Here is a 115,343-nt window from a genome sequence, read left to right as displayed (position 1 = left end):
CGCCAATGCCGACTGCTCGTCCTTTGCGGCACCCGCATCCTCAAGCTGCGCCAAACGGACCATCATGCCCATTGAAGCCACTACATTGCCCAGGATCTGAACCAACTGGTTCTGGACCAGCTGGAAGGCCGCCAAGGGCCTGCCAAACTGCTGGCGCTCCACTGCATAGGCCCGGGCCACATCAAAGGCGGCCAGCTGAAGCCCTACGGCTTGCCAGGCGACGGCAAGGCGGGTGACCTTGAGCACCTTGTTGGTATCGCGGAAGCTGTTGGCATTGGCCAGCTTGAAGAAGTCCGGCACCACAACATTGTCCAGGGTGATGTCAGCGTTCTGGACAGTACGCAGGGAGATTTTGTTCTCGATCTTGCTTGCCGAGTATCCGGGGAGCGAGGTGTCCACGAGGAATGCCTTGACCTGGTTGTCGGCCACATCCCGCGCGTAGATGACCACCCATTGGGAGAACGTGGCGTTGCCGATCCAGCGCTTTGCGCCATTGAGGATCCAGCTGTCCCCGTCACGCTGTGCGGTGGTCCGGGTTCCACCGGCCACATCTGAACCACCCAGGGGCTCGGTCAGGCCGAAGGCGCCGATCTTCTTCAGGGAGTAAATATCCGGAAGCCAGGCATCCTTCTGCTCCTGGGAGGCCAAGGCCTCGATAGAGCCCGTGAACAGGCCGTCATGCACTCCCATGAACGTGGCGATCGATGCATCGGCACGGGTCACTTCAGCATGGAGGATGCCCGCAAACAGATTGGAGTAACCCTGCCGGCGCACCGGACTGACCAGATCGAGTTCCGCGAGCTTGGGAATGAGGTCCATTGGGAATTCGGCGCGGTTCCAGCAGTCCACGGCGATGGGCTTGACCTCGCGGGCCAGGAACTGGCGAACCTCGGCCAGGCGATCCTGCTCCTTGCCCGTCAGCAATTGCTCAAAGGCGTAAAAGTCACCATCGGCATAAGGGAGGTTGTTGGCATCGAATGCAGCGTTGGACATATGCGCTCCTTCAAGGATGGCGGCCACCTGCCACCACGTCATGACCCCGGAAGTTACCGGCGAGTAGAAAGTTACTGATGAGTAACATACCGCACGCCGGTGGTGTACCGCAATGAAGGCGAGGGTGGGACCGGAAACGCAAAGGAGCCGCGGCTAACGTCTGAAACGTCAACCACGGCTCCCGTGTAAATGTAGGGCTACTCGGACTTGAACCGAGGACCTTAGGATTATGAGTCCCGCGCTCTAACCAGCTGAGCTATAGCCCCGTGATGCCCGTCCGGCCGCTGAAGAAGCAGCAGTAGGGGCAAATGCACTCTAGCAATACTAATAGCTGCGTGAGAGTGCTTTTGTCACACCACCTTGTCCTCGTACGAAGCACCCCGGTAGAGGTCCTCGAACGTCTGGAGTGTCCCGTTGATGCTGTGGGGCTCCACCATTTCGCGGCTCACCTTGCCCATGGCCTTAAGTTGGTCCTCGGGAAGCTCCACCAGCTTGGTAATCTTCGCTGCGAGCTCTGTGCTGTCGTTCGGCGTGAACAGGTATCCGTTTTCGCCGTCTCGGACCAAGTGCGGGAGCGCCATGGCATTTGCCAACAGCACCGGCGTGGAGGCCGACATGGCTTCGAGCGTCACCAACGATTGAAGTTCAGCCGTGCCGGGCATGCAGAAAATATCGGCCTTGATGTAGGCCTCGCGCAGCTCTTCATCGCTTGCCAGTCCAAGGAACTTCACCCGATCCCCCAAGCCAAGCTTGGCCACCTGTGCCTCCAAGGCCGGGCGGACTTCGCCGCCGCCAACGATCTCCAAGTGGATGTTGAGCTCGCGCGGGGTCTTGGCCACGGCGTCGATCAGTACATTGACGTGCTTCTCTTCCGCAAGCCGTCCCGCGAAAAGAACAGTGGGGTTGGCGTGGGGTTCAATCGTCTCGCCCGGCTTCAGCTCATAGGCGGCAGCGTCAATGCCGTTGGACAGGGGCAGGACCTTCCGGAGGAACGCGTGCTGGTGCATGGCCTTGGCCGCCAGAGGGGTAGGTGTTGTGACGACGTCCGCCTGGCCCATCACCTTGCCCATATCCTTCCAGGAGATACGGCCCACGATGTCCTTGAACCACTGCGGGAAAGGCAGGAACGGGTTCAGGTTTTCAGGCATGAAGTGGTTGGTGGCAACAACCCTGATGCCACGCTTTACAGCTTCATAAAGTACGTGCTCGCCAATCATGTAATGGCTTTGAATGTGCACCACGTCCGGTTGGACCCTGTCGAACAGGAGGGTGATTTCCTTCTTGATTTCCCAAGGGAAGCAGATGCGGAAGTATTCGTGGGTGAACACTCCATGCGAGCGGAGGCGGTGCACCGTGGCCTCGTCACGGAACTCCGTGTAGCTCTTGCCCGTGTCCGGACGGCAGGCCAACACGTGCACGTTGTGTCCGCGCGCGGTCATTCCCTTGGCCAGGCGATAGCCGAACTGCGCAGCACCGTTCAAATGCGGCGGGTAGGTATCCGCCGCGATCAGGATAGTAAGGGGTTTGTTGGTGTCGGGAATGGTCACGTGGAGAACTCCTGATGGTCACGGTGCGGAACAGCGTTGCACGGGTCAATGCTGTGGTGTCGCCGGGTTGCCGGACCGCTGCGAAGCGGTGGCGCAAGTTAAAGCGATGGTAAAGCCCTGCCCTAGGCCTTCCGGCTTGCAGCCGCCTTCGCGTCCTTCTTACGCTTGGTGACTTCCGGATGGTGGCGGCTCAAGGCAATAACCCCCACGATAGCAAGGGAAGCTGCAGCAGCCATGCCGATTGCCATCACAGCGTGGACATCGGGACGAAGCTCACCAAGGATGACGATGCCGATGGCGATGCCTACCATGGGGTCCACGACGGTGAGTCCGGCGATGACCAAATCGGGTGGGCCACCTGAATAGGCGCTCTGGACAAACCACGATCCCAGGCCGCCGGCCGCCACGATTGCAATGAGCGTGTACCACTGCACATTGAACAGGAACAGGCCGTTGGGATCCAGCAGGTGCTTGCCGATGATCCGGGTCAGGACGGCCACGAACCCAAACAGCACGCCCGCGCCCACGATGTACACGAAGGCGCTCATGCGGTGTTTGAACAGCACCGCAAGGGTGCCGAAAAGACCCACGGCCAGAGCCAGGAGCAGCACGATTGTCAGTTCGTCTTCGGCGTTAACGTGGTGGTTTTCCTGCGTGACATTAACAGCCAGGAGCACGAACAAGGCGGACCCGGTGACACACGCGCTGATGGCCACCACGGTGGCACGGTTGATGCTCAGGCCTTGGTCCTTGGCATTGACCACCGTGGTGATGACCAGCGCGATCGCACCAATTGGTTGCACCACAGTCAAGGGTGCTGATACGAGGGCGATGGCGTTCATCACCATGCCAAGGCATAACAGCAAAAGCCCAAGCATCCATCGTGGATTGCGCAGAAGCCGCAGGAACCCGTTGGAACTCAAGGCCAGGCCGCCGGTATCGGCCTTGACCGCGCTCCCCTGGCGTTGGGCGCCAATGGCAAGGAAAAAGGCACCAAGTACGGCAAGGAAAACCGCCAGCCAGACCATCAGCCGTGTCCGCCGTCGTTGGCCCGCAGTTCCTTGCCCTTACGCAAGATGGCCCAGTAATAGTTGTAGGCCGCAATCCAGTGGCCCAGCAGTCCAAGGCCGAGGAAAACCCAAGCCGCGGCGAAGTAGGCGTCCGTGTAGGGAATCGGTAATTTGGAAAGAACCAGCAACGGCGTGCCCACCAGCAGGAGCCCTGTGCGGATCTTGCCGATGATGCTGACAGGAAGGTCCGGATGGCTTCGGAAGTAGATCAGCGAGGCAATAGCCAGAATGGCGTCCGGCACCACCAGCGCCGCCAGGTACCACCACTGCACGACGCCGGCAATCGCCAAAGTGACTGCCACGGCTATGAGCGCCGCCCGGTCCGCCAGGGGGTCCAGTATCCGGCCCAGCTTGGAGGTTTGGTCGAAGCGGCGGGCGATATACCCATCCACCCAGTCCGTGCTGCCCATGATGACCAGCACGAGCACAGCAAAGCCGTACTCCTTCTGCCACAGGACCAGCCACACAAAAAGTGGGACGCCCATGAAGCGGAGAACGGTGAGCACGTTGGGAACAGTAAAGATGAGGTCGTGGTCCACTTGGGGACGGCCCGGGTGCGATCCTGCGCCGATAAACCTCATGGTGTCCCCCTTCCTCTACTCCAGTGTGTGCGGTACCGCGGCAGGCTGCTACTTCTTCAGCAGCTTTCGCAGGGCAACCACGAAGACCGCGGCAGCGGCAGCAAAGGCCACGAGGTCCTTCCACCGGGAAGCGAGGCGTCCAGTGAAGTCCTCGGGGACGGCGTCGCCCAGGCCAGCGAACTTCGCTGAAGCAAAGTCCCTTCCTTCCTGGAACTTCACAGTGGCGGTGTCCAGCAAAGCCTGGCTCTGTTTCTTGACGTCCAACTGTTCGCCAAGCTCGTCTCGGACGCCGGTGAGGTGTTCGCGCCGCTTGTCCAGGCGCCGGCGGAGTTCTGCCTCGGTGGGTGCCTTGACGGCGTCCGCTTCCTTGGCAGCTTCCTTGGCAGCCTTTTCTGCTTTCGCCTTTTCAGCGGCTGCTTCCTTAGCTGCCTTCGCCGCCTTGGCAGCGGGCGAATTGGGATCGAGGATGGACTCGTCGAAGGCCGAGCCTTCCTTCATAATTCCCAGATCATGTTTGAGGCCACGGATGGTGTCCTCGGGGACCAAGGGCATGGCCTTCTTGAACTTGGCAACGCCGATCAAGGCCCCGAGTGCAATGATCACGAGGAAGACCGCGGCAACAATCAGCGCCGCGAGCCAACCAGGCATGATGGTTGCCAAACCTAGAATCGCGGCCACGACCAGCGCGATCACAAGGAGGGACATAAAAACAAGGGCCACGCCGAAGAACGCGCCGGCCACGCCAACCTGGGTGGCCTTGCGCTTGAGTTCGACCTTTGCCAAGGCGATTTCGTCGTTGAGTTGCCTGGGAGCCAAACGGGCAACGAGCTTGAGGGTCTTCGGCAAAGTACGGATGGCTGGTCTCGTGCTGGTCCGGCCGGTGTGACGTCCACTCATTGGGTTCCGCCTAACTGCTTCCTCTGGGCATCGTGTCGGGCGAACGCGGCCGGAGAAACATCGCCGCGGGCACCTGTCCTCAAAACTATCATTCAGGTTCCGGCTCAACTTTCGCCGATGGCACCGCGGCGCGCCTGACGTAGCTGCATAAATATGATGTGACGGCCATAGGATAGATAATCGTGACCAATCCCATAGCTCCGGGCGATTCCCTGAGCCGACGCGAAAAGCTTGTTTACATTGTCCTTCTGGGTGCCCTGACCGCTTTGGGGCCCTTCACCGTGGATCTCTACCTGCCTGCGTTCCCTGCGCTGGAGGAGAGTTTTGGTGTCTCAGCCACGGCGATCCAGCTGACTTTGACCGGTACTACCGTTGGGTTTGGCCTTGGCCAGTTGGTGGTTGGTCCCTTCAGCGACAAGTTTGGCCGCCGCCTGCCGTTGATCCTCGCCACGGCCCTCCATATCGGGTCATCGGTGGGCGCAGCGTTGGCTACGGACATCGGGCTGCTCTCCCTCTTCCGCGTGCTCATGGGTATCGGCGCCGCGGGCGGCGGCGTTGTCGCGATGGCGATGGTCCGTGACCTCTTCCACGGCTATTCGATGGTCCGCATGTTCTCCCGGATGTCCCTGGTCAACGGGCTGGCCCCAATCCTTGCCCCCATCATCGGTTCCCAGTTGTTGCTGGTGTTCCCATGGCCCGGCATCTTCTACTTCCTGGCCAGCTACGGCACGTTGGTGATCCTGGCCGCGATTTTCTTCATTCGCGAAACCCTCCCAGCGGAACGGCGTGGGAAGAACACGGTCACGGTAAGGCAGCGCTACAAGACGGTACTGACGGACCGGATCTTTGTGGGCATGTTGATGGTGGGCAGCCTTAACTTCGGCGGCCTGTTCGCCTACCTCTCCGCCTCCACCTTCCTGTTCCAGAACATTTATGAATTCTCGCCCCAGGAGTACGGCATCCTTTTCGGCATCAATTCGCTGGGCATCGTGTCAGGGGTCCAGATCAGCTCGAGGTTGATCCGGCGCGTGGCTCCGCAGTGGATCGTCGCAGGAGCCACGGTGTTTATGCTGCTCATGGCTGCCCTGATCATCGTGCTCGATCTCTTCCACGTGGGTCTGTGGGGCATCCTGGTTCCACTGTGGTTCTACATCTGCGCCACAGGCTTCATGTTCCCCTGCGTCCAGGTCCTCTCCCTGGCGAACCACGGAGCCCAAGCGGGTACGGCGGCCTCGCTCCTGGGCGCAGCGCAATTCATGATGGCAGGCATTGTCCCGCCGGTGGTTGGCTGGCTGGGTGTCAGCTCGGCGGTCCCCATGGGTGCCGTCCAGGCTGTCTGTATCACTGGAGCGATTGCGGCACTGTGGCTGGTGGTCCGCCCGTGGACAGTCCCCTCAATCCATTAGGCCCCTCAATCCATTAGGCCCCTCAATCCATTAGTTCGGCATTTCACTTGAACCCGACCGTAGGCTGTGACCATGACCAAGAAACCGCACCGCAACGGTAGGGGCCTTTTCCTCGGGGCCGTGCTTGGCGCCGTCGTCGGGGCACTGTTGGGCCGCCTCGCCGGGAGTGCGCTGTTCGGGGCGGTTCTTGGCGCCGTCATCGGAGCCGCTTTGCTGTACCGGGTGAACCCCGGCCCCTGGAACCGGGAGTAACGCAGACCACCAAAGCCCCTCCCCTTCGGGCGCGTGGCAGGGCAGAATGGTGGCCAGCCGGGGGTTACCCCCGCTTCGCCGGTGAAGGGGACATCACATGAGTGCGGCTGTGGGATATAGGGGCACTATTCGCGGCCTGGCGACCGCACGGCGGCTACCCCTGACTTTGGGACTAGTGCTGTTCATTTGGGTTGTGGGCGCAGTTTCCGGGAGCCTTCTCGCCGGCCCGAACGAGACACTTCTGGAACAGGTCGGCCTGGGTTTGGCACTGGATCCGGGCCCGGCATGGTCAATGTTCACGTCATCCTTCTTTGCAACATCCTTGCTCGACTACCTGGCCTGCACTGTGATGGTCCTGCTGGGCGTGGGTATCGCCGAGCGGACCATTGGTCCTTGGCTGGCACTTGCAGCGTTTGTCTTCGGTTCTGCCCTGAGCGCCGTGGTGCTGATGGGGCTGGTTGCCTTTGGGACGGACAACAGCGACCAATGGCTGAGTTTCCTGGGTGGCGAATATGTTGTGGGCGCTTACGGTGGTGCCGCCGCTGCGTTGGGATGTTCGACGGCGGCACTTGAGGCATTGTGGCGTCGCCGCCTTCGGACCTGGTTGCTGGCCGCCACGCTCATGTTCGCGTTGTTTGTAGGGGTCGCCCAAACACTCCAGGCCCTTGCTGGCGCTGTCATCGGCATTGTGGCTGGCTGGGCCGTCCAGGCTCTGGTACTGCGGCGCCGTGCAGGCTCCCTTCATTCTTCGAGTCTTCGTGAGACCCGGTTCCTGGTGGGCACAGTGGTGGGTGTGTTCGCCCTTGGCCCCTTGCTCACGCAGTTAACGGGCACTTTGGAGGTCGGGCCGCTGTCTGTGGTGTCCGAAGTAATGCTCCAAGCAAGCCCCAGCGTGGATGAAGTACAGGAAGCCTGCGATAACGACAAGAGCTGCGTCACCCTGCAGAGCGTGGTGGGCGTGCAGAGTTTTGGCGCAACCATCCTGACACTGATCCCTGTGCTCTTGCTGCTGGTCTGTGCTGAAGGGCTGCGCCGCGGGCGTCGCCTCGCCTATCGGCTGACCCTCGTCATCCAGCTGTACCTGGCGTTCGTGACGATCCTGGCAATCGTGCAGTACGTGACGGATCCGGAAGTGACCCTTGGAAATGACGACATCGGTTACCTGTTGCTCTATGCCGTTCCAGCTGTCCTGGCGCCCCTGATCATCGCGGTCCTGCTGCTGGTTAACCGCCACAAATTCCGCGTGGAATCCAGCGACGCCGGATACCGGGTACTGGGCAGGACAACCCTCATCATGGCTGCTGTAGCGGTGGCCCTGTACGTGGTCTTCTGGTTCGTGGAGGGCAACCCGGCCCGCTCATCGCTGTGGGACCTGGCAGGCCAACTGACCCACATCCTTGTCCCCTTCCCCGTTCCGTTCGTCGTTGAACTGCCGCAGGGACTGCTGAGCACTGTTCTCTACGGACTGGGTGGGGACGTCATCTGGCTCTGCATCCTGTTGATGGTGCTGAACAATTTCCAGCGGTTCCGGATGTTGGCAAATGACCCTGCCGCGGATCTGGGACACACCCGCGAATTGCTTCACAATGGCGGCGGCAGCCTGTCCTGGATGGCCTTATGGGACAACAACCAATACTGGTTCACCCCGGACAGAAGGGCAGGCCTTGCCTATCAGGTGCACAACGGAGTGGCCCTGACTGTGGCGGGTCCGTTCGGGGCCCGCGAGCACCACACAGAGGCCGCAACAGGCTTCCTGGCCCATTGCGCGGCCCTGGGCCTCACACCGTGCTTCTATTCGGCCGCAGCGGAGCTTGACGAGGCCCTCCTACCCCGGGGCTTCCGCAAACTGGAGGTAGCGGAAGAAACCCTGCTGAATATCCAGGCCATGACGTTCAAGGGCAAGGAATGGCAGAACGTCAGGACCGCCTTGAACAGGGCTGAGAAGCTGTCCATCAAGGACTACTGGTACCACTATGCGCAGATGCCGCCCGGGATCCGGGCACAACTGGCAGAGATCTCGGAGGAGTGGGTGGCGGACAAGGCCCTCCCCGAGATGGGGTTCACGTTGGGCGGACTCGATGAACTGAAGGATCCCGAAGTCATGTGTTGCGTGGCAGTGGATGACGACGGCCTGGTCCATGGCGTAACAAGCTGGCTACCGGTTTTCACAGATGGCGTGGTATCGGGTTGGACGTTGGATTTCATGCGCCGCCGAACCACCGGGTTCAAAGGAGTCATGGAATTCCTGATCGCCTCTGCCGTGAATCACTTCAAGGACGACGTTCCCCGGATCTCGCTGTCAGGGTCCCCGCTGGCCAACGCCGGAGCCGGGACGGGCGATGGTGACGACCACAGCGCTTTGGACCGGGTCCTGGCGGTGCTGGGCAATGCGCTGGAGCCCATGTACGGCTTCAAGTCGCTGGCAGCTTTCAAGTCGAGATTCCAGCCCGAGCACCGCACCCTGTACATGTATTACCGGGACCCGTTGGCGTTGCCGTCCATTGGTCTTGCCGTTGGCTCCGCGTACTTGCCGGGGCTCTCCCCCTCACAGAGCGCCGGTTTGCTGCGGCAAATGGTGGCCCGGGAGCCCGCCGCGTGACCGCCGGACAAACGCGGCAGCCATGAAGGGCCTCCTGGAAATCGAGATCAGCGGCCCGGTGGTCATGACCATAGCCGTCGTCATCGGCGTCGGGCTTTTCCTGTTGCTGTTCCTCAGGCCGTCATCGCGCTGGGTCATTACCGCGGTGGTTGGCATTGTGGTGACAGCGGTGCTGGGCTGGTTTACGGTCTGGATCGTAGAGGATGTCCTGGACGTCTTCCACGTGGGCCTGACACCCCGGGTGTGGTTCTGGGTGATCACCGGCTTTGCTGCCCTTGGATTGGCGGTGGTCAGTTTTCGCCACAGTCCGCGATGGCGGAAGGTGGCGGCGGCACTATCCATCCCGGTATTCCTCCTGGTCACTGCGCTTGGCGTCAACATGGAGTTTGGCCTCAACAAGACGCTTGGTTCAGCGCTGGGAATTTCCACCGAGGAAGCCATCCAGCTGAGCAAGCCGGACCCGGACGCTCCCCTCCCGGCCGGGCCGCTCTGGCAGAACTGGAAACCGCCCGCAAACATGCCAACCAAGGGCGAGGTGGGAACGCAGGTCATTCCAGCCTCCGCCTCGGGTTTCAATGCCCGCCCTGCCGGGATCTACCTGCCGCCTGCGGCCCTTACGGAGAACCCTCCACGTTTGCCGTTGTTTGTCCTCATGATGGGCCAGCCGGGGCTTCCGGACCCCCAGTACGTTTCGTCCGCATTGGACGAATTTGCCGTGAAGAACAACGGCCTGGCACCCATCGCGATCGTGGCCGACCAGATCGGACCTGAGCAAGACGACACCCTGTGCCTGGACACAGCCAAGTACGGAAACGTGGAAAAGTACATCAACGTTGACGTGGTGAACTGGGCCAAAGCGAACCTGAACATCCTCCCGGACCGCGACCATTGGAGCATTGCCGGATACTCGAACGGTGGGCAGTGCGCCATCTCCTTCGCCCTCAAATACCCCACCTTGTGGGGCAACGTGGTGGATATCTCCGGCGAGGAGTTCCCCGGCGCGGAGGACCCCGCGGGCAACCTGGCCGAGATCTTTGGCGGCAACCAGGCAGCGTATGACGCCCAGAAGCCTATCAACATCATGAAGGGCAAACACTTTCCTGATACCACTGCCGTTTTCACCGTGGGCTCGGATGACGTGACATATGTGGCAGCTGCAAAGGCTGTCTCGGCAGCGGCGCGTGCTTCCGGCATGACGGTGACGTACTACGAGGTGCCAAATGGCGGGCACGTGGGCATCGCGTTGAACGCTGGCCTGACCAAGGGCTTCGAGGTGCTGTATCCGAGACTTGGCTTGTCCCCATAGGCAGCCCTGTTCCCGGCCCGTCCCCGGCGATAAAGTTGAGATGTGCCACATTGGCAAGAGCTGCAGCCGCTTCCGGCACCTTGGCAGCGACGGGATGAACGCATCCTGCCGTTGTGGTGGGACCGGCTGTGCTCCGTGACCAGTCCCCAGTCTGCGGCCCTCTATGCTGCCGGCCTCTTCACCGATGATCGCCGCCGGCCCATCGCCCAGTGGTACAACCCCGAGGTGGACGCCGCCTTGCTGGTTGCCCCGGAGACCTCACCTGAGTGGCCCGTCCAGCGGTTTGGAATTTTCTATGCACCGCCGGGTGGTGGATTCAGCCGCGTCTACTCCGCTCCCCACGAGTGGCATCCGAGGGAACCCCGCACGCCTCCCACTGAACAGGAAGCCTTCCTGGCCGCAGTGGCGGAAGCAGCCCGCTTCCTTCAGGTGGAGATGGATTTCGTGTAAAAAAATGGACCCCGCACCAGTGTGAAACCGATGCGGGGCCCTTGCGCTCCTCCGACTGGACTTGAACCAGTAACCCTTCGATTAACAGTCGAATGCTCTGCCAATTGAGCTACGGAGGAATGAAGCGGTTATGACTTTAGCAAAGGTTTTAGGCGAATGCGAATCGGGCGGAGATACCCCCTGGGGGTATAAAAATACCCCCGTTCCGAGACACCGGAACGGGGGTATTGTGCGCTCCTCCGACTGGACTTGAACCAGTAACCCTTCGATTAACAGTCGAATGCTCTGCCAATTGAGCTACGGAGGAATGAAGCGGTTACTAGCTTAACAGGGCCCCGCCGGAAAACGAAATCGAGCGCCGGGCCTGCGTCCGGGGGCCATCAGCAGGGAACGTCAGGAGTCCGAACGGAGAGCGCGGCGCTGCATTTCCAGCACCATCAGTTCGCGGTTCAGGCGCTGGAATTCCTCCGGAAATGCAGTTGCGTCAAGGCGCTGCAGCTGGCCCATCTTGTCAGCTTTGATGCGCGTGATCTGCAGTTCGAAAAGCCTCGCCAAAATGTCCCGGCAATACCGTTGCATGGCCTCCGGAGTACTGGCCGGCAAGGGAGTGACGGCCAGCTCGGAAACCAAGGGCCGCAAGGGCTCCGGAACTTCCTGCCGGATGTGCTCCACCCATGCCACCGGATCAGCCGCGTGTGCCAGCCCTGTGGCACGTACGGCTGCATGCACCGCCGCATATGCCGGCGTAGCAAAATGGGAAGCCTCGAAACGCTCCCAGGCACCGTCACCCAGGACTGAGGGCTCCTGCAGGACGACTTCCAGCGCTTGGCGCTCCATCCCTGCCACGGGGTCCCGCGGGTCGGGACGATTGAACACCTGGCCGTTCGACGGCGGGGCTGCCGGCGTCGTCGTGGGTTGTTCCGTAGCGCCGGGCGCACTACCGCCGGAAGCCGCGCGCTTGGCTGCCGCCCCAACGTAGCGGCTGACTTCCTCAATAGGCATGCCCAACCAGCCAGCGAGTTCGCGCGTATAGGCGGGCCGGATGCCGGAGTCGCGGATTTGCGCCACAACGGGCGCGGCTTCCCGCAACGCCGCGACGCGACCTTCCACGGTGTCCAGGTTGTGCCTCCGGAGCGATGCCCGGATGGCGAACTCGAACAGGGGCTTCCTGCTATCGATGAGTTCACGTACTGCGGCGTCGCCCTTGAGTTGCCGAAGATCACACGGATCAGCGCCAGTGGGCTCTACTGCGACGTACGTTTGCGCGACAAATCGCTGGTCCTCCTCGAAGGCGCGGAGGGCGGCCTTCTGGCCGGCAGCGTCTCCGTCGAAGGTGAAGACCACTTCTCCCCCGGTGCCGTCGTCCGAAAGCAGGCGCCGGGCGATCTTGATGTGTTCGGTGCCGAACGCCGTCCCGCAGGTGGCCACCGCCGTCGTGACTCCGGCCAAGTGGCAGGCCATGACGTCCGTGTACCCCTCAACCACCACCAACTGCCGGACCTTGGCGATGTTCCGCTTGGCGATGTCGATCCCGTAGAGGACCTGGGACTTCTTGTAGAGCGTGGTTTCGGGGGTGTTCAGGTACTTTGGGCCCTGGTCGTCCTCGTAGAGCTTGCGGGCGCCGAAGCCGATGGTGTCGCCCGCGATGTCCCGGATGGGCCAGATCAGCCGGCCACGGAAACGGTCGTAGATACCCCGGTTTCCTTCGGAAAACATGCCTGTAAGCCTCAGTTCAGCGTCGGTAAACCCACGGCCGCGCAGGTGCTTGAGGAGTGCGTCCCAGCCCTGCGGTGCATAGCCCACACCGAAGTGCTCGGCGGCCGCGCGGTCAAAGCCCCTGCCGTCGAGGAAGTTCCGGCCCTCGGCGGCACCGGGAGTCAGCAGTTGGGCGCGGAAGAATTCGTCCGCGATTTTGTGGGCGTCCAGCAGGCGCTGCCGCTTGCCCACTTCTTCGCGGCTTGGGCCCGTGCCGCCGTCCTCATAACGGAGTTCATAGCCGATCCTGGCAGCGAGCTTTTCGACTGCCTCATGGAAGGAGCTGTGGTCCATTTTCTGGACGAAGGAGATGGCATCCCCGTCCTCGCCGCAGCCAAAGCAGTGGTACCTGCCCACCTGCGGGCGGACTGTGAAGGATGGTGAGCGTTCGTCGTGGAAGGGGCACAGGCCCTTGAAACTTCCCAGGCCGGCGCTCTTGAGCGTGACGTAACCGTCAACGACTTCCTTGATATCCGTGCGCTGGCGTACTTCGTCGATATCTTCACGTTTGATCAAGCCAGCCACGTGACCATCCTAGTCGCTCAGGGAGGCCATGATAGCCGCTACCAGAGCGACGGCAGGCTCCCCACCAGGCGCTCGTACATGGCTAACGCAGACCCATCCGTCAGCGACGCCACCTGGTCAATCACTACCCGCAGACGCGCACCGTCGTCGGCCGCGTCACGCCAGTCAGCAGCGAACATCGGCTCAAGGTGGCGGTCACCTGTGGCGTTCAGGACGCCCACCAGGGCATGCAGCACTTCGCGCTGGCGTTCGTACACGGGCTGGCGGTGGTCCGTGGAAATGACGAACGTAGTAGCCAGGCCCTTGAGGACGGCGATCTCCGTCACAGTGTCCTCCGGGACCATCAGTTCCGCGCCGTAGCGGGTCAGGTTGGCAGGGCCAAAATGGTCCCTGGTGGTTTCCATGGCGCTTTGGCAGAACCGGCCGATGAGCTGGCTGGTCATGTCCTTCAGCGCAGCCATGGACTTTCGGCTGCCGTCGGCCTCGCGGACCCACACCTTGGTGGCCTCAAGCCGGGCAAGGGCAGCATCGATGTCAGCAGGATCGTTGTGCGGGAGGTACCACTGCTTGGTGTAGCCCACCACGCGGGCGCGGTGGTCCGGATTTTCCATCCACTTCAATTGGAAATGGCCAGCAACGATCGCGTCCTCAACGTCATGGACCGAGTAGGAAATATCGTCCGCAAGGTCCATCACCTGGGCCTCAATGCAGGAGCGGTTGCCCGGAGCGCCCTCCCGTAGCCACTCGAACACGGGAAGATCGTCCTCATATGCACCAAACTTGCTGGTGCGGTGGCCATGGATGACGGGGGCGTCGACGGCGGACCACGGGTACTTGGACGCGGCATCCAGGCTGGCGCGGGTCAGGTTGAGCCCGGCGGGCCTGCCGTCCTCGGCAAGGACTTTCGGTTCAAGGCGCGTCAACAACCTCAGTGTTTGCGCGTTGCCCTCGAAGCCGCCAATAGTATGTGCCACTTCGTTCAGGGCTGACTCACCGTTGTGGCCGAACGGTGGATGGCCGAGATCGTGGCTCAGGCACGCGGTATCCACGACGTCCGGGTCGCAGCCCAGCGAACGGCCAAGCTCACGGCCCACCTGGGCAACCTCGAGGCTGTGCGTCAGCCGGGTGCGAACGAAATCGTCCGTGTCCGGAGCAACAACCTGCGTTTTGGCACCCAGCCGCCGCAAGGCCGAGGAATGGAGCACCCGTGCCCGGTCGCGTTCAAAGTCGGAGCGGTAGTTGGTCTTTCGCGGCTCTTCCACCCACCGCGCAGAATCCGCTTCGGTGTAGCCCGGAATGGCCAGCACGTAGTCGTGCGGCGTTCCAGTGCGGCCCAGCATCGCTTCGGTTCCCATGGGTATCTGCCTCCTTCAAGCGCCGTTGTGTGGTGCCTCTTGAGCCAGTCTTACACGTGTGAAGCTAGCCTCCTGACACGTCCAGCTCTGCTGCGGAGATTTCGGCACTCTGTTCCGCGTTCAGCTGACGGCTCATGAGCCAGTCCTTGGGCAGGGCGGGCTTCTTAGGAGAACCGGCACGGCCTCGCGGCCCCTCGGAATCGATGCCCGGATAGGGCAAGTCCGTGTCCAGCTCTCCAAGGAGTTCACGAAGGACCTCGAGCGTGGGCACGGTGGCAAGTTTGGCGCGAAGCTCCCCACCCACCACATAACCCTTGAAGTACCAGGCCATGTGCTTGCGAATTTCCCGGAGTGCCTTGTATTCGTCGTTACCGAAGGTTTCCACCATGAGTTCCGCATGCCGGTAGACGCCCTCGGCAACTTCCCGCAGGCCCGGACGGTGGCGCTGGTCGCTGCCTTCGAACGCTGCTTGGAGATCACCGAACAACCACGGACGGCCCTGGCAGCCACGGCCCACAACGACGCCGTCCACACCGGTTTCCCGAACCATGCGGACCGCGTCCTCCGCCGACCAGATATCGCCATTGCCCAGCACCGGAATGTCGGGCAAGGCCTCACGAAGGCGGGCGATGGCGGACCAGTCTGCCTGGCCGGAGTAGAACTGCGCAGCCGTCCGACCGTGGAGGGCGACGGCGGCCACGCCGGAATCGCGGGCGATGCGGCCGGCGTCGAGGTACGTCAGGTGATCCTCGTCAATGCCCTTGCGCATCTTGATGGTGAGCGGGATGCCGCCCTTGGAGGCTTCCTTCACCGCGGTCTGCACGATGGCCGTAAAAAGATCGATCTTCCACGGCAGCGCGGAACCGCCGCCGCGGCGGGTGACCTTGGGCACCGGGCAGCCGAAGTTGAGGTCGATGTGGTCAGCGCGGTCTTCCTCGACGAGCATGCGGACTGCTGCGCCGACGGTTACGGGGTCAACACCGTAGAGCTGCACGGAACGGACTTTCTCGTCCTCATCATGGGAGATGATGCGCAACGATTCCGGAGTCCGTTCCACCAGCGCACGCGAGGTCACCATCTCGGCCACGTACAGGCCACCACCATATTCACGGCAGAGCCTGCGGAAGGCGGAGTTGGTAATGCCCGCCATGGGGGCAAGGATCACGGGAGTGTCCACGGTGATCCCACCGAGCTGCAAAGGCGGAAGCTCAAGCTTTGGGGCAGGGGGCGTTGCTACTACAGTCACCCATCCATTGTCGCAAATCGGGGCAAATCGACCGTTGGGAGCCCCCTGCGGCGCAGTTAACCCTGCTTCGGCGCGCTACGGCGCCGGGTCTGCCCTGTCGCCGCGCCGCTCCGCTTCCCTCTTGGCACGGCGGCTCCCCGGCCGCGCAGGCCGGGCTCCGCCGTCGAGCGTTTCCTCGCGGTCAGAACCGACGACGGCGGCCGCAGCGGCGAGCGCACCAGTGTCCTCGACGTCGTCCGGGTCGACGGAGCGTGCCGCCAGTGTGGCACTCTTCACGCCTGTCGCCTTGACCACGAGCACGGCAATCAGCGTAGTAACGGGAATGGCCAACACCAGGCCGATGGAGCCCACCAGTGTCCGGATGACTTCTTCGGACAACTCCGCGCTGGTCAGGGCCTCGGCGAGTGGGCGGTCGTAAAGCATCACGATGATGAGGATCGGAAGGGCCGCGCCAGCGTACGCGAAGGCGATGGTGTAAACGGTGGAAGCGATGTGGTCGCGGCCAATCCGCATCGCCGAGGAAAACAGCTTGCGGGCGCTGGTATTCGGGGCCAGTTCGTAGAGCTCCCAAACGGCCGAGGATTGTGTAATGGTGACGTCGTTGAGAACACCGAGGCCTGAGATGATGAGGCCGCACAGGATGATGCCGGAGATGGAAATCTTGTCCGACATATTTATCAGCGTCGCGGCGTCGTGGTCGCCTACGCCCGCAAGGTTGGCAGCGTCGGTTGCCCATGCCGCCAACAGCGCCGTAATGCCCAGGCCGAAGATGGTCCCCAACAGGGCCGTGGAGGTCCTTGCCGAGAATCCATGGGCGAAGTACAGGACCCCGATCATGATCACAGTGGAACCAACCAAAGCCAGCATGAGTGGCGGCTTCCCCTCCACAAGTCCCGGCAGGATGAAGCTGACCAGCACTGCATAGGCACCCACCAAGCCAAGGAGCGCCCGGAAGCCGCGCCAGCGCGCCACGGCGATCACTACCACCGCATAGAGGATGGCCAGCAGGGCGATCGGCAGGCTCCGCACGAAATCCACGAAAACGTACGACGGCGAGCCGTTGCCTTGCGCTGCGCCTTGGACACCGGAGAGGTTCAGGTATCGGATGGAGTCCCCCACATCCACGCCATGGGACTTGGCGACGTCCGGGTTGATCACCACCTTGACGGGGCTCCCGCCCTTGTCCGGCTGGGTAAAGGCAAAGGTGCAGTCGGATCCGCCGGACTGGCCTTGAACTGTTTGGCCTGGGTCCGTTTGGCTGGTTCCCGTCTGCCCTTGCGTGGACTGCCCAGTTTGTGTGCAGCTTTCCTGCACCACACTCTGGATCTTTCCGGTGTCGAACGTGACTCCCGGGGCAGCCTGGTAGGGACTCGCGAACGAGATTCCCTCCCGGCTGCCCGAGGGCCACATGACCATCATGGCGATGACCGTGAGCACGCCAAGCGGTACCAGTACCGCAGCCAACAGCCAGTTGGCGCGCTTCCGGGACGCAATTGCCTGTGGCGTTGGCTCGGAACCTTCAGTGTGACCGTGGGAGTGTCCGTGACCCATCAGCAGCAAAACCTCATGGTTTCAACCCTAGCGGGGTCCCACCGAAACCCCGTCTCAGGCCGGCTTGATGTTCTGGTTCACGTGGAATAGGTTGCCGGGATCGTACTTGCGCTTGACCTCCACCAAACGATCCCAGTTGGGGCCGTAGTTCTCAGTGACCCGGTTCTGGTCTTCGGTGTCCATGAAGTTGATGTATCCACCAAGCGCCGAGTGCGGTGCAAGAGCCGCCGCATACTCCCGCGTCCAGGCGATGTTGGCTTCGTTGTCCGCGGGTTCCATCCACTGGGTGGCGATGACCGGCGCGAACTTCATGTTCCTGTGCGCAAACGCTGTGTCGCGGACATCAACGCGTGAGACGGCCCCGTCGATCGGGTAAATGTGCACAGCCGTATTGACGCTGGTGACCGTCGCGCCGTGTTTGGCGTGCGCTTGGATGGCGCCGTCACTGAGTTCGGGGAGGAAGTTCGCTTTCCAATATCCCTGCATGCCTTTCTGGTTGAGTGCGTCGAAGGCAACGTTCAGGGCTGGGTACGGCATGGGTGCTACAAGCGAGCCCGCCACGGGCGCGGCGTCCAAGAAGGGCTGCCACCGTGCTTCGCCTTCTCCCATGTCCCCCGTCCACATCCCCACAACCACACAGACAGGCTTGCCATGCCACTCTTCGGGAAGGAACGGAACTGGCGGCCCTTGGTGGAAGCCCAGGAAAGCGCCGAACTCTTCCGGCGCGTTCGCGATGTAATCGCGGTAGAACCGGGCAACGGTGTCCGTATGCTCTGCGCTGTACAAGATGACTCCCGCATGAACCATGTCAACGGGATGGAGTTTGAATTCGAACGAGGTCACCACGCCGAAGTTGCCCCCGCCACCCCGGAGCGCCCAGAACAGGTCCTCGTTCTGGTCCTCGCTGGCTACAAGGAACTTTCCATCCGCGGTGACGACATCGGCTGAAATGAGGTTGTCGCAGGAGAGACCGTACTTTCGGGCCAGGTAGCCTATTCCCCCGCCCAGGGTCAGTCCGGCAACTCCCGTGGACCCGACGATCCCACCCGTGGTCGCCAGCCCGAAGGCGTGCGTTGCATGGTTGAAGTCAGCCCACGTGGTTCCGCTTTCGGCCCGCGCAGTTGCGGTCTCCGGATCAACCCGGACCCCTGTACGGTTGACGAAGTCCAGGACCAAGGCATCGTCCCACGTTCCAAATCCAGGGGCACTGTGTCCGCCGCCCCTGATGGCCAGGGGCATGGAGTTCTCCCGGGCGAAGTTAACCCCCGCGATCACATCGGCCACTTGGGCCACCCGCACGATGCCCGCCGGACGTTTGTCCACCATGGCGTTGAAGACTGCCCGTGCCGAATCATAGTCAGGGTCTTCGGGAGTGATGAGCTGCCCACGCAGCTGATCCCGCAGCCCATCCAGGGCCGTTCCATTCATGTTGTTACCACCGATTCAGACGAGACCGGAGCTGTTCCACAGACGCCGCTTCCCTCCGAGTATGTTCGGCGCGTGGCTTACGTCGCCTTCCTACTCCTGCACCGTGGCCGCGTCAAGGGCATCTGCCAACATGGATCCGGGCAGGTCCTTAAACAGGATCCCGCCCTGCCCATCGGTGATGGTCAGGGCGGGATCCGGGGATGCAAGAACGGTGGTCAGTCGCTCACGATCAGGGTGTCAGCGCCACGTACATGGGCTTTGCCCGAATCCAGCAAGGGTGCCAGTACGCTGCGCAGGGCCGTCATCGATTCGTCCACTTCCAACAGCACGGGGTGCTGGTAGGCAATGAGCGCCAGGAGGTCCCTCACGGCAGCCTCTGCGTCGTCGTCGGACAGGTTCGGATCGTGACCGAGGAAGACGTCCGAAGGCTCTTCGGAGTTGCCTTGGGCGTAGCTGATGGCGAAGGCCTGGATCTTGCCTTTTCGGCTGGCGGGCACTCCGGCACCAAAGGCGCTTGCTTTCGGCGCACGCAGCACAATGGCTCCGTGGGCCCCGGCGAGATCGTGCAGGAAGAGCCGCTGCACTGTGGCAATGCTGAGCTCACCTGGGCTGTCCCAATGATGGACGGCTGAGTAGTAGCTGCCCACCACTTCGCTCAGTTCCACGGATCCGGTGGCGAGGTCCTCCACGCGTTCGGAGGCTGCTTCTTCAGAACCGTCGCCGAACCGCGGAAGCTTCAGCGGCTCCGGATCCACCACAACCAGCTGGGAACGCTGAATGGGTCCCAACCCTGCGGCTTCGGCGAAGGCGGCACCCGGCGTGCCCGGCTCCACTTTGCTGCGGAGCTTGGAAACGCCCGACGGCGAGTTCCCGGCTTCGCGGCGCAGCATCGTCAGCAGGGTGGCGCCTACGCCGTTGCGGCGATGGTCTTTGGCAACCTCGATGTAGGCCCAGAGGCGTTCCGGGTGCAGCGAAGCCTCGTGGACCACTCCGGCAGCAACTGGGATGCGAACGCCGTCAACGACGTCCTCGGCCACAATGCAACGGCGCCACGGCTGGTTGCTGGAAGGCGCCAGCGCGGCACGGAACTGCTCGGCTGGGAGCGTTTCCGGGCCGCCCCAGATTTCCAGGAGGGCGAGGTCGTCGCCTTCCTTCCACTCGCGGTATTCCAAAGCCACGATTAGGCGCCGATCAGTCGTGCTGCCAGGTAAGCCTCAACCTTGTCCAAGGACACGCGTTCCTGGCTCATCGTGTCGCGCTCACGGATGGTCACGGCCTGGTCTTCGAGGGTATCGAAGTCCACCGTGATGCAGAACGGGGTACCGATCTCGTCCTGGCGGCGGTAACGGCGGCCGATGGCTCCGGCGTCGTCGAAGTCGATGTTCCAGTTCTTGCGCAGCTGGGTGCCCAGCGCCTTTGCCTTCGGGGACAGGTCCTCGTTGCGGCTCAGCGGCAGGACAGCTGCCTTGACCGGGGCAAGTCGCGGATCCAGCTTCAGGACTGTGCGGACATCGACGCCGCCCTTGGCGTTGGGTGCCTCGTCTTCTGTGTACGCGTCGATGAGGAACGCCATGAAGGAGCGGGTCAAACCGGCGGCGGGCTCGATCACGTACGGCGTGTAGCGCTCGTTGGTGGCCTGGTTGAAGTAGCTCAGGTCCGTACCGGAGGCCTTGGCGTGCGTGGAGAGGTCAAAGTCCGTACGGTTCGCGATGCCCTCGAGCTCGCCCCACTCGGAGCCCTGGAAACCGAAGCGGTATTCGATGTCAGTGGTGCCCTTGGAGTAGTGGCTCAGCTTCTCCAGCGGGTGCTCGAAGAAGCGCAGGTTCTCTTCGCGGATGCCCAGGCTGGTGTACCAGGACATGCGCTCCTTCATCCAGTACTGGTGCCATTCCTCGTCCGTGCCGGGCTCGACGAAGAATTCCATCTCCATCTGTTCGAACTCGCGGGTCCGGAAGATGAAGTTGCCCGGCGTGATTTCGTTGCGGAAGGACTTGCCGATCTGGCCGATGCCGAACGGCGGCTTCTTCCGGGAGGTGGTGAGTACGTTGTTGAAGTTCACGAAGATGCCCTGTGCGGTCTCCGGGCGGAGGTAGTGCAGGCCTTCTTCGCTGGCCACGGGGCCGAGGAAGGTCTTCAGGAGGCCGGAGAATTCCTGGGGCTCGGTCCACTGGCCACGGGTGCCGCAATTGGCGCAGGCAATATCCTTCAGGCCGTTCTCGGCCGGGCGGCCCTTCTTTTCCTCATACTCTTCCTCGAGGTGGTCGGCACGGTAGCGCTTGTGGCAGGAAAGGCACTCCACCAGGGGGTCGGAGAACACCTCGACGTGGCCGGACGCTTCCCAGACCTGGCGGGGAAGGATGACTGAGGAGTCCAAGCCAACCACGTCTTCGCGGCCGCGGACTACGCTCTGCCACCACTGGCGCTTGATGTTTTCCTTCAGTTCCGCACCAAGGGGACCGTAGTCCCACGCCGAACGGGAGCCACCATAGATTTCACCGGCCTGGAAGACAAAGCCCCTCCGCTTGGAGAGGGAAATGACCTGGTCAAGGACGGATTTTGCTGCCATGGGTACTCCATTTGTTCTACAGGGCCGCTGGGTGCGGTCCGCGGTGGTTTGCCCCGGAATCCGGACGATGTTGTCCGGCGGGGTGGGCTGGGGAAATAGTGCCGGTAATAACTGTGCAGAAAGCTGCGTCTCCTAGCCTACCGGCCTTTGCCCGGGACCTTTCGTACGAATGCTCCCTTGGGCCAGGGCAGCGTGGCCACAACGATGGCTGCCAAGGTCAGGACCGTACCCAGCACCGTGGGCAAGGCGACCACCGCACCGGGACTGGGGATCACGACGTCGAGCACCAACGAGCCCACCAGCTGCCCTGCGATCATGCCCAAACCAGTGATGAGCACGCCAAGGCTGCGGACCAGCAACGCCGCGAGCCCAATGAATATGCAGCCCATGGGCCCGCCCAGGTAGTACCACCATTCACCGGGAAGGGGGTTGCCCACGCCCGCTACCGAAAGCTTGATGAGCCAAGCGATCCAGAGGATGACGGAACCGGCAATGAAGTTCACCAGCGTGGCTGCCACGGGCGTTCCATAGTGCACGGTGGCGGTCCCATTCATGGCTTGCTGGAAGCTCATGAAGAACCCGGCAGCCAGCGGCAGGAGGATCGGCAATACAAGCGAAGCGACGTCTGTGCTGCCGCCGAACCGTGGGGAAACAGCCCATGCCACAGCGGCGACAGTCAGGATGCTGCCCAGAACCCGGACCCCGGTGATGGACCGCCTGCCGCCGGGGCCGATACCCAGGCGATCAACCAGCAATCCACTCAGCGTCTGCCCCGTGACGACGGCCACGGTGAACAAGGCAACGCCCAGCAGGCCAATAGTGAAGGACTGGGCAAAGACGAACAGCGCGCCGATGCCACCTGCCATCACGTAGAACCTCGGAAAGCTGCGGTTGCGGACCGCCGGGACGATGCGCCGGAGGCCGGCCCTGCCTTTGGGTGTCAGCACTGAAATTGCGGCGATAAGCACAAGCCCTGTGGTGAAACTCACCACAGAGGCGGCGATGCCGTCCTCCAATGTGGCCCCAAGCGCCCCGTTGATCCTTCCTTGGAGCGGAATCACCAAACCGGTTGCGACAGCAACCGGGAGGCCAACGGCGAGCGGAAGCGTGGTACGGGGAGAAGGCTGTGGCACTGTCCCCACACTACTTCAGGCATCATTGCTGTATGAGCAACCCGGAAATCGAAGAGATCCCCATCCGCGACGACATGATCCGCCTCGGCCAGCTGCTGAAGCTCGCCAACCTCGTGGAGGACGGCGTTGAAGCAACGGAGCTCATCAAGAACGGCCTGGTCAAGGTCAACGACGAAATCGAAGACCGCCGCGGCCGCCAACTCCATGAAGGCGACACCGTTAGCGTGAACGGCCAGACGGTCCGGATCACCAAGGAATCCTGAAGCGGGTTTAGTCGCTGAGCACCTTGTGGGTCAGGAACTCACCTACGTGGCCGATCTCCTGCTGGTTGATACCGTGCCACATGCCCGTGTAGAGCACCTTGGTGAGGTCCACGTGCTTGCGCACCCAGCCCATGGTGTATTCGATCTTGTCCGGAGTAATGACGGGGTCCTGCTGGTCACGGCCCCAGAACATCGGTAACGTGCCGTCAAGTTCGGCATCGCGGAAGGCAGGGTCATCGCCGGCGTCCACCACAAAACCCGAAAGCCCGACGACGGCAGCAAAGTCCGCGGGACGGTACCGGAGCATGGTGGTCGCCATGGCCATGCCCATGGAGAAGCCAAGCAGCGTCACTGAAGAATGCTTGGCCTTGACGGTGTCCAGCCATTCCAAGGCGTATTCAGCGGCCAGTTTGACGGCGTCCAGCGAGTAGTCGATTGACGCCGTGAGCGGGAACCACGTGAAGCCTGGCCCCATGGGCATCGGTGCCCTAAGTGAGGCCACCACAAAGCCCTCGGGCAGCAGGCCGGCGAGGCTGAAGAGATCGTCCTCGTTGGAGCCGTAGCCGTGCAGCAGCAACAGAAGCGGCTTGCCCTCCCGCTCGGCTTCGTCATGGGACCACAGGACAACGGGCGCGGGGAATGCAACGGCTTCAGTCATGGGTCTATTCTTGCAGTTACCGATGGGTAACAACCTACGGTGGCGTAGGTTTACAGGTTCAAGGCAGGATGGAAAGCGTGAGTGACGTCAATTCATTGGTGGAGCCGGGCGACCCGGTCCAAACACACCCTTGGAGCCGTTACGTGGCCCTGGGGGATTCGTTCACGGAAGGCATCGGCGATCCCGAGCCCCAGAACCCCGGCGGCTTCCGCGGATGGGCTGACCGGGTAGCGGAAGAACTCGGCCGCGGCCACGAGGATTTCGCCTACGCCAACCTTGCCATCCGTGGACGTTTACTGCAGCAGATCGTGGATGAACAAGTTGGTCCTTGCCTGGAACTCCAGCCGGACCTGGTCTCGATTTCTGCTGGCGGCAATGACCTCATCCGCCCCGGCGGCGACCCGGACCAGTTGGCGGAGAAGCTGGACGCAGCCGTACAGGAACTGGGCTCCAGTGGAGCCACGGTAGTGCTGTTCAACGGACCTGACACAGCTTCCTCGGTCTTGGGCCGCATCCGCGGCAAGGTGGCAATCTACAACGAAAACCTCAGGACGGTGGCGGCACGGCACGACGCAATCATTGCGGATATGTGGTCGCTGAGGCAGTTGGCCGATCCCCGGATGTGGGACGAAGACCGCCTGCATTTCTCACCCCTGGGACACCACACCATCGCAATGATGGTCTTGGAAGCCCTGAACGTCCATCACAGCCTGGAACCGCTCGTTCCGAAGCCCCTTCCGGCGCGCACCTGGCGCGAGGCCCGTTCCTCGGACCTGGTGTGGGCCCGTGAGTACTTTGTCCCGTGGGTTATCCGCAGGCTGCGGCACAGATCCTCCGGTGATGGCATTACACCCAAACGCCCGACGCCGGGACCGGTCTTCGGACCCAACGGCACCATGCTGCCGCGCGGCTAAGGTAATGCGACTGCGGCCAGGAGTGTTCAATGCAGCCTAAAGACATTGTCCGCCTGCGCCTGCGCCGCCAGCAGTTGCGGGCTCCTTTCGGCGGGAGCGTCGATGACGTGCTGCGCAACCTCCTCGCCGTGCAATCGCAGGAATTTCCCTATGCCCGATGGACTCTTGCCCAGAGAACGAACGGCAGCACTGCCGGGCAAGTAGAGGAGGCTGTGGCTGACGGCAGGATCCTGCGGACGCACATCCTGCGGCCGACGTGGCATTTTGTGCATCGTGAGGACCTCGGCTGGTTGATGGGTTTGTCTGCCGATCGCCTGCATCAAGGAAACAAGGGCATGTACAGGCAGACGGGAGTTGATGAGGCCACTACCGCCGTCAGTGGGCGCATCCTTGCAGAAGCTGTGGCCGGTGGAGCCCACAAAACCCGCGAAGAACTAGCCGACGTGCTGGAACAGGCGGGGCTTCCCAGCAAAGGCCTTGGCTTCATTTACCACCTGATGCACGCGGAGATCAGCAAAATTTTGGTGAGCGGCGCCCCGGTCCGCTCCGCTGGCGGCGCGCTCAAGCAGACCTACGCCCTCTTCCAGGAACGTGTGCCCACACCTGGCGACACTTCCTTGACGGGCGATGACCGCGAGTGGGCCTTGGGCCAGTTGGCGTTGCGATACTTCAGCAGCCGGGGACCTGCCACAGTCAAGGATTGCGCCGCGTGGTCCGGACTGACCATGAAGGATGTGCGGCTTGGCGTGCAGGTGGCTGGAGAGTGGGCTCCTGGCGCCCTGGCCACCGTGGCAATTGACGGCCTGGACTTCTACCTGCCGGCCGAAGACATCGATGTGCTTGCAGCGTCTCCCCCACCAGCCGACGCCGGGCCAAGACTTCCCCGGGTCGATCTCATCCAGTGCTACGACGAGTACGTGATGGGCTATTCGGAGTCGAGGCACTACCTCGGGGGAAAGGCGCCCTACTTCCCGGAGGGCGATGCTCCCATTCACGTGGTGTTGCTGGATGGCAGGTTGGCCGGATGGTGGCGGCACGCCTTCAGCGGTGGGATCTGCGAAATCGACGTCAGAATGAACCGGCCGGCCACAACAGCCGAACACCATGCTTTGGAGGCAGAAGTGGAGCGCTACGGAAAGTTCCTGGGCATGGAGGCAAAGTTGGTGTGAATCTGCGGGACTAAGCTGGGTTAAGACCTAGGAGGCCTGCACCGTGAACAATCTGATCTTCTGGATCATCGTCTGCTCGTGGCTGATTCCCTTGGGGATCCGCATGTACAACAAGTCCCGGGCGCGGCGGCTCCAGGACCGCAACTTCTCCCGTCCGGGCTACCCGCCACAGGGGTTTCCTCCGCAGGGCTACCAACAGCAGCAGAATTACCAGCCGCAAAACTACCCCGGCTATTCTCCCGAGCCCACCCACATCCGCCCGGCGGATGCGGCACCGCCGGCGGCACCGCCGTCGAACGGTTCTTCAACTACGTTCCCCAGCAACAGCGGTTCCGGGCAGCAAGGCTTCCGCGCACGCAAGTTGGCCGAACTGGACCTCAAGTTCAGCAACGGCGAAATTGCCATGGAGGATTACATGAAGCAGCGCGGCGAAATCATGAATGGCTGAGCCGGCTTAGGCGAAGAAGGCCTCGCGCAGCTGCTCTGACAGTTGGCCGATTTCGGTCAGGAAGCCATCGTGGCCGATGGGAGCCTCGATGACGTGGACGGGTACATTGCCTGGCAGATTTTGCGCCAGCTCCAATGACTGGGCCGGGAAGTAGAGGCGGTCCGAGTCGACGGCTGCCACGAAGAACTCGGCAGTGGTGCTTGCCAAGGCGTCCTTCAAGGTGCCACGGCCCCGGCTGATGTCATGGGACATGAGTGCCTCAGTGATGGCGATGTAGCTGTTGGCGTCGAACCGGCGCACGAGCTTGGTGCCTTGGTGGTCGAGGTAGCTTTCCACCTGGTAGCGGCCGCGTTCCCCCAGCACCGCAGCGGCCAGCGGCGTCTCCTGGTGTTGCGCTTCCCGCCCGAAGCGGAAATCAAGCTCCAGCGCGGAACGGTAGGTGATGTGGGCTATCCGGCGGGCCAGGGCGAGGCCCGCCTCGGGAGTCGGTCCACCGTAGTAGTCGCCATTGTTGAAGTTGGGGTCCTGGCGGATAGCCAGGGTCTGCGGCTGGGCGAAAGCGATTTGCTCGGCTGTGCTGTAGGCGCCGACAGAAATAACTGCGCACCGCTGAACGCGCTCAGGATAGGTCACAGCCCATTCAAGTGCCCGGGCGCCGCCCATGGAACCGCCCAGGACGGCGTGCCATGCTTTGATGCCCAATGCATCGGCCAGGCGCGCTTCGGCTGCCGTACTGTCGCGCAAAGTGACCAGGGGGAAGCGGGATCCCCAAGGCCGCCCGTCCGGCGCCTTGGACGACGGGCCAGTGCTGCCGTAACAGCCGCCCACAATGTTGATGGAGATAACGAAGAACCGGTTGGTGTCGATCGTCGCACCGGGACCGACAAGCTGCTCCCACCAGCCTTCCTCATCCGTTGCGCCGCGGGCCACATGCGTGCTTCCCGTCAGTGCGTGCTGAACGAGGACAGCGTTGGACGCATCAGCGTTCAGCTGCCCCCAGGTTTCGTAGGCCAACACAACATCGGGGAGGAAACCGCCGGCTTCAAGTTCCAGCGGACCTACGCCGGCGTACTTGACCGTCCCGTCTTCTTCGCCCGATTTGGGGAGTGCTGTAGCAGTAATGGTCATTCCTTTGACACCTAACCTCGCGCTTGCCCGTCGCCTTGCGTGCGACAGGCCAGGTCTTCACCCGGGGCACCCCACCGCGGAGGAGGGTTGCCGGCCAGCAAGCCGGGGCTGTCACTGGCACTCATGACCTAATACGTAGAGTCTAGGAAAAATACGGTTGTTTTGGCGAAGAATGTGACAGCTGTGTGACGGTTTGGGGTCGTTTGGTTCAGGAACACGCACGGCGAAGGGCCGCCCGGCGAATTTTCGACTGCGGCGGGCGGCCACTCCTCCCAGTGCGCTTAAGCGCCTTTGGCAGCCCGGAACCCGGCCTCCAGGTCAGCGATGATGTCGTCTACATGCTCAATTCCCACGGACAACCGGACCAAGCCTGGATTAACACCGGCGGCCACCTGCTGTTCCACTGTGAGCTGGCTATGGGTGGTCGACGCCGGATGGATGACCAGCGAGCGGACGTCACCAATGTTGGCAACATGGGAGTGCAGCTCCAGGCCGTCGACGAAGCGCTTGCCGGCCTCGACACCGCCCTTGATAGTGAACGCCACCACGGCACCGGTGCCCCTGGGGCCATACTTCCGGCCGCGGTCGTACCAGGGGCTGGAGGGCAGCCCCGCGAAGGCGACCGATTCGACGTCGTCCCTCGACTCAAGCCATTCGGCAACCCTGGTGGCGTTGGAGACATGGCGCTCAACGCGCAGGCTCAGGGTTTCCAGGCCCTGGGCAATGAGGAAGGCGTTGAAGGGGGAAACCGCCGAACCCAGATCGCGCAGCAACTGCACACGGGCCTTGAGTATGTAGGAGAGGTTGGCTCTGAGCGCGCCGTCCTTGCCCAGGTCCCGGGCGTAAACGAGTCCGTTGTAGCTGGGGTCCGGGGTATTGAATCCGGGGAAGCGCTCCGGGTCCTTTCCGAAGTCGAAGTTTCCGGAGTCCACGATCACGCCGGCGATCGCCGCACCGTGGCCGCCAAGATACTTGGTGGCCGAGTGCACCACGATGTCCGCACCCCATTCGATGGGACGAATGAGGTATGGGGTTGAGAGCGTGTTGTCCACGATCAGCGGCACACCGGCCTCATGCGCGGTGCGTGAAATGCCCTCGATGTCCAGCACGTCCTGGCGCGGGTTGGAAACTACCTCACCGAAGAACAGCTTGGTGTTGGGCTGCACAGCTTCCCGCCACTGGTCCAGATTGTCCGGGTCCTCCACGAACGTGACGGAGATGCCGAACTTCTTTAGCGTGTGGGCCAACAGGTTGTAGGTTCCGCCGTACAGGCTGGGGCTGGCGACGATGTGATCGCCGGCCTCGGCAATGTTGAGAATGGCGAACGTTTCCGCGGCCTGTCCTGAGCTGAGGAGCAATGCGCCCAGTCCGCCTTCCAGGCTGGCGATGCGCTGCTCCACGGCATCCTGCGTCGGGTTGCCGATGCGGGTGTAGATGGGGGCAAGCTCAGCCAGCGCAAACCGGTTTGCCGCGCTCTCTGCGCTGGGGAACACGAAGGAAGTGGTCTGGTAGATCGGAAGCGACCGCGCTCCCGTGGCAGAGTCGGGTTCCTGCCCTGCGTGGATCTGGCGGGTTTCGAAAGACCATCCTTGGGACATTGAATTCTCCTTTTAGTGGCGCGCGGGTTTGCCGTGGATCGCTGGAGGCGTTGGCTGGGGCCAGTCTAGGAAGCGTCCGGGGCCTTGGACAGCTTTGTGACGAAGGCAGTATTTTTCGGTCTTCAGGCGACCCACCGTGACGCATTCCGGCGGCACACAGCTGAGGTCCCATGATAGTTAGGCTTCCCTTAGCTGAGACCCCGATCACAAAGTGCCAAGATGAAGCCATGCGCATGGATCACGTCTCTTACGCTTGTGAACGAGATGGCCTTTTGGCCACTACCGAACGAATTTCCGCAGCTCTGGGAGTGGACGCAGTCCGGGGCGGAGTGCACCCGCGCTTCGGTACCCGGAACATGATCATTCCCTTGGCGGATAACAAATACCTGGAAGTCGTGGAGGTCCTGGACCACCCCGCTTCCGACAAGGCACCCTTTGGCCAGGCGGTCCGCGCGCGCTCAGCAGCTGGCGGCGGTTGGATGGGCTGGTGCGTCGCCGTTGACGACCTAGCCCCCTTCGAAGACCGCCTCGGCCGCTCCGCGGTTCCGGGCAACCGCAAGTTCCCGGATGGCCGCGAACTCGTGTGGCGGCAGATCGGCATTCTCGGCTTGATCGCCGATCCCCAGGTGCCGTACCTGCTCAAGTGGGAGGGCGACCCCTCACTGCACCCGTCCAGGGTCTATGAGAGTGACGTCAAGATGTCCAGCCTCACCATCGCGGGCTCGGCGGAACGCGTTACCGAATGGCTGGGCGAACCCGTTGAGAAGCCGCTCGAGGACGTCGCTGTCCAGTGGATGGCACCGCACGGCACGCCCGGCATCATGTCCGTCACTTTCGAAACCGCCTCCGGCGCCGTCACCATCTGAGGCGCACCTTCCCTTGGGGCCTGGTCCCCTCCCCGGTCCATCGTGTCCGGTCAAGCTTCGGCCGCCATCAGCGGGTGCCAACGACGTCACCCACCGATGGCGGCCGAATATTTTTAATGCCAACAGGACTGGCATTGGTTAGCCGAGCCCCACTGCCTTCCCGAACAGGCTGAATCCCACAAACGCGACGATGTCCAGCAACGCATGCGCAATGACCAAAGGCATGACCCGCTTGGTCTTGGTGTAGATCCAGGCAAACACCAGGCCCATGGCGAAGTTGCCTATGAAGGGTCCGAAGCCTTGGTACAAGTGGTAACTGCCACGAAGGGCCGCGCTGACGACGATGGCCAACGGGGTACTCCAGCCAAATTTTCCGAAACGGTCCAAGAGATAGCCCACCACGATCACTTCCTCCACCACCCCGTGGCGGATCGCGGAGAGAATCAGCACAGGTACAGTCCACCAGTAAGCCTCAAGGCCGCTGGGCACAATCGCGGTGGTGATTCCCAGGGCCCTGCCTGCGGCGTACAAGCCAAGTGACGGGATGCCGATCGCGGCGGCGAGCCCCAATCCCTGCAGAGCGTCCTTACCCGGACGTGCAAAGTTGAATCCCAACCGGGTGAAGCCTGAGCCACTTCCGCCTTCCCTGCCACCCTGTGAGTGCGAGGACAGGAAATAGAACACCAGGACCACCGGCACCAAGGCGAAGATGATGTCCAGCAGCTGATACGTGAGGTCGAAGTACTCGCGGGTGCTTTGGGACCTGTTCAGCGTGGAGGTTGCCTCGGACAGCGGCGCGCGCGTCATCTTGTCCAGGAGCTGCACCACGGAGTACACGGCTGATTGGCCCAGGGACAGGCCCAGCACGATGAGCACTTCGGCGCGCAGGCGGCGGCGGGAAGCAAGGAGCATGTACCTATCTTGCCTGCAGTTCCTGCCACTTTGCCGTGAACTGGACACCTTCCCGTGCCACTGGTGGGCAGGACCCTATGCTTGGTGGGATGAGTGCGCCAGGGAGAATCTTCATGATCCGGCACGGCCAGTCCGCCGCGAACGCCGACACGTCAATCTACAACCGCGTGCCGGACTACCGCATCCCGCTGACCGGACTCGGAATAGAACAGGCACGGATAGCAGGCGAGGCCCTCCGGCGGAAACTCGACGGCGAGCAGGTCTGCGTTTACGTGTCCCCCTATTTGCGGGCCTACCAAACCCTTGAGGCGATGGACCTGGGCCCGCTGATCGAGCGCGTGATCGAAGAACCCAGGCTCCGGGAGCAGGACTGGGCCAACTTCCAGATCGCCGGGGAGATCGAGGACCAGAAAGAACTCCGCAACCTTTACGGCCACTTCTTCTACAGGTTCCGTGAGGGCGAGTCAGGCTCGGACGTCTACGACCGCGTGTCCTCGTTCATGGAGACTCTCTACCGGCACTGGGAAAAACCGACGTACGCACCTAATACCCTCATGGTCACCCACGGACTAACCATGCGGTTGTTCTGCATGCGCTGGTTCCACTGGACTGTCGAATATTTCGAGTCGCTCAACAACCCCGACAACGCCGAGCTCCGCACGCTGGTAAGGACCGACGACGGCCAGTACAGCCTGGATTCACCGTTCAGCCAGTGGGTGCCCAGGGACGTTGACGATTCAGTGCTCCACGCGCCAAGAATGCGTTTCTAGCGGCATTGCCTAGCTGGCAGGGGCGACGATGACTTCCGTACCCTTGGCTTCGAACGCGGCTTTGTCCTCGGCGCTGATGCCCGAGTCCGTGATCAGGTGCCTGAAGTCGTAGCCCGCCATGGCGGCAAAGGAGCGGCGTCCCACCTTGGAGGAATCCGCCACAACATAGGACTCGGTGGCGCGGCGGGCCATCACGGTGTTCACCATGGCTTCGCCCTCGTCGGTGATGGTGGGACCGAGTTCCGGATCCACGCCGTTAACGCCAATGAACGCGATGTCCAAGGCAACCTTCTGCATGATCACGTCTGTGTAGGGCCCAACGAGTTCATAGGAGCGCGGGTTCAGGATGCCCCCGGTGACCATGATCTTGATGTTGGGACGGACGGCCAGTTGAGAGGCAATGTTGATGGCATTGGTCACCACCGTGAGAGTGGGTCTGTTGGACGGCGCGTTGAGGTCCTCGCGCGTGGACAGGAGCTGCGCAAGTGCAGTGTTGGTGGTTCCACCACTGAGGCCGATCACGGCTCCGGGCCGGATCAGCGCGGAGGCCGCCTGGGCAATTTCCTGCTTGGCCGCGGCGTGGTCGTCACGGTTATAGCGTCCCGGGAGGTCGTAGGACACGGAGCCCGTGGTGGCGCCGCCGCGCGTCCGGCTCAGGAGTCGCTGCTTGGCAAGACTGTCCAGATCCCGTCGCGCCGTAGCTGGCGACACGCCAAGCCGCGTCACGATGTCCTCGACTTCCACATGGCCGGATTCGGCCAGGAGGTCAAGGATGGCGGTCAGCCGATCGGTGCGGGTCATGACAAGCCTTTCGCGGAGTATTGCTATTTCGCTTTCGCGAACAGCGTCAGCAATCGTGCGGATTCCAGCACCAGTGCGTCCCGGCCGGCCTTGATGTACTTCCGGGAATCCACCACTGCAGGGTTGGCATCGAGGTACTCACGGACGGCGCGGGTAAAGAACCCGTTCAAATGTGTGGATACGTTGATCTTAGTCATACCTGCGCCGATCGCGGCTACGAGCATCTCATCTGTGACGCCTGAAGAGCCGTGCAGGACCAGCGGCTTTCCGACCGCCGCCTTCAGCCGCGTGATCAAGTGCAGGTCCAAGGCTGCACTGCGTTCGGTCATGGCGTGTGAGGAGCCCACTGCCACGGCGAGCGCATCCACGCCGGTTGCTTCGACGAACGCAAGGGCCTCTGCCGGATCGGTGCGGACACCGGGTGCATGGGCGCCGTCCTTGCCTCCTACTTTGCCGAGCTCGGCCTCGACATAGACGCCGCGTTGGTGGGCGTAGCGGGCCACGCGCTGGGTTACTTCGACATTCCATTCATAGGGCAGATGTGCGCCGTCGAACATGACGGAGCCAAAGCCCAGGTCCACGGCCGCGACAGCGAGGTCTTCGGATTCAGCATGGTCCAAATGAACCGCAACCGGCACTGATGCGTCGCGGGCGATCACCAGGGCAGCCGAGGCGATCGGCTCAAGTCCGCCGTGGTATTTGGCGCAGTTTTCGGAAATCTGGAGGATCAGGGGAACTCCGGCTGTCTCGGCACCAGCCACCAGCCCCTCGGCCGTTTCCACATGAATAACGTTGAACGCGCCCTGGCCGGTGCCGTTGGCCACAGCCTTGTCCATCAATTCCCGCGTACTGACAAGGGTCATCGGGTCTCCTTCCATGTCACGATCAGTTGTTCTTCAAGTTCCTGGTACCTCGGCGAGATCTCGCCAGCGGCGGGCATGAGCACCGCGGCCGCGGACCAGGCGGTGGCCTTGCGAAGAATTTCGCGAGGCTCGGTGATGCCTTTGGCGAGGGCGACGGCGGCAGCCGCCACTCCGGCGTCGCCCGCCCCTGTGGGGTTGCCGCTCAGCGGCTCGGGGAGGCGGGCACTCCAGTACCCACCGGGTGCTGCGTGGTCGAAGGCGAGCATTCCGTCAGCACCGGCGCTCACAAGGACCGTGCGTGCGCCCATGTTGATCAGCGAGAGCGCAGCGGCTTCGAGGCCGACCTCCCCGGTGGCTTCCGCCAGCTCATGGTGATTGGGCTTGAGGACGTCGGCACCGGCTTGTGCCGCGGCGATGATGCCCGGGCCGGAAGTGTCGATGATGGCGGGGATCCCGGCGTCATGCGCCAGGCGTACCAGAGACGGGTAGAAGTCGGCGGGCGCACCTGGCGGCAGGCTGCCCGAACCCACCAGCACAGCGGCGGGAGCTTCTCCGTCACCGCCGCTTACTGCCTTGACGACGGCGGCAGACAGCGAGCGCCAATCGTCCGGCAGGAGGGCTTGGCCTTCCTCGTTGAAGATGGATGTTTCGCCGGCAACGGTGTCGACGAGCGCGATGCTGCGGCGGGTCTCGGCGGCGACGGCCACCAAGGTGTGCGGCACGCCGCTCGTCCAAAGTTCTGCAGCCAGGGTTTGTCCCGCGGCGCCGCCCGTAGGCGCAATGGCAAGCACGGGGTGGCCGAGCTGATGAACCACGCGGGCTACATTGAGTCCCTTGCCACCGGCGCGGCTGATGGGCGTGGGGACCCGATGGCTGGCGCCCTCGGTGATTCCTTGCACGGTGTACGTCATGTCGATGGCCGGGTTGGGCGTCACCGTGACAATGCGGGCTGCGGCGGGGCCGGTCATCGCGCACCGTCCAAGAGCGCCCGGGCGTTTAGTGCCGCGCCGAGGAGCCCGGCGTCCTGGCCAAGCTGGGCTTGGATAAGGCGTGGACGTCGTTGGAAGTCCAGGATCTGGTCAACCCGTGTGCGGAGCGGTTCGAGGAGGTTCTCCCCTGCTTCAGCCAGGCCTCCCCCAATCACCACCGCTTCAGTGCCGATGATGTTTACGCACTGGCATATGGTGAAGGCAAGGGCGTCCACGGCGTCCGCCCAAACGCGCGCAGCAACGGCATCTCCGGATTGGGCCCGCAGCAGGACATCGCGGGCGCCGTCCACCGTAGTCCGGGAGTGCGCGCAGTAGCGCTTGGCAATGGCGCCTGCTGAACCCACGGCTTCGAGAATGGTCATTCCGGTGCTATTCGGGCCGGCGTCGGGGTCCGGTACCTGGGCATGGCCGAGCTCACCAGCGAAACCACCAGCGGTGACGGCCACACCCCCTGAGAAGACCGCAGCGGCGATACCAGTGCCCACCACCATGACCACGACGTCGTCGAATTCCTTGGATCCACCAAAAGCGTGTTCCACGGCCGCGGCGGAGCGGACATCGTGATCGAACGCCACGGGAAGGCCGAGCCTGTTCTCTGCTTCAGCGGTGAACGGGAAATTGCGCCACCCGAGGTTCGCCGAGTAGATCCCGATTCCTTCCACGGAATCCACGATGCCGGGGACGATGACGCCCGCTGCTTTGGCGGGGATATCCGGGAACTCGACGCCAAGCTCTTCAGCCAACCCTGCGAGGCGATCAAGAATTGCCTCGGCAGGGCGTGCTGCGTCCAGGGGCGTGGGGACGCGGCGCATGCCCAGCACGTTGCCGGCGGGATCCACCAGCCCTGCTTTGATGTCGGTACCACCCACGTCGAAGGCCAACACTGCAGCTTCAGCGGCTCCGAGAACCATGATGGGCGCCTAGGCGGAGGCGTCGAGAATGACGGAACGCGTCAGGTTCCGGGGCAAGTCCGGATTGAGGCCGCGGACACGGGCACGTTCCAAGGTCACCTTGTGGACGCGTGCCAGTTCAGCAAGAGGGTGCTTGTCCGTGTGGATGTACAGCGCCCCCGTGGCGGCCATATCCTTGTCCAGGCCTTCAGGCTGCGCGCCGAACAACCAGGTCACGCGTCCGGGCGCCGCGATGGAGATCGGACCGTGCCGGTATTCCATCGCGGGGTAGGATTCGGTCCACCCTTGAACGGCTTCGCGCATCTTCAAGCCAGCCTCGTGCGCCAGGCCAACAGTCCAGCCGGTCCCAAGAAACGTGAACTGTTCGGCGTCCAGGAGTTCCTGCGCCACGGGGCCCGTCACTGCATCCTTGGCGTCTTCGATAGCCTGCTTGAGGCCAATCCCAAGGCTGGAGAGTAAGTACACCAAGGCCGTAGTTGCGAAGCGGGTCTGCACGACGGAACGTTCATCTGCGTATGGGAGACCGATCACGGCGTCGGCCAGATCCACGATTGGCGACGACGTATCGCCAATGATCGCAACGGTGGGGACGATGCCCTTCAGCTCGGCCAGGATCTCCAGCACCTCGGTGGTGGTGCCGGACCGCGTGATAGCCACAACGGCGTCGTACTGGCGATCCGCACTGTTGCTGTTCAGGAACGCCTCCGACGCCGCAAAGGCATCCGTCACGCCTTTGCCCGCGGATTCGCGGGCGGCTGCGTAGCTCTGTGCCATGAACCAGGAAGTGCCGCAGCCAATGACGGCAATGCGCTTACCGTCAGCGGGAAGCAACGTCTCGGCACCGGCCTGCTCGATGGCACGCTGCCAGACCTCGGGCTGTGAAACCAGCTCTTCCTCCATGAAGGCGCCCAGTGTGTTCTCGCTCATCGTGTGTTTCGCTCCTGCTCAGCCAATGACGTTTTCTGATCTATAGAAACACTAAACGATCAGTTTCGATCTCACAAGGATCATCTACTGGAGTGGATCCGCCCGTTGCGCCCCCAGGCTTTCACTTCCGTCATTTGACCGAGTATCTGTGTCAAGTTGTGCGATTTAGTAAATATCCCGTGAAGTCTTGTCAACTTCTGTTCCATGCAGCAGTCTTAGACGGGTCCGCAAGAACATGATTATTATTCACCCGGAATAATCAAGAAGGAGCATTATGCCCGGCTTGTCATCCCCGCATCCCCCAGTCGCAAGGCGCTTGGCCTCGTTGAGCCTGGCCTGCGTGGTCGCCTCATCCTCATTAGGTTTACTGGCCATCCAACCGGCCGTTGCCGTGGTTTCCAGAGAATCAGGGGAAACCGTGGCACCCGCCGGGACCGCGACCCTCACCTCTGGACAACTCAGTGTTACGGTGTCCACCACGTTCCCGCAGGTCCTCAGCTATTCGGACCGGGCCACGAACGCCCGGATCGACGGCACCACGGCCCTGCTCTCCACCGTCACCATCAACGCTGTGGAATACGACGTCACGGCTACGTCCACGAAAACCGACGACAGCACCATGGACTACGTCCTGACCGTCCCCGCATTCGGCAGCACCGTCCTCAAAGCCCGGCTGTCCGTCAAGAAGAACGTTGTCTCCTTCAACGTCACAGAGATCAAGGACTCTGAGGGTTTCCGGGTCAAGACACTCCAGCTCCCCCGGCTGAACCTGGTGTCCGTGGCCTCCACCCAGCCCGGGGCGCAGGTCTCCACCGCCAATCTCTCCGTGGACAGAAGCGTCACCGGCGACCAGTTCACGCCGATTACTGCCACCACGCCGCTCGATGCCACAGCCAAGAGCTCGGCCTACGCACTGGCCAACACTGCCTCCCTGGGCGCCGCACTGGAATCCAATGCCCTCTATGACACTTCCTCCGGCCCGGGCTCCAAGGACCGTGGCCGCTTCTGGCGCCAGGCAGTCAGCGATGGTGCTGGCGGCGTCTCGATGGGGGTAGCAAGCGGCCAGTGGCTTTACCGCGCCGACGGCTCGCAAACCACCGAGGAACTCCCGTGGACACGAGTCGCTATCACCGCTGATGCCAACGCCGATGGCGGTGTGGACTGGCAGGACGCCGCCATCGCCATGAGGTCCATCCAGGTCAGCCCCAACAAAGGCGAACAGACGCCGGACAACGTCATCACGCACATCCCGTTCAACTTCGCATCGCAAGCAACCCACCCGTTCCTGCGCACCTTGGACGACGTCAAACGCATCGCCCTGGCAACCGACGGACTGGGCCAGGTGGCCATGCTCAAGGGCTACACCAGCGAAGGACACGACTCCGCGAACACCGATTACGGCAACAACTTCAACACCCGCGCCGGCGGACTCGAAGACCTGAACAAACTCGTCAAGGAGGGCAAGGACTGGAACGCCAGCTTCGGCGTCCACATCAACGCGACAGAAATCTATCCCGAGGCCAAGTCCTTCAGCGAAGACCTGTTGCGGGCGGACAAGGGCCTTGGTTGGAACTGGCTGGACCAGTCCTACTACATCAACCAACGCCAGGACATCAACTCCGGGAAGCTCGCGCAGCGCATCAAGGAACTCCGCGAAGCAACGGACAAGAACCTGGACTTCGTCTACGTTGACGTCTATTACGAGTTCGGCTGGCTCGCGGAACGCCTGCAGCAGGAACTGGTCAAGAATGGCTTCCGGGTTGGCTCCGAATGGGCAGACCACCTATCCCGGAACAACACGTGGTCCCACTGGGCCAACGACGAAAAATACGGGGGTTCCACCAACAAGGGCATTAACTCCCAGATCCTGCGCTTCATCAACAACACAGAATCGGACGTCCCCAAACTCGGTGTGAGCCACATTGTGGAGTTTGAAGGCTGGACCGGCCAGAACGACTTCAATGCCTTCAGCGAGAACGTCTGGACAGCGAACCTGCCGGCGAAATTCCTGCAGCACCACCAAATCACCAAGTGGACCCCTGAACGAATCGACCTCGCCGATGGCGTGGCCGTCACCGGAAACACTGCCCCCGAGCGCAACATCACAGTGGGCGGGGCATCGGTGCTCCACGGCGGAACGTACCTGCTCCCGTGGTCATCCAAGGAGAACGGCAAGGCAGACAAGCTCTACCACTACAACCCCGCAGGAGGCTCCAGCATCTGGACCCTCACCCAGGAATTCGCCACAGCCGGCTCACTCGAGCTGTTCAAGCTCACGGACAACGGACGGGTCAAGGTGGCCGACGTTCCCGTAGTCAATGGCCAGGTCACGGTCACCGCAGACGCGAAGCAGCCCTAAGTTCTTGCCCCTGCCAACAACAAGGCCGCCCTGCCCGCCAGTGCCAAGTTCGGCGAAGGCACCGCTTTCACCGACCCCGGCTTCAACGGCCCGGACCTGGCACCGTGGACCCCGACGGGAACCGTCACCCAAGTCCGCGACGACAAGGGCCGCCGCTTCGCCGAGATGGGCGCCTCGCCGTCGTCGATCAGCCAGGAAGTAAAGCTCGACGCCGGAACGCATTCGGTGAGCGCGTGGCTGGAAATCCAGCCCGGCAAGAAACGGCCCACCACGCTGTCCGTGGAGATCAACGGCAAGACCGAAACCGCCACCATCGATTCGTCCAACGCCGAGAACTACGTGGCGGGCGATGAAAAGCACGGCACAGCCTTCCAGCGTGTCCGGGTCCTGGTGGACGTACCGGCCGACGACACGAAGGCCACTGTCAGCATCACAACGAACGACGGCGACGCCACAGTCCGCGTCGACGACTTCCGGTCGGTGAAAACCGCCCGCGTGGCCACCACCGGCGTGCTCAGCGAAGACTTCGAAAACGTCGACCAAGGCTGGGGACCGTTCGTGAAGGGAAATGCGGGCGGCTCCACGGACCCACGCACGCACATCACCGAACGCCGCGAACCATTCACCCAAAAGGGCTGGCACACCAATGTGATCGATGAAGTGCTGGACGGCAACTGGTCGCTGATCGCCCATGACGAGAACCGGGCACCCAACGGCGGACCGGGCCTGGTGTACCGCACCACCGAGGCAACAGTTCCCTTCAAGGCAGGCCACAAGTACAAGGTCTCCTTCGACTACCAGAACTCCAAGGCAGGTCAGTACGCCTGGGTTTCCGGCTACGACTCGCAGGCCGGGCCGGCAGTAACAGGCAGCAAGGCGATCGACGCGAAAACCTCCACCAGTCGCTTCGAGCAGATCCTCGATACCGGCTTCTGCGGCGACTACTTCGTCGGCCTGCAGCGTACCGGTAGCTCCAACGGCTCGGACTTCACCCTGGACAACCTCCTGGTGGAAGACCTCGGCGCTTCTGAAGCCGTCCCCGCCTGCGCCCAGCTCAGCGCCGCCCTGCAGGGCGACGTGATCCAGCAGGGCAAGGCACAGGACTTCGTCACCACATTCGTCTCGGACGAGCCTGCCACCATCAACGCACTTGCCGTTGAACTCGAACTGCCGGAAGGCTGGACGGCCACACCATCCACGCCCACCACAGCAGCAACGCTGCCGGTAGGTGGCCGCTTGGCCACCACTTGGAAGATCACCGCACCGGCCAGCGCAGACGGAGACTACGCCATCAAGGCGACTGCCCGGTACACCGCTACTTCTTCAAGCAACGAGCCAGCAGGCAGCCGCACCATCAGCACCACGGCCACCGTCCGCACCCTGCCCAAGCCTCCGCAGGCCACCGTCTTCGCGAGCGACCACCCATGGGTCAGCGCAAGCAACGGTTGGGGCCCGGTGGAAAGGGACCAATCCAACGGTGAGCAGGGCTCCGGCGACGGCAAGCCCATCACACTGAACGGCACCGTCTACGCGAAGGGCCTGGGAGCCCACGCCAACAGCACCATCCGCTACTACCTGGGCGGGTACTGCACGGCGTTCACCGCGACCGTGGGCATCGACGACGCGCAAGCGACCCGTGGCAGTGTGAAGTTCTCGGTGGTCACGGACGGCACCACGCGTGTGACCACTCCGGTGTTGGGTGCCAGCAGCGCACCCCTGCCACTCACTGTTGACGTCACCGGTGCACAATACGTGGACCTCGTGGCCAACGACGCCGGCGACTCCAACGGCAACGACCACGCCGACTGGGCCGACGCGAAGTTCACCTGCTCCTAGACGGCGCGAACGCCTGCCCGCCACACCGAATGAGTCAGCGGAATGCCCGGACGGTACGCCAAGTGCGTGGCCGACGGCGCCTTCAGCATATGAAGGTCCGCGCGATGTCCGACGGCGAGCGAACCCACCGCTCGTTCGCCGTCGACGTCGTTCCCCGACTCCCGGCCCAACGCCAACGCGCCGCCGTACGTCGCCGCCCGGACGGCTTCGTGGACGCTGAGGTGCATCTGCAGCACGGCAGTGGTGACGCAAAAAGCAATGGAACTCGTATAAGAGGTCCCCGGATTGCAGTTGGCGGCCAAAGCGACCTGCACACCGGCGTCGATCAACGCACGGCCGGGCGCCAACGGCTGACGCGTGGACAGATCACAAGCGGGCAGGCACGTAGCCACCGTTCCACGCGTGCCGGAACCCGTAGCGGCGTCCCAGCCGGTCCACGTCCCCGCGAGTGCCTGGATGTCGCTGTCCGAAAGGTAGTTCACATGGTCAACGCTTGCCGCCCCGAACTCCACGGCCAGCGCCACTCCCGGCCCCTCCCCCAACTGGTTGCCGTGCACACGAAGTCCCAGACCGGCGTCGCGCGCAGCCTTCAGGACCCGCCGCGACTGGTCCTCCGTGAACGCGCCGCGCTCGCAGAACACGTCCGCCCAGCGGACATACGGCAGAACGGCGTCGAGCATGGGACCGCAGACCAGGTCCGTATATTCCTCCGGGTCCGAACCTGCCGGGACCAAGTGGGCGCCGAGGTAGGTGACTTCGTCCACCAGTGCCGCGGCGATGCGGGCGCTGCGGGCTTCGTTGTCCACGTCCAGGCCATAACCGGTCTTGCTTTCGAGGTAGGTGGTGCCCTGCGAGACAGCTTCCTCCACCCGGTCCTGCACCAGGCGGGCGAGCTGGTCGTCGCTGACGCTGCGCGTGGCTCCCGTGGTGACGGCAATCCCCCCGGCGCTGTAGTTCTGCCCGGCCATGCGGGCCTCAAACTCGGCGGTGCGGTCGCCGGCGAAGACCAGGTGGGAGTGCGAATCGACCCAACCGGGCAGGACGGCACGGCCCTCGGCATCGATGGTGGTATCAGCCGCCGGGGCGTCTTTGCTGGACCCAATCCAGGAAATGCGCTCGCCTTCGAACACGATCGCGGCATCCTTCAGGACACGATGCTCCAGGTCCTGGGTCATGAGTTCGCCGATGTTGGCGATCAGTGTGCTTTTTTGTCCTGGACTGCTGATTCCGCTCATGAACCTATTGTTCAGCGGCGGATGGACCAGCGAACGGCTGCGAGCTGTTCCGCTGTCCGGGATTCCGGACTGTCGGGACTGCCGGTCCCCAGGATGAGCGCGGCAGCCAGCTCCGCGATGGCAGATGACGTCTGGAAACCGTAGCCGCCCTGACCCGCCAGCCAGAAGAATCCGGGCGCTTCAGCGTCGAAACCGACCACCGGAACTCCGTCGGCGGCCTCGGTCCGCAACCCTGTCCAGGCACGGTCTACTGAGCGGATGCCCAGGGTCGTTACCGAGTTGAGCTTGCCGATCAGCTTGTCCACATCACCGGCATACGGTTTAGCGTCCTCGGCACCACTCGGTACGGTCTCCGACGGCGAGATCAGCACCTGGTTGCCCTCGGCGCGGAAGTAGAACGTGTCATCGGCAGCAGCGACCATCGGCGTCTCCGGAGTCAGCGGAGTATCCACGTTGACGATCGCCGCAGTCCGGCGGAACGGCTGCAGTCCCAGCTTCTCCACACCGCTGATGACGGCCAATTCGTCAGCCCACGCACCTGCCGCGTTAACCACGACGCCGGACTGGAACCCTTCGGTGCCGGCCCCCACCTGCCAGCCGCTTCCGAGCCGCTGTGCCGAGTGAACCCGGGCGCCGGTGATGATGTCCACCCCTGCGGCTTCGGCCCTCTTCCGGTGGTCTTCCAGCAATAACGGCGCATTGCAGCCATAAGAACCGTTGTCCAATCCTGCAGCCGTGAACGAGTCCGGCTTGAGCACCGGGCACAGCCGGAGTGCCTCGGCATGCGTGATGGTGTGCATGTTGCCACTGGCCTCAGCGCGCACCGTTTCCTCGTCGCCCACAAGCATGAAGCCACGGGGAGTCAGGACAGGCTCCGGGAGTTCGGTGTCGCGCTCCTTCATCATCTCGAGCGTCCGGAGAGTCAGCTCCTGCACCACTGGCGGACCGTAGCTGGGGATCAGCTGACGGGCCGACCTCGATGAAGTGTGGAAGGCCAAGGATTGCTCGGCCTCCACCAGTGCCACGGTGCACTTCCCCGCGAGAGCCGCGGCCAAGGACAGCCCTGCGATGCCGCCGCCAACGATTACCACGTCATAGTTCGAAGCCATGGCTCCATCCTTTCAGACGGTAAGGGCCAGGGACAGCCGGATCCTCTCTCACATCACCACCCCCAAAACCGGATCCTCTCTCATATCACCACCACCAAAACCGGATCCTCTCTCACATCACCACCCCCAAAACCGGATCCTCTCTCATATCACCACCACCAAAACCGGATCCTCTCTCACATCACCACCACCAAAAACCGGATCCTCGGGAGTGTCCGTTTAACGGTGGATTCGGGTGTTGGTGTTTATGTGATTCTGCCTTCGAACGTGATGGCGAAGGCATTCAGTGCCGGTTTCCATCGTGCTATCCATCGTGCTCTGCTCCGGCCGGTGGGGTCCAGTGCCCGGGTGGCCAGGTAGAGGCATTTTAAGGCGGCGGGGATGGTGGGGAAATGTCCGCGTGCTCTGACTGCCCGCCGGTATCGTGCGTTCAGGGATTCGATGGCGTTTGTGCTGCAGATGACCTTACGGATCTCCACGTCGTAGTCCAGGAACGGGATGAACTCGCTCCAGGCGTTCTCCCACAGCCGGATGATGGCCGGATACTGCTTGCCCCATTTACCGGCGAACTCTCCGAGGCGTTCTTTGGCCGCGGTCTCGGACGGTGCGGTGTATATCGGGCGGAGGTCCCGGGCCATTTCGGTCCAGCACTTCCTTGAGGCGTAACGGAAGGTGTTCCGGACCAGATGCACGATGCAGGTCTGGACTACAGCCTGGGGCCAGACGGTATTGATCGCATCCGGCAGGCCTTTGAGCCCGTCGCAAACGGTGATGCACACGTCCTCGACGCCCCGGTTCTTGATCTCGGTCAGCACCGCGAGCCAGAACTTCGCCCCTTCACCGCCGTCGCCGGCCCACAACCCAAGGACGTCACGTTCACCATTGACGGTGACACCAATGGCCACGTAGATGGGCCGGTTGGTGACTTGCCCGTCGCGGACTTTGACGTGGATAGCGTCAATGAACATCGCCGGGAACACCCTGTCCAGAGGACGGTTCTGCCATTCGGTCATTTCTCCAACGACCTTCTCGGTGATCCTGGAGATGGTGTCCTTGGAAACCCTTGCGCCGAACACGTCAGCGAAGTGGGCCGCGATTTCCCCGGTCGTGAGTCCTTTAGCGCTCAATGACAGGATGATCTCGTCCACACCGGTCAAACGGCGTTGTCGCTTCTTCACCGTCTGGGGATCAAACGTGGAACCGGTATCCCGGGGCACGTCGATCTCCACCGGCCCGATCTCCGTCAGCACTGTCTTCGAACGGGTGCCGTTGCGTGAATTCCCGCTGCCCCGCCCTGCCACTTCGTGCTTGCCGTATCCCAGATGCTCATCCATTTCCGCTTCCAGGGCGGTCTCCAGGACGTTCTTGGTCAGTTTGTTCAACAGCCCTCCCGGTCCAACAAGCTCAAACCCCTGTTCCTTGGCCTGAGACAGGAGCTGCTGCGCCAACTCTTGCTGATCCACCTCGGTCGCCATGGGGCCCATGATCTCGCTCATGATCAGTCCTCCCCGCCAAGCAACGCTTGGCGTGTCAGGCCAACCCCGGATCCACCGTTATTCCGACACTCCCGGATCCTCTCTCCCTTTCGTCAGGAAAGTGAGAGAGGATCCGGTCAAAAGCGGTTGGATGTGAGGGAGGATCCGGTCAAAAGCGGTTGGACGTGAGGAGGGTTTGTGCTTAGGCGATCGCGGCGCGACTCTTGACGAACGCCTGAACGCAAGCTTCGACGTCGTCCGCGCTGTGTGCGGCCGAGAGCTGGACCCGGATCCGGGCTGCGCCCTTGGGCACCACGGGGTAGCTGAAGGCCGTGACGAAAACGCCGTTGCCCAGCATCTCGTCGGCCACCTTTGCGGCTACCACGGCATCCCCGAACATGACGGGAATGATGGCGTGTTCGCCGTCGAGCAGTTCGAAGCCTTCCTCGCTCATGCGGCGGCGGAACAGTGCGGCGTTCTCGAACAGGCGGGTCCGGAGTTCACCGGACTCCTGGACCAGTTCGATCGCCTTGATGGTGGCGGCAACAATGGCCGGGGCGAGGGAGTTGGAGAACAGGTAGGGGCGCGCCTTCTGGCGCAGCATGGCAACGATTTCGCCGCGGCCGGAAACGTAGCCGCCCGAGGCACCGCCCAAGGCTTTGCCGAAGGTGCCTGTGTAGATGTCCACGCGGTCCGAAACGCCTGCGTGCTCCGGAGTACCAGCACCGGTGGGGCCCATGAATCCGACGGCGTGGGAGTCGTCCACCATCACCAGGGCGTCGTGCTTTTCGGCGAGGTCGCAAATGGCTTCAAGGGGCGCAAGGTAGCCATCCATGGAGAACACGCCGTCGGTGACGATGATTTTGCGGCGCGAACCCTCGGCCTCAACGAGCTTGGCTTCGAGATCGGCCATGTCCTGGTTTGCGTAGCGGAAGCGCTTGGCCTTGCTGAGGCGGATGCCGTCGATGATGGAGGCGTGGTTGAGGGAGTCCGAGATGATGGCGTCTTCGGGGCCGAACAGGGACTCGAACACGCCACCGTTGGCGTCGAAGCAGCTGGAGAACAGGATGGTGTCCTCGGTGCCGAGGAACTTCGAAACGCGGGATTCAAGCTCCAAGTGGAGGTCCTGGGTGCCGCAAATGAACCGTACCGAAGCCATGCCGAAGCCACGCTCGTCCATGGCGGATTTGGCCGCGGCGATGATGTCCGGGTGGTCGGCCAGGCCCAGGTAGTTGTTGGCGCAGAAGTTCAGGACGGTGCTGGCTGGCTGCCCGAGCTGGCCTGCGGCGATGTGGCTTGCCTGGGGGGAATCGATGTGCCGTTCGGTCTTGAAGAGTCCGGCGCGGCGGATCTCGTCGAGTTCGCCTTGGAGTTGGTCTTTGATGGCTGAGTACATGGGGTGCTCCTAAGTTTTCTGGGGATCCGGTGGCAGTTCAGTCCAGTTTCTACAGTTCAGTCCAGTCGAGGACTACTTTGCCGCCGGTGCCGGCGCGTGCGATCTCGAAGCCTTTTTCCCAGTCAGTTGCGGACAGCTTGTCTGTGACGACGGCGGAGATGTTGCGGTGCAGCGCGGGGTTGGACGAGAGCATGGCGCTCATGGCGTACCACGTCTCAAACATCTCGCGTCCGTAGATGCCCTTGAGGGTCAGCATGTGGGTGACCACCTTGCCCCAGTCGATGTCGATGGACTGGCTGGGAAGGCCCAGCATGGCGATGCGGCCGCCGTGGTTCATGTTGTCGATCATCTCAGGCAGGGCCGTGGGGTGCCCGGACATTTCCAGGCCAATGTCGAAGCCTTCGCGCATGCCCAGTTCCTGCTGAGCCTCGCGGACACGCATCTTGGAAACGTCGACGGCGAGATCCACGCCCATCTGGCGGGCCAGTTCCAACCGCGGAGCGGATACGTCGGTGATGGCGATCTTGCGGGCGCCTGCGTGGCGGGCGACGGCAATAGCCATAAGCCCGATCGGTCCTGCACCGGTGATCAGCACGTCCTCACCGACCAGTGGGAAACTGAGCGCCGTGTGAACCGCGTTGCCGAACGGATCGAAGATGGCGCCGAGTTCCGGTGTGACGGATTCGTCGTGGTGGACCCAGACGTTCGTCTCCGGAATGACCACATACTCTGCAAAGGCGCCATCGCGCTGAACACCAACGGAGACGGTGTGGATGCACATCTGGCGGCGTCCCGCACGGCAGTTACGGCAAATCCCGCAGACCACGTGGCCTTCACCGGAGACGCGATCCCCCACCTTGACGTCGCGGACGTCCTCGCCGATTTCCACCACTTCGCCGTAGAACTCGTGGCCCGGGATGAGGGGTGTTTCGATGATGCTTTGGGCCCAGGAATCCCAGCTCTGGATATGGAGGTCCGTGCCGCAGATGCCAGTGGTCACGACGCGGATCTTGACGTCGCTGGGGCCGGCTTCGGGCTCGGGACGGTCGACGAGTTCGAACCCTGCTTGCGGGCCGGATTTGTAGAGAGCCTTCATGGAATTCCTCACTGGCTGGGGCTGCTTCGCTGCTGCTGACTCCATTAGAGCCCCGCCAACGATTTAGCACAACTAGTTTTTCCTCAATCAACGATTTAGCATTTACTAATGGAAATTCATCAGCTGCAGATGCTCAGGGAACTCGGCGACCTCGGCAGCGTCAAAGCAGTTGCGGAGACCCTCATGGTCACGCCGTCGGCCGTTTCCCAACAGCTCGCCCTGCTCCAGAAATCGGTTGACGTTCCGCTGACTCGCAAGGAGGGACGCGCGCTGGTGCTGACCGACGCCGGCCGCGTCCTCGCCGAGGCAGGTGCCGCCGTCGTTAATGCCATGGCTGACGCGCGGGCGGCGATCGGTGCGTATCACGACGCTCCCGACTCGCCGGTGAGCGTGAGCGCCTTCCACAGTGCCGGGCAGGCGCTGTTCGCGCCATTGGCAGCTCTCCTGGCAACCGGAGGGGCGTCCGACGACGGTAAGTCACCCAGGCTGCGTCTCTCGGATGAGGACGTGGCCCAGGAGGATTTCCCGGGGTTGGCTGCACGCTACGATCTCGTCCTGGCGCACAGGATGGACAACAGCCCGCCCTGGCCGGAGGACAAAGTGGCGGTGATTCCCCTGGCCGACGAGCCCTTGGACATTGCCTTGCCTGCGGATCACCCGCTGGCGTCCCGGCGCGAACTGGAGCCATCCGACGTAGTGGATGAACCATGGGTGACCAGCCGTGATGGCTACTCCCCCGCGGACGTCCTGGCCGCCGTCGTTGCCGTGAGCGGCAGGCCAGCTGAGGTACTTCACCGGATCAACGACTACTCCACTGTGGCTGCGCTCGTCTCGGCTGGCGGCGCGATCGGGCTGCTGCCGCGATTCACGGCTCGGCGTGTGCTGGACGCCGGGGTGGTGCTGCGTCCGCTGGCCGGCGTGAATTCCGTGCGAAAGATCGACATCCTGGCCCGGCCGGAATCGCTTAAACGGAAATCGGTCATGACGGTCTGCGAGTCACTTCAAACCGTCATGACCGAGCTTATCGAGCTATCCAGCCCCCGCTAGCTAGTCGCGGACCAGTGCGGGCTGTCCGGCGTCGAAGTACTCCACGAGTTCGGCCGGAAGCTCGGGGACCTCCCGTGCGGATCCGTCGCCGCGCAGCGATTCCGCGGCGAGGATGCCGGCCACCACGGCCTGGCGTGCGGCGATGGGGCTGGTTTGGGTCTGGCCGCCATGGGCTGCGAAGCGCAGGAACTCCTCAATCAGGCGCGGATCGGCGCCTCCGTGTCCGCCCTCGCCATCCTGGATCTCGATGACTTCGTCCGGAGCTGCGAAGCCCGAGCTACGGCTGGTCCACACGTTGATGGTCTCACCCGGCCCATCACCGAAGTTCTCGATCCTGCCCTTGGTGCCGATGATGGTGTAGTTCCGCCAATAGTCCGGCGTGAAGTGGCATTGCTGGTACGAGGCCAGCACACCGTTGTCCAGGACCATGTTCATCATGGAAATATCCTCGACGTCGATCACTTCCGCCAGGTCCTTCTGCTCCGTCGGCGGCCAGTTGTCCACGGAGAACCAGTCGCCCATGCGCTTGCCATCGTTGTTGCTGCGGTTGGTGACGCCGCCATAGACCGCAAGATCACCGACGGCGGCAACGCGCTTGGTGTAGCCGCCCGCCAGCCAGTGGATGACGTCGATATCGTGGGCACCCTTCTGGAGCAACAGCGAGGTGACGTTGGCGCGCTGCGCGTGCCAGTCCTTGAAGTAGTAGTCGCCGCCGTGGCCCACGAAGTGGCGGCACCAAATGGCTTTGACCTCGCCGATCCGGCCTTCCTCGATGATTTGGCGCATCTGTACTACAACCGGCATGTGCCGCATGTTGTGGCCTACATACAAGCGCGTCCCGGTTTCGAACGCCGTCTTCAGGATGAGGTCCGCGGCCTCCAGCGTGACGTCAAGCGGCTTCTCGCAGAACGTCGGGATGCCCGCCTTGAGCGTCCGGAGTGCGACGGCGGCGTGCTGGTTATCGGGGGTCAGCACCAGTACGGCGTCGAGGCCGCTGGCCAGCAGTTCCTCGAGGTCGTCCGTGACGCGGGCCGACGGAATGCGTTCCGCGGCATCCGCGCGTCCGCGCTCGCTCAGATCGCAAACAATCGTGACCTCTGAGCCCTGGCCCGGCTTATGGGCGTGTCTCCACAACCCCGAGCGCAGGCCGAAACCCACAATGCCGACCTTCAAATCCTTTTCCATGGTGTGCAATTTCCTTCTGCTGATTCTTAGTAAAGTCTGGTTGCGGCGCTGCGGTGTGGCGCCGATTCGCGCACGAACAGGTGCCACGGGAAGTCCAGGACCGCAGGCTCGCGGGAGGCCTCCGAGGTAACAGGTGCCGTGGCCCTCTGCAGGAGAAGCCGGGCAAGCTTGTCGAAAAAATCCACTGGACCGACGGTGCTGAGTGAAGGCGACATACGCTCCCCCTCCACGGTGTTGCCCACACCGATGACGTCCACGTCCACGCCCACGCCCAGCCCAAGCCGCTGGGCTGCATTAATGGCCGCGACAGCCGCGAAGTCCGTGGTGGCGTAGATGGCCGTGGGCCGGTCCGGCAGGCTGAGCAGCCGGGTCGCAGCAGCGTAGGCACCGGCGGACGTGCCATCGAAGAGCCCCACAAAATCCTCGTTTTCCGGAATGCCTGCTTCCGTTAAGACCTCTGAGTAGGCCCGGTAGCGGGTTCCGCCAGAGGTGCCGGCAGCCGTTGCCGGAGTCAGGCAAGCGATCTGCCGGTGGCCGTGGAGCAGATGCTCCACGGCCATGCGGCAGCCTGGACCTGCGATGGAACGGATAACGTCGAAATTCTCCGCTCCAAGCTCCTCATCAAAGACCACCAACGTGGTCCCATGCTCCGCGAGCTTCCGAAGGGCGCCCCGCTGCTCGGGGCGGACTGCATCCACGAACACGGCATCGGCGTTATGTGTGCCGAGGACCTTCACCCAATCGGCGTCGCCAAGGATCATCGGGGTAATCCCGTACGGAGCGGCGGCCCGTTGCACCGCATCAATGACGGACAGTGACCACGGATCCGAAAGCATGGTCAAGGACAGGATCACGGTGTTGGTTCGCCCCGTCCGGATAGCCCGCGCCGCCTGGTTGGGGCGGTAGCCAAGCCGCTCGGCAGCTGCCTTGACCTTTTCCGCCGTCGGGACCGAAACTCCTGGTCCCGCATCCCCCCGACGGCCGGACAACACGTAGGAAACCGTGGCCGTGGAAACACCTGCGAGTTCGGCCACCATGCGAATGGTGGGCCGGACTCCGGTGTTACTCGCTTTTGCCATGATTTCCCCCTGCTTGTTGTGTCTTTTTTCGTCTGGTTTTTTGAGGCTAGCTCCTGAACACGGGAGCGTTGGGATCCAACGCGGCCTGGTATTCGTCGCGCATCTTGTCGCCACCTTCGCTCTTCCAGCGCTTGACCGCGTCCTTGAGTGCGTCGATCTTGGCGCGGCCGGTAATGATGTCCACAACCTTGTCCCGCAACTGCTTGGTGATTTTCGCTCCGACCTTGGCGTTCGTATCGGAATAGGAACCGTTAGTGGGGTTGCGCCACGCGAGCTCCAGCAGTTTCTCTTCCTGCTGGCTGACATAGCGGGTGTCGTCGTCGAAGCCGGGGTTGAAGATGACGTTTTCGGGGCTGGACATGATGTTCAGCGCCGAAACCAAGCCCGGCGCATTGGTGGTTCCAGTCTCCGTGCGGACCGGGTTGCCCGAGCCGTCCAGGGTGTAGTCCTCGCCGAGCTCGCCGAAGTTCTTCTGCATGTACTCCACGGTGCCGAACGGTGCCGAAAGGTAGTTGATGAGGGCCAGGAGTTCGCGGATCTTGCCTTCCTCAGCCTTCTTGAACGGCGTGAAACCGACCGTGCCGTAGCCCATGTCGTAGGTTGGCTTGACCTTCCCGTCGGCGCTGAACGGAACGAGGATGTCGAACTTGGCGGTCTTGTTCAACGCCCGGTAGCTTCGGATGTCGTGGGGGCCCACTACCACCTGTGCCGCAACACTGCCGTTGGCAACCCGGGAGCGAATGTCCGTGGCTTTGGAGTCCGGGTAGAAGACGCCGGCCGCGAACATCTTGGCGGTGAATTCCACGCCGGCCATGTACTCGTCCGTTTCATACAAATGCGTCAAGGTACGGTCCTTGTTGACGGCCCAGCTGTTCGGTGCGCCAAACCATTCAGTAACCATGTGGAGAGCGTTGATGTAGGCCGGCTCAAGGGCGTACTTCTGATCGCCCGGACGCGTCAGTTCCTTGGCCTTGTCCAGGAATTCGTCCGTGCTCGAAGCCTCGAAACCACCTACTTGGGCCCAGACATCGTGATTGCCCACGTACACCTGGCCGAACGGGGTGCTCGGGATGGGCGCTCCCCAAATCTTGCCGTTCACGACGGCGGTCTTCCAGGAATCGGGCTTGAGTGCGGCCAGGTTGGGGTACTCGAGGACGGCGTCACCTGAGAGGTACGGCGTCAGGTCCTGGAACTTGGCTTCGAGCATGGGGCCAACGTTGGGGATGCCTTGGTTGGGCGGAACCCACATCATGTCCGGCAGTTCGTTGCTTGCCAGGACAGTGGCGAACTTCGCAGGGTAGCCGTCCCCGATATCTTCGGCGATCTGCAGTTCCAGGTCGCCGCCGAGCTTGGCGTTGAGGCGCTGCCAGAAGGGGTTGTCCTTCAAGCCGGGACTCATGGTGTCGAAGGTTTCCGTCAGCCCAGTCACCTTGCCCTTTAGCGGCGGAGTCTTCACGGACTGCACGGCAGTGGGCAGTTTGAAATAGCCAGCCTGCAGGCCTTTGGCGTTGCCGGCGAGGTCCGGAGTGACGCCGGTGAATTCCTTGTAGGTGGGCAACTTCACGGACGCCGAGGCAGCGGCGCCTCCGCTGCCCGCAGCTCCGCCACCCCCGCAAGCAGACAGGCCGACGGCGGTGACGGCCAGGCCCGCGAGGCCAAGGAAGCCGCGACGGCTGAATCCAGCCTGTCCTGAGGTAGTGCTCGTCATGGCATAACCCTTTCTGGTTACTTTCTTCATGGTTGGTATTGCATGTCTATGGACCGGCCGTGCGGCTAGCCCTTCACGGCGCCTGTGATGACGCCCTTGGCAAAGTGCTTTTGGAGGAACGGGTAAACCATCAGGATGGGGACAAGCGCCACTACGACTACTGCCATCTGGATGGACTGCGGCGGCGGGGTGGTGGTGATTCCGAGCTGGTCTGCCGCTCCGCTGCCTTGGACCACGAAGTTGCGAAGCAGCAGTTGGATGGGCCATTTGCTGTGGTCATTGATGTAGAGCAGTGCGTTGAAGAACGAGTTCCAGAAACCAACGGCATAGAACAAACCGACGACGGCGATGACGGCCTTGGACAGTGGCATGACGATCCGCCACAGGATCTGCCAGTCGTTGGCACCATCGATCCTGGCGCTTTCGATCAGTTCGCCCGGGATGTTCATGAAGAACGAGCGCATCACCACGAAGTTGAAGGCACCGAAGATGCCCGGAAGGATCAGCGACCACAGGGAATCCAGCAGCCCGAGCTGTCGAATCATGAGGAAGGACGGGATGAGGCCCGGCGCGAACAACAGCGTGAACAGCACAGCGAGCACCACGGGACGGCCGAAGAGGACAGATCTGCTGGTGGCGTAGGCCATGGTGATGGTCACGAACAGCGCCAGGATGGTGCCCACAGCAGTGATGAGCATGCTCACCCCGAGGGACTGCAGGACCATGGGACCTTTGAAGATCGTGGCGTAGGCCTCCAAGGTGGGCCGCTCGGGCCAGAGCACGAATCCGCCAGCCTGGACGAGTTGCTCGGTGTCCGCCAGCGACGTCGATACCACCAGGAGGATTGGTGTCAGGATGGACAAGCTGAAAAGGACGAGGACCACGGCCTTGACTGTTTGGTACAGCGGCGACGGGCGTTCCTTCCATACGGGTCGTTTGGGGTTGTAGCTCAGTTCCCGGGGTTTCCTCGTGAAAAGTGTTGTTGCCATGGGGTTCTCCTTGTGCAGCAGCCGCATGGGCTCAGCGTGCTTGCTTTGCAAAAATTCCGTCTTCGCCGAAGCGGTGGGCAAGTTTGTTGGCGCCGTAGATCAGAAGGGCGCTGACAACACCCTTGGCCAGGCCGGCCGCGGCACCTGAACTCCAGCCACCACCGACCACGCCGGTGTAGTAGGTAAAGGTGTCCAGAACCTCCGCTGCCCCGGCACCCACGGCGTCACGTTGGAGGATGAACTGCTCGAAACCGACGGAGAGAATGTCGCCGATGCGCAGGATCAGGAGGAGCACGATCACGGGCCTGAGCCCGGGCAGCGTGATGTGCCACATCCGGCGCCAACGACCCGCGCCGTCCGCCGCGGCCGCCTCATAGAGTGAGGCATCGATGCTTGCCAAGGCGGCCAGGAAAATGATCATGGCCCAGCCGGCGTCCTTCCAAATCATCTGGACTACCACCATGACGGGGAAGGTCTCCGGGTTGGTCATGAAGGGAATCGGATCCATGCCCCAGTCGCGGAGCAGGTTGTTCACGAAGCCCGCACCGCCAAGCATCTGCTGGAAGAAGGCGATCACCAGTACCCATGAGAGGAAGTGCGGCAGGTAGGCGATGCTTTGGAAAATCCTGCGGACCCGCGTGCTGACCAGGGAATCCACAATCAGTGCGAGCACCAAAGGCACCGGGAAAAGGAAAACCAGCTGCCAGGCCGCCAGGTAGAGCGTGTTCCAAAACGCGTGAATGAAGTCGGGATTGCCGAACAGGTCCACGAAGTTCTGCCAGCCAACGAACAGACTGTCCCCGATGCCGAGGTATGGCTGGTAGTCCTGGAACGCTATGACGTTGCCCAGGATGGGGATGTAGAAGAACAGCAGCAGGAAAGCGACGCCCGGGAGCATCATCAGGAGCATCTGCTTGTCGCGTCTCAGCCGTGACCGGAAGCTTTGCTGGGGCGCCTTGGCAGCCTTGCGCTTCCCCGTTCCGGGTTTTCCTGTCGATGGCTCCGGGACGCGGTGCGCTTCCGGCAAGGCCGGAGCTTGTTGCGTCGTCGAGTTCATGCTGTCTCCTCAGGTGCTGGGCAAAGGTCATCAACGTCATGATGAGTGTGATCCAAACCACGCTCGTTAACCGTTTAACAAACCATAAGTGACGTCTTCCCTATTTGCAAGATCATGATTGAAACTGACATTAGAAATCAGTTTTGATCATTCTTGGCTGTGTGGCCGCCGCCACTAAGATTGATGGAGAACCGCAGAGGGAAGGTTGACATGGCAGATTGCTGCACCCCGGGCGCCAGCGCCCGGGAACATTCCACACCCGGGCTGACACTCCCACTACGGGCGGTGGGCGGACATCACAGCCCGGCTGCCGGCGTCGTACGCTCCAACAACGGAGCCCAAACGGCCGGTAACGCCGACGTCGACATTCCGTCCGGGACCTTCGCCATGGGCGATCCTTTCGGCGAAGGCTACGACGGCGACGGCGAAACCCCGGTGCACGAAGTATCCGTTTCCGGCTTCACCATCAGTGCAACCACGGTAACGAACACAGAGTTCGCGGCATTCGTGGATGCCACAGGGCACCGCACGGAATCTGAAGAGTTCGGGACCTCTGCGGTGTTTCATCTTGCAGTCAAGGCGGAGCCGCACGACATCCTGAACCGCGTCAACAACGTCCCCTGGTGGCTCAATGTGCGCGGCGCGTACTGGGCCCACCCAGCAGGCCCCCTCTCCCACTGGACGGATATCCCGGACCACCCGGTGACCCACGTGTCCTTCAACGACGCCGTGGCGTACTGTGCCTGGGCCGGGCGGCGACTGCCCACCGAGGCCGAATGGGAGTATGCAGCCCGCGGCGGCGTGGCCGGTCAGCGGTATCCATGGGGCAGCGAACTTCACAATGACGGCGCCGAAGGCAGTGCCCGCCACAACTGCAATATCTGGCAAGGCGAGTTTCCCATGCGTAACGACGTCGAGGACGGCTACCTCACCACAGCGCCGGCCAGGTCCTTCGCCCCAAACGGCTATGGGCTTTACCAGACCAGCGGCAACGTGTGGGAGTGGTGCAGCGACTGGTTCCTGCCGAAGTACTACAAGACGTGCCTCGCTGCCGGCACAGTGCAAGACCCCCAAGGGCCAACGATTGGCCGTGGAAGAGTGATGCGGGGCGGTTCATACCTGTGCCACGACTCTTACTGCAACCGTTACCGGCTGGCCGCGCGGAGCTCGAACACCCCGGACTCGGCCAGCGCCAACCTCGGGTTCAGGACCGTAGCGCTCTAAGCGGTTGTAGGGGCGCGGACCAACTGGTTACTGTCTGTCATTAGCGGCGGCTAACTGTGTCCGCGCCCCTTGAGGCCATGGCCCTTGAGGACGGCCGGAAGCTCACCGGACACGATCCGCTGTGCCGTCACGGTGTCGCCGTCCTTGGACCCGGCTATCCGGACGGTGTCGCCGGCCTTAAGGTCTGCTGCGGTAGCTGAAGGCAGCGTGGGCTTACCCTTTCCGTTCCGGAGCTCCGAAAGTTCAGTGGGCATCCGTGAGATGCGCGTATCGGAATTGATCGCGTAGCTCTGTGTGAAGCCGTCGTCGCTCTTCACCGTGATCGAAGTGCTGTTCACGGACTCGATCTTGCCTGTCTGCGTAAGAACGATCCGATACGTGCCGTCCTGGTTCTTGACGGTGAACTCTCCGTGGATGCCCCGCCCATGCACGGCGAAGCTCTTCGATCCTGGAGAGGGCGAGGGCGACGCTGTCGCCGTTGGGTCAGGTGATGCGGTAGCGCTCGACGGCGTAGGGCTGGGCTGGGTGCCTGCCCACACAGCGGCGGCCCCGCCGCCGGTCAATGCGACGGTTATGCCGCCGGCTATGAGGGCCTTGCGAAGGCCCGGTGTCATGGAGGACATGTCCGATCCTTTCAGTGCCAACCGTGGGCTGACACTTCAATCATGGACCCGCATGCTGTATTCCAGCTGTGACTTTTCGCCCAAATGCAAAGTAGCCCACAGTTAGACAACTGCGGGCTACTTTGGTGGGACGCGCGGGAAGCTAGCCTTCGACGCCGAGCTTCTCCAGGATCAGTTCGCGGACACGGCCGGCATCAGCCTGGCCACGGGTGGCCTTCATGACGCCGCCAACAATCGCACCGATGGCCTGGACCTTGCCGCCACGGATCTTCTCCGCGACGTCTGGCTGTGCGGCCAGTGCGGCGTCGATGGCTTCCAGGAGCGGACCGTCGTCGGACACCACGGCCAGGCCGCGCTTGTCGACGATCTCCGCCGGAGTGCCTTCGCCAGCGAGCACGCCGTCCAGCACCTGGGTGGCCATCTTGTTGTTGATCTTGCCTCCCTCGACGAGCTTGTTCAGCTCGACGATGACCTGCGGCGTGACACCGAGTTCGGCGGGATCGACGTCGGCAACCTTGGCGCGGCCGACGATCTCCCCCATCCACCACTTGCGGGCAACGTCTGCGCTCGCACCGGCTGCGATGGTTTCCTCGATCGAGTCCATGACCCCGGCATTTACCACATCGCGGAATTCCAGATCCGAGTAGCCCCAGGCTTCCTTCAGGCGCTTGCGGCGCTCGGCCGGCGGCTCGGGAAGGGTGGCGCGAAGCTCCTCCACCCACTCACGCGAGGCAACGACGGGAACCAGGTCCGGTTCCGGGAAGTAACGGTAATCGTCGGCGTCGGACTTGGCCCGGCCAGACGTCGTCGAACGCGTGTCCTCGTGCCAGTGGCGGGTCTCCTGGATGACCGGCTGGCCGGAGTCCAGGACGGCAGCATGACGCTGGATCTCGTAACGGACGGCATGCTCGACGGCTCGCAGCGAGTTGACGTTCTTCGTCTCCGAGCGGATGCCGAAGCGTTCCTGGCCGTGCGGGCGCAGGGAAACGTTGGCGTCGCAGCGGACGTTGCCGCGCTCCATCTTGGCATCGGAAACACCAAGGTTCTTCACGATCTCACGGACAGCCGCAACGTAAGCCTTGGCCAGTTCAGGGGCACGGCTTCCAGCACCCTGGATCGGCTTGGTGACGATCTCCACGAGCGGCACACCAGAGCGGTTGTAGTCCACCAGAGAGTAGTCGGCACCCTGGATGCGGCCTGCGGAGCCACCCATGTGCGTGAGCTTACCGGCGTCCTCTTCCATGTGGGCACGCTCGATCTCGACGCGGAAGACCGTCCCGTCTTCGAGCTCGATGTCGAGGTAGCCGTCGTACGCGATCGGCTCGTCATACTGCGACGTCTGGAAGTTCTTCGGGGTATCCGGGTAGAAGTAGTTCTTCCGGGCGAAGCGGCAGTATTCGGCGATCTTGCAGTTCAGGGCAAGGCCGATCTTGATGGAGGACTCCACAGCCGTTTTGTTCACCACCGGAAGGACGCCGGGCATGCCGAGGTCGACCTCGTTGACGTTGGTGTTGGGCTCGTCACCGAAGACGTTGGGCGCGGAGGAGAACATCTTGGTCTTGGTGTTCAGCTCCACGTGGACCTCGAACCCCAGAACAGGATCGTACTTCTCCATGGCCTCTTCGAAGCTCAGGGTTGCATCGACGGACATTAGTTTGAACCTCCGGCGGAGTTGGATGCGGCACCGAGGGCGGGTGTCTTCAATTCAGGCGCCTGCGCAAGAAGGGGACCGCCCCACTTTTCTTCAAGGATGGACTCGAGGACAGCACCCACACGGTAGAGGCGGGCATCCTGGCGGGCAGGGGCCAGCAGCTGGACGCCAACGGGCAAGCCGTCCTCGTCCGCCAGGCCGCCGGGCAATGACAGGCCCGGGATACCAGCCATGTTGGCGGGGATGGTGGCGACGTCATTCAGGTACATTGCCAGCGGATCGTCCAGCTTCTCCCCCAGCTTGAACGCGGTAGTGGGCGCGGTGGGCGAGATCAGGACGTCCGCCTTGGCAAACGCAGCATCGAAATCGCGCTGGATCAGCGTCCGGACCTTCTGGGCCGAACCGTAGTATGCGTCGTAATAGCCGGCGCTCAGCGCGTAGGTGCCCAGGATGATGCGGCGCTTGACTTCGTCACCGAAACCGGCGGCGCGGGTTGCGCCCATGACACGCTCGATGGTCATCGGGCCGTCCTTGGGCAGGACGCGCAGGCCATACCGAACGCCGTCGAACTTGGCCAGGTTGCTGGACACCTCGGACGGCATGATCAGGTAGTAAGCGCCCAGGGCGTACTTGAAGTTCGGGCAGGAAACCTCCACGATTTCCGCGCCGGCTTCCTTGAGGAGCTCAAGGGACTCGTTGAAGCGGTTCTCGACGCCAGCCTGGTAGCCCTCGCCGTGCAGCTCCTTGATGATGCCGATCTTCAGGCCCGCGACGTTGCCCACTCGGGCGGCGGCAACGAGGTCATTGAACGGATCAGTCAGGGACGTTGAATCAAATGGATCGTGCCCGCCGATGACTTCCTGCAACAGAGCCGCGTCCAACACCGTGCGGGACACCGGGCCAATCTGGTCCAGCGAGGATGCCATGGCAATCGCGCCATAGCGGGACACCGCACCATACGTCGGCTTCACGCCAACGGTTCCGGTGACAGCACCCGGCTGGCGGATCGATCCGCCCGTGTCCGTGCCAAGCGCCAACGGCGCTTCAAAAGCGGCGACGGCGGCAGCCGAGCCACCGCCCGAACCACCAGGAATGCGGTCCAGGTCCCAGGGGTTACGGGTGGGGCCGTACGCCGAATGTTCCGTGGAGGAACCCATGGCGAACTCATCCAGGTTGGTCTTACCGAGGATGGGCATCTTGGCCGCACGCAGCTTCTTCACCACAGTGGCGTCATACGGGCTGTGCCAGCCCTCAAGGATCTTGGAACCAGCCGTCGTCGGCTGGCCAATCGTCACAATGAGGTCCTTCACGGCAATCGGCACACCGGCCAGGGCATGAAGTTCATCGGCAGCGGCGCCACCGGCGGCGCGGGCAGCGTCAACCTCGGCCGCAACAGCCAAAGCTTCCTCAGTATTAACGTGCAGGAACGCGTTGACCTGGCCGTCCACGTCAGCAATACGGTCAAGGTGCGCTTGCGTCACCTCAACAGCGGAAACCTCGCGGGCAGCCAGCTTCGCAGCGAGATCGGCAGCAGAGTGGCGGATGAGTTCGTTCTTCAGCTCAGTCATAGTAATTAGTCCTCATCCAGGATTGCCGGGACCTTGAAACGGTTCTCGTAAGCATCCGGAGCGCCGGACAACGCCTGCTCAGCCGTAAACGTGTGGCCCACGACGTCCTCACGGAACACGTTGGTCAGCGGAATCGGGTGGGACGTGGCCGGGACATCCTCCCCGGCGGCTTCGCTGACGGACTTCACCGAATCCACGATGACGGCAAGCTCAACCGCCATCCTGTTCAGCTCTTCGGCACTCATTTCAATGTGAGCCAGACGCGCAAGATGCGCGACGTCGTCACGGTTGATCGCAGCCATGGATCTCCCCTGCAAAGTTCAAATGGTTTTCCGAACCAGTCTACTTGTCTTGGGTGTGCCGAGTGTCCTGACGCTACACCCGCACACAAACCCAAAAAGACAGCACAGCGGACCATGTCGCGCTTTGCTGTCTCGTTGGGGTTTGGGTGTTAGCCGATGCCGATGGCTCCGGTCAGGACTCCGACTGCCAGCATCACTATCGAGATGACAGCCGTGCGCCAGAGGACCTTCTTGTGGTGGTCGCCCAGGTCTACCTTGGCCAGCGAGACGAGCAGGAGGATGGCCGGGACCAGCGGGCTCTGGAGGTGGAAGGGCTGGCCGGTGATGGAGGCGCGGGCCATGTCCGCTGCACCGACGCCGTAGTGTGCTGCGGTTTCGCTGAGGACAGGGAGTACACCGAAGTAGAAGGCGTCGTTGCTCATGAAGAAGGTCATCGGGATGCTCAGCACGCCGGTGATGACGGCCATGAATGGTCCCATGTCCGCCGGGATGATCTGGACTAGCCACTCGGACATTGCCTTCACCATGCCTGTGCCGTTGAGTACACCGGTGAGGACGGCTGCTGCCATGACCATGCTGACGACGGCGACGATCGACGGTGCGTGCGCGATCAGCTGGGCTCCTTGGTCCTTGACCTTGGGGAAGTTGACCAGCAGTGCGATGGCCGAGCCCACCATGAAGACGAACGGGAGCGGGACGATGTTGGCTACCAGCGTGACCATGACGGCGACGGTAAGCCCAAGGTTGAACCAGAACAGCTTGGGGCGCAGCGTGGTGCGGTTCGGATCCAGTGCGGTATCAGCCATGGCGGTGTCGTGGTCGTCGACGAGAACTTCAGTACGTTCCAAAACTGCGACGCCGGCGCCTCCGCCGCTGCCCGGCTTGCCTGCAGTTGTGGTTGAGCCGCCGCGGCCGGTGCCGCCGTCGAACGCGTTGGAAGGATTGGCGACGTCGCCCCAGATCTCGGGAGCAGTGGTGCGGAGACGGTTGCGTTCCTGCAGGCCGAGCAGCCAGGAGAAGACGAGCACGACGATGAGGCCGACGATCAGGGACGGAACCATGGGGACGAAGACGTCGTTGACGTCCAGCTTAAGTGCGGTAGCGGCGCGGGCTGTGGGGCCGCCCCACGGCAGGATGTTCATGGTGCCGTTGGCGAGGCCGGCCACGCAGGTGAGGACCACGGGGCTCATCTTCAGGCGCAGGTAGACCGGCAACATGGCGGCGGTGGTGAGGATGAAGGTGGTTGAGCCGTCGCCGTCCAGGGAGACTGCCGCGGCGAGGATAGCTGTGCCCAGGACTACCTTGGCGGGGTCGTTGCCGAGCTTGCGCAGAATGAACTTCACCAAGCGGTCGAACAGCCCGACGTCGATCATCAGGCCGAAGTAGATGATGGCGAACATCAGGAGCGCGGCCGTGGAGGTCATGGACTTCATCGAGTCCATAACCATGGGACCGATGCCCAAGCCGGCCCCCGCGAAGAGACCGAAGATGGTGGGGACGATGATCAGCGCCAAGACGGGCGTCAACTTTTTGGTCATGATCAGGACCATGAATACCGCAATCATTGCGAATCCAAGCAAAACCAGCACGGCCGGCTCCTTACTACTGTGAATGGCACCACTTCGATGTGATGCGCAATACAGACGTTATAGTGGCGCCCGTCACGGGCTGGGGTTTCCGGGAATTGTTGGGAATACTGATCATTGCGAGCGTTTTGCGCATTGTGCTCAGTGCTTCAATGGAGCTGGAGGAAAGGAGTGACGGTGCCGCGCAACAGCCGGGTCAGTATGCGTTTCTCCACCCAGACTCTCCTTCTGCAGTTGGGGGTTGTACTGCTCGTAGTGCTGCTGAGCGGCGCCGTCCACGCGTGGCTGGTCTACGAACGCATCGGCGACGAAGCCGAAAACCAAGCACTCACCCTCGCCCGAACAGTGGCAGCCGATCCCGATGTCAGGCAAGACGTCCAGGCAATCAGCAAAGAAGAAGGAACGCCGCCGCCCAGCGTCCTGGCCGCAGGTCCGTTGCAGGCGGCAGCAGAAGCGGCCAGGATCCGGACCGGCGCGCTCTTCGTAGTCATCACCGACGAAACCGGGCTTCGGCTTGCCCACCCGGACGTTGCACGGCTTGGAGAACGCGTCAGCACCGACCCCTCAGTGGCGTTGGCCGGCCAGGAAATCACCACCCGCAATACTGGCACTTTGGGTCCATCAGCGGGTGCCAAGGTGCCTGTGTACGCACCCTCGTCCGGCAGCCAAGGCACGGGTGGCACCATCGTGGGCGAAGTGAGCGTGGGCTACTCCATGGAGTCCCTCAGCAAGAGCCTGGCACAGGACATTGTGCCTATTGCCCTGACCGCCGGCGGAGCACTCCTTGCGGGAATCCTGGCTTCTTTCCTGCTCCGACGCCGCCTGCAGCGGCTCACGTTGGGCTTGGAGCCGGAGGAGATCAGCACCCTCGTCCACGACCAAGTGGCAGTGCTCCAAGGTGTGGACGAGGGCGTGATCGGGATCGCCGCCGACGGACGCATCTCCGTGTTCAACGCAGCTGCCGCCAGGCTCCTGGACCTGCCCGACGTCACCGGCCAGGACTGGGCAACAGCCAACGTTCCCGGGCAACTCAAGCAACTCACCCAGCCCGCCGCCCGCGACGCCGAAGCGGTGGAACTGGTAGCCGGCGGCAGGGTCCTGGTGGCAAGCGCCCGCAAAGCCTGGCACCGCAAGGAAGACCTCGGCTGGGTGGTCATGCTCCGCGACCGCACCGAACTGCAGCAACTAACCCGCCAGTTGGACGCGGTCGGAACCATGTCCACCGCCCTGCGCGCACAGCGCCATGAATTCGCCAACCAACTCCACACCATTGCCGGCTTCATGAGCATCGGCCAACACGAGCAAGCCAAGGAATACCTGGCGAAGATCTCCGCCACCGGCCCCCTCAAGTTCCCTGTGGAGCAGGCAGAACTCCTTCAAGACGCGTACTTGCAGGCTTTCGTCGGTGCCAAGGGCGTGGAGGCCTCCGAACGCGGAGTGGCACTCCGGATCGGGCCGGAAACACTGGTCCGGGGACACGTGGCCGATCCGCAGGACGTCACCACAGTGCTCGGCAACCTGATCGACAACGCCGTGAGCGCCGCCGTCGCCGGTTCCGCTGCGGAGCGTTGGGTAGAACTTGAGTTGCTGGACGATGCCGGCCAGGACAGCAGGACACTGCACATCGTCGTCGGCGACTCCGGGGACGGTTTGGGGAACCTGGAACCTGAGGAAGTCTTCGCTGAAGGATTCACGACGTCGGAACAACCGGTGCGTCAGGGGGCCGGACAAGGTTTGGGGTTGGCTCTGGTGCGGCAGTTAGCCAGGCGCAGGGGTGGGGACGTCCGCGTCCTGGAAACCGGCAGGAAAGGCGGTCCCGGAGCGGTCTTCATGGCAACGATACCGGGCGTGATGGGGCGAACGGCCGACGGCGGCGGCGCTGGTTCAATCGGCGCTGAAGATTCAACCGGCACAACAATGCGGGAGGACAGCAGTGGCTGACGATTTGAGGGTGCTCATTGTGGATGATGATTTCCACGTGGCCCGGCTGCATGCAGCCTACGTGGACTCCGTGGCCGGCTTCATGGCGCTTGCCCCGGCCGGTTCGGTGTCCCAGGCGCTGCAGGCCATCCACAGCCTGCGGCCGGATCTGGTGTTGCTGGACGTATACCTGCCGGACGGTTCCGGGCTGGATTTGCTGGGACAGCTGGACATCGATGCCATCATGCTGACAGCGGCTTCTGACGCCCCGTCCATCAGGGTGGCGATGCGTCGCGGCGCCCTGGGGTACTTGTTGAAGCCCTTTACCGCGGAATCCTTGTCCCAGCAGCTGAGATCGTATGCGCGGTATCGCCGGATCCTTGGGCAGCAAGCAGGTGTTGACCAGACCACGATCGAGCGTGCCAAGCGCGCACTGGTCCCAGGCGACGTGACGCCCGCGCAGAAGCCACGCTCAGCCACCGAAGCCGCAGTACTCGAATCACTGCTTCCCGGCGAACAATACTCAGCCGCCGAAGTCGCAGACCGCGTGGGCGTTTCCCGGGCCACCGCTCAAAGGTACCTGTCCTCGCTTGCGGACGATGGCGCCGTCGAAATCCAATTACGCTACGGAAGCACGGGCCGCCCGGAACACCGCTACGGCATCCCGGGCTAGGCCCAGGCTAGGCGGACTTCTGCGCCACGAGCTCGATCTCCACCAGCATTTTGGAGTCCAGGAACGGCAGCACGTGCACCAGGGCCAGAGTGGGACGGATCTCGCCGAAAACCTCGCCGTGGGCGCGGCCTGCGTCTTCCCACTTGCTGATGTCCGTCAGGTACAGCTTGGACTGAACGACGTCCTCATAGGAGAACCCGGCTTCTTCGAGGACCGCTCCGAGCTTCTCAAGGATGTATTTGGTCTGCGAGTAGAAGTCATCGCCGACGATGCCATCAGGCCCACTGGCCGCCGTGGCAGAGATGAAGAGTGTGTTGTCCACCTGGACCGCGCGGGAGTATCCAAGGGTCTGTTCCCAGACGGAACCCGTGCCATATGTCTTGCGCATGCCGCGCCTTTCCTGATCGCTGTTCCCGTCCCGGCAATACAGAACGTGACGGGGTTTACGAAAGGAAACTTTATGGCTGTGGGAGGTCCAGCCTGTAAACGAACAGCTTTATGTCGGTGCCGGGGACGAACCAGTCACGGTGCGGAGCGCGGGCAAAACCGGTGCGGGCGTAGAGGGCGTTGGCGCCCTCCCATGTTGCCCCAGTGGTAAGGGAGACGGCACCGATGCCGTCCATCGCTTTGGCTTGCTCGACGACGGCCTGCACCAAGGCCCGTCCGGCGCCCGAACGCTGCACTGCGGGATCTACTACCAGGGTGCGCAGTTCCAGTTCGTCGTCCAGGCCGATGTCCGAGAAACCGCCGCCCGCTGGCGCAGCAGTGACCGAACCGATCACCTGGCCGTTGCGTTCCGCCACGAAGATTTCGGCGTGCTCCGCGCGAGCTGCCACGTCCTGGAGTTGCCGCAGGTACGGGTGGTCCGCACTGCCGTAGTACCCCGCGGTGACGTATGAATCCTGCGTGATGCGGGCAACGTCGTCGTAGTCTTCGGGCAGGGCTGGGCGGACAGTAATCGGCGAATGCACTTATCAATGGTAGTGGCGTCATTACCGCCCCGGACGCCAAACAGCCCTTTCCGTGACCGAACTATCAGTCGACCGCAGAATTCCCGACGGCGGATTGTTGCGTCACGTTGATGGTGGCAGTCGCCACTGGGCTGCTTTTGTGTTGCCTCCTGTGGCGCTGGATTGAGTCCTGTGGCGTGCCGTGAAGCCCGGTTTCCCGCTGTTGCGGGCACGTGTCGAAGCGCTGGCGAAGGGTGCTGCGACCGTGCTTGAGTTGCCACACGGCAACCGCACATTGCCCTTCACTGCGCTAAACAAGCTCGGAAAGACAAACCACTCGGACATACAGAACAGGAGGAACGATGCCCCAGGCCCACTTCAACGCGACGCAGGCTCGCACCTGCTGTCCGTCCTGCCTTCAGAAATAAGCGATTCGCACCACCGCCGCCCGTTTAAGCCATTGGCTCCGGGCTGCGGCGACCCACCCGCACCTGAAAGGCTTTACATGTCCGCGTCCCCCCGCGTTCGAACACGGATCAACACCCATCATCGACACACAGCACCCAACCGCCGCCAAGTCCTCGGCGCCTTCATCGCCCTCCCCGCCCTCGGCCTGTTGACTGCCTGCGGCGGTCCGGCAACGGCTGGTGGCGAATCCACGCAGGCCGCGCAGGTCACGGCACCGCTGGCCACCGCTGTCCCGGAAGGAACCACGCTGGTAGTGGGCGACCCCACGGTACAGGTTGCCTTGGAACTCTCCGGCCTGGACAAGAAGCTCAGCTTCCCGGTGAAGTTTGCCAACATTTCCGGCGGGCCGGCCACTACCGAAGCGTTCCGGGCCAACGCCCTGGATGTTGGCTCGGTGGCCGACATACCTCCTATCCATGCCACGTGGACAGGCCTGGATGTCCGGATCATTGCGAGCGTCTACCGCAAAGACGCCGTGAACCACCCACTCTATGAATTGGGTGTGGCCCCCGGCGCCGGGATTACGGAACTCCAAGGCCTCCGTGGCAAGAAGATCGCCTACAGCCCCGGGCAGGCCCAAGGCGCTTTGGTCCTGCGCATCCTGGAAAAGGCGGGCTTGGAACAAAAAGACGTCAAGCTCGTGGAACTGCCCAGCACCGGGGACACGTATTCCACGGCCCTGTTCAGCAAGCAGGTTGATGCTGCCCCACTGGGAGGCGTTCAAATCAAGCGATACCTGGCCAAATACGGTGCCGACGGCGGAACCACCCTCCGACACGGCCTCCGCGACGACCCCGGTCACCTGTATGCGCCGGCCAAGGTCTTGGAAGATCCGGCCAAGGCTGCCGCACTTGCGGAGTATGTGGGCCTGTGGGGACAGGCACAGCGGTGGATCCAAGACCACCCCAAAGAATGGCTTGAGGGCTACTACGTCAAGAATCAGGGGCTCTCCCGCGAGGACGGCCAGTACCTGATCGATGCCGCGGGCGAGCGCGATCTCCCTACCTCGTGGACGGAGGCCATTGCCCGCCACCAGCAAACCATCGACCTGCTGGCACGCGAGCAGAAGAAGCCCAAACTGGACGCTGCAAAGCTGTATGACCTGCGGTTCGAGGCTATCGCCGGCACGGCCTACGCCGCGGCAGGGGGTGCCTAGCCATGACAACCACTGCTGCCCAGCGCGCGTCTGCCGCTACCGCCCGCGCCCGCACGGCTCCCCCACCAACGCGCGACGCCGGCACCCACCCGGGTGCCGCCGTCGAACCTCATCTGGGTGTCGAACCTCATCTGGGCGTCGAACCTCATCTTGACCTCACCCTCAGCGGCCGGCCGGATGTGCGGCCCACAAGCCGCCGCCTGGGTCCTGGACCAAGACGCCGCCTGGCCGGTTTGGTGGGTCCCGTCGCGCTGATCATGTTGTGGACAGCGGCGTCGGCCACCGGCCTGCTGGATCCGCGGATCTTGTCCGAGCCGTGGACCGTGGTGTCCACGGCGGGCGAGCTGATCGCGGACGGCCGACTCCAGGAAAATCTTGCAATCTCTGCCCAGCGTGCAGGTTTGGGGCTGTTGTTCGGGATTGTGGTGGGAGCCCTGCTGGCACTACTGGCTGGACTGAGCCGCGTGGGAGAGGCGTTGATCGATGGTCCTGTGCAAATCAAGCGCGCCATCCCCGGCCTGGCCTTGATCCCCCTGCTGATCCTGTGGTTCGGCATCGACGAAACCATGAAGGTCCTGACTATCACGTTGGGGGTGTTCGTGCCCATTTACCTGCAAACGCACGCCGGACTGCGCGGTATCGACCTGCGATACGTCGAGTTGGCACAGACCGTGGGGCTAACCCGGTCCGGGTTCATCCGCCGCGTGGTGCTCCCTGGAGCGCTGCCCGGATTCTTCCTGGGCCTTCGCTTCGCCGTCACTGGCGCATGGGTGTCCTTGGTGGTGGTGGAGCAGATCAATTCCACCAGCGGCATCGGCTACATGATGGAGCTCGCCCGCACGTACGGCCAAACCAACATCATCGTCCTGGGCCTTGCCGTCTACGGCGTCCTGGGCCTGCTTTCCGACGCAGCCGTCCGGCTCCTGGAACGAAAGGCATTGTCATGGCAACGCACGCTGGCGGGCTGAGTGTCTCGCAGGGAGCCCAACCGCGCACGGGACCTTCCCACGAGGTCTCCGTACGTAACCTCATCCGAAGCTTCGGCCCCAAGGGCGTGCTCAACGGCGTGGACCTGGACATTGCTCCTGGCGAGTTCGTCGCCCTGCTCGGCCCCAGCGGCTGCGGTAAGAGTACATTGCTCCGCGCTCTTGCCGGACTGGACCGCGACGTCCGCGGCAGTGGGATCGTCAAGGTCCCCGACCAGGTGTCAGTGGTGTTCCAGGACTCGAGGCTCCTCCCCTGGGACACCGTCCTGGGCAACGTCACTTTGGGCCTCGGGGATCACGACGCCGATTTCCGCGGACGCCGTGCACTCGCCGAGGTGGGACTCGCTGGCCGCGAAAAGGCCTGGCCGCACGAGCTGTCGGGAGGTGAGCAGCAGCGCGTCGCCTTGGCGAGGTCGCTGGTGCGGGAGCCCCGGCTGCTTCTTGCCGATGAACCGTTCGGCGCCCTCGACGCCCTGACCCGCCTGAAGATGCACGCGCTGTTGAAGGAACTCGTGGCCGCGCATCGCCCCGCCGTCCTGCTCGTCACCCACGACGTCGATGAGGCCATCACGTTGGCCGATCGCGTGATCGTCCTTCAAGGCGGCCGTGTAGCCCTTGAGCGCAAGGCCGGAACCGGCGTCGAGCGTTCATCGCTGAGGGGCGAGCTGCTCTCTGCCCTCGGCGTCCACGTTGCTGCCTGAAACCCAACACCCACCGAGACCCATCCCCTCACCAGAAATCAAGGAGAAACCCATGTCCACCCCACAACGCCAACTCCACCTCAACGCCTTCCTGATGAGCACCGGCCATCACGAGGCCTCCTGGCGCCTGCCGGAAAGTGATCCTTTCGCATCCACCAAGGTGGAGCACTACCAGCACCTGGCCCGCACGGCGGAACGCGGAAAGCTGGATTCCATCTTCTTCGCGGACTCCCCTGTCCTCTTCGGCGAGGTGGGTCGTCGCCCTGCCGGCAAGCTGGAACCCACGGTGCTGCTGACCGCCATCGCCGCGGCAACGCAAAAGATCGGCCTGATCGCCACGGCCTCCACCACCTACAACGACCCCTTCAACCTGGCACGGCGCTTCGCGTCGGTGGACTGGGTCAGCGGGGGTCGCGCCGGTTGGAACGTTGTCACGACGGCGGGGCCGGACGCGGCGCGAAACTTCGGCGTCGATGACCAGCCGGCACATGCGGTCCGTTACGAGCGGGCGGCCGAGTTCATCGAGGTAGCCCAGAAGCTGTGGGACAGCTGGGAGGACGAAGCAGTACTTGCTGACAAGGCCGAAGGTGTGTGGGGGGATGCCCACAAGATCCGGGCCATTGAGCACGAAGGCAAGCATTTCCGCGTCCGTGGTCCCCTGAACGTCCCGCGTTCCCCGCAGGGCCACCCGCTGATCGTGCAGGCGGGGTCCTCAGAGGATGGCAAGAAGCTCGCCGCCCAGTACGCCGAGGCCGTGTTCACAGCCCACCAGACAGTGGAGGATGCGCAGGCTTTCTACGCTGACCTGAAGGCTCGCACCCTGGCGGCGGGACGGGATCCCGAGGGCATCAAGATCCTGCCCGGCATCGTCCCCGTGATTGGTTCCACGGAGGCAGAAGCACTGAAGCTGGAGCGTGAACTCGATGAGCTCATCAAGCCTGAATACGCCCGCGAACAACTGGCAAGGACCCTGCGTGTGGCACCCGGGGATCTCCCGCTGGACCGGCAGTTGCCGGCTGATCTTCCGTCTGAGGATGACATCGAAGGCGCCAAGAGCCGCTATACGTTGATCGTGGAGCTTGCCCGCCGCGAGCAGCTCACGGTCCGGCAGCTGATCGGTCGCTTGGGTGGCGGGCGTGGCCACCGCACTTTCTCCGGCACGCCCGAGCAAGTGGCCGATGCCATCCAGGACTGGTTCCAGGCAGGGGCGGCTGACGGCTTCAACATCATGCCGCCCGTTCTCCCCTCCGGTTTGGAGATCTTCGTGGACCAGGTAGTGCCGATCCTTCAGCAGCGTGGGCTGTTCCGCACCGAATACACGGCGTCGACGCTGCGCGGGCACTACGGGCTTGCCCGGCCTGAGAACCGCTTTGCAGGTTCTGCGGCACAGCAGCTTACCTCCATCGGCTCGGCGTTCTGATGGCCGAATACCGCAACCTTGGGCGCACCGGCGTCAAGGTCAGCCAGCTGACCCTGGGAACCATGATGTTCGGGGCCATCGGCAATCCAGACCATGACGACAGCATCCGCATCATCCACCGCGCCCTGGACGCCGGCATCAACATCATAGATACGGCAGATGTGTACTCCCAGGGCGAGTCGGAGGAGATCGTTGGTAAGGCCTTGAAGGGACGCCGCGATGCCGTGGTCCTCGCTACCAAGGTCCACGGGCGCCTCGGCGAGGACGTGAACCAGGCCGGCAACTCGCGCCGCTGGATCATCCGTGAAGTCGAGGACAGCCTTCGGCGCCTCCAAACAGACTGGATCGATCTCTACCAAGTCCACCGGCCCGATCCCGACACTGACATCGACGAAACGCTCGGCGCCCTCAGTGACCTCGTCGCGCAGGGCAAGATCCGGTACATCGGGACGTCCACTTTCCTTCCGGGGCAAATCGTCGAAGCACAGTACGTGGCCCGGGAGCGCCACCGGGAGCGGCCCGTCACCGAACAGCCGCCCTACTCGATCCTGGCCCGTGGCGCTGAGCGTGAGGTCCTGCCGTTGGCGCAACAGCACGGCCTCGGTATCCTGCCGTGGAGTCCCCTGGCCGGCGGTTGGTTGTCCGGAAGGATAAAGCACGACGGCGGACACCTTGCGTCGAGCCGGGCGGCGCGCCAACCGGCCCGGCATGATCCTGACCTGCCCGGAAACTCCCTCAAGACCAAGGCCGTGCTTGAGCTGACGGACCTCGCCGACCAAGCCGGATTGTCCTTGATCCACCTCGCCTTGGCCTTCGTGCTGGAGCACCCTGCGGTGACCTCGGCGATCATCGGGCCACGGACACTGGAGCATCTCGAGGCGGCGCTCGGAGCGGACAAGCTCACACTGTCCCCCGACGTCCTGGACAGGATCGACGAGATCGTGGCACCGGGCACAACGCTGAACACGGCTGACGCGGGCTACGAGCCGGTATGGCTGACCGACCCGGCCCGGCGGCGTCGTTCATTGCGGTAAAGCCCGGTTACCACGGTTGTTGCTGTTACCGCTTGGGCCAACTCCACAACGGGCCTTCCAAGGAACCGAGTCCCTTGATCCTGGTCTCGCCCAAGTCCTTGTAGAGCTCGTGCTCGTGGGCCGCTCCACTTTCCCGGAGCGCCCCGAGCAGTGATTCGGAGTGTGTCACCACGATCATCTGGCTGTTGGCACTGGCTTGGACGATGAGTCCAGCCAGTGCCGGCATCAGATCGACGTGGAGACTCGTCTCGGGTTCGTTGAGGACCATTAATTCCGGCGGCCGCGGAGTGAGCAATGCGGCGGTCAGCAGCAGGAACCGCAACGTTCCATCCGAGAGTTCGGCTGCCTTCATGGGCCGCAGCATGCCAGGCTGCCGCAACTCCACGCTGAAGCGGCCGTCGCTCACGGCGATCCCGAGGTGGCTCCCCGGAAAAGCGTGATCGACGGCGGCATCCAACTGACGCTCAAATCCCACTTCACGCAGGGTCTGCAGGGCCGCAGCCAGGTCCTTCCCGCTGTGGTGCAGCACGGGAGTGCGGGTGCCGAGCTGGGCTTGCCGGGCGGGTGCTTCCGCATCTGTCCTGAAGTGATCGTAGAACCGCCAGGAACGCACTGAGTCCCGAACCCGGAGTACTTCAGGTGCCCGGTCCTGGTCCGAAACCTCCGTCAGCATGCTCTGGAAGGTGTCCAGCCGCCGCGAAAGCTCAGTCCAGTCCCCGTCAGCGCCCCGGAGCTTCGCAAGGCTTCCTTTGCGATCCACCAACAGGGAACCTGGCCTTGCTACTGGTCCGGAAAAGATCTGTTCGCGCTTGATCTCGGGATCCAGGCTAAAAGCAGAAGGACGGGCCCTGCCTGTTTCCTGGTCGAATCCGGCGCCACTGGACACGGGCATTCCCAAGTCCACGAGGTAACCGAAGTCGTCCCCGGAGTAGCCCAACTTCAGGTTGACGGAGTCCCGGCGGACCGTACCTTGGACAGGAACTTCGCCTCGCCGCATCGCCTCGCTGATCGACTCCGGGCCAGCCCAGAGCGTGGACGCGAGGCCGCCGTCCCTGGCCAACGAGCCCACCACATTTCCGGAGTCACCCCCTGCACATTCGGCGAGCAGGCGCAGCGCACGGTAGAGGGAGGACTTGCCGCTGCCGTTGGCCCCTGTGACCACGTCCAGGCCATGCAGCTCAACCGCGAGATCGCGGATGGAGCGGTAATTGGCGATCGCAAGGGTCTTGATCACGGGCGCAGGGTGTTGATCAGAGCGGAAATTTGCCGGACAGCTCCAAGGCCCCGGCGCACGTCCATGCAGCCAAGCGGTCCTCGGTGGTGGGGCCGCCGTCGAGCGGGCTCTGAAGCCGTGGCCTGCGCACCCAACAGCCCGCTTCTTCAGCGATCAGGGCGCCAGCGGAGAAATCGTGCTCGTTCAATCCGCGTTCCCCAAAAGCGTCGTAGGTGCCATCTGCCACCAGGCACAGGTCCAAGGCCGCCGAACCCAGCCTCCGAACGTCCGCGAAGCCGTCCATCAGCTCGGCGAGGCCTGCCGCTTGATTGGCGCGCGTATCTGGATCGTAGCTGAATCCCGTGGCCAGAATGAGTCCGGTGCGCCCGGGAACGGGGCCAGCCAGCCGGGTAGCCTCCCCCGCAACTTCCAGCCAGGCGCCTTGGCCTCGGGCCGCCGAATAGACGCGGCCCAGGGCCGGCGCGTGAACTACGCCGGCCAGCCAAACGCCGTCGGCATCGGCCACAGCCACCGACGTGGCGTAGTAGACGATGTTGCGAATGAAATTGGTGGTGCCATCAAGGGGATCAATGGACCAGCGGTAACCCGAGGCCTGCTCGGGCCGGGTGGTGCCGTGCTCCTCCCCGGTGATGGTGTCGTTGGGCCGAGCCGCCAAGATGGCCTCGCGGACTGCATTCTCGGCTGCGACGTCGAACTCGGTCACCCAGTCTCCGGCATCGCCCTTGTTGGATATCCCCAGCCCAGCGCCGCCCGTGCCCACGGCAGTTCTCTGCGAAAGGACCGCAGCTCCGGCGGCAGCAGCACGTTTCGCTACGGCCAGTAGCTCAATGGCGTCGGTCATTGCGTTTTTACTGTCTCGGCGTCGGCGGCGTCGGCGTCAGCGTCGGCGGCGTCGGACCCTGCCGGACCGTTGGCCAACAGCTCACGGAAGCCGTCCTCATCCAATATGGGAACACCGAGCTGCTCGGCTTTGTCCAGCTTGGTTCCCGCACTTTCACCGGCAACCAGGTAGCTGGTGTTCTTGGACACGGACCCTGAAGCCTTGCCGCCACGGATGATGATGGCTTCTTTGGCCTCGTCCCGGCTGAAGTTGGGCAGCGTGCCCGTCACCACGATCGTCAGGCCTTCAAGGGTTCGCGGCATGCTGGTATCGCGCTCGTCCTCCATCCGCACACCGGCGGCGGCCCAGCTGTCCACGATCTCGTTATGCCAATCCACGGCGAACCATTCCTTCAGGGCCGCTGCGATGGTGGGTCCGACTCCATCAACGTGCGCAAGCTGCTCTTCAGTGGCGTTCCGGATGGCGTCCATGCTGCCAAAAGCCGTTGCCAGGGCCCGGGAGGCCGTGGGTCCCACATGCCGGATGGACAATGCCACAAGGACACGCCACAGGGGTTGCTTCTTCGCTTTCTCCAGCTCAGCAAAGAGTTTTTCCGTGGTTGCTGTTGGCTTGGAGGGCGACTTGGCCGTCCCCCTTGAGTAGAAGTACGGAACAAGCTCATACTGGCCCGTGCCTACCCCCTTGGACCTCTTCTCCCTGCGGATCATGACGTTCGCCAGATCCTCGCGGGTCAGATTGAACAACCCCGCCTCACTGGTCAACGGAGGGGTCTCCGGCTCTGCCGGCTGGGTCAGGGCGATCGCAGCTTCCCAGCCCAAAGCCTCGATGTCGAACGCACCGCGTCCGGCAAGGTGGAAAACGCGCTCACGCAGCTGGGACGGGCAGGACTTGGCGTTGGGGCAACGGATGTCCACATCGCTTTCTTTTGCCGGTGCCAATGGCGTACCGCAGGACGGGCACTCGGTGGGCATGACAAATTCCCGCACTGGTGGATCCTGTTGGTTGCGCAGGGCCAGCACGGGCCCAACGATCTCCGGAATCACGTCACCGGCCTTGCGGAGAATCACGATGTCGCCGATCATGACGCCCTTGGCCTTGACCACATCCTGGTTGTGCAGGGTGGCCATCCCCACGGTGGAACCCGCGACCTTCACCGGCTCCATCAAACCGAACGGCGTGACTCGCCCCGTGCGGCCCACGTTGACAAGGATGTCCAACAGTTTGGTGTGGACTTCCTCCGGCGGGTACTTGTAGGCGGCGGCCCACCTGGGGACGCGGGAGGTGTAGCCGAGCGCACGTTGGGTGGCGAAGTCGTCGATCTTGACCACGATGCCATCAATTTCGTGCAGGAGATCGTGCCGGTGTTCGCCGTAATGGGCGATAAATTCCAGGACGCCCTCAAAGGAATCCAGTACTTTCAAGTATGGGCTGACAGGCAGTCCCCAATCGGCCAGCAGCTTGTAGGTTTCGGATTGGCTCTTGGCATTCAGTCCCTCCCGGGCGCCGATACCGTGAACGAACATACTCAGTGGGCGCTTTGCAGTTTCTGCCGGGTCCTTCTGGCGGAGCGAGCCCGCAGCCGCGTTGCGTGGATTGGCGAGGGGCGCTTTGCCCGCGGCAACCAGGGCTTCGTTGAACTCAATGAAGGCCTTGGAGGGAATAAAGACTTCCCCACGGATTTCAACTTCCGAGGGATAACCGGAGCCGCTGAGTTCCCGCGGGATTTCCTTGATGGTGAGGACGTTGTGCGTGATGTCTTCCCCGGTGGTGCCGTCGCCGCGGGTGGCGGCGCGAACCAGCTTGCCGTCCCTGTACAGCAGATTGACGGCGAGTCCATCGATTTTCAGTTCAGTCAGCCAGGCGATGGGCGGCGCGCTGTCCCCCAGCCGGGCCACTGAAGCTTCAGCCTTGCGTACCCAAGCCTCGAGTTCCTCGAGGGAAAAGACGTCGTCCAGGCTGTACATCCGCTGTAGATGCGCGACGGCGGTGAAGGCGGCAGAGACTTCGCCCCCGACTTCCTGCGTGGGCGAGTCATTGGAGACGAGTTCCGGATGCAGCGCTTCGATTTCTTCCAGGCGACGGTAGAGTTCATCGAACTCGGCGTCGGAAACCGTGGGCGCGTCCTCTTGGTAATAGGCATACCGGTACTTGCGCACGAGGTCGGCAAGTTGCTCATACTCATCCCGCAGGCTCTCCGAAGGAGGTGTTCCCTCTTCTGCGCCCAAGGCCGCAGCGGCATCCTGGGTTGTGGTGCGGACCGGATCTGGATTCTCTGGTGTGCTCACAGGTCTATCTTGCCGCAACCCGCGGACATTATTGACCCGTCAGGATGAGAGCCCATGCCAGCCGATTCCTAGCTGCGGTTCTCCGGCGGCATGGCGATCTGCAGCTTGCGTACCTTTCCACGTCCCACGATGTATCCGCGCCCGGGGATGAAGTCCTTGCTGATGCGGCCCAGGGACGTGTTGAGGAGGGTGTCCCCTTCCACATCTCCAGGGTTGAGCAACAGTCCACGCCTGCCCGATTTGAAGGGCTGGGCCAAGGACCATGCCTGGGACCACGTGGACGTTTCGGATTCGCCGACAACCCATTGATCGGCTTTGATGGCAGCCGTTACCAACCGTCCCACGCCCGATTCTGCCAGCGTGTCCGTGAACTCGGTCAGGCCCTCGATGAAGATAGCCATACTGCCCGGGTTGTCCGTGGCTTTGTCGATGAGGTCATCCACCACATCCGAGACCTCGTCGGGTCCCACCAGGGACCTGCTCCAGATGTTCATTGAGGCAACCGCAGACCGGCGTGATCCGATGTAGATAAGATCCGTCCGCGGGTTGGACCGCCGCAGGGCGTATGCCAACGTGACCAGGGCGACTGTGCGTCCGGCACCCGGCGGCCCCGCGAGCAAGAGCGAACCCTTGGCGGCAATGGTCGCCGACCCCAGTGTCTCGTCGTCCACACCAATAACAGGGCTGTCCGGGGCACCGGTGGGCAGGATATCCAAGTCCACGAGTTCCGGCAGCCGCTGGATCTGTGGCGCCTGCTCCAGCCCTTGGCGCACCATGGCCTGGCTGAGCTTGGACACTTCGCGGGCCTGCAGCGCCAGGTTGGAGTTGCCGCCCAGCACGGCCAGTTGGACCTCCAGGCCGTCCAGCAAACCGCGGCCGGGAGGCGAGGCTGCGTTGAGGACGTCCTTTGGCACATCGAGGGTCATGTAATCGTCTTCGGAGCTCAGGCGCAGGACCAACCGCTTTTGGATCGAGGCAAGGAGCGACGCCGGGACAGAGTTGGTGCGGTCGCCGCTCACCACCAAGTGGATACCCAGGGGACGTCCGTCCGTAGCCAACTGGAGGAAGATGTCCCACAGTGCGGACAGGTTGCTGTACTCATAGCCTTCACGGAAGGAGGACATGCCGTCCACCAGGACGAAAATACGCTTTTCGTCCGAACGGTTTGCGAGTTGCCGGTATTCAACAATGGTGGAGGCCCGGACCTCGGCAAAACGCGCGGCGCGGTCATCGGCGACGTCCTTCAGCCAGCGCAGAAGGCGGCCAACCCGCTCGACGTCGTCGCCGCTGATGACCTCGCCCACGTGCGGAAGGCCGTCGAGCATTTTCAGGCCGGAGGAACCGCAGTCGATGCCGTACACGTGGACCGGACCACCGCGGGGTGTGACGGCGGCGGCGATCGCGATTCCCCGCAGCGCAGCTGACTTACCCGAACCACCCGTTCCGTAGACGGCCATGTTGCCATCCTTGTCCGGTTCGTAGAACACGGTGGGCTGGTCCTGGTGTGCGGGGTCATCGGCCACGCCCAGGAGGAGTCGCTCGTCCGTGCGCGGGTTTGGCAACTTGGAAAAATCGTAGGTGGTGGCCAGTTCGTTCAGCCACGGCTTCCGTGGCGGTTCAATGGCCAGGACATCGGCAGCCCGGATGATGTTGGTGGTCATCCTGGCAATGTCGTTGGGTCCGGCAGGCTCTTCCTCCACGGCGGCGACGGGCGGTGGTTCCCAGGAGGGGCCGGAACCGAAGGACATCTCGACGATGTCTATCCGGGGACGTTGTGGCTTGTCGGTGGTCCAGCCACCTGCGTATCCGGTCTGGAATCCCTGAATGCGCCCGGGGCCAGTCTTCGCTGCCCCACGGCCTGGAATGGACGGATCGAAATAGGCGGCCGTGGGGACGCCAAGAATGTCCACTGCATCCACTTCATCCGCCATGCGCAACGCAACACGGAGGTTCGTGTTGGCGCGCAGGTTGTCCTTGATGACGCCTGTAGGACGCTGGGTGGCGAGGATCAGGTGCAAACCCAGGGAACGTCCGCGGGCGGCAACGTCCACCACGCCGTCCACGAACTCGGGGACCTCGGTGGCAAGCGCCGCGAATTCGTCCACGATGATGATGAGGTACGGGGGTGCTTCAGGGTCTGCTTCGCGCTGCAGGGCCAGCAGGTCCTTGGCCTTCTTCCGGTTCAGGAGGCGTTCGCGATAGTGCAGTTCGGCCCGCAACGAGGTCAAGGCCCTGCGGACCAGGTGCGGAGACAAGTCGGTCACGAGCCCTACAGTGTGGGGCAAGTGCAGGCAGTCGGCAAAAGCGGCGCCACCCTTGTAGTCCACGAACAGGAAGCTGACCCGGTCCGGGCTGTAGGCGGCAGCCATTCCCATCACCCAGGACTGAAGGAACTCCGATTTGCCCGCGCCAGTGGTTCCACCCACCAGCGCGTGGGGACCCTCGTTCTTGAGGTCCAGGTAGAAAGGTTCAACGCCCTTGGAACCCACCAAGGCGCGGAGGCTTCCGTTGTCCTTGCGGTTGGGCACGGCCGTGGCATGGACTGAGTTGTTCTCCTGCCACCGTTCAGCCACGGCATGCGGGTTGTCCATCAGTTCCTTGCCGATCAACGTCGCGTAGGAAACGGCCCGCGGGAGGTCCGAATCGTCCTCAAGCGGGTTTCCGACGTCAACCAACGGCGACATCATGCGCGCCAGCTGTGTCGCGAGACCAGCGTCGAGGCTTTCGCAGCTCACCGGATAGGTGTGGCGGCCGAGCCGGACCTGGCCGGTGGTGGTGCCGTGGTCGCCGTCCACCGAGAGGAAATCCCGGCAGGCTGCAGGCAGGGACTGCACATTCGCTGCCACCCACATGACGTGCACGCCGAAGTCCGGGCCGCGTTCCACCAGCCGCGTCAGCCGTCCCCGGTCCACAGGTGCATCGTCCTCAACAACTACCAGGACGGCCGGAACCACGGGACCAGGAATCTCTTCGTGCTCGTCCTTGAGCGCCGGGCGTGGCTGCGGACCGGGTTCCTTGGCCTGGGCCTCGCGCTGCTCCACAAGGTCCTCCAGGCGCGACAACAAGGAAGCTCCAGCAGCAGGGCCTGCGGCCAGATGGTCCCCGGAGAGCGGGCTGTGGCCGGAACCAACGTGTGGAAGCCACTGCAACCAATCCCAACGCTCACGGGAACGGGCGGAAGTCAGTGCAGCCAACACCATCTCCGCGGGCGAGTGGAGTCCCACCAACTGAAGCACCATGCCCCGGGCGACGTCGTCCACGACACTGCGGTCCCCGGCCACACCGAAGGAACCCGATGTGCGCAGCTGGGACACGATGGGCACGCCATCAATGACGCGGACCTGCTTCAGGCATTGCTGGATTTCCCTCATATACCGGGGTTCGGTTTCGTTGGCGCCGGGTTCTTCGAACTGTATCCGCGACGGCGCAGAGCCCAGTCCGAACCGGACACCAAGGAAATGCTGGTGCTCGGGCCGGTTGGTCCACAGGAGCGGGCCGAGTTTGTAGATGGCGTCCACGGTGTCGCTGACGGAGGGCGCTTCCTGAAGCCGCACGGCGCGTTCAATGTTCTGTTGCCTGTCGATGTCCTCGCGGAACGCAAGCATGGAAGCCTGGAACTGCTTATGGCCTTCCTTCGCCTGGCGCTTGCCCTGCATCTTGTGGTCCACATAGTGGCCAACGATGAACAGCGGCATCATGGCCATGAACAGCACCGAAAGCAGGTTCTGGGTGAATGCGAAAAGAACGCCACCCATCAGCAGCGGTGCGATCAACATGATGTACGGGAATGGTTGGTGTTCGGGGCGTTTGGGGCCAGCTGGCGGCACGCGCTTAGGAGACTCAAACCTCGGCAACACCCGCGGCGAGCGGTTGAAGTCGACCAGCGGCGATGATGGCCCGCCCCCATGGTTCCGCGAAAGGGACACGACTCCCACGGTGGTATCGCCCAGGGTCACCGTATCCGAAGATTCAAGCGTGGCGCGGGTGACCGGCAAACCCTCCATAAGCAGTCCGTTCGCCGAGTTCGTGTCCACGATCTCCACGGTCTCGCCAACGGTGATGCGCGCATGGCGCTTGGACGTCAGCGGGTCCGAGAGCCGGATGTCGGCGTCCCTGTCCCGGCCGATGTAACTGGTGCCGAAAGGCAGCGAAAATTCGCGTCCGACGTCGGGCCCTGACATAACGCGCAAGGTGGCCGCGGCTGGTCCTCGGTTTTGGCCGTTGGTACCGCCGTTGCCGTTGGAAGCGGGATGCTCGCTCACCTGCGCGAGCGAAACCTTGGAGCCGGGCCGCAGCCCGGACTCGAGCAGGTTATCCGAGGGCCTGAGGACATGGCCTGAAAGGCCTCCGCCCACGAACGCTTCGTCCACGCTGATGGACAGGTTCGACGGCGGTTCTGTCCCCTTTCGTGCGGGGTCGGCAGCCCAAAGTTCGGTGGCGATGTCCGCCACGGTGGCGCGACCATCCACCGTAACGGCGAGGTCCTTTGCTTCCGCGGGGTCTCGCCGCAAGGTCAAGCGGAACTTCATGCTTCGTCTGCTCCAGTCATGGTTTCCAAAAGGTATAGGTCCGCGGCTGTCACCAGGTGCGAGGTCACGGCGTGCTCCACCAGGCGGGCACGGCGGTTGGTGGCGAGTTTGCCGGCGCCACCCCGGAGACCTACGACGCCGACGCGGTCCAGTTTGTCGCAGACGTTATCCAGCTTTCGATTGAAGCGTGTCAGGGCCCAGCCCAGCCTCTTGGCGGCCTCCGCGGACGACGGAATCGCGCTGAAGCCGGTACCGTCACGCCGAAGCATGGGCTCAGCGAGGGCCACGATCAGGGCCTTCTGCGAGTCGGTGAAAACCACCGGCCCTATGGTGGTGTCCCCCGCTTGATCCTCGTCCCGGGCTTCATGCCGGAAAGACGGCGTCTTCAAATGCACTGCGAACTCATAGGTGGTGGGCCCGGCTGTGAAGATCACGTTGGTGTGGCTGAAGACGAGCGGGATCCGGGCGCCGGGAGCCAGCCATGCCTGCATGCCGCCCGATCCATCGGCGACGGTTGCAGAGAGCATGCTGCCTACGTTGCTGAGCCACCACATGCCGTCATACCGTGCAATCTGCAGAAAGCGCCGGTGCAGGTACGGGTTGTCGTCGACTTCCAGGTCCCCTTCGCGACCGATGTCAAAGACGTCGTCGTCGGATGGTTCGTACCATTCGCCACAGAAATCTATTGCTAGATCCCCCATGATCTGTGCCTCCTCAGATGGCCGAAAAAAAGTTTCATGTGCCGGCTATTCCTCCAGGCAGGCGATGGAATCCGGCCCCTCGGGCGATGCCGCACCATCCTCACGAACGATGATGGCTTGTATACAGATGGGCGGATCTTCCAGGCCCGACATAAACGCATTCGGCGTGTTGGTCGATTGGTAGGGCCCGTCCCCCTTGGCCGATTTGATCCTCCACTTGAAGGCATCGCCGGCTTTCGGCTGCGGGTTCTTCCATGTGAAGACGATGATGTTCCGGTCTTTGCTACTGCGCTCCGCGTGGAGCCCCTCCACGTCGGGAACACCGCCGTCGTCCAACGGGTCGGCGGGCTGCTTGCTCGCAGCCTCGCTTGGGAGCACTTTGGGCTGTGCCTGGGCACCCAGGACCACCCCGACTACGATCGCGACCACCAGAACAGCAGCGCCTGACACCGCGAGCCACAAATTACGTTTGCCATGGTCCGGAGGTGGCACGGCCTCGACGCCGGGTGCTTCGATGCTGTGGGAACGAGTAACGGTGGCGCCGAGATCGTCCTGCCGGCCGGAAGGCTGCCAGCCGCGAAGGACTGTGGACTCGGCGGGATCGGGATCCGAAATGCTTGGCGCGGGTGCCTGGAACCGGGGAGGAGCCGTGTGCACTTGAGCCGGCTGCGGGCTGTTTACCGGGATGGTGGACGGGAAGGTCCGTGCCGGGAATGTGGGAGCCGAGCCGGTGGTGGCTGTTCCCGAAGCGTCCGGATCGATCGAGGCGATGCTGCGGACGCGGGTTTCCTCGAAATTGTCGTCCGGGTGCTGCTCGTCTCCATGACCCGGTTCTTCGAGCACCTCGAAGGGCGTCACGGACAAATTCAGTTCGGTCTGTATTCGTTGCAAGGCCAGGGCAAAAGCATGGGCCGACGAGTAGCGGGACTCCGGGGACTTCGCCATGGACGTAGACAGGACGAGTTCCAGGGACTCCGGAACGTCGGCACGGCCGAGCCTGGGCAGCGGTGAGTTGGTGATGCGCGAGATCAGTTCCCGCTGCGAGTTGTCCTGGCCAGGAAGAACAAAAGGTGAGCGACCCGCAAGCAACGTATACAGGGTGGCGCCGAGGGCCCAAATATCCACGGGTACGCCGTCAACGGCCCCGCCGCGGAATTGCTCCGGTGGTGACCAAGGGATGGACATTCCGGCATCGTCCTCGGTATCGGCCCCAATGGTGCCGGAAATGCCGAAGTCGGTGAGGGCGGGACGGTTGTAGTCGGTGACCAGGATGTTGGCAGGCTTGATGTCACGGTGCACGATGCCTGCCCGGTGGGCGGTCTCGACGGCGGATGCCACCTGGATGCCGACAGCCAGGACCTCATCCACGCTGAAGCGCTGGCGGCGGTAGCGGACATCGAGGCTGGGCCGGGAGCAGTACTCCATGGCCAGGTAGGAGTGGCCGCCCTCCGTGATTTCGGCCTCGAAAATCGTCACGATATACGGGTGCGAAGACAACTGCGCCATCAGGTTCGCTTCGGACTCGAAGCGCCGGCGTGCGCCTTCTGTCTTCAAGTCGGACAACAGCACCTTGACGGCTACTTTACGGCGCGGCCTGTCCTGTTCGTACAGGTACACGTCAGAGAATCCACCGGAGCCCAACAGACTGACGTACTTGAAGCCGGGAATGGGTGGAGGCGGCGCAGGGGGCCTCGTGGAACTCAAAGAATCTCCTCGAAACGCAATGAAATGTCGTCGCCCAGTTCAGCGATGTCGCCGTCCAGAAGGATTGCCATCTCGTTTTGAGCGAGCCGCCGGGGTGCTTGGCCTTCCCGGATGAGCACCGTTCCGTTGGTCGCTTTAAGGTCGCACAGCATGACGTGCCAACCCTCCAGCCGGACCTCGACGTGTGAGCGGGAAATGTCCCCTCCCGGGCTTTCCACCTGGACCAGTCGCGGCATGGTGCCGCCTTGGACGCGGGACACTGAGGGCTGCCTCCCAATGATGAGCGACTGGTCCAAGTCGATCAGTTCACCCGTGGATAACCGCATCCTGCCCAAGCGGGGACGCGGGACCTGGAGGGAATCACCGGATAGCGCGAACCCACACATGGCGCACTGGGAGTACGTCGGAGGGTTGGCATGACCTTGGGAGCACACCCGTGCTAAAACGCTGGGACCGTTGCCGGCCGGGGCATCCTCGACCCGGGCATCCTGGTGTGCAGCTCCCGCTCCAGCACGCTGCGCGTCTGCGGTGATGCTGCTCTTCATAACCGTCTGACCGTCGTGATCGGCATCGGCATCGGCAGAGCCGCTGGTTTGTGCAGGAGCAGCCGAGTCAGCCCGCCCGTCATGTGCCGGGATCTCGGCAGGGCTGCGCTGCCAGGGAACGGAGTCGATCAGTGGACCTGGTACCGCAGGTTTTTCGGATGCCGGAGTTGGCGGCACTGGCGTATGGGGCATTGGAGTCTGCGCCACTGGGGTATGGGCGGCCGGGGCATCGTCATCACCGGATTCTTCATCCACCCGCACAGCCGCGTCTTCGATGTTCCGCATCACGGTTTTGTCCCATAGGTGGTCATAATTGGTGGTGCTTTCCAGCGAATGGCCTGCTTCAAGGGAAGGGCCTGCTTCCAGGGAAGGAAGTATGGGATCCGTAGTGCCGGTGTGGACAGGAACGCCCGGGGAATCCTCCGCGATTTCGGGATGTCCCGGCGCGATGGTGAGCCCTAAATCTGCGTCGGCATAGCCAATCATGGTTTCATCGGAAACCAAGGCCGGCCCGGCAATCTTCGCAGGAGTGGGTTGGAGCACCACGTCCAGCGACGCAAGCAGAACCACGCCCTCCCCCAGCGGCAAGCTGCCATCCGGCGTCGAGGTATTACCAGGGCTTGCTGGGCTTGCTGGTACGGAGGCGGATGGGGACCCCGGGCCTATCCGCAGGTTGTACGCATGGGCGGCGGTGAGACGGCGCTCCGTCCAGGTGGTGACGTCACGTCCAGACAGCAACTCTTCCCCGGCGGACATTTTCACAACGAGTTCAAGGTCGCCGCGAAGGAACACACGCAAAGCGTCCTTGGAGTCGATGATGCCAAAGGGCGGGATGCGGCTAAGGGAAACTCCGAAAGCCTCGGTCACTTCGTGGAGGACCTCGTGGGCTTCGGGGGCCGACGCGAGAAGCTCCCACACGGAATCGATCAAGGCCGGCGATGTGTCGGGACCCAACAGCACCACCGTGCCTTGACGGACGACGCCGAACCAGTCACCGCGCTGATACCGGGCGTGGGATGGGTTGTTATTTCTTTCCATCTACGCCTCCTCCTGATCCGTTCCCGTAACCCAGGCCCTGGGAAGGGTGTCCTCCTCAACGTCGGATTCGGTCTCTGGACGCGGCGCCGTTGTGGCGATGCCGGCGTCGTTAAGGACGTTCTTGGCGTCAACCACAATCACCGTGACGTTGTCCCGTCCGCCGCTGCGCAGGGCAGCCTGGATCAAGGCATCCACTGCGTCCTGCGGATGGGCCACGGTGCTAAGGATGCGGAACAGATGGTCATCCCCCAGTTCGCCGTTCAGCCCGTCCGAGCAGACCATGATCCGGTCCCCCTCCTGAATGGGGAGCAACCAGAAGTCTGCCTCGGTTTCGTCGCCGGTGCCCAAAGCGCGGGTGACCACATGCCTGCGGGGGTGAACGGCAGCTTGCTCGGCCGTGATGTCACCGGAGTCCACCAGCTCCTGGACTTCTGAATGGTCAACGCTGATCTGGGCGAACTGCCCCTGGCTCAGGCGATACGTCCGGGAATCCCCAATGTTCATGACCAGCCAGTACGGCAAACCCATTTGTTCCACCACAACAACGCCGGAGAGCGTGGTGCCCGCACGTGCCCCTGTGGCTTCGCGGATCCTGGCGTCCGCTTTCAACAAGCAATCCTGCAGGTCCGCTGCCGAAGCCGATCGGACCCCCGCAGCCAGGACCGGTGCACTGCCCAGGGTCCGGACACACATGCCACTGGCGATCTCGCCGGCTTCATGGCCACCCATGCCGTCGGCAACCGCGAAGACGGGATCTGAGGCTATGAAGGAATCCTCGTTGAGCTCGCGGCGCAGTCCGCGGTCCGTACCGTATCCGTAGCTGAGCTGAAAGGCGGATCCAGCGGTGTTGGAATCCGCATCGGCGGGGCTGGCCGGCTGTGAGTTCATGCTTGTCCTAGGTGGAAGGAACGGTCCCCGAAGTAAACGGTGGAACCGGGTCTGACGAAAACTGCTTCCCCCGGATGAAGCCGGGTTTGGAGGCCATCGGGCGTAGTGACAGCGCTGCCATTGGTGGAGTTGCGGTCTGTAACCCACACGCCATCGCCATCAACCCGCAGGTGCAAATGGGTTTTGGAGATGGACCTTCCGGGATCCGAAACGGCCACCAACTGCCCAGCAGCTTCCCCGGGCTGGGGTGCTGGATTGCGGCCAACAAGGACCGTTCCTCCAAGTTCCACGTCCTGGCCGTCGTCAACACGGATGCGGAGCACTGCCTGGGCCCGTGCAGTTCCAGGCCGCATCTGGGTCCGCTCGACGTCGTCGTCGGGGTGCGCGGAGGCCACAGGCGCCGGCTGCGGGTTGGAGACAGGCTGCGGGTTCGAGACAGGCTGCGGGTTGGAGACCGGCCGCGGGTTTGAGACAGGCTGCGGTGTGGACACGAACTGGGCAGCTGACATTGACGGGACCGGCGAGGCCACTGGCTGAACCGGCGGTAGCTCCACCGGGGCAAAGCTGTAGGGCCCCTGGATTCCTCCAGTAGCAACCGGGTTCCGGCCCGCGTGGACATCGAATACCAGGGACTTGGCCGCCATGTCATGCCAGCCACGTAGCTTGCCGTTCCTATCCCAGGCGTTGGAAACAACCACCAGGCAAGCCCAAACCACCCCGAGGATCATGAGCGGGAGCGCGATCCACAGGACCAGTCCCAGCAAGCCAAGGCCCAACAGCACAGCGCCGAGGATTGCCCCCAGTAAAAGAAGCCCGCCGGTGAGGATGCCTCGGACAAAAACTACGCCCCCGCCCGGCGCGTAGCCGTCGGCATCGGAACTCCGGATCCCCATCAGGTGATTACCGATGGTGTTTCCGGACCGGGCTTCGAGTCCCAGCAGTACAAACATGTAGAGCACTGTGACACCCAGGCCGATGCTCCCCAAGAGAACCAACAGTCCTGTGTCGTAGACGATAAAACCGTTCCGCCGCGTTTGGGTGATGCCGGCAATGCCAAGTGCGAAGGTGGTTGCAAGGACGGCAACAGGTCCCAACCAGTCCAGCACTGCAGCGCCGAGGCGTTTCCCCGCAGATGCCGGTACCAGTTCGAGCTGTGCAGTCATTGTGGTCCCTCCCCCTGGCCCCGGATGTGCTTTGGCAGCATCTGCATATCCCTGCTGCTGCATTGGTGGTGTCGTCGCCGGCACTACCGAGATACTACCGGGATCGGGCAGGCCTTGCCGGGCTGCGAAGTCCAAGGCCGCGGCCTGGGCACGGTTGACGTTGCGCTCCTTCCGGGCGCCACGATTGGCCAGCGGCGATCCGCAATGAGTGCAAAAGGCCGCGCCGGGGCGCACCGGGTGCTTGCAGGCCAGGCACAGCTCAGGTTCACTGCTCATCAATCCTGCCCTTCTTGAACGGGTTGCCCTTCTTGAACGGGTTGCCCTCCTTAAACAGCTTGCCCTTGGTGAATATGGCGCCCGCCGTGTCCCGGGGTGCCTGTTCCCGCTGGCCCAGCGCGGCCCTGCCATCGGAAAGCAGGGACCTCGGCGAGAACCGGGCCTGCTGCCGCTTCCAGAAACCAACGCTCCCTGCGATGTCCTCGAGCGAGGAATCCACGATCTCCCAGTACTCCTTGACTTCTTCCTCGCTGGGTTGCCCCGCGCCGAAAACTGCGGCGTCAGCCCTGTGTGCCAACATCGTGGTGGTAATTCCCGTGACCGGGAACGCATCCGCGATGACAGTAGCCGATTCACGCCGGGTCGACTTCGCGTCAATTGAGGCGCCCATGTCTGTGGCCAGGCTCAGCACCTCGTTCCACCCACCGCCAACCCGCTGGGCGGGGTGGCCATCACGGAAACGTGCCTTCCGGCGTCGTGATTTAAGCAGCAGGATCAGCAGCAGCGGCACGGCGAGAATCCCCACGGGAATCATGGCCACGCCGAGGGCTGCAAGCAATGGTCCCCAGAACAGCCACGGGTTGTCTTTCTTCTCATCGGCATCCAAGGCGTCCGGCGTGGAGTCCGGCGGCAGGTCCGCGGGCTCCTGAGGCGGGGGCGGCGGCTGCAGCACCTGCGGCTTGGGCTTGGACTTGTTCTCCGGGTCCGGCGGAATGGGCACGTTGTCCTTGGGCGGAGTGGGATCAAACGATACCCAGCCGACGCGGTCGAAGGCCACCTCCACCCAGGCGTGCACGTCCTTGCCTGTGATCTTGACGTCCCCGGCACCGTTTTCCGGGCTCTTGGGATCCGGATAGAACCCCATGACAACGCGAGAGGGGATGCCGAGGTGGCGCAGCATGAGTGACATCGCTACGGCGTACTGTTCGTCATCGCCCAGCATTTGCTTGGCGGAAAGCAGGCTGCGGACGCGCGCCGCGCTGTGTCCAGGAAGGCTCGGCAACTGGCCGTCAGCCACCAGGCCATTACTAAACGCCCCGCTCTTCTGGAAATGGGCTTCGATCTGCCGCACACGGTCGATGGCGGTGGGCGCGTCGGCCGAGAGCTCGTTGGCCTGGGAGGCGACGATCGGAGGCACTTCCTGGGCTTCGGGCAACGCGAGCTTGGCGAAGTCGTACTGCGTCAGCTGGCCGTGTTCGAGGGTCCCCGGATCAGAAACCTGGACTGTGTAATTGTCGCCCTTTGCCAGGCCCTTGGTGGTCACAGCCGTATCCGTGCCGGGGTTGAAGTACAGTCCGGACGCCGCCCCGGAGCTCTGCAGGAAGCTCATGCCCGTAGTGTGCCGGCCACCTGGGACAAAATAGCCCTGGTAGTCCTCGATGCTGATTTCCAGCGTGTAATTGGTTCCACCTACCGGGCTTCCCGTATCTGCCAGCGTGTTTAGCGAGCGGGCATCGCCCACCTTGCTGAAGTTGCCGGAGCTGTTGGGATCCATGGTGTAGTTCAGGCCGTTGAAGGCATCCAACGCCGCGAGTCGCACGCGTGCGTCCTTGGGCAGTCCCTTGACCGTGAACAGCGTCTGGTCCTTCTCGTCCTTGACGAAGTTCCGGAAGCTCGCCAACGGCGTGATGTAGTCGCGGGGGTCGAACGGCGGGACGATCGTGTTGCGCAGTACCTTCCGGTCATCGCCCGCCGTCACAAGGGGCGAAGCGACTGCGGTCATTCCGACGGCGGCGGCCACCACTGCGGCAGCAGTTCCCAGACGGCGAAGCTTCCCGCGGCGGGCCGCACCGGCGTCGAACTCCGGCCTGTTGGCGGAAACGGCTTTGGTGCTGCTTTGCCGGAGTGCGTCACGGCGGAACGTCGCCCAGACTATCGACACGATGGTCAGCGAAACCCCGCGCTCCACGTTGAGGAAACCGGCGCTGGTACTGAACGCGATGCCCGTAACGCAGAGGACCAGCACGGGCAGCAGCGGCCAATACGGGCTCTTCAGGCGCCAGGTCAACAAACCGGCAGCCAGCGCAGTGATCAGTGAACTCAGGAACGGCACTATGAGCATGCCGTTGGCTGTGCCCACCGGCACGCCGACCGTGAGCATATCCTTCCAGGCGAACACGACGCCCAGCAGCAAGGTCCTCAGCGATTCAAGGCTGGGCAGCACCCCGAGCACGGCTGAGTCTGGCACCGCCAGTGCCGAACCGAACAGCATGTAGGCACCGAAGCCCAGGGCGGTGGTGATCAGCAGTCCCAAACGAAGGTGCGCGTTAAGGATCGCGATGCCCAGTCCCAGGAAAACGCCACCCAGCCCTGCAATGAGGTACCGCGGGTCTCCCCCGAAGCTCAGGCTGAAGCCAAGCACGCCCAGGACCAGCAGGATCACCAAGGCGCCGCAGTCCACGGCAAAATGCCACAGCGGGCGGCCGTCGGCGAACACCGATCCCGGGTTCTTGGCCCGGGAACCCGGGCGCGGACGCACGCGAAGATTTGGTGTGGTGCTCATGCTGCCGCCTTTCTCAGCACGATTGCGAGGTCATCGAGGTCGCCAACGGTGAGGACGGTCAGGTCTGCAATGTTGGCCCTCGACGGCGCCGCTCCGGGTTGGACGCGCACGGCAAGGCTGCGAACACCAGGCGGAACGGACGCGGCCGCGGTGCGAAGCTGCGTAGCCGTGACGTGGCTGCCGACGACGAAGAACACCACCGAAGCGTTGGGAACGGTGTCTGAAAGGGTCCGGGCGAGATCGACGGCGGTCTTCCGGAGGGGTGCCCCCACAATCCGGGTCATGTCATCCAGCAGGTTACGGCCGGTTTCACAACGGAGCGGTCCCTTTTGGGTCAGGACGTCCAGCTCACGCTGTTCTTTGATAGCCTGGCGGCCGATTGAGGCGGCGACGGAAATGGCCATCTCGAACTCGCCATCCGAGTCGTATTCATCCGTATTGATGGACAGGGAAATGGCAAGGTGCGCCCGCCGGGTTTCCTCGAACTGGCGGACCATGAGCTTGTTGGTGCGGGCCGTCGTCTTCCAGTGGATGTGCCGGCGATCGTCACCAGGAACGTAATCGCGCAAGGCATGGAAGGACACGTCCGCGCTGGAAAGCTCCGTGGTGGGCATACCTTCAAGATCGCGGATGAAGCCTGCCGCCGAGCTCCCCAAGGATACGGTGCGGGGGTGGACGAACAGGTCTACCGGCTCAGTCCAGAGCACGCGCCGCCGCAGAAGATGGAGTGGATCCGCACGCACGGATCGTACGGGACCAACCACAATCACAGCACGCCGTGCCGTGGGAATGGTGAAAAGGTCTTCATGCATCTGGGCCGGCTTCATCCGGGGCAAGTGGAAGATGGCTGTCGCAGCACCCACCGGCAACTCCAAGGAGGCGGGCAACAATGGCCTTGCCGAAACGTTGGACACGGCGATGCTTCCCACGGCGTCGTCCCCCACAGCCACACGGGTCCGGGCCAGATCCAGGACCACGCCATACGCCGAGCGGCCCACGATGAAGCCCACGGCCAACACAAACAGCAAGAAAGCAACCATCGCGGCAGACTTCGCCTCCTGCCAACCCCAAGCCTGCCCGGCGATCCACAGCCCGATTGCCGCAGCCAGGACCACCCAGCCGAGCACGCTCACCACGGACAGGACGGGCCAGACGAAGCGAAGCCACAGCTCCCGCACCTTGGTCCATGCGGGTGCGAGCCACTCGCACGCTGTTCCCGCTGCTTCAGCCCACACAGCCGAGGGATTGAGTTTGCCAGGCTTCTGGATGCCGGGTTTTCGCTGCCAGGCACCGACGACTTTGTTAAGCGTTCGCACAGCCCTATGCGCTCGCGCGTTGCTGCGGGGCGGCGACATCGGCCAGGACACGCGTGAGCACAACCTCCGGTGTCGCGCCGGAGAATTCGGCCTCGGGATCCATCACCAAACGGTGCGTCCACACCACAGGGGCGAGTTCCTTGATGTCGTCCGGCAGCACAAAGTTGCGTCCCTGTCCGGCGGCCCAGACCTTCGCCGCGCGGACCATGGCCAAGGCACCACGGACGGAGACGCCCAGACGGGTCTCTGGAGCATTGCGCGTCTCTTCGCATAGCCGCGAAATGTACTCCAGCACTGCAGTGTCCACGTGGGTGGTGGCCGCGAGATCCGCCATATCCGCCACGGCTTGGGTGGTGATGATGGGCGTGAGGTCCTTGGAACGGTCCTTCAAGTTTGCCCCGCCCAGAAGCCGCACGGTAGAAGCGTGGTCCGGGTAGCCGATGGACGTCTTGATCAGGAACCGGTCCAGCTGGGCTTCGGGAAGCCGGTAGGTGCCTGCCTGTTCGATCGGGTTCTGCGTAGCCAGGACCATGAACGGACGGCCTGCTTCATACGTGGTGCCGTCCACGGTAACGCGTGACTCTTCCATGACCTCCAGCAACGCTGACTGCGTCTTCGGCGAAGCACGGTTGATTTCATCGGCAAGGACGATGTTGTTGAAGACGGGGCCCTTGTGGAACTCGAACTTCTGGGTCTTCTGGTCGTAGATGGTCACGCCCGTGACGTCCGAGGGCAGGAGGTCCGGCGTGAACTGGATGCGGTTGTGCGAGCCCTGGACCGTAGCAGCAAGTGCACGGGCCAAAGACGTCTTTCCAGTACCCGGAGCATCCTCAAAGAGCACGTGGCCTTCGGCCAGCATCGCCGTGAAGGTCAACCGGATGACGTGTTCCTTGCCCAGTATTGCCTGGCCCACGTTGGCAACGAGCTTCTGGAACGTCTCTGCAAACCACGCGGCCTGCTCGTTTGTCATGGTCATGGGTTGAGTCCTTTTCTTCGGGTGCTGTGTTGGGACGGGGTCAGCCGGCTTGATGCTGCCGTCAGCATCGGCCGACGTCCGGGCCGTTGATGTCGATGGTGGCGAGCTTGACGTACCACCCCGGGTGCGGCCCGTTTTCCATCCGGTACCACTTGTAATAGGACGGCGGGTTTGAAGTCTCACTGGAGCCGTAGATATTCATCCAGCACGCAGACGTGATCCAGCCATCGGAGTAGGACACCCAATTGGTGTCACTGCTTCCGCACTTGGCGTCACCGCCGACGTTGCTGTAACGATCAGGAACCCCGGGCTTGCCCGGGCAGCTGTTGTTGTCTGAACGCTTCACTCGAACAGTGGTGACCGGTGGCGTGGGATCGTTTCCGGAGGTCGATTGGGCGCTGCCCGCAGGACCGGGGTTGATCGTCACGGCCCGGACCCTCAGGGTTCGGGTGTTGTTCCAGCCACCGCCTGGGGCGTCGTAGTTCGTCGCCTTGCCGACGCCGCTCCAGCCGCCGCCGTCCAGACTGACTTCGTAGTGGTCCAAGGGCCTGCCGTTCATGTTCGGCGCGGTCCACGACCAGTGCACCTGGGGGTCGCCGACGCCGGACTTGCCGCCGTTCACGTTCGGGGCACCGGGATCGCCATAGGGATTTCCGGTTCCGATCGCTTTGGCGTCACCGGACATGTTGTTCTTCACGGAGCTCGCGATGATGTTGACCACCACGTCCTGGCCGTTGGGTTGGCCACCAATTTCGCCGCCACCCCGCCCGATGGGCCCGGAACCGTATGCCGTCTGCCAGCGGTACTGGATTTCACCGTCCTGCGAGCCATTGCGCTCGGCGGCCGTCAGGGGCGTGAACGTCACCCTCAGCTGCCCGCTGTTGCCTGTGGGGGCAACTGATCCGCTGCCCACCGTGCCTGGCTTGCCTGCCGCGCGGATCGCGGCCGACTGCTGGCTCACGCCGCTCACTCCGGCTTTGTTGGTGGCCGAGACCGTGAACGTGTAATCCGCTTCGGCATTACTCACTGTCACGTTTTGGGACGTTGCGGCCACTGCCTGCGAACCAACGACGGCGCCACCCCGGTAAGTGGTCAGCGTGTACGCAGACACGGGGTCACCGTTGTTGTTGGGAGCTGCCCAGCTCACCTTCAACTGACTCTGGCTACCAACCGATCCGGCGCCGGACACAGACGGAGCAGCCGGCGTGGCCGGTACTCCCGCTGGCGTTTCCGCGGCCGAGTAGGGGCTCCATTCGGACGGCTCCTTGGCATCGTTCCTGGCCAGGACCCGGATCTTGTAGGCAACGCCGTTCGTCAATCCCTTCCAGACGTAACTGGCGCCCGTGAGGTTCTGGATCTGGGCATTCTGGCCCGCAGGAGCAGGCGAAATCTCCAGGTCGTAAGACTTGATCGGGGACCCCTTGCTGGCTGGCGGAACCCACGCCACGGACAGTTGCTTGTCGCCGAACGTGAGCGTGGGGGCCGCTGGCGTGTCAGGCTTGACGTCGGGCCGGACTTCCGCGGACAGCGGCGAGCGCTCGGACTCATTGATGGCATTGGTCGCCGTTACCGCAAAGTGGTACTTCACGTTGTTGGTCAAGCCAGTCAGGGTGCAGGTGTTGGCAGGGCAGTCCTGTTTGTATCCACCTTCGCCGTACACCGTGTACTTGGTAATCGGCGAGCCGCGGTCCGCCGGAGCATTCCACGTCAGCAGGGCTGTCTCGTCTCCCACGCTTTGCGCCAAGGGCGTTGTGGGAGGAGCAGGCTTGTCCTTCACCGTGAGCCGGATGCGGGCAGTGGCGTAGCGTGAGGCCTCGCCGGTCTTGTCCTCCACCGTGTAGGCAACCACCATGGTGCCCGTAAAGCCTGATGAGGGCGTCACAGTCACATCGCCGTTGCTGAATTCAGCGCTGCCCTGGCCAGTTTCGGTGATGGCCGAGACGATCTTCAGCGGCGTATCCGGGAACGGGTTCGAATCGTTCGCCAGTACATTCGCGGTCACGGGCTTCCCCGATTGAGCGTCCGGCTCTACGTCATCATTGGCCACTGGCTTGGGGCGGTTTGAGGCCGTCAAGGAGAGCTTGAAGGTTGCCACCGCCTCCAGGCCGCGGCGGTCCTTGGCCTTGACCTGGACGGTGCCACTCTGCCCGATCCTCGCGGAATCGTCAGCCGAAACCTTGAGCGTCTTTCCGTCGATGTTCACTTTGAAGCCTGCCGGTGCGGCACCGACGATTTCATAGTTCATGTTCTGGACGTCGTCAGCATCCGGATCCGAGGTGAGTTTTTCCAGGTCGGTGCTGACGGAATCGCTCTTGGGAACATCCACCGCGCTGCCCAGCAGCACAGGCGGGTTGTTCTTGTTGGGGTCCGGAAGCACCTTGGTACGGATACTTAGTGTCGATTTCAGGCCGTTGGGGTCGTCCGGACCCGTGCCATCGGTGACCTCGAAACTGACGGAGCCCGGACCCACATACTCCGGACCGGCCGTGTACTTGATGGCTGTCCCGCCATTGGCCACGGGGTCGCTGCCGTCTGCGCCGATCAGTTTGATGCGGTCTGTCTGGGTCAGGCGCGGCGAGCGTCCATCGCGGACTTTCACCCATTCGCGCAAGTCCACGGTGACGGACTGCCCGGAGATCAGTTCAACTACCTCGTCCTTGGCCAGGGTTGGCACCTGCTGGCCGACGCCCGGAACCCAGATGATCGCTGTCGACTTCTGGCCGTCCACGTCTTCCACCGTGTAGGGCACCAATTGGGGCTGCTCCGTGAGTTCAACGATGACGTTGCCCTCGGAACCTGGCCGGGCGGTCTCTACGTCCGTGCTGATCTTGAGGTTCTCTCCCACGCCGTCAGGATCTTCATCATTTTTCAGAACAGGAACATCCACGGCTGTCTTGCCCAGCGTTTGTGCCGACGTCACGCGGTCGTCGCGCGCGATCGGGGCCTGCAGCGGGACGTCGTTCTTGACGATGACGCGGATGCTGGCCTGGCCAACTGCGTCCCGGTCGTCAGCCACGGAGTAACGGACGTTGACCGTGCCCTCCGCCGCCGGAGCAGTGAGCAGGATGCGCCCGCTGGTCTGGCTGACGTGTGCGTCCAGGGCCTCATCGGCCTCAATGCTGTCCGTCATGATGCGGATCGGGTCGCCATCAGGATCAGTGTCGTTCGCCGTAGCGTCAACGGCAATCTGGCGGCCCGGCCGGACCTTGACTTCGTCGTCCACGGGCGTCGGCTTCTGGTTGTCTTCCCCACGCGGCGCCACGCCAATAGTGACAGTGCCGGTGTTGACCGCCCCTTGGCGATCGATCACCTTGTACCGGAACGTGTCGGTTCCCGCACCGTCCCCTGCGGCGACGAAGTCGATGAAGTTGCTTCCCGCGGTCGCAGTTCCCATGGTGGGTGTACTGTCGATGCCGGTGAGCTGGACCGAATCGCCGTCGGGATCGATGCCGTCAAGCGGCACCGGGATGCGGACGCTGCCGCCGGCAACCACGCGGGCCGTCAGGTTCTGCGGTTGCGGGCGCGAATTTTGGGCGCCTTCCAACGGCAGGATGTGGATGGTCACCGCGGCGGCGCTCTTCTGCCCCTGCGGATCCACGGCGTTGTAAATGGCACGCACCGTCTTGGGCGTGGGGCCGGCGATGAAGCGCAGGGTGTTTTCCGAGACAAAAGCATGGCCATCGGCTTCCGCTATGTTCTGCGCCAGGACCGGATCCACGGAGAGCTCTTCGCCCTGCGGGTGTGTGTCATTGTCCAGGACAGGAATAGTGACGACGTCGTTAACACGGACGTTCACGTCGTCGGGTTTCGGCTGCGGAGCCTCCACGACGGCGGGGGCAGGCACCGGGACAACGCCCACCGTTCCAGTGGCCGACTTATGGCCGTTGGACATCGTGTAGCTGAAGACGAAGGGCTCCTTGGCGCCCAAGACGTCCGTGATGCGCAGGACGCTGTGGTCAATCACACTGACCGAGGCCGTTGAGCCCTCAGGGACAGTAACGGATTGCAGCACCAGCACGCCGCCGGAAGGGTCGGAGTCATTGGCGAGCGGATCCACGAGGACGCTCCCACCTACGGGCAGAAGCGCGACGTCGTGAACGGCAACCGGCGCGCCGGCATCCTTGCCGGACTCGACGTCCACCCTGATGAGGCCCTGGCTGCTTTGCGGGCCGTTGCTCGCAATGTAGGTCAAGTAGACCGGACCAGGAGTGTTGCTGCGGAAAGTGAACGATCCGCCGTCGGTCACTGCGCCCAGCTCGACCTGGCCCGCAGCCTCCACGTGGGCCACGCGCAGGGCGCCTCCGTTGGGGTCGACGTCGTTCTTCAACGGAGAGATCACCAAGTCCTGGCCAACCACCGCTGTTACGTGGTCCGCGTTGACAACAGGCGCAAGCGCCCCCGGCGGCTGCACGTTGATGACCACACGACCAGTGGTAGTTGCCCGCCCGTCCCACACGGTGATGGTGACGTTCTTCTTGCCGGGGGCAGCACCGGAATCCTGGTACGTGAGCAAGCCATCGCGGCGGACCTTGACCTGGTCCTGGTCGTTGTCTGCTTTGGCGTCCAGCAGGACGAGGTCGTCGCCGTCGGGGTCCATCCAGTCGGTCAGGATGTTCTGGCTGACGGACTTTCCCTGTTCCACCAGCATGGTGGTGGGCTCAGCCCTCTTGAAAACAGGAGGCTTGTTCTCCTCCGGTCCAACCACATGCAGGGTGACCTTGCCGCCTGCTGACAAGCCCCGACCATCGGAGGCGTTGTAGTCGAAGACCTCGGTGCCTGGCTTGGCTTCGGCCGGCACCTTGATTTGGAAAGCTGAGCCGCCGTAGATGTTTTCCAGCGCGCCCGCCTTGGGGCCGTTGGCACCGGCCGCTGCGGTGAGGACATCGCCGTCGGGGTCTGAGTCGTTGTCCAGGACACTCAGGATGGAGGTCCGGCCGGGCCTGACGCCAAACTCATCTGGTTTGGTCTCGGGCGCACGGTTGGGCTTGGTGCGGTCCGGGAGCACGTTGATGGTGTTGTTGTCCGCGGATTCCTGGTCCTGGTCATCGGATTGGTTCTTGGGCGGGACAACATCGTCCCAATTGTTGACGAGCTGCATGTTCTGGTTGACCAACCACACGCTGCCGGAATTGATGTCGTTGAGCACCACAAGGTCTCGGTTCACGCGGAAGACGTAGCTGGGAGACGCGCTGGCCTTGGGGACGTCGTTCTTCTTGTCGTCGGCGTCGTTCTCGCAATCACGGATGTACTTGTTGGCGCCGGCCCACGCGGCATGGGTGCACTTGCTGACCTGCACCGGGGCTGCCGGAACGCCCTCCCCATCTACGTTCACCGTGGCAGCGGTTGAACCGTCCAACGGCTGCTTCAGGAGTGCTTTCCGCGTCGCGATTGCCACGTAGCCACTGTCTTCGCTGCTCTGCTGGAGTTTGGCTTCCCGTGCGTCCTGTAGCTGGAGTTTGCGCCCACCAGGAAGGAAGAGGTTTCCGGAGCCGGCATCCAGCACTACCGGTTTGTCGCCCACGACGGCAATCTGCAGATCACCGGCGCCCTTGAGCTCGTCCACCTTGGCTACTTCCGACGCCGCCCGCTCGCCGTTGGCGTCCACGGTGGTGATGGTGATTTCGCCCTTGCCCGGGTCCGCAGTGTAAATGCGGTTGTCCCGTCCCACAGCCGACACCATGTTCTGGGAGCCCGTGAGCACGGGTTCGCTGGATTCTTCATCGAAGCCGTTCACGGTGGATGGCGAAAGGGCCCACACCTTCCCGCGGGCGGGGTCGGTAACTGACAGCACACTGGAGCCGTAGCTGACTTGCGAGGATGAGGGCAGCTGCTTGTCGCCACCCAACTTCAGGTTCGCCGCAGAGACCTGGTTGATAGTGGAGCCAGACTCGTCGTCAACAAAGACGTTGCCGTCATGCTGCAGGACATCGAACGTGGTGGTTGCCGGCGTCACAGCCCCATCAAGCACGCGCGAGGGATAGTTCAACCGTCCCACGGCGTTCTTGGTCTTACTCACGACCCACACGCCGCCGTCGTTCAAATCGACCTCAGCCGTCTTGAACCCCGGATAGAGCACTGCGCCCGCCACCAGCAAAGCGCCAGCCGCGGTCACAGCAGTTGCAGATACGAGTTTCCTGTTTCGACGCTTTTTCAGCCCCAGCTTGCCGAAGAAAGATGTCACAGCCCCAAAATTCCCTTTGTTGTACAGCCGCCCTTAAGCGGCCTCCAGGCCACCCGGCATGTGCCGGCAGCCACGCATTCCGCAGTACCCCCATACGGCGGCGGAATTTTCAGTCCCTAAGACTATCCCACGCACCGCATGAGTAGCCAAGGGAACCCGAGATTGGACTCTCCGTTGGCTTCGTCAGCCTACGGCCTTTCCCGGGAAGGTGCGATGGGGACAACTCCCCGCATCACTCCATTAGAGTAGCTGGTTTATCCATCGATTTGCGAATCTTACGGACAGGCGCTTTTCACTGAAAACGAGCGCTATCCAGTGAGGAAGTGAGAGAGCGTTGCCCAAAAACCCGCAGGATGTGAGAGAACGTTTAGTCCAGCACCAAACCCTTGCCGCGGCCGCGGGCGAGCATCACTGGGTGGATCTCACCGAAGCCCCGGACATTCTCGGACTTCTGCGGGACCAGCACGAAGCGTTCGTCCTGACCGAGTGCAGCAGCGGTCATCGCATCCACCAGGACCGTCCCAGGTTGGGCCAAGGTAGTCAGCCGCGCCGCAAGGTTCACGGTGGGGCCGTAGATGTCGCCGAGGCGGGACAGGATGCGACCCCACACCATGGACACGCGCGCCTGTGGAAGGATCTCGTCTTCCGTAAAGGCTTGCGCCAAAGCCAGGGAGATTTCCGCGCCAGCCGCCGGTGTCTCGGCGATGTAGAGGACTTCGTCGCCCACAGTCTTCACCAGGCGTCCGCCGCCCACAGAAATGATCTCGGCGCATTTGTTCTCGAAGCGCTGCACCATTTGGGCCAGGGTTTTCTCGTTCATGCGCCGGGAAAGGCTGGTGTAGGAAACGAGGTCCGCGAATCCCACGGCACGGGCCAGGGGCAACGGGGAATCGTCTTCGTCCCCTTCGCGGCCTTCCTCGCTCGCTTGCAGCCCCGCTTCGGCGCGAACGGCAAGCCGCTGGACACCTGCGTTGAGCTGCCGGCGATAGGAGTAGACCAGGATCTCCTCCAGGGAATCCACAAGGGCCGGCAGCTGGCCCACCAGTTGCTTGCGGGCCACGGCATCCGGAATGCCCTGCTCCTGGACCATGTCTTCAACCAGGGCCTCGATCTGCCAGACCACCATGCGGTCCGTCATCTGGCCGATGGAGCGGGTAACGGATATCGCGGCTTCCTCGGTCAGGATTCCCGCACGGACAAGGTCAAGAATGGTGGACAACGCAGCCTGGTCGCGTTCGGTAAACGCGACGTCGTCGTCGCCGAAGTTGGGGAAGCCCAAAGCCCGCCACAACTTCCGTGCGGAAAGAATGGAGACGCCGGCACCGGCCGCAACTTCACGACGGCGAAGCTTGCGTTCGCCGCCAAGCAGCCTCGCCTCGAGCGCTTTGATGGCCAGGCGCTCTGCCGACATCACGCCGGCCGGCGGGCCGGTAGTCGCGGTCGCCTGGACGGGCGCTGGTTCCGTGTCCTCGTCCACTGAAGGTTCGGGTACGGCGTCGAACTCCTCGTCCAGGTCCTCGCCGGACTGCTGATCCTCAACGCTCATCTCTTCCACCTTCTCTCAATTCCCACGGCAACTCATCAAAGTCCTGCAGGACTTCACCCTCAAAAATCCCACCCTTGGGCAGTTCATCCATGGCGTCAAGAATGAAGCCCCTGAATTTTCCAACCTCCGGTACGTCCGTCAAGACAGCTTCGCCGGAGGGCCCGGTATCCAAGGATATATTCCCGGAGTGCAATGTCCGCTGCAGCAGGTTCTGGTGGACTCCCACGCTGCGGACCGCCATCAATGACACCTGCCAGTCGCCCCGGCGAAACATTCCATATTTGGCAATTATCCTGCGGCTGGTCAGGATGAACCTGACTGAGCGCCATTTCAACACACGCTTCACGCTGTAAGCCACCAGCACCAGCCCTGCCAGGACCACACACGCACCCACAAGCCATGGCGTCCATTCCACTGTAATGAACGGGGCAAGCCGCTGCGGATTTCCTTTGATGATCCACGCACACGCGTAGGCTGCCACGGCAGGAACCAGGATGAAGGCCAGCGTTGGAAAGAACAGCGAGCGGGCCTGTTGACGCGTAATGGTGATGACCTGCTCCCCCGGAAGCAGCTCTTTACGCATAACCGCTTTCCGTGGCGCGCAGATGGACCACATCACCAGCCGTCACCACATGTTCCCGGCCGCCATGGTCCACCACCAGAAGCGATCCATGCTCGTCCAGTCGGGAAGCGTGCCCCACAACCTCGTGATCACCGGGCAGGTGCGCCCGCACCTCGCGTCCCAGGGTGACCATTGCCGACTCAACCCTCTTATGCAGCGATGGCCCGCCCACCAAGCCTGCAGCGGGATCGCCCTCTGAGTTGCAGAAGCTGCGGTACAGCCTTGTAAACCGGGAAAGGTAGCTTTTCAGCAGCGCGGTGCGGTCCGTCGTCGTGGCCCCTTCCAAGGCCAAAGACGTTGCGGTAGGTACCGGCAATTCATCCTGTGACAGCGAGACGTTCAGGCCAACGCCCAGGATCACTGCTGGGACCGATCCGTCACCCATCGGCGTCATTTGCGCCAGGATTCCTGCGACCTTGCGCCCATTGACCAGGACGTCATTGGGCCACTTGATCTCTGCTGTAACGCCAGCCGTTTCCTGCAATGCTTCGCGCAGGGCAACGGCGGCAAGCAGTGAGAGCCACGAGTAACTCTGCGTCGGCACAGGCATGCCTTCGGCTGTGACGGGCCGCAGCACCATCGACACGGAAACAGCGGAGCGCTCCGGCGATTCCCAGTGCCTGTCCAGCCGTCCACGTGCCGCCGTCTGGTGTTCGGCGGTCAACACAGCAAGGTCAGCCCATTTTTTTGGCTCCACAGTTACGGCGCGTACCAAGTCCTGGTTGGTGGATCCGGTGGACTCGACAATATTCAGTTGGGAAATACCGGTTGCCGACAGGAAATCGGGCTGGAGCAGCGCGTCATGGTCCAATGATGGCCGGTGTTGCCCGGGGACTAGGGATTCTCTGTTGGCAGGCTGTTCGGCATCCATAGCTGAATCCTATCCAGTTGCAGCCCGCTGGACGCCGCCCAAAACATGGGAATCCGCTTAGAGGAAGATGTCCGGCACCAGGCTGCCCTCCGGCGCGCCGAGGCTGTATGGCGCGAAGTCCTTCACGCCGGCTGCCCGCAGGACTTCTTCGTCAGTGTAGAAGTTCCCCGAACCGCTGACGCCGTCGGCAAGGTTGGCGCCCGTCAGCACGGCGTGCGCAGCGTCGGCCATGATTTCCGGTCCCCGGGCTGCCTTCACGATCTGCTGCCCACCAGGCATGTTCCGGATCGCTGCGGTATCGATCAAGGTGCACGGCCACAACGAGTTGACCGAGACGCCGTCGTCCTTAAGCTCTTCGGCGAGCCCCAGGGTGGTGAGGCTCATTCCATACTTGGCCATCGTGTAGGCCAGGTGCATCCCGGCCCATTTTGGATCGAGGTTCAGCGGTGGAGACAACGTGAGGATGTGCCCGTTGCCTGATTCGCGCAGCGCAGGGAGGGACAACTTTGAGAGTAGGAAGGTTCCCCGGACGTTGATGTCCTGCATGAGGTCATAACGCTTCATGTCAATGGCATCCGTGCGGGAGAGGTCAATGGCTGACGCGTTGTTGATGACGACGTCGATTCCCCCAAAGCGCTCGACGGCGGCACTCACTGCCGCGGCGACGTCGTCGTCATTGCGGACATCGCCCACGAGGGGCAGAGCCTGACCGCCGGCGGCGACCAGTTGATCAGCGGCGGTGAAGACGGTCCCCTCCAGTTTCGGGTGGGGTTCTCGGGTCTTGGCCATCAGTACGATGTTGGCGCCGTCGCGGGCTGCGCGGGTGGCGATGGCCAATCCGATGCCACGGCTGCCGCCGGACATGATGATGGTGCGGCCCTTGAGCGAACCGCTGGCTACATAAGGGGTGCTGCCCTTCGACTTACTCTCTTCGGAAGCTGGGGAAGCATCGTTGCTTGGAGTCATGGAGACACTCTAACCCAACTATGTTACCGACGGGTAACATAGTGACAGCTTTGGCTTGGGCGCTGAAAATTGTAGGGTTTCTACAGCGGTTCGCGGCAATGGCGTCATTAGACTGGCCAGCGGGGCCTGTTCTTTGTACGGAAGCTACTTAAGTCAGCTACTTGCTCGTACCAGGACTGCGCCAGCAAAAATCAGCTACAGAGCCGGAGACACTTGATGAGCCACGATCTGACAACGACAGCGGGAAAGATTGCAGACTTCCGCGACCGCCAGGCCCGTGCAGAGCAGCCTTCCGGCCCGGAAGCGATCGAAAAGCAACACGCACGCGGTAAGAACACTGCCCGCGAACGCATTGACCTCCTGGTCGATCCCGAATCATTCGTTGAGTTCGATGCCCTCGCCGTCCATCGCTCCACAGCCTTCGGCATGGAGAAAAAGAAGCCCCTGGGCGACGGCGTCGTCTCCGGTTACGGCACAGTGGACGGGCGCCTCGTTGCCATCTACAGCCAGGACTTCAGCGTCTACGGCGGCTCCTTGAGCCAGGTCAACGGCGAGAAGATCGTCAAGGTCCAGGAGTTCGCCCTCCGCAACGGCTGCCCTGTAGTGGGCATTAACGACGGCGGCGGCGCGCGCATCCAGGAAGGCGTGGCCTCCCTTGCCATGTTCGCGGATATCTTCCGCAACAACGTCCATGCCTCAGGCGTCGTCCCCCAGATCTCGCTCATCATGGGCCCGTGCGCCGGCGGCGCTGCCTACTCGCCCGCGTTGACCGACTACGTGGTCATGGTGGACAAGACTTCCCACATGTTCATCACCGGCCCGGATGTCATCAAGACCGTCACCGGCGAGGACGTGGACATGGAAACGCTGGGCGGTGCCCGCCAGCACAATGCCACCACCGGAACGTCCACTTACCTGGCCTCCGACGAAGCCGACGCGATCGAATTCGTCCGAGAACTCCTGGACTTCCTTCCTTCCAACAACCTCTCAGAGGCCCCGGTTGTAGAACACGACCAGGAATTGGAACTCGACGACGACGATCTCGCCTTGGATGGACTGATCCCGGATTCGGCCAATCAGCCTTACGACATGCGCAAGGTCATTGAGCAGATCGTGGACGACGCCCACTTCCTTGAAATGCAGTCGCTTTACGCCCCCAACGTGATCATTGGGTACGGGCGGGTTGAAGGCCACACGGTGGGCATCGTTGCCAACCAGCCCATGCAGTTCGCTGGCACCCTGGACATCTCCGCATCCGAGAAGGCCGCCCGGTTCGTCCGGCACTGCGACGCTTTCAACATCCCCATCATCACGCTGGTGGACGTGCCTGGCTTCCTCCCCGGCAAAGACCAGGAATTCCAGGGCATCATCCGTCGAGGTGCCAAACTCCTGTATGCCTACGCTGAAGCCACGGTTCCCAAGCTCACCGTCATCACCCGCAAGGCCTATGGTGGCGCATACATCGTGATGGGCTCCAAGAAGCTGGGCGCAGACCTGAACCTCGCGTGGCCCACCGCCCAGATCGGTGTCATGGGCGCCCAGGGTGCCGTGAACATCCTCTACCGCCGCGACCTCGCAGCGGTTGCCGAGGCTGGCGGCGACGTCGAGGCCAAGCGCGCCGAGATCATCCAAGGCTACGAGGAGGAACTCCTCAACCCTTACCAGGCAGCTCAGTTGGGCTACGTGGACGCCGTCATTGCACCCTCCGACACGCGTCTCCAGATCATCCGTGGCCTGCGCGCCCTCCGCGACAAACGCGCCAGCCTGCCCACCAAGAAGCACGGGAACATCCCGCTGTGAGCCCGGCAAAGCATCGGGCAGAGCAAAGCCCTTCAACGCCCGAACCTGTTGCCCCCATGTTCTCCGTGGTCAAGGGAGAACCCACCGCCGAAGAGCTCGCGGCGCTTGCCGCCGTCGTCGCTTCCGTGGGAGTACCCCAAACACCGGCGCCTGCAAAGCCGAACGTTCGCCACTGGGTGCGCCGTCAGCAATTGCGCCTGGAGCCCACGCCGGGTCCAGGCGCGTGGAAACGCAGCCGCGGGTAGCCTCACTTCTTCGCGATGGCGGGCAGAAAGTTCAACAACCCTTTCACGTGAAGCGAGTCCCGGTTAGGCTCTGTGGGTGACTACTGCAAACACCCCTGCGCGACCTAAGACCGCCGTCGATTCCGTTGCTGACGCGTACACGGAAAAGCTGATCGAACTCAATCCCAGCTTCGCCACCACGTTGGGGTTGCCGGGGCACGAAACCGAATATCAGGACTACTCGCCCGCGGGCATCGAGGCCCACGCGCAAGCTGCCCGGCAGGCTTTGGACGAGTTGGCCGCGCTTGAGCCCGCCGACGAATCGGACATCGTCACCCTGGACGCCATGCGCGAGCGGCTCGGCCTGGAATTGGAGATCCACGAATCCGGCTGGGACGCCGCCGACCTCAACAACATCGCCTCGCCGGCCCAGGATATCCGAGCCATCTTCGACCTCATGCCGACGGACACCGTTGAGCACTGGGAACACATCGCCGGCCGTGCCGCCAACGTTCCCGGTGCAATCGAGGGCTACATCGCTTCCTTGCGCTCTGCAAAGGAAGTGGGCAACGTCGCGGCTGCCCGCCAGGTGCAGATCGTCATTGAGCAAACGGGCCGCTACGCCGCCGACGACGGCTTCTTCGCCAAAATGGCCGCCGGGGCACTGCTCGGCGGCGCGCCGCTTCCGGCAGAACTCCAGTCCAAGCTCGACGCCGGCGCCTCCGCCGCGCGATCAGCCTACGAATCGCTGGGTGCTTTCCTTCGGCACGAGCTTCTCCCCGCTGCCCCGGAAAAGGACGCGGTGGGGCGGGAACGCTATGCCCTGGCCTCCCGCTCGTTCCTCGGCGCGGCCGTTGACCTCGAAGAGACCTATGCGTGGGGCGTCCAGGAGTTGGAACGACTCATCAGCGAACAGGAGAAGGTGGCCGCGCAGATCAAGCCCGGCGCCACCATCGAAGAAGCAAAGAACATCCTCAACAACGATCCCGCCCGCCAGATCAAAGGAACCGACGCCCTGAAGGCGTGGATGCAGGAACTCTCGGATCGTGCAGTATCCGAGCTCGCCGACGTCCATTTCGACATCCCGGACGTCATGAAAACCCTCGAATGCATGATCGCACCTACAGACGAAGGTGGGATCTACTACACCGGCCCGTCCGACGACTTCTCACGGCCAGGGCGTATGTGGTGGTCCGTACCCGCCGGCGAAGACACTTTCACCACGTGGTCCGAAACAACCACCGTCTTCCACGAAGGAGTCCCCGGGCACCACCTCCAGGTCGCAACTGCCACCTACCGCCGCGAACTCCTCAACAACTGGCGCCGCAACGTCTGCTGGGTCTCCGGACACGGTGAAGGGTGGGCACTCTACGCCGAGCAACTCATGCTGGAACTCGGCTACCTCAAAGACCCCGGCGACCACATGGGCATGCTGGACGGCCAGCGCATGCGTGCCGCCCGCGTTGTCTTCGACATCGGGGTGCACCTGGAACTACCCATCCCCGAACGCTGGGGCACCGGAACCTGGACGCCCGAGAAAGGCTTTGACTTCCTCAAAGCCAACCTCGATATCAGCGAGGGACAACTCCAGTTCGAATTCGCCCGCTACCTCGGCTGGCCTGGGCAAGCGCCCTCGTACAAAGTGGGGCAGCGGCTCTGGGAACAGATCCGGGCCGAGCTTGAAACCCGCGGGGGGTTCGATCTGAAGTCCTTCCACAGCAAGGCACTGAACATTGGCTCGGTCGGTTTGGACGTGCTGCGTCGGGCGTTGCTGGGGTAATCGCCAACCGCCCCGAGACGCACGCCACACCCAGGGCGGGAATAACTTCATAGGTGTGTAACATTTCTAAACGTTCGTTAGGTATGTTATTTGGAGTGCACCTAGCGTGTTCCCGTGAGCACCTCAACCAACACTTCCCTATCAGCTGGAAAGACCGGCTTCCGGCTCCCCAAGTGGGCCGGATCGTTCGGCGTCCAGATCATCGCAGCCCTCATCATCGGCCTCGTCCTTGGCCTCATCGCAAAGTACACCGGCAGCACCAAGGCCGCCCCCAACGGCCTTGGTGCTACCCTGCAGACCATCGGCTCAAGCTATGTCTCGCTGCTGCAGACCGCCGTCGTTCCTTTGATCTTCACCGCCGTGGTGAGCTCCATCGCGAACCTGCGCCAGGTTTCCAACGCCGCCCGCCTCGCCTGGAACACGCTGCTCTGGTTTGCCATCACATCGCTTGTTTCGGTGCTCATCGGCATCGGCCTGGGTGTGCTCCTGCAGCCTGGTGCAGCTACCGGTATCACGCAGAAGGCCGAGTACGCCGGCAAGACCGGTGACTGGTGGGCATTCCTGATCGGGCTCTTCCCCAAAAACTTCCTCGGACTCGGCGCAAGCTCCACCGTCACCGAGACCGCCAATGCTGCCACCACGGTCAGCACCTCCGTCAGCTTCAATGTGCTCCAGATCCTGGTGGTCGCGATCGCCGTCGGCATTGCTGCCCTGAAGGTCGGCAAGCAAGCTGAAGCCTTCCTGACGTTCAACGCCTCGGCATTGGCCGTCATCCAGAAGGTCCTGTGGTGGATCATCCGCATCGCTCCCCTGGGCACCATCGGCCTGATCGGCAACGCCGTTGCCATCTACGGCTGGGACACAATCGGCTCCCTGGGCAAGTTCACTGTCGCTATCTACATCGGCCTGGCATTGGTTCTGTTCGTGCTGTACCCGATCCTGGTCCGCGCCCACGGCCTGTCCATCAAGCAGTACTTCTCCGGTGTATGGCCGGCCGTACAGTTGGCCTTCGTCTCCCGCTCCTCGATCGGCACGCTGCCGCTCACCCAGCGCGTCACTGAGCGGAACCTCGGCGTCCCCTCCGGCTATGCTTCGTTCGCCGTGCCGCTCGGCGCCACCACCAAGATGGACGGCTGCGCCGCTATCTACCCCGCCATCGCGGCGATCTTCGTGGCCCAGTTCTTCGGTATCAACCTGGACTTCAGCCAATACTTGCTGATCGTGCTTGTCTCCGTCCTTGGTTCAGCGGCCACGGCAGGTACCACTGGCGCCGTCGTCATGCTCACACTGACCCTGTCTACGCTGGGACTGCCGCTGGCCGGCGTCGGACTCCTGCTGGCAATCGACCCCATCCTGGACATGGGCCGCACGGCCGTCAACGTGGCAGGCCAGGCCCTGATCCCGGCAATCGTCGCCAAGCGCCAGGGCATCCTGGACGAGTCGCTATACAACGCGCCGCGTAACGGCGCCGCGTTCGCCGACGAGTTCGCGATCGAGACCGCTGCTGCCGGGACTGATCCGCGCGAACTGGCCGATTCCAAGGCCTAGCACCTGCTGGCTTTTCGCACTACGCAATCCCTTGGGGACTTCTCCCCAAGGGATTGCGCGGTTTAACGGCGAAAGCTGGATAGGCTCGGAGCATGTTGATCGTCACCTCCAATGAGATACCCGGCCACCGCATCGACGCCGTCTTCGGCGAAGTCATGGGACTCACAGTCCGTTCCCGGGATATCGGCTCCCAGATGCTTGCAGGTTTCCGCTCCCTCGGTGGCGGGGAGCTGCCCGAAATGACCAGGGCACTCTACGAAAGCCGACAGGAAGTCATGGCCCGCATGGTCAACGAGGCACAACAGCGCGGCGCCAACGCAATTGTCGCCATGCGCTTTGACACCTCCGAAATGGGTACCAACTGGACGGAAGTCTGCGCCTATGGCACGGCCGTCTACGTGCTTCCCCTCGGTGAGGGCGAACCCGGCGCCACCGGGCAGTCCGTGTACTTGACCAAGACAGCATCCCAGCAGCCTGCCCAAGGCCAGCCGCAGCAGCCAGACCAGCCGACTCACCCTTCGCCCCAGGCTCCCCCGCACCAGTTCTGACGCCTGTTGCCTTGGCGCTGTATTGACCTGGTGCGCCGTGTTGCACAGTCGCGGTGAGTCCCACCAGCAACACTGGTGGGACTCACCCCGATGTCGGGTTGAGTGGGTGGCCCGGTAAAGGTGGGTGGCCCGGTAACGGAGCGTGGCCCGGTAACGGCGGGTGGCCCGGTAAAGGTGGGGCTTGGGATTGGTATGTATGGCCTGTGGGCGCAGTGATACGGATTCTATGGACCCCTCTTGGCACCGTTTTTGCTTGCCAACCGGGGTTTTCCTTGGTGTGGTTGCATCTTTCGCAGAGCCCGGCGCCGTTTTCCAGGCTGGTGGGTCCGCCGTCGTGCCATGGAACCACATGGTCGAAGTGTCGAAGGGGCGCGTCGCAGTACGGTGTGCGGCAGGTGTCGTCGCGGATTTCGATGAATCGTCTGAGCCGCGGCGGGAAGAGCCGTGCTTTGGAGTCCGTGGCCAGCAGTTCGCCGCTGGCGGGTGCGGTGTAGAGCCGGCGGAGCAGGACTTTGAACTCCTCGCGGGCTGATGATTCCGGACCGCCCGTGGATTCCGGACCAGTCTCCGCGTTCTCATCTGACCCGGATTTTCCTTTGGCGAGGAGGGTTCTTGCCCATTCTGCGGGGACGATTCCGTAGCCTTGGAGCCGTGCGGGTTCGCTGTCGCCTTGGAAAAGCGTGCGGTCCGTCATCACCAGTTGGACGTCAACGCCGGTGATGCCGCCGGGTGTGCCGGTGAGGCGTTCGACGAGGGTGTCGGCCATGAGCTGGCCCCGGGAGCGGGTGTCACCGCCGGATCGGGCCGAATCAGCCGCCCGTGTGAGCGCGGTGTAGGCGGCGACGCCTTGGGCGACGGGCAGCAGTGCGGTGAGGATCGTCATGGTGTCCGGCGCCGGGCGAAGGCTGACGTGCCGTTCGGTTGCGGCGCGGGCCCCGCGCTGGGTGATGGATCGGGGATCCCGGCGGTAGGCGGCGGCTTTCGCGGCGGCGATGATCGCCCGATCTCCGGCGCCCTCGAAGGTTCCGGTATCGGGGGCGAGCTCCTCATCCACCGCGCAGCGGTCTTCGGCGGACAGGCAGGCTGTTTCCTTCACGAGCAGGGTGGCCCGCCATTCGTTGAGCTGCCCGGTTTCCAAGGCGGCCATGGTGCGGGGCATCTCCGTGACGAGGGCCTTCGCAAATCCGAGGAGACGCGATCCGCGGTTGGGCGATTCGCGCCGGGCCAACGCGAGCTGCGCAGCGACACCCTGGCCCTGCTCCGATACGGGCACCCCGGCAGCCGCTTGCTCGCGGCGCTGGGCGAGATCGAACGCGACAGCGATCTTTGCCTGCAAACCCGCTATGGCGGACTTCATGTCTTCGAGCGCACGCAATTGATTGATGAGGTCCCTGCTCACCACACTGGCCTGATCGGGAGGCACGAGGCGAGCAGGAACAGCTGGCGTTGCGACTGCTGTCATCGTCTGTCTCCCCCCTTTCCGCTCCGTACCAACACCCTTTCAGCAGGCACCGACAGTAATGATGGAATTGGCTTGTGTTGCGGTGTGACTCTGCCTCCGACTGACGCCCTTGTGGTTTGTCTTCAAAATGATCTGTCCGCCGTGACGCAGGCTGTAATAAGCGCGGCGGCCAGGTGGACATGACCTCATAGGAGCCTGCTCAAAGAATCCCATTACTGTCTTGTCTGACCACCCGGCCGGCGTGCCCTTCATGTTCCATTGCACGCAACAGAAGGTCAGGGCAGTTTCATCATGGCAAAACAACATCCGAAAGTCATCGCTGGGATCGACACGCATGCCGATACCCACCACGTCGCCGTCATCAGTGAAACAGGGCGGCATCTAGGGGACAAGGAGTTCCTTGCCGTCGGTTCCGGCTACCGGCAGATCGTGGAGTTCATCACCGGATTTGGCCCGGTCTCGTCCATCGGCGTGGAGGGCACAGGCAGTTACGGAGCGGAGCTCGCACGCGTCCTGAGTCGGGAGCACTTCTGGGTCCTGGAAGTGATGCGTCCAAACCGGCAAGAACGCCGGCTACGGGGCAAGTCTGATCCGTTGGATGCCTATCAGGCTGCGGAAGCTGCACTTGCCGGCAGCAGGGTTGCGACGCCAAAAGCCAGGGACGGGGCTGTGGAATCACTACGTGTTCTGCGCGCTGAACGAAACTCTGCCATGCGGGCAAGGGTCGCGGTCATGGCTCAGATCAAGAGCATCCTGGTCTCTGCTCCTGAGCCCATCCGGGCGAAGTACCGCGGCTTAAGCCGCGTTGCAATGATGAGCGCACTGGAGAAAAGCCGACCGATCGGTGACCCTGCCGAGCCTCCAAACGCCACCGCCATCGTTCTCAAGCGCTTGGCTGTCCGCTACCGGCACCTGAACACGGAAGTGGCCCTGATCGATACTGAACTCGACGCAATCCTCACCATGCACGCCCCTACGCTCAGGGACATTCAGGGTGTTGGCACTGACGTTGCAAGTCAGTTGCTGGTAACCGTAGGCGACAACTCCGAAAGGGTCACCTCGGAGGCAAGGTTCGCAGCCCTGGTCGGCGTTGCCCCCATCCCGGCCGCCTCAGGGAAAACCACCCGGCATCGACTTAGCCGTGGCGGAGACCGGCAAGCCAATAAAGCCATCCATCGCGTAGTGCTCGTACGGATGATGAGTGATAGCCGGACCAAAACCTACGTGGCCAGGCGCCGACAAGAAGGCAAAACCACCAAGGAAATCATGCGCTGCCTCAAACGCTACGTTGCACGTGAAATCTATGACCAGATCATGCACCCCCACCCAGCACCCTTCGCCGGGCAGCTCCGGGCCCTGCGGAAAGCCAAGAACATCACCCTCCAGGCCGCCGCTGATGACCTCCGCGTCTGGCCTACCGCACTATCCCGTCTCGAACGCGGACTCACCCGCGACGACAACTTCCACAAACGCTACGAAAGCTGGCTCAACGACCATTGACAGCAATAGGAGCATCATTATTAGCCGCCCCTGTCCGTCCACCGATGACACCGGTCGCCTTGCGGTCCCCGGCACGGGTTGATGGCACGTCGAGCCCCTATTTCCCCCATCGGCCAAAATATAAATTGCGCAGAGTGCAAAGTTGCACTTAGTGTAAGTATGTGACTCCAAACAGCAGCCAGTCGACCACGCTGGAACCCGCCGAGTCCAGCAGCCCCTCGCGGCGCGAGCTCAATAAAGCGGCAACCCGCAGCTCCATCGCCACCGCAGCCCTGGACCTTCTTCGCAGCAACGGCCCCGGCAATTTCACGGTAGAGGACATCGCCGCGAGCGCAGGCGTTTCGCGGCGCACGTTCTTCAACTACTTCGCGAGTCTGGAGGCTGCCTTGGCGTCCGTGGCCGATGGTTTCATGGACCGCGCCCTTGAGCAGTTCCGCCTGCGCCCGGCGGACGAATCCATTCTGGAATCCGCCCAAGCCGCCCTGATGGCCCTGGCAGATCCCATGTCGGTAGCACCCATGGCTGAACTCTTTAGCCTGACCCAGGACAACCGTTCCCTGGCGCGTTCCGAGCTCGAAGCATGGGAACACTGCACGGGGCAGATTATCGACGCCGCCCGAGGCAGGCTTGGCCCGGACATCAGCGAGCTCTACCTGCATGCTCTTGCGGGATCGGTCATTTCGTGCGGCAAGGCGGCTATGACCGTCTGGTTCGCCGAGCGGGGCCCTGACCTTTCGCCCGAATCGCTGGCTGTTCTTCGCCAGCACCTCATCGACGCCATGGGGCTGCTGGGAGCCGGCTTCGCGCCGTCGTCGGAAGCCCCGCCGCAAGGGGCGACAGCTGCACCCGCATCAGCCCCTTCCCCCGTTCCCGCCTCCACAGATCGGTTCTGACATGGCCTCGTTCCTCTACCGTCTCGGCAAGTTCTCGTACAAGCGCCGCTGGCTGGTCATTTCACTGTGGCTGGCAGTCCTGGTGGCCGTGGGCGGTTCTGCCGCCGCGTTCCACGGCACTATGTCCAACAACTTCAGCATTCCTGGCACGGAAACGCAGAGGATGGCGGACAAGCTCAAAGAGGCCCTGCCCGATGCGTCGGGCGGCTCGGCCAGCGTGGCCTTCGACGCCGGCGAGTCCGGTTTCGACCAAGCCAAGAAGGATGCTGTCACTGCGGCGCTCGAAAAGCTCCAGGCGTTGCCCGACGTGCAGGGGACGGTGAATCCGTTCACCACCCAGGAGCAGTTGGACAAGGCCGCTGGCGACATCGCCGCCGGTGAAGCAAAGGCTGCCGCAGGCCAGACGCAGTTGGACGCAGCCCGTGCCCAACTGGCCGCCGGGGAAGCCCAGCTCGCGGGAGCGGAACAGCAGATGGCTGCCGCAGGCCTCACGCCTGCACAAATCGAGGCCCAGCTCGCGACGCAGCGCGCCGAACTCGCCGCGGGCAAAGCAAAGCTCGACGCCGGAATCAAGGAAGCTTCCGACGGCGCCAGTGCCTTGGCTTTGGGGAAACGCCAACTGGAGGCTTCTGAAGGCATACGCTTCGTGTCCAGCGACAACAAGGCCGCCATCGCCCAGGTCCAGTTCAAGACGTCCATCAATGCCGTTGATCCCGCCGTCCGCAAGGAAGTGCAGGACATTGTTCAGGGCGTCTCCTCCGCAGGGGTCACGGCATATGCCAGCAAGGAAATCACTGAGGATGTCTCACAGATCTTCGGCATCGCGGAGATCGTCGGCGTCGCAGTGGCAGCCCTCGTTCTGATCCTCATGCTTGGCACCCTCATTGCTGCAGGCCTTCCCCTTGTTATGGCCCTGATTGGCGTGGCTGTAGGCGTCGGGGGCACGTTCGCGCTGACTGGCGTGATCAACATGAGCTCCATCTCCCCGATGCTTGCCCTGATGCTTGGCCTCGCAGTCGGCATCGACTACTCCCTCTTCATCGTCAACCGCCACCGCAACCAGCTTCTGGCCGGGATGGATGGCGAGGAATCCGCAGCACTTGCGACCGGCACGTCCGGTAACGCCGTGCTGTTCGCCGGCCTCACGGTCATCATCGCTCTGGCGGCACTCGTGGTCCCGGGGCTGCCCTTCCTCGCGGTGATGGGTGTTGCCGCCGCAGCGACAGTTGCGGTCGCCGTCGTCGTCGCTTTGACCTTGACGCCCGCGATCCTGGCGTTGATCGGCCGTCGGCTGATCTCCAAGCGTGCTTGGGCCAAGGCTGCCGAGCACAATGCCGAGCCCGGCCACGAAGCCGCGGACCGTGCCCTGGAAGAGAAGCGCAGCAGCAGCGGCTGGGGCGGATTGGTCACGCGGCACCCCTGGGTTTCCCTTGTAGCAAGCGTGGTGCTGTTGGGCGCCCTGGCCCTACCGGCTTCCCAGCTTCGCCTGGCACTTCCCGACGGCGGATCCGAGCCGGTCGATTCGCAAGCCTTCAAAGCCTACGACCTCACGCGCAGCAGCTTCGGCGAAGGCGTCACCGGCCCGATCGTCGTCGTCGCCGAATTCCCGGAAGGGCTCAGCGAAACTGATGCCAAGAACAAGCAGTTCGACGTCGCGGAGCAGTTGCGCAGCGTGGAAAACGTCACAGCGGCGGTGCCTGTGGCCCTGAGCGAAGATCGCCGAACGGCAGTGTTCCAGGTAATTCCTAAGGAAGGCCCGGCCAGCGCCAGCACCGTGCAGGTGGTTTCCGACGTCCGGGCAAAGGGCACCCAAATCCGCGACGACCTGGATGTCGCCATCGGTCTCACCGGCCAGACGGCGGGCAACATTGACGTCTCCGCCAAGCTTGGGGCTGCCCTGCCGCCGTACCTGGCGATCGTCGTCGGGCTTTCGCTGATCCTGTTGCTGCTGGTGTTCCGTTCGGTTGTGGTGCCGCTGCTCGCGACCGGTGGGTTCCTCTTGTCCCTGGCCGCTGCGTTCGGCGCCGTCGTGGCCGTTTACCAGTGGGGTTGGCTGGGAGCGATTTTCGACGTCGCCAACCCTGGCGCCGTGCTGAGCTTCCTGCCGATCATCCTGATCGGCGTCCTGTTTGGCCTCGCGATGGACTATCAGGTGTTCATAACGTCCGGGATGCGTGAATCGTATATGCACGGCGAAAACGCACGCCACGCTGTACGGACCGGGTTCAGCCACGCGTCAGCCGTTGTGACCGCCGCCGCGATCATCATGGTCAGCGTGTTCTCGGGCTTCATTTTCAGCCACCTCACCATGGTCCGGCCGTTGGGCTTCGCCATGGCGTTTGGTGTGCTTATCGATGCGTTCGTAGTCCGCATGACAATCGTTCCCGCTGTCATGTACCTCCTCGGCGAGAAGGCATGGTGGCTGCCCAAGTGGCTGCACCGCGTCCTGCCCGATGTGGACGTCGAAGGCGCCAAACTGAACCGAAGCGACCGCCCCAAAGCCGGCTCCGAGGAACTGGTCCACTGATCCTCTCTCACATCCTCCCGGTTCCTGACCGATCCTCTCTCACATCCTCCCGGTTCCTGACCGATCCTCTCCCACATCCTCCCGGTTCCTGACCGATCCTCTCCCACATCCTCCCGGTTCCTGACCGATCCTCTCCCACATCCTCCCGGTTCCTGACCGATCCTCTCTCACATCCTCCCGGTTCCTGACCGATCCTCTCCCACATCCTGCAGAAAGGTCCGACGTCGGTACTCAACTCTTGGGTGCCGACGTCGGAGATTTTCTGGCGTCGAGCTGAATCAGAGCACTAATAACCTCGGCCGCCGTGCGGCGAGTGAGCGTCGGCGAGGGCTCATAGGTAGACCACTCCTGACCGTGGGAGACCCAACCGGTCTTTAATCCTGCGGCGCGGCCTCCCGAGATATCGGCGATCGGGTGATCGCCAACCATCCAGCCATCAGTCAGCTCGCCGCCCAATTTCCGGGCCGCAAGTCGGAAGATCCCAACGTCGGGCTTCTTCACGCCTACGGCCTCGGAAATCACCACGCAGTCCACGTACGGTTCAATTCCAAGGTGTTCAATTTTGAGAGTCTGCTGAGCCGTGGCGCCATTGGTGACGATGCCTATCCTCCAACCGGCCGCCCGCGCGCATCCCCCCAAAACCGACACGATGTGAGAGCGCATCCCCCCAAAACCGACAGGATGTGAGCGAGCATCCCTCCTAAACCGACAGGACGTGAGCGAGCATCGTACTAGGCTGGGACGGTGACCCGATTGATCCTCGCCTCCCAGTCCCCTGCCCGCGCCAAGTTGCTGACGGAAGCGGGGATCCGCCACGAAGTCCTGGTCTCGGATGTAAACGAGGACGCAGTGCAGGCGCACTACGGCGTGACGGATGCTCATGACACCGCCCTGCTGCTTGCCCGGGCGAAGGCTGAAGCCGTCGCCGCGCTCCCCGAGGCCGAGGGAGCCTTGGTGATCGGTTGCGACTCGGTTTTCGAGTTCGACGGCGAATCGCACGGAAAGCCCTATACGGCAGAGGTTGCCCGCGAGCGGATGCTGCGCATGAGCGGCTCCAAGGGCGTGCTTCACACCGGACACTGGCTGGTGGACTGCCGGGAGACTGCCGTGGACGTCGATGAGGATGAGATCGCGGATGGTACGGGAGCGACAGTTGGCTCAGTATCAAGCGCGGTGGTGCACTTCGCGGAAATGTCCGAAGAGGACATCGACGCCTACATCGCTACCGGAGAACCACTGCACTGTGCAGGATCCTTCACCATCGACGGCCTCGGTGGGGCCTTTATCCGCAAGGTGGACGGCGACCCGCACGCCGTCGTCGGTCTTTCCATCTCGACCCTCCGCGACTTGCTGGTCCATGCGAACCTAGGCATCACGGAATTGTGGGCCGCGAACCACCAGTAGACGCGATTTGTAGCAAACCTACAAAGGAACATCGCCTCACACACGGAATCCCCCATCAATATGGGCGGAACCCTCACAATCACGCTAGGCTCCTCAAGGACAGAAGGAGTCAACAACTTGTCAGCTAACCCGGCGCAGCCCATTTCCAGCCCTCTTACCAAGGTCTTGATTGCCAACCGCGGCGAAATCGCGGTCCGCATCATCCGAGCCGCCCGGGACGAAGGCATCGCCTCCGTAGCCGTCTATGCAGACCCGGACCGTGATGCCCTGCATGTCCGCCTTGCCGACGAAGCGTATGCCCTTGGCGGCAACACCGCAGCTGAGTCGTACCTTGTGATGGACAAGATCATCGACGTCGCCAAGCAGTCCGGCGCCGATGGGATCCACCCCGGGTACGGTTTCCTCGCCGAGAACGCAGAGTTCGCCGCCAAAGTGATCGACGCCGGCATCACCTGGATCGGCCCCTCACCCGAAGCGATCTCCGCCTTGGGCGACAAGGTCCAGGCTCGCCACATCGCCGAGAAAGTAGGCGCCCCGCTGGTCCCAGGCACAGCCGATCCCGTGGAATCCGCGGACGAGATCCTCAAGTTTGCCGAGGAATTCGGCCTGCCCGTCGCCATCAAGGCTGCTTTCGGCGGCGGCGGACGCGGCATCAAGGTTGCCCGCACCATGGAAGAGATTCCTGAGCTGTACGAATCCGCTGTCCGTGAAGCCATTGCGGCTTTCGGCCGCGGGGAGTGCTTCATCGAGCGCTTCCTCGACGCGCCGCGCCACGTCGAGACGCAGTGCCTGGCGGATGCTTACGGCAACGTGGTGGTTGTCTCCACCCGTGACTGCTCGTTGCAACGCCGCAACCAGAAACTCGTCGAAGAAGCCCCTGCCCCCTACCTGAGCGAGGAGCAGAACAAGCGGCTCTACGAATCCTCCAAGGCCATCCTGAAGGAAGCCAACTACCTCGGCGCCGGTACGTGCGAGTTCCTGGTGGGCCAGGACGGCACCATCTCCTTCCTCGAGGTCAACACCCGGCTGCAGGTGGAGCACTGCGTTTCCGAGGAAGTCACGGGCATCGACCTCGTTCGCGAGCAGTTCCGTATTGCACGTGGTGAAGCGCTTGGCTACGAAGACCCTGAGGTCCGCGGCCACTCCTTCGAATTCCGCATCACCGGTGAGGACCCGGGCCGCAACTTCATGCCTGCTCCCGGCACGGTGAGCACGCTGAAGAACCCCACGGGCCCTGGCATCCGCGTTGATTCCGGCATCGAGGAGGGCGACGTCATCAGCGGCAACTTCGACTCGATGCTGTCCAAGCTGATCGTCACGGGCGCAACCCGCGAGCAGGCCCTCCAGCGTTCCCGCCGCGCCCTTGAGGAAATGGTGGTGGAAGGCATCCCCACCGTCATCCCGTTCGACCTCGCAGTGGTCACCGATCCCGACTTCGCACCGGCAGATGGCCCTTTCAAGGTCCACACCCGCTGGATCGAGACCGAGTTCGTCAACAGCATCCCCGCTTGGTCTGCCACTGGCGCCAACACGGAAACGCACGACGCCGGTGAGCGCCAGCGCGTCGTGGTCGAGGTTGGCGGCAAGCGGCTTGAGGTCGTCCTGCCGTCCGGCTTGGGTGCCAGCGCCGCCGCTGTTTCCAGTGGTTCGGGCACCAAGTCGGGCAAGTCCAAGAAGCGCTCCCGTTCGGCAGGGGCCACAGCGGCTGCTGCCGGTGGCGATGCACTGACATCGCCGATGCAGGGCACCATCGTCAAGGTCG

Annotated in this window: 90 protein-coding genes, 3 tRNA genes and 1 riboswitch (2 of these 94 only partly in view); of the genes, 32 read left to right on the top strand and 61 right to left on the bottom strand. The window is 63.0% G+C overall.

Annotated features, from left to right (window positions below):
• From ACZ5G6_RS07800 to ACZ5G6_RS07775, 6 genes are all read right to left on the bottom strand, one after another.
• Window positions 1–993, bottom strand: the 5' portion of a protein-coding gene (locus tag ACZ5G6_RS07800) for an acyl-CoA dehydrogenase family protein (RefSeq protein WP_498690589.1). It extends 198 nt beyond the left edge of the window; only the first 993 of its 1,191 coding nucleotides appear in the window; the start codon lies at window positions 991–993; the stop codon falls past the left edge of the window.
• Between the two features lie 192 nt (window positions 994–1,185).
• A tRNA-Ile gene (locus ACZ5G6_RS07795) sits at window positions 1,186–1,259 on the bottom strand.
• A gap of 84 nt (window positions 1,260–1,343) precedes the next feature.
• Window positions 1,344–2,540: a glycosyltransferase gene (locus tag ACZ5G6_RS07790; RefSeq protein WP_498690588.1), complete on the bottom strand. Its 1,197-nt coding sequence runs from the start codon at window positions 2,538–2,540 to the stop codon at window positions 1,344–1,346.
• 122 nt (window positions 2,541–2,662) lie between these two features.
• Complete coding sequence (locus tag ACZ5G6_RS07785) at window positions 2,663–3,568, bottom strand: DMT family transporter (protein ID WP_223936491.1); 906 nt, start codon at window positions 3,566–3,568, stop codon at window positions 2,663–2,665.
• Window positions 3,568–4,191, bottom strand: coding sequence for a CDP-alcohol phosphatidyltransferase family protein (locus ACZ5G6_RS07780; protein WP_223936490.1), 624 nt, complete (start codon window positions 4,189–4,191; stop codon window positions 3,568–3,570). Before ACZ5G6_RS07780 ends, ACZ5G6_RS07785 begins: the two co-directional genes overlap by 1 nt.
• A 48-nt stretch (window positions 4,192–4,239) precedes the next feature.
• Entirely contained in the window at window positions 4,240–5,088 is an 849-nt protein-coding gene (locus ACZ5G6_RS07775) for a phage holin family protein (RefSeq protein ID WP_223936489.1), read from the bottom strand.
• A gap of 176 nt (window positions 5,089–5,264) precedes the next feature.
• Here ACZ5G6_RS07775 and ACZ5G6_RS07770 point away from each other — a divergent pair, with 176 nt between their 5' ends.
• The 5 genes from ACZ5G6_RS07770 (at window position 5,265) to ACZ5G6_RS07750 (ending at window position 11,101) form a co-directional block, all read left to right on the top strand.
• Window positions 5,265–6,494 carry a multidrug effflux MFS transporter gene (locus ACZ5G6_RS07770; RefSeq protein ID WP_498691803.1) on the top strand — a complete coding sequence of 410 codons (1,230 nt, stop codon included), beginning with the start codon at window positions 5,265–5,267 and terminating at the stop codon, window positions 6,492–6,494.
• Between the two features lie 72 nt (window positions 6,495–6,566).
• Window positions 6,567–6,746 carry a YMGG-like glycine zipper-containing protein gene (locus tag ACZ5G6_RS07765; protein ID WP_223936488.1) on the top strand — a complete coding sequence of 60 codons (180 nt, stop codon included), beginning with the start codon at window positions 6,567–6,569 and terminating at the stop codon, window positions 6,744–6,746.
• A 97-nt stretch (window positions 6,747–6,843) separates the two neighbouring features.
• Window positions 6,844–9,345: a bifunctional lysylphosphatidylglycerol flippase/synthetase MprF gene (locus tag ACZ5G6_RS07760; RefSeq protein WP_498690583.1), complete on the top strand. Its 2,502-nt coding sequence runs from the start codon at window positions 6,844–6,846 to the stop codon at window positions 9,343–9,345.
• A 22-nt stretch (window positions 9,346–9,367) separates the two neighbouring features.
• Window positions 9,368–10,651, top strand: coding sequence for an alpha/beta hydrolase (locus tag ACZ5G6_RS07755; RefSeq protein ID WP_498690581.1), 1,284 nt, complete (start codon window positions 9,368–9,370; stop codon window positions 10,649–10,651).
• A gap of 42 nt (window positions 10,652–10,693) precedes the next feature.
• On the top strand, window positions 10,694–11,101 hold the full coding sequence (locus ACZ5G6_RS07750) for a hypothetical protein (protein WP_223936485.1): 408 nt from the start codon (window positions 10,694–10,696) through the stop codon (window positions 11,099–11,101).
• 46 nt (window positions 11,102–11,147) lie between these two features.
• Here the strand turns inward: ACZ5G6_RS07750 and ACZ5G6_RS07745 are convergent.
• The 10 genes from ACZ5G6_RS07745 to ACZ5G6_RS07700 all read right to left on the bottom strand — a co-directional run bounded on the left by ACZ5G6_RS07745 (window position 11,148) and on the right by ACZ5G6_RS07700 (window position 22,669).
• Window positions 11,148–11,220: transfer RNA gene (locus ACZ5G6_RS07745), tRNA-Asn, on the bottom strand.
• A 115-nt stretch (window positions 11,221–11,335) separates the two neighbouring features.
• Window positions 11,336–11,408: transfer RNA gene (locus tag ACZ5G6_RS07740), tRNA-Asn, on the bottom strand.
• 86 nt (window positions 11,409–11,494) lie between these two features.
• A complete protein-coding gene (gene dnaG / locus ACZ5G6_RS07735; protein WP_223936484.1) occupies window positions 11,495–13,381 on the bottom strand; it encodes a DNA primase in 1,887 nt (628 codons plus the stop codon).
• Window positions 13,382–13,419: 38 nt separating this feature from the next.
• The gene (locus ACZ5G6_RS07730) at window positions 13,420–14,736 is read right to left on the bottom strand and encodes a deoxyguanosinetriphosphate triphosphohydrolase (protein WP_223936483.1); all 1,317 of its coding nucleotides are present in this window, start codon (window positions 14,734–14,736) and stop codon (window positions 13,420–13,422) included.
• A gap of 64 nt (window positions 14,737–14,800) precedes the next feature.
• Window positions 14,801–15,982 (bottom strand): tRNA dihydrouridine synthase DusB, encoded by a 1,182-nt coding sequence (gene dusB / locus ACZ5G6_RS07725; protein WP_223936482.1) that lies wholly within the window; start codon window positions 15,980–15,982, stop codon window positions 14,801–14,803.
• 75 nt (window positions 15,983–16,057) lie between these two features.
• Window positions 16,058–17,533 (bottom strand): YibE/F family protein, encoded by a 1,476-nt coding sequence (locus ACZ5G6_RS07720; RefSeq protein ID WP_223936481.1) that lies wholly within the window; start codon window positions 17,531–17,533, stop codon window positions 16,058–16,060.
• A 54-nt stretch (window positions 17,534–17,587) separates the two neighbouring features.
• The gene (locus ACZ5G6_RS07715) at window positions 17,588–18,961 is read right to left on the bottom strand and encodes an FAD-binding oxidoreductase (protein WP_223936480.1); all 1,374 of its coding nucleotides are present in this window, start codon (window positions 18,959–18,961) and stop codon (window positions 17,588–17,590) included.
• A 215-nt stretch (window positions 18,962–19,176) separates the two neighbouring features.
• On the bottom strand, window positions 19,177–20,139 hold the full coding sequence (locus ACZ5G6_RS07710) for a GNAT family N-acetyltransferase (RefSeq protein ID WP_223936479.1): 963 nt from the start codon (window positions 20,137–20,139) through the stop codon (window positions 19,177–19,179).
• Between the two features lie 2 nt (window positions 20,140–20,141).
• Complete coding sequence (locus ACZ5G6_RS07705) at window positions 20,142–21,527, bottom strand: glycine--tRNA ligase (protein ID WP_223936478.1); 1,386 nt, start codon at window positions 21,525–21,527, stop codon at window positions 20,142–20,144.
• Window positions 21,528–21,664: 137 nt separating this feature from the next.
• Complete coding sequence (locus ACZ5G6_RS07700) at window positions 21,665–22,669, bottom strand: DMT family transporter (protein ID WP_223936477.1); 1,005 nt, start codon at window positions 22,667–22,669, stop codon at window positions 21,665–21,667.
• 23 nt (window positions 22,670–22,692) lie between these two features.
• On the opposite strand from ACZ5G6_RS07700, the gene ACZ5G6_RS07695 reads away from it, so the two are divergent.
• Window positions 22,693–22,923, top strand: a complete 231-nt coding sequence (locus ACZ5G6_RS07695) for an RNA-binding S4 domain-containing protein (RefSeq protein ID WP_223936476.1) — start codon at window positions 22,693–22,695, stop codon at window positions 22,921–22,923.
• Window positions 22,924–22,930: 7 nt separating this feature from the next.
• Here ACZ5G6_RS07695 and ACZ5G6_RS07690 read toward each other — a convergent pair whose 3' ends face one another.
• The gene (locus tag ACZ5G6_RS07690; protein ID WP_223936475.1) at window positions 22,931–23,581 is read right to left on the bottom strand and encodes an alpha/beta hydrolase; all 651 of its coding nucleotides are present in this window, start codon (window positions 23,579–23,581) and stop codon (window positions 22,931–22,933) included.
• Window positions 23,582–23,649: 68 nt separating this feature from the next.
• Here ACZ5G6_RS07690 and ACZ5G6_RS07685 point away from each other — a divergent pair, with 68 nt between their 5' ends.
• Genes ACZ5G6_RS07685 through ACZ5G6_RS07675 form a run of 3 tightly spaced genes read left to right on the top strand, consistent with a single transcriptional unit; the run spans window position 23,650 to window position 26,112 of the window.
• On the top strand, window positions 23,650–24,495 hold the full coding sequence (locus ACZ5G6_RS07685) for an SGNH/GDSL hydrolase family protein (protein ID WP_223936474.1): 846 nt from the start codon (window positions 23,650–23,652) through the stop codon (window positions 24,493–24,495).
• A gap of 29 nt (window positions 24,496–24,524) precedes the next feature.
• Window positions 24,525–25,664: a winged helix DNA-binding domain-containing protein gene (locus ACZ5G6_RS07680; RefSeq protein ID WP_498690568.1), complete on the top strand. Its 1,140-nt coding sequence runs from the start codon at window positions 24,525–24,527 to the stop codon at window positions 25,662–25,664.
• Window positions 25,665–25,707: 43 nt separating this feature from the next.
• A complete protein-coding gene (locus ACZ5G6_RS07675) occupies window positions 25,708–26,112 on the top strand; it encodes a hypothetical protein (RefSeq protein WP_498690565.1) in 405 nt (134 codons plus the stop codon).
• Window positions 26,113–26,118: 6 nt separating this feature from the next.
• Here ACZ5G6_RS07675 and metX read toward each other — a convergent pair whose 3' ends face one another.
• Window positions 26,119–27,240, bottom strand: coding sequence for a homoserine O-acetyltransferase MetX (gene metX, locus ACZ5G6_RS07670; RefSeq protein WP_498690563.1), 1,122 nt, complete (start codon window positions 27,238–27,240; stop codon window positions 26,119–26,121).
• Window positions 27,241–27,254: 14 nt separating this feature from the next.
• A riboswitch (SAM riboswitch) is annotated at window positions 27,255–27,369 on the bottom strand.
• Window positions 27,370–27,521: 152 nt separating this feature from the next.
• Window positions 27,522–28,838, bottom strand: coding sequence for a bifunctional o-acetylhomoserine/o-acetylserine sulfhydrylase (locus ACZ5G6_RS07665; protein WP_223936470.1), 1,317 nt, complete (start codon window positions 28,836–28,838; stop codon window positions 27,522–27,524).
• Window positions 28,839–29,065: 227 nt separating this feature from the next.
• Here ACZ5G6_RS07665 and ACZ5G6_RS07660 point away from each other — a divergent pair, with 227 nt between their 5' ends.
• Entirely contained in the window at window positions 29,066–29,704 is a 639-nt protein-coding gene (locus ACZ5G6_RS07660) for a VOC family protein (RefSeq protein ID WP_223936469.1), read from the top strand.
• A gap of 138 nt (window positions 29,705–29,842) precedes the next feature.
• Here the strand turns inward: ACZ5G6_RS07660 and ACZ5G6_RS07655 are convergent, their stop codons facing one another.
• On the bottom strand, window positions 29,843–30,616 hold the full coding sequence (locus ACZ5G6_RS07655) for a CPBP family intramembrane glutamic endopeptidase (RefSeq protein ID WP_223936468.1): 774 nt from the start codon (window positions 30,614–30,616) through the stop codon (window positions 29,843–29,845).
• Between the two features lie 113 nt (window positions 30,617–30,729).
• Here ACZ5G6_RS07655 and ACZ5G6_RS07650 point away from each other — a divergent pair, with 113 nt between their 5' ends.
• Window positions 30,730–31,386, top strand: coding sequence for a histidine phosphatase family protein (locus ACZ5G6_RS07650; RefSeq protein WP_498690560.1), 657 nt, complete (start codon window positions 30,730–30,732; stop codon window positions 31,384–31,386).
• Between the two features lie 9 nt (window positions 31,387–31,395).
• Here the strand turns inward: ACZ5G6_RS07650 and ACZ5G6_RS07645 are convergent, their stop codons facing one another.
• From ACZ5G6_RS07645 to ACZ5G6_RS07625, 5 genes are read right to left on the bottom strand one after another with little or no spacing between them, the layout of a single operon-like run.
• A complete protein-coding gene (locus ACZ5G6_RS07645; RefSeq protein WP_223936466.1) occupies window positions 31,396–32,187 on the bottom strand; it encodes a DeoR/GlpR family DNA-binding transcription regulator in 792 nt (263 codons plus the stop codon).
• Between the two features lie 23 nt (window positions 32,188–32,210).
• Complete coding sequence (locus tag ACZ5G6_RS07640; RefSeq protein ID WP_223936465.1) at window positions 32,211–33,050, bottom strand: class II fructose-bisphosphate aldolase; 840 nt, start codon at window positions 33,048–33,050, stop codon at window positions 32,211–32,213.
• On the bottom strand, window positions 33,047–34,018 hold the full coding sequence (locus ACZ5G6_RS07635; protein ID WP_498690557.1) for a 1-phosphofructokinase family hexose kinase: 972 nt from the start codon (window positions 34,016–34,018) through the stop codon (window positions 33,047–33,049). Before ACZ5G6_RS07635 ends, ACZ5G6_RS07640 begins: the two co-directional genes overlap by 4 nt.
• Window positions 34,015–34,950 carry an ROK family protein gene (locus ACZ5G6_RS07630; RefSeq protein WP_498690555.1) on the bottom strand — a complete coding sequence of 312 codons (936 nt, stop codon included), beginning with the start codon at window positions 34,948–34,950 and terminating at the stop codon, window positions 34,015–34,017. Before ACZ5G6_RS07630 ends, ACZ5G6_RS07635 begins: the two co-directional genes overlap by 4 nt.
• Window positions 34,951–34,959: 9 nt before the next feature.
• Entirely contained in the window at window positions 34,960–35,877 is a 918-nt protein-coding gene (locus ACZ5G6_RS07625) for an SIS domain-containing protein (RefSeq protein WP_223936462.1), read from the bottom strand.
• A 418-nt stretch (window positions 35,878–36,295) separates the two neighbouring features.
• On the opposite strand from ACZ5G6_RS07625, the gene ACZ5G6_RS07620 reads away from it, so the two are divergent.
• On the top strand, window positions 36,296–38,236 hold the full coding sequence (locus tag ACZ5G6_RS07620) for an endo-alpha-N-acetylgalactosaminidase family protein (protein ID WP_498690553.1): 1,941 nt from the start codon (window positions 36,296–36,298) through the stop codon (window positions 38,234–38,236).
• A 165-nt stretch (window positions 38,237–38,401) separates the two neighbouring features.
• Window positions 38,402–40,072 (top strand): NPCBM/NEW2 domain-containing protein, encoded by a 1,671-nt coding sequence (locus tag ACZ5G6_RS07615; RefSeq protein ID WP_498690551.1) that lies wholly within the window; start codon window positions 38,402–38,404, stop codon window positions 40,070–40,072.
• Here ACZ5G6_RS07615 and hutI read toward each other — a convergent pair.
• From hutI to tdh, 5 genes are all read right to left on the bottom strand, one after another.
• A complete protein-coding gene (gene hutI / locus ACZ5G6_RS07610) occupies window positions 40,069–41,307 on the bottom strand; it encodes an imidazolonepropionase (RefSeq protein ID WP_223936460.1) in 1,239 nt (412 codons plus the stop codon). The two genes, ACZ5G6_RS07615 and hutI, sit on opposite strands and share 4 nt — an antisense overlap.
• 11 nt (window positions 41,308–41,318) lie before the next feature.
• The gene (locus ACZ5G6_RS07605; RefSeq protein ID WP_223936459.1) at window positions 41,319–42,416 is read right to left on the bottom strand and encodes an NAD(P)/FAD-dependent oxidoreductase; all 1,098 of its coding nucleotides are present in this window, start codon (window positions 42,414–42,416) and stop codon (window positions 41,319–41,321) included.
• A gap of 245 nt (window positions 42,417–42,661) precedes the next feature.
• Window positions 42,662–43,900, bottom strand: a complete 1,239-nt coding sequence (locus ACZ5G6_RS07600) for an IS256 family transposase (protein ID WP_498691724.1) — start codon at window positions 43,898–43,900, stop codon at window positions 42,662–42,664.
• A 193-nt stretch (window positions 43,901–44,093) separates the two neighbouring features.
• Window positions 44,094–45,287: a glycine C-acetyltransferase gene (locus tag ACZ5G6_RS07595; RefSeq protein ID WP_223936458.1), complete on the bottom strand. Its 1,194-nt coding sequence runs from the start codon at window positions 45,285–45,287 to the stop codon at window positions 44,094–44,096.
• 49 nt (window positions 45,288–45,336) lie between these two features.
• Window positions 45,337–46,383, bottom strand: coding sequence for an L-threonine 3-dehydrogenase (tdh, locus tag ACZ5G6_RS07590; RefSeq protein ID WP_498690548.1), 1,047 nt, complete (start codon window positions 46,381–46,383; stop codon window positions 45,337–45,339).
• A 108-nt stretch (window positions 46,384–46,491) separates the two neighbouring features.
• On the opposite strand from tdh, the gene ACZ5G6_RS07585 reads away from it, so the two are divergent.
• Window positions 46,492–47,430: a LysR family transcriptional regulator gene (locus tag ACZ5G6_RS07585; protein WP_498690545.1), complete on the top strand. Its 939-nt coding sequence runs from the start codon at window positions 46,492–46,494 to the stop codon at window positions 47,428–47,430.
• Here the strand turns inward: ACZ5G6_RS07585 and ACZ5G6_RS07580 are convergent, their stop codons facing one another.
• From ACZ5G6_RS07580 to ACZ5G6_RS07560, 5 genes are all read right to left on the bottom strand, one after another.
• Entirely contained in the window at window positions 47,431–48,624 is a 1,194-nt protein-coding gene (locus ACZ5G6_RS07580; protein ID WP_498690543.1) for a Gfo/Idh/MocA family protein, read from the bottom strand. It abuts the gene before it with no gap.
• A 17-nt stretch (window positions 48,625–48,641) separates the two neighbouring features.
• Window positions 48,642–49,694, bottom strand: coding sequence for a LacI family DNA-binding transcriptional regulator (locus ACZ5G6_RS07575; protein ID WP_498690541.1), 1,053 nt, complete (start codon window positions 49,692–49,694; stop codon window positions 48,642–48,644).
• A 46-nt stretch (window positions 49,695–49,740) separates the two neighbouring features.
• Entirely contained in the window at window positions 49,741–51,402 is a 1,662-nt protein-coding gene (locus ACZ5G6_RS07570) for a type 2 periplasmic-binding domain-containing protein (protein WP_498690539.1), read from the bottom strand.
• A gap of 65 nt (window positions 51,403–51,467) precedes the next feature.
• Window positions 51,468–52,391, bottom strand: a complete 924-nt coding sequence (locus tag ACZ5G6_RS07565) for a carbohydrate ABC transporter permease (protein ID WP_498690536.1) — start codon at window positions 52,389–52,391, stop codon at window positions 51,468–51,470.
• 31 nt (window positions 52,392–52,422) lie between these two features.
• On the bottom strand, window positions 52,423–53,448 hold the full coding sequence (locus ACZ5G6_RS07560; RefSeq protein WP_498690534.1) for an ABC transporter permease: 1,026 nt from the start codon (window positions 53,446–53,448) through the stop codon (window positions 52,423–52,425).
• A 210-nt stretch (window positions 53,449–53,658) separates the two neighbouring features.
• On the opposite strand from ACZ5G6_RS07560, the gene ACZ5G6_RS07555 reads away from it, so the two are divergent.
• Window positions 53,659–54,672, top strand: coding sequence for a formylglycine-generating enzyme family protein (locus tag ACZ5G6_RS07555; RefSeq protein WP_223936450.1), 1,014 nt, complete (start codon window positions 53,659–53,661; stop codon window positions 54,670–54,672).
• A 50-nt stretch (window positions 54,673–54,722) separates the two neighbouring features.
• Here ACZ5G6_RS07555 and ACZ5G6_RS07550 read toward each other — a convergent pair whose 3' ends face one another.
• From ACZ5G6_RS07550 to ACZ5G6_RS07530, 5 genes are all read right to left on the bottom strand, one after another.
• On the bottom strand, window positions 54,723–55,295 hold the full coding sequence (locus ACZ5G6_RS07550) for a DUF5666 domain-containing protein (RefSeq protein ID WP_223936449.1): 573 nt from the start codon (window positions 55,293–55,295) through the stop codon (window positions 54,723–54,725).
• Between the two features lie 142 nt (window positions 55,296–55,437).
• Window positions 55,438–56,946 (bottom strand): Asp-tRNA(Asn)/Glu-tRNA(Gln) amidotransferase subunit GatB, encoded by a 1,509-nt coding sequence (gatB, locus tag ACZ5G6_RS07545; protein ID WP_223936448.1) that lies wholly within the window; start codon window positions 56,944–56,946, stop codon window positions 55,438–55,440.
• The gene (gene gatA, locus ACZ5G6_RS07540; RefSeq protein ID WP_223936447.1) at window positions 56,946–58,514 is read right to left on the bottom strand and encodes an Asp-tRNA(Asn)/Glu-tRNA(Gln) amidotransferase subunit GatA; all 1,569 of its coding nucleotides are present in this window, start codon (window positions 58,512–58,514) and stop codon (window positions 56,946–56,948) included. Before gatA ends, gatB begins: the two co-directional genes overlap by 1 nt.
• Window positions 58,515–58,519: 5 nt before the next feature.
• Window positions 58,520–58,816: an Asp-tRNA(Asn)/Glu-tRNA(Gln) amidotransferase subunit GatC gene (gene gatC, locus ACZ5G6_RS07535; protein WP_498690530.1), complete on the bottom strand. Its 297-nt coding sequence runs from the start codon at window positions 58,814–58,816 to the stop codon at window positions 58,520–58,522.
• Window positions 58,817–58,965: 149 nt separating this feature from the next.
• Window positions 58,966–60,405: a CitMHS family transporter gene (locus ACZ5G6_RS07530; RefSeq protein WP_498690529.1), complete on the bottom strand. Its 1,440-nt coding sequence runs from the start codon at window positions 60,403–60,405 to the stop codon at window positions 58,966–58,968.
• Between the two features lie 198 nt (window positions 60,406–60,603).
• Here ACZ5G6_RS07530 and ACZ5G6_RS07525 point away from each other — a divergent pair, with 198 nt between their 5' ends.
• Both ACZ5G6_RS07525 and ACZ5G6_RS07520 read left to right on the top strand, forming a co-directional pair.
• Window positions 60,604–62,343: a sensor histidine kinase gene (locus tag ACZ5G6_RS07525; protein ID WP_498691801.1), complete on the top strand. Its 1,740-nt coding sequence runs from the start codon at window positions 60,604–60,606 to the stop codon at window positions 62,341–62,343.
• The gene (locus tag ACZ5G6_RS07520; protein ID WP_223936445.1) at window positions 62,336–62,995 is read left to right on the top strand and encodes a response regulator; all 660 of its coding nucleotides are present in this window, start codon (window positions 62,336–62,338) and stop codon (window positions 62,993–62,995) included. The genes ACZ5G6_RS07525 and ACZ5G6_RS07520 overlap by 8 nt, the downstream gene beginning before the upstream one ends.
• 7 nt (window positions 62,996–63,002) lie before the next feature.
• Here the strand turns inward: ACZ5G6_RS07520 and ACZ5G6_RS07515 are convergent, their stop codons facing one another.
• Window positions 63,003–63,383, bottom strand: a complete 381-nt coding sequence (locus ACZ5G6_RS07515; protein WP_223948469.1) for a RidA family protein — start codon at window positions 63,381–63,383, stop codon at window positions 63,003–63,005.
• Window positions 63,384–63,453: 70 nt separating this feature from the next.
• Window positions 63,454–63,966, bottom strand: coding sequence for a GNAT family N-acetyltransferase (locus ACZ5G6_RS07510; protein WP_223936443.1), 513 nt, complete (start codon window positions 63,964–63,966; stop codon window positions 63,454–63,456).
• A 484-nt stretch (window positions 63,967–64,450) separates the two neighbouring features.
• Between ACZ5G6_RS07510 and ACZ5G6_RS07505 the strand changes: the two genes are divergently transcribed.
• From ACZ5G6_RS07505 to ACZ5G6_RS07485, 5 genes are read left to right on the top strand one after another with little or no spacing between them, the layout of a single operon-like run.
• Window positions 64,451–65,569 carry an ABC transporter substrate-binding protein gene (locus ACZ5G6_RS07505; protein ID WP_498690523.1) on the top strand — a complete coding sequence of 373 codons (1,119 nt, stop codon included), beginning with the start codon at window positions 64,451–64,453 and terminating at the stop codon, window positions 65,567–65,569.
• A gap of 2 nt (window positions 65,570–65,571) precedes the next feature.
• Window positions 65,572–66,537 carry an ABC transporter permease gene (locus tag ACZ5G6_RS07500; protein ID WP_498690521.1) on the top strand — a complete coding sequence of 322 codons (966 nt, stop codon included), beginning with the start codon at window positions 65,572–65,574 and terminating at the stop codon, window positions 66,535–66,537.
• On the top strand, window positions 66,513–67,256 hold the full coding sequence (locus tag ACZ5G6_RS07495; protein WP_498690520.1) for an ABC transporter ATP-binding protein: 744 nt from the start codon (window positions 66,513–66,515) through the stop codon (window positions 67,254–67,256). The genes ACZ5G6_RS07500 and ACZ5G6_RS07495 overlap by 25 nt, the downstream gene beginning before the upstream one ends.
• Window positions 67,257–67,308: 52 nt before the next feature.
• Window positions 67,309–68,676: an LLM class flavin-dependent oxidoreductase gene (locus tag ACZ5G6_RS07490; RefSeq protein ID WP_498690518.1), complete on the top strand. Its 1,368-nt coding sequence runs from the start codon at window positions 67,309–67,311 to the stop codon at window positions 68,674–68,676.
• The gene (locus ACZ5G6_RS07485; protein WP_498690516.1) at window positions 68,676–69,710 is read left to right on the top strand and encodes an aldo/keto reductase; all 1,035 of its coding nucleotides are present in this window, start codon (window positions 68,676–68,678) and stop codon (window positions 69,708–69,710) included. The genes ACZ5G6_RS07490 and ACZ5G6_RS07485 overlap by 1 nt, the downstream gene beginning before the upstream one ends.
• A 25-nt stretch (window positions 69,711–69,735) precedes the next feature.
• On the opposite strand, the gene ACZ5G6_RS07480 is transcribed toward ACZ5G6_RS07485, so the two are convergent.
• The 17 genes from ACZ5G6_RS07480 to ACZ5G6_RS07400 form a co-directional block, all read right to left on the bottom strand.
• Complete coding sequence (locus tag ACZ5G6_RS07480) at window positions 69,736–70,944, bottom strand: AAA family ATPase (protein ID WP_498690514.1); 1,209 nt, start codon at window positions 70,942–70,944, stop codon at window positions 69,736–69,738.
• A gap of 16 nt (window positions 70,945–70,960) precedes the next feature.
• Window positions 70,961–71,785 (bottom strand): inositol monophosphatase family protein, encoded by an 825-nt coding sequence (locus ACZ5G6_RS07475; protein ID WP_223936437.1) that lies wholly within the window; start codon window positions 71,783–71,785, stop codon window positions 70,961–70,963.
• Window positions 71,782–74,070 (bottom strand): NAD-dependent DNA ligase LigA, encoded by a 2,289-nt coding sequence (gene ligA, locus ACZ5G6_RS07470; RefSeq protein WP_498690512.1) that lies wholly within the window; start codon window positions 74,068–74,070, stop codon window positions 71,782–71,784. The genes ACZ5G6_RS07475 and ligA overlap by 4 nt, the downstream gene beginning before the upstream one ends.
• 68 nt (window positions 74,071–74,138) lie before the next feature.
• Window positions 74,139–78,599: a type VII secretion EssC family protein gene (locus ACZ5G6_RS07465; protein ID WP_498690510.1), complete on the bottom strand. Its 4,461-nt coding sequence runs from the start codon at window positions 78,597–78,599 to the stop codon at window positions 74,139–74,141.
• Window positions 78,596–79,300 carry a hypothetical protein gene (locus tag ACZ5G6_RS07460; protein WP_223936434.1) on the bottom strand — a complete coding sequence of 235 codons (705 nt, stop codon included), beginning with the start codon at window positions 79,298–79,300 and terminating at the stop codon, window positions 78,596–78,598. The genes ACZ5G6_RS07465 and ACZ5G6_RS07460 overlap by 4 nt, the downstream gene beginning before the upstream one ends.
• A 45-nt stretch (window positions 79,301–79,345) precedes the next feature.
• Window positions 79,346–81,004, bottom strand: coding sequence for a serine/threonine-protein kinase (locus tag ACZ5G6_RS07455; RefSeq protein WP_498690506.1), 1,659 nt, complete (start codon window positions 81,002–81,004; stop codon window positions 79,346–79,348).
• The gene (locus ACZ5G6_RS07450; RefSeq protein WP_498690504.1) at window positions 81,001–82,587 is read right to left on the bottom strand and encodes an FHA domain-containing protein; all 1,587 of its coding nucleotides are present in this window, start codon (window positions 82,585–82,587) and stop codon (window positions 81,001–81,003) included. The genes ACZ5G6_RS07455 and ACZ5G6_RS07450 overlap by 4 nt, the downstream gene beginning before the upstream one ends.
• Window positions 82,588–83,475 (bottom strand): PP2C family protein-serine/threonine phosphatase, encoded by an 888-nt coding sequence (locus tag ACZ5G6_RS07445; protein ID WP_498690501.1) that lies wholly within the window; start codon window positions 83,473–83,475, stop codon window positions 82,588–82,590.
• The gene (locus ACZ5G6_RS07440) at window positions 83,472–84,914 is read right to left on the bottom strand and encodes an RDD family protein (RefSeq protein ID WP_498690499.1); all 1,443 of its coding nucleotides are present in this window, start codon (window positions 84,912–84,914) and stop codon (window positions 83,472–83,474) included. The genes ACZ5G6_RS07445 and ACZ5G6_RS07440 overlap by 4 nt, the downstream gene beginning before the upstream one ends.
• On the bottom strand, window positions 84,904–87,417 hold the full coding sequence (locus ACZ5G6_RS07435) for a transglutaminase TgpA family protein (protein ID WP_498690497.1): 2,514 nt from the start codon (window positions 87,415–87,417) through the stop codon (window positions 84,904–84,906). Before ACZ5G6_RS07435 ends, ACZ5G6_RS07440 begins: the two co-directional genes overlap by 11 nt.
• Window positions 87,414–88,685: a DUF58 domain-containing protein gene (locus ACZ5G6_RS07430; protein ID WP_498691798.1), complete on the bottom strand. Its 1,272-nt coding sequence runs from the start codon at window positions 88,683–88,685 to the stop codon at window positions 87,414–87,416. Before ACZ5G6_RS07430 ends, ACZ5G6_RS07435 begins: the two co-directional genes overlap by 4 nt.
• A gap of 52 nt (window positions 88,686–88,737) precedes the next feature.
• Window positions 88,738–89,709: an AAA family ATPase gene (locus ACZ5G6_RS07425; protein WP_223936428.1), complete on the bottom strand. Its 972-nt coding sequence runs from the start codon at window positions 89,707–89,709 to the stop codon at window positions 88,738–88,740.
• Between the two features lie 61 nt (window positions 89,710–89,770).
• On the bottom strand, window positions 89,771–95,890 hold the full coding sequence (locus ACZ5G6_RS07420) for an Ig-like domain-containing protein (RefSeq protein WP_498690493.1): 6,120 nt from the start codon (window positions 95,888–95,890) through the stop codon (window positions 89,771–89,773).
• Between the two features lie 367 nt (window positions 95,891–96,257).
• A complete protein-coding gene (locus ACZ5G6_RS07415; protein WP_498690491.1) occupies window positions 96,258–97,436 on the bottom strand; it encodes an adenylate/guanylate cyclase domain-containing protein in 1,179 nt (392 codons plus the stop codon).
• The gene (locus tag ACZ5G6_RS07410) at window positions 97,426–98,019 is read right to left on the bottom strand and encodes a PH domain-containing protein (protein WP_498690489.1); all 594 of its coding nucleotides are present in this window, start codon (window positions 98,017–98,019) and stop codon (window positions 97,426–97,428) included. The genes ACZ5G6_RS07415 and ACZ5G6_RS07410 overlap by 11 nt, the downstream gene beginning before the upstream one ends.
• Window positions 98,012–98,929, bottom strand: a complete 918-nt coding sequence (locus tag ACZ5G6_RS07405) for a biotin--[acetyl-CoA-carboxylase] ligase (protein WP_223936424.1) — start codon at window positions 98,927–98,929, stop codon at window positions 98,012–98,014. Before ACZ5G6_RS07405 ends, ACZ5G6_RS07410 begins: the two co-directional genes overlap by 8 nt.
• 57 nt (window positions 98,930–98,986) lie before the next feature.
• Window positions 98,987–99,895, bottom strand: coding sequence for an SDR family oxidoreductase (locus ACZ5G6_RS07400; RefSeq protein ID WP_498690486.1), 909 nt, complete (start codon window positions 99,893–99,895; stop codon window positions 98,987–98,989).
• 216 nt (window positions 99,896–100,111) lie between these two features.
• On the opposite strand from ACZ5G6_RS07400, the gene ACZ5G6_RS07395 reads away from it, so the two are divergent.
• From ACZ5G6_RS07395 to ACZ5G6_RS07375, 5 genes are all read left to right on the top strand, one after another.
• Entirely contained in the window at window positions 100,112–101,695 is a 1,584-nt protein-coding gene (locus tag ACZ5G6_RS07395; protein ID WP_216925413.1) for an acyl-CoA carboxylase subunit beta, read from the top strand.
• Window positions 101,692–101,940, top strand: a complete 249-nt coding sequence (locus ACZ5G6_RS07390) for an acyl-CoA carboxylase epsilon subunit (protein WP_498690483.1) — start codon at window positions 101,692–101,694, stop codon at window positions 101,938–101,940. The genes ACZ5G6_RS07395 and ACZ5G6_RS07390 overlap by 4 nt, the downstream gene beginning before the upstream one ends.
• 76 nt (window positions 101,941–102,016) lie before the next feature.
• Window positions 102,017–103,699 (top strand): DUF885 domain-containing protein, encoded by a 1,683-nt coding sequence (locus ACZ5G6_RS07385; RefSeq protein ID WP_498690482.1) that lies wholly within the window; start codon window positions 102,017–102,019, stop codon window positions 103,697–103,699.
• Between the two features lie 114 nt (window positions 103,700–103,813).
• Window positions 103,814–105,247 (top strand): dicarboxylate/amino acid:cation symporter, encoded by a 1,434-nt coding sequence (locus tag ACZ5G6_RS07380; protein ID WP_498690479.1) that lies wholly within the window; start codon window positions 103,814–103,816, stop codon window positions 105,245–105,247.
• 92 nt (window positions 105,248–105,339) lie between these two features.
• On the top strand, window positions 105,340–105,795 hold the full coding sequence (locus ACZ5G6_RS07375; protein ID WP_223936420.1) for a YbjQ family protein: 456 nt from the start codon (window positions 105,340–105,342) through the stop codon (window positions 105,793–105,795).
• 82 nt (window positions 105,796–105,877) lie between these two features.
• Here ACZ5G6_RS07375 and ACZ5G6_RS07370 read toward each other — a convergent pair whose 3' ends face one another.
• On the bottom strand, window positions 105,878–107,257 hold the full coding sequence (locus ACZ5G6_RS07370) for an HNH endonuclease (protein ID WP_498690477.1): 1,380 nt from the start codon (window positions 107,255–107,257) through the stop codon (window positions 105,878–105,880).
• Between the two features lie 291 nt (window positions 107,258–107,548).
• Between ACZ5G6_RS07370 and ACZ5G6_RS07365 the strand changes: the two genes are divergently transcribed.
• From ACZ5G6_RS07365 to ACZ5G6_RS07355, 3 genes are all read left to right on the top strand, one after another.
• Window positions 107,549–108,757: an IS110 family RNA-guided transposase gene (locus tag ACZ5G6_RS07365; RefSeq protein ID WP_498685934.1), complete on the top strand. Its 1,209-nt coding sequence runs from the start codon at window positions 107,549–107,551 to the stop codon at window positions 108,755–108,757.
• A gap of 161 nt (window positions 108,758–108,918) precedes the next feature.
• Window positions 108,919–109,650, top strand: a complete 732-nt coding sequence (locus tag ACZ5G6_RS07360) for a TetR/AcrR family transcriptional regulator (RefSeq protein WP_223936418.1) — start codon at window positions 108,919–108,921, stop codon at window positions 109,648–109,650.
• A 1-nt stretch (window position 109,651) separates the two neighbouring features.
• Entirely contained in the window at window positions 109,652–112,177 is a 2,526-nt protein-coding gene (locus tag ACZ5G6_RS07355; protein ID WP_498690475.1) for an MMPL family transporter, read from the top strand.
• Window positions 112,178–112,408: 231 nt separating this feature from the next.
• Here ACZ5G6_RS07355 and ACZ5G6_RS07350 read toward each other — a convergent pair whose 3' ends face one another.
• Window positions 112,409–112,840, bottom strand: coding sequence for an HAD family hydrolase (locus tag ACZ5G6_RS07350; RefSeq protein WP_498690473.1), 432 nt, complete (start codon window positions 112,838–112,840; stop codon window positions 112,409–112,411).
• 81 nt (window positions 112,841–112,921) lie between these two features.
• On the opposite strand from ACZ5G6_RS07350, the gene ACZ5G6_RS07345 reads away from it, so the two are divergent.
• Window positions 112,922–113,581, top strand: a complete 660-nt coding sequence (locus tag ACZ5G6_RS07345; protein WP_498690470.1) for a Maf family protein — start codon at window positions 112,922–112,924, stop codon at window positions 113,579–113,581.
• Between the two features lie 60 nt (window positions 113,582–113,641).
• Window positions 113,642–115,343, top strand: the 5' portion of a protein-coding gene (locus tag ACZ5G6_RS07340) for an acetyl/propionyl/methylcrotonyl-CoA carboxylase subunit alpha (protein ID WP_223936414.1). 170 nt of this gene lie beyond the right edge of the window; 1,702 of the gene's 1,872 nt are visible here — the first part of the coding sequence; its start codon is at window positions 113,642–113,644; its stop codon lies off the right edge, out of view.

The sequence above is a fragment of the Arthrobacter sp. TmtSoilC51 genome (assembly GCF_055388015.1).
This window is presented reverse-complemented; position numbering and strand designations above follow the sequence as displayed.

What these genes read in the sequence shown, in the direction of transcription:
- ACZ5G6_RS07785 (WP_223936491.1), bottom strand. Translation starts at nt 3,568, where the DNA reads ATGGTCTGGCTGGCGGTTTTCCTTGCCGTACTTGGTGCCTTTTTCCTT.
- ACZ5G6_RS07780 (WP_223936490.1), bottom strand. Translation starts at nt 4,191, where the DNA reads ATGAGGTTTATCGGCGCAGGATCGCACCCGGGCCGTCCCCAAGTGGAC.
- ACZ5G6_RS07775 (WP_223936489.1), bottom strand. Translation starts at nt 5,088, where the DNA reads ATGAGTGGACGTCACACCGGCCGGACCAGCACGAGACCAGCCATCCGT.
- ACZ5G6_RS07765 (WP_223936488.1), top strand. Translation starts at nt 6,567, where the DNA reads ATGACCAAGAAACCGCACCGCAACGGTAGGGGCCTTTTCCTCGGGGCC.
- ACZ5G6_RS07760 (WP_498690583.1), top strand. Translation starts at nt 6,844, where the DNA reads ATGAGTGCGGCTGTGGGATATAGGGGCACTATTCGCGGCCTGGCGACC.
- ACZ5G6_RS07755 (WP_498690581.1), top strand. Translation starts at nt 9,368, where the DNA reads ATGAAGGGCCTCCTGGAAATCGAGATCAGCGGCCCGGTGGTCATGACC.
- ACZ5G6_RS07730 (WP_223936483.1), bottom strand. Translation starts at nt 14,736, where the DNA reads ATGGGAACCGAAGCGATGCTGGGCCGCACTGGAACGCCGCACGACTAC.
- ACZ5G6_RS07720 (WP_223936481.1), bottom strand. Translation starts at nt 17,533, where the DNA reads ATGGGTCACGGACACTCCCACGGTCACACTGAAGGTTCCGAGCCAACG.
- ACZ5G6_RS07715 (WP_223936480.1), bottom strand. Translation starts at nt 18,961, where the DNA reads ATGAATGGAACGGCCCTGGATGGGCTGCGGGATCAGCTGCGTGGGCAG.
- ACZ5G6_RS07705 (WP_223936478.1), bottom strand. Translation starts at nt 21,527, where the DNA reads ATGGCAGCAAAATCCGTCCTTGACCAGGTCATTTCCCTCTCCAAGCGG.
- ACZ5G6_RS07695 (WP_223936476.1), top strand. Translation starts at nt 22,693, where the DNA reads ATGAGCAACCCGGAAATCGAAGAGATCCCCATCCGCGACGACATGATC.
- ACZ5G6_RS07690 (WP_223936475.1), bottom strand. Translation starts at nt 23,581, where the DNA reads ATGACTGAAGCCGTTGCATTCCCCGCGCCCGTTGTCCTGTGGTCCCAT.
- ACZ5G6_RS07685 (WP_223936474.1), top strand. Translation starts at nt 23,650, where the DNA reads ATGGAAAGCGTGAGTGACGTCAATTCATTGGTGGAGCCGGGCGACCCG.
- ACZ5G6_RS07680 (WP_498690568.1), top strand. Translation starts at nt 24,525, where the DNA reads ATGCAGCCTAAAGACATTGTCCGCCTGCGCCTGCGCCGCCAGCAGTTG.
- metX (WP_498690563.1), bottom strand. Translation starts at nt 27,240, where the DNA reads ATGACCATTACTGCTACAGCACTCCCCAAATCGGGCGAAGAAGACGGG.
- ACZ5G6_RS07665 (WP_223936470.1), bottom strand. Translation starts at nt 28,838, where the DNA reads ATGTCCCAAGGATGGTCTTTCGAAACCCGCCAGATCCACGCAGGGCAG.
- ACZ5G6_RS07660 (WP_223936469.1), top strand. Translation starts at nt 29,066, where the DNA reads ATGCGCATGGATCACGTCTCTTACGCTTGTGAACGAGATGGCCTTTTG.
- ACZ5G6_RS07655 (WP_223936468.1), bottom strand. Translation starts at nt 30,616, where the DNA reads ATGCTCCTTGCTTCCCGCCGCCGCCTGCGCGCCGAAGTGCTCATCGTG.
- ACZ5G6_RS07650 (WP_498690560.1), top strand. Translation starts at nt 30,730, where the DNA reads ATGATCCGGCACGGCCAGTCCGCCGCGAACGCCGACACGTCAATCTAC.
- ACZ5G6_RS07645 (WP_223936466.1), bottom strand. Translation starts at nt 32,187, where the DNA reads ATGACCCGCACCGATCGGCTGACCGCCATCCTTGACCTCCTGGCCGAA.
- ACZ5G6_RS07640 (WP_223936465.1), bottom strand. Translation starts at nt 33,050, where the DNA reads ATGACCCTTGTCAGTACGCGGGAATTGATGGACAAGGCTGTGGCCAAC.
- ACZ5G6_RS07635 (WP_498690557.1), bottom strand. Translation starts at nt 34,018, where the DNA reads ATGACCGGCCCCGCCGCAGCCCGCATTGTCACGGTGACGCCCAACCCG.
- ACZ5G6_RS07630 (WP_498690555.1), bottom strand. Translation starts at nt 34,950, where the DNA reads ATGGTTCTCGGAGCCGCTGAAGCTGCAGTGTTGGCCTTCGACGTGGGT.
- ACZ5G6_RS07625 (WP_223936462.1), bottom strand. Translation starts at nt 35,877, where the DNA reads ATGAGCGAGAACACACTGGGCGCCTTCATGGAGGAAGAGCTGGTTTCA.
- ACZ5G6_RS07615 (WP_498690551.1), top strand. Translation starts at nt 38,402, where the DNA reads ATGGGCGCCTCGCCGTCGTCGATCAGCCAGGAAGTAAAGCTCGACGCC.
- hutI (WP_223936460.1), bottom strand. Translation starts at nt 41,307, where the DNA reads ATGAGCGGAATCAGCAGTCCAGGACAAAAAAGCACACTGATCGCCAAC.
- ACZ5G6_RS07605 (WP_223936459.1), bottom strand. Translation starts at nt 42,416, where the DNA reads ATGGCTTCGAACTATGACGTGGTAATCGTTGGCGGCGGCATCGCAGGG.
- ACZ5G6_RS07600 (WP_498691724.1), bottom strand. Translation starts at nt 43,900, where the DNA reads ATGGGCCCCATGGCGACCGAGGTGGATCAGCAAGAGTTGGCGCAGCAG.
- ACZ5G6_RS07595 (WP_223936458.1), bottom strand. Translation starts at nt 45,287, where the DNA reads ATGTACTCAGCCATCAAAGACCAACTCCAAGGCGAACTCGACGAGATC.
- tdh (WP_498690548.1), bottom strand. Translation starts at nt 46,383, where the DNA reads ATGAAGGCTCTCTACAAATCCGGCCCGCAAGCAGGGTTCGAACTCGTC.
- ACZ5G6_RS07585 (WP_498690545.1), top strand. Translation starts at nt 46,492, where the DNA reads ATGGAAATTCATCAGCTGCAGATGCTCAGGGAACTCGGCGACCTCGGC.
- ACZ5G6_RS07575 (WP_498690541.1), bottom strand. Translation starts at nt 49,694, where the DNA reads ATGGCAAAAGCGAGTAACACCGGAGTCCGGCCCACCATTCGCATGGTG.
- ACZ5G6_RS07570 (WP_498690539.1), bottom strand. Translation starts at nt 51,402, where the DNA reads ATGACGAGCACTACCTCAGGACAGGCTGGATTCAGCCGTCGCGGCTTC.
- ACZ5G6_RS07565 (WP_498690536.1), bottom strand. Translation starts at nt 52,391, where the DNA reads ATGGCAACAACACTTTTCACGAGGAAACCCCGGGAACTGAGCTACAAC.
- ACZ5G6_RS07560 (WP_498690534.1), bottom strand. Translation starts at nt 53,448, where the DNA reads ATGAACTCGACGACGCAACAAGCTCCGGCCTTGCCGGAAGCGCACCGC.
- ACZ5G6_RS07555 (WP_223936450.1), top strand. Translation starts at nt 53,659, where the DNA reads ATGGCAGATTGCTGCACCCCGGGCGCCAGCGCCCGGGAACATTCCACA.
- ACZ5G6_RS07550 (WP_223936449.1), bottom strand. Translation starts at nt 55,295, where the DNA reads ATGTCCTCCATGACACCGGGCCTTCGCAAGGCCCTCATAGCCGGCGGC.
- gatB (WP_223936448.1), bottom strand. Translation starts at nt 56,946, where the DNA reads ATGTCCGTCGATGCAACCCTGAGCTTCGAAGAGGCCATGGAGAAGTAC.
- gatA (WP_223936447.1), bottom strand. Translation starts at nt 58,514, where the DNA reads ATGACTGAGCTGAAGAACGAACTCATCCGCCACTCTGCTGCCGATCTC.
- gatC (WP_498690530.1), bottom strand. Translation starts at nt 58,816, where the DNA reads ATGGCTGCGATCAACCGTGACGACGTCGCGCATCTTGCGCGTCTGGCT.
- ACZ5G6_RS07525 (WP_498691801.1), top strand. Translation starts at nt 60,604, where the DNA reads ATGCGTTTCTCCACCCAGACTCTCCTTCTGCAGTTGGGGGTTGTACTG.
- ACZ5G6_RS07515 (WP_223948469.1), bottom strand. Translation starts at nt 63,383, where the DNA reads ATGCGCAAGACATATGGCACGGGTTCCGTCTGGGAACAGACCCTTGGA.
- ACZ5G6_RS07505 (WP_498690523.1), top strand. Translation starts at nt 64,451, where the DNA reads ATGTCCGCGTCCCCCCGCGTTCGAACACGGATCAACACCCATCATCGA.
- ACZ5G6_RS07500 (WP_498690521.1), top strand. Translation starts at nt 65,572, where the DNA reads ATGACAACCACTGCTGCCCAGCGCGCGTCTGCCGCTACCGCCCGCGCC.
- ACZ5G6_RS07495 (WP_498690520.1), top strand. Translation starts at nt 66,513, where the DNA reads ATGGCAACGCACGCTGGCGGGCTGAGTGTCTCGCAGGGAGCCCAACCG.
- ACZ5G6_RS07490 (WP_498690518.1), top strand. Translation starts at nt 67,309, where the DNA reads ATGTCCACCCCACAACGCCAACTCCACCTCAACGCCTTCCTGATGAGC.
- ACZ5G6_RS07485 (WP_498690516.1), top strand. Translation starts at nt 68,676, where the DNA reads ATGGCCGAATACCGCAACCTTGGGCGCACCGGCGTCAAGGTCAGCCAG.
- ACZ5G6_RS07475 (WP_223936437.1), bottom strand. Translation starts at nt 71,785, where the DNA reads ATGACCGACGCCATTGAGCTACTGGCCGTAGCGAAACGTGCTGCTGCC.
- ACZ5G6_RS07465 (WP_498690510.1), bottom strand. Translation starts at nt 78,599, where the DNA reads ATGAAGTTCCGCTTGACCTTGCGGCGAGACCCCGCGGAAGCAAAGGAC.
- ACZ5G6_RS07460 (WP_223936434.1), bottom strand. Translation starts at nt 79,300, where the DNA reads ATGGGGGATCTAGCAATAGATTTCTGTGGCGAATGGTACGAACCATCC.
- ACZ5G6_RS07450 (WP_498690504.1), bottom strand. Translation starts at nt 82,587, where the DNA reads ATGGAAAGAAATAACAACCCATCCCACGCCCGGTATCAGCGCGGTGAC.
- ACZ5G6_RS07445 (WP_498690501.1), bottom strand. Translation starts at nt 83,475, where the DNA reads ATGAACTCACAGCCGGCCAGCCCCGCCGATGCGGATTCCAACACCGCT.
- ACZ5G6_RS07440 (WP_498690499.1), bottom strand. Translation starts at nt 84,914, where the DNA reads ATGAGCAGTGAACCTGAGCTGTGCCTGGCCTGCAAGCACCCGGTGCGC.
- ACZ5G6_RS07435 (WP_498690497.1), bottom strand. Translation starts at nt 87,417, where the DNA reads ATGAGCACCACACCAAATCTTCGCGTGCGTCCGCGCCCGGGTTCCCGG.
- ACZ5G6_RS07425 (WP_223936428.1), bottom strand. Translation starts at nt 89,709, where the DNA reads ATGACCATGACAAACGAGCAGGCCGCGTGGTTTGCAGAGACGTTCCAG.
- ACZ5G6_RS07415 (WP_498690491.1), bottom strand. Translation starts at nt 97,436, where the DNA reads ATGAGCGTTGAGGATCAGCAGTCCGGCGAGGACCTGGACGAGGAGTTC.
- ACZ5G6_RS07410 (WP_498690489.1), bottom strand. Translation starts at nt 98,019, where the DNA reads ATGCGTAAAGAGCTGCTTCCGGGGGAGCAGGTCATCACCATTACGCGT.
- ACZ5G6_RS07405 (WP_223936424.1), bottom strand. Translation starts at nt 98,929, where the DNA reads ATGGATGCCGAACAGCCTGCCAACAGAGAATCCCTAGTCCCCGGGCAA.
- ACZ5G6_RS07400 (WP_498690486.1), bottom strand. Translation starts at nt 99,895, where the DNA reads ATGACTCCAAGCAACGATGCTTCCCCAGCTTCCGAAGAGAGTAAGTCG.
- ACZ5G6_RS07395 (WP_216925413.1), top strand. Translation starts at nt 100,112, where the DNA reads ATGAGCCACGATCTGACAACGACAGCGGGAAAGATTGCAGACTTCCGC.
- ACZ5G6_RS07375 (WP_223936420.1), top strand. Translation starts at nt 105,340, where the DNA reads ATGTTGATCGTCACCTCCAATGAGATACCCGGCCACCGCATCGACGCC.
- ACZ5G6_RS07370 (WP_498690477.1), bottom strand. Translation starts at nt 107,257, where the DNA reads ATGACAGCAGTCGCAACGCCAGCTGTTCCTGCTCGCCTCGTGCCTCCC.
- ACZ5G6_RS07365 (WP_498685934.1), top strand. Translation starts at nt 107,549, where the DNA reads ATGGCAAAACAACATCCGAAAGTCATCGCTGGGATCGACACGCATGCC.
- ACZ5G6_RS07355 (WP_498690475.1), top strand. Translation starts at nt 109,652, where the DNA reads ATGGCCTCGTTCCTCTACCGTCTCGGCAAGTTCTCGTACAAGCGCCGC.
- ACZ5G6_RS07350 (WP_498690473.1), bottom strand. Translation starts at nt 112,840, where the DNA reads ATGCGCTCTCACATCGTGTCGGTTTTGGGGGGATGCGCGCGGGCGGCC.